Source organism: Cupriavidus sp. 10L45 (genome assembly GCF_056395225.1).
In genome coordinates this window covers 55596-168332 of record NZ_JBFTJC010000005.1, presented here as the reverse complement: position 1 = coordinate 168332, position 112737 = coordinate 55596, and the positions used below count along the sequence as shown (strand labels likewise).

General features: G+C 66.0%; 108 protein-coding genes, 1 tRNA gene and 1 pseudogene (2 of these 110 running past the window's edge). 35 read left to right on the top strand and 75 right to left on the bottom strand.

The features are described from left to right. Positions 1-1378: the start of a bifunctional [glutamate--ammonia ligase]-adenylyl-L-tyrosine phosphorylase/[glutamate--ammonia-ligase] adenylyltransferase gene (gene glnE, locus AC1DFU_RS10835; RefSeq protein ID WP_477136691.1), read on the bottom strand. It extends 1490 nt beyond the left edge of the window; the window shows 1378 of its 2868 coding nt (coding positions 1-1378); its start codon is at positions 1376-1378; its stop codon lies off the left edge, out of view. Between the two features lie 208 nt (positions 1379-1586). Here glnE and AC1DFU_RS10830 point away from each other — a divergent pair, with 208 nt between their 5' ends. From AC1DFU_RS10830 to aroG, 4 genes are all read left to right on the top strand, one after another. Further along, complete coding sequence (locus tag AC1DFU_RS10830; protein WP_441592031.1) at positions 1587-5969, top strand: YhdP family protein; 4383 nt, start codon at positions 1587-1589, stop codon at positions 5967-5969. 36 nt (positions 5970-6005) lie between these two features. Further along, on the top strand, positions 6006-6863 hold the full coding sequence (locus tag AC1DFU_RS10825) for a carbon-nitrogen hydrolase family protein (RefSeq protein ID WP_441592029.1): 858 nt from the start codon (positions 6006-6008) through the stop codon (positions 6861-6863). 68 nt (positions 6864-6931) lie between these two features. Continuing rightward, positions 6932-8392, top strand: coding sequence for a metalloprotease TldD (gene tldD, locus AC1DFU_RS10820; protein WP_092292517.1), 1461 nt, complete (start codon positions 6932-6934; stop codon positions 8390-8392). A gap of 438 nt (positions 8393-8830) precedes the next feature. Further along, on the top strand, positions 8831-9910 hold the full coding sequence (gene aroG, locus AC1DFU_RS10815) for a 3-deoxy-7-phosphoheptulonate synthase AroG (protein ID WP_177219872.1): 1080 nt from the start codon (positions 8831-8833) through the stop codon (positions 9908-9910). An 89-nt stretch (positions 9911-9999) separates the two neighbouring features. Here aroG and AC1DFU_RS10810 read toward each other — a convergent pair whose 3' ends face one another. Together AC1DFU_RS10810 and AC1DFU_RS10805 are read right to left on the bottom strand one after the other, a co-directional pair. Then, on the bottom strand, positions 10000-10398 hold the full coding sequence (locus AC1DFU_RS10810) for a c-type cytochrome (RefSeq protein ID WP_369823396.1): 399 nt from the start codon (positions 10396-10398) through the stop codon (positions 10000-10002). Between the two features lie 22 nt (positions 10399-10420). Beyond that, entirely contained in the window at positions 10421-10768 is a 348-nt protein-coding gene (locus AC1DFU_RS10805; protein ID WP_092292511.1) for a c-type cytochrome, read from the bottom strand. Positions 10769-11120: 352 nt separating this feature from the next. Here AC1DFU_RS10805 and AC1DFU_RS10800 point away from each other — a divergent pair, with 352 nt between their 5' ends. Genes AC1DFU_RS10800 through AC1DFU_RS10790 form a run of 3 tightly spaced genes read left to right on the top strand, consistent with a single transcriptional unit; the run spans position 11121 to position 13798 of the window. Next, positions 11121-11999: an AAA family ATPase gene (locus tag AC1DFU_RS10800; protein ID WP_092292509.1), complete on the top strand. Its 879-nt coding sequence runs from the start codon at positions 11121-11123 to the stop codon at positions 11997-11999. 5 nt (positions 12000-12004) lie between these two features. Next, positions 12005-12595: a GNAT family N-acetyltransferase gene (locus tag AC1DFU_RS10795; protein WP_092292507.1), complete on the top strand. Its 591-nt coding sequence runs from the start codon at positions 12005-12007 to the stop codon at positions 12593-12595. Positions 12596-12622: 27 nt separating this feature from the next. Beyond that, entirely contained in the window at positions 12623-13798 is a 1176-nt protein-coding gene (locus tag AC1DFU_RS10790; RefSeq protein WP_441592025.1) for a vWA domain-containing protein, read from the top strand. A 19-nt stretch (positions 13799-13817) separates the two neighbouring features. Here the strand turns inward: AC1DFU_RS10790 and AC1DFU_RS10785 are convergent, their stop codons facing one another. Further along, positions 13818-14720, bottom strand: coding sequence for a LysR family transcriptional regulator (locus tag AC1DFU_RS10785; protein ID WP_092292503.1), 903 nt, complete (start codon positions 14718-14720; stop codon positions 13818-13820). 160 nt (positions 14721-14880) lie between these two features. On the opposite strand from AC1DFU_RS10785, the gene AC1DFU_RS10780 reads away from it, so the two are divergent. The 3 genes from AC1DFU_RS10780 to AC1DFU_RS10770 all read left to right on the top strand — a co-directional run bounded on the left by AC1DFU_RS10780 (position 14881) and on the right by AC1DFU_RS10770 (position 17804). Continuing rightward, a complete protein-coding gene (locus tag AC1DFU_RS10780) occupies positions 14881-15867 on the top strand; it encodes a Bug family tripartite tricarboxylate transporter substrate binding protein (RefSeq protein ID WP_092292501.1) in 987 nt (328 codons plus the stop codon). A gap of 25 nt (positions 15868-15892) precedes the next feature. After that, positions 15893-16765, top strand: a complete 873-nt coding sequence (locus tag AC1DFU_RS10775) for an N-formylglutamate amidohydrolase (protein ID WP_092292499.1) — start codon at positions 15893-15895, stop codon at positions 16763-16765. A gap of 286 nt (positions 16766-17051) precedes the next feature. Beyond that, positions 17052-17804, top strand: a complete 753-nt coding sequence (locus AC1DFU_RS10770) for a BspC domain-containing protein (RefSeq protein WP_369823390.1) — start codon at positions 17052-17054, stop codon at positions 17802-17804. 55 nt (positions 17805-17859) lie between these two features. Here the strand turns inward: AC1DFU_RS10770 and AC1DFU_RS10765 are convergent, their stop codons facing one another. Beyond that, the gene (locus tag AC1DFU_RS10765; protein ID WP_092292495.1) at positions 17860-19002 is read right to left on the bottom strand and encodes a M14 family metallopeptidase; all 1143 of its coding nucleotides are present in this window, start codon (positions 19000-19002) and stop codon (positions 17860-17862) included. 36 nt (positions 19003-19038) lie between these two features. After that, a complete protein-coding gene (yaaA, locus tag AC1DFU_RS10760) occupies positions 19039-19824 on the bottom strand; it encodes a peroxide stress protein YaaA (protein ID WP_441592021.1) in 786 nt (261 codons plus the stop codon). A 40-nt stretch (positions 19825-19864) separates the two neighbouring features. On the opposite strand from yaaA, the gene AC1DFU_RS10755 reads away from it, so the two are divergent. Both AC1DFU_RS10755 and AC1DFU_RS10750 read left to right on the top strand, forming a co-directional pair. Beyond that, on the top strand, positions 19865-20392 hold the full coding sequence (locus tag AC1DFU_RS10755) for a putative toxin-antitoxin system toxin component, PIN family (protein WP_441592019.1): 528 nt from the start codon (positions 19865-19867) through the stop codon (positions 20390-20392). Positions 20393-20444: 52 nt separating this feature from the next. Then, positions 20445-21617: a pyridoxal phosphate-dependent aminotransferase gene (locus AC1DFU_RS10750; protein ID WP_441592017.1), complete on the top strand. Its 1173-nt coding sequence runs from the start codon at positions 20445-20447 to the stop codon at positions 21615-21617. A gap of 433 nt (positions 21618-22050) precedes the next feature. Here the strand turns inward: AC1DFU_RS10750 and AC1DFU_RS10745 are convergent, their stop codons facing one another. The 4 genes from AC1DFU_RS10745 to AC1DFU_RS10730 all read right to left on the bottom strand — a co-directional run bounded on the left by AC1DFU_RS10745 (position 22051) and on the right by AC1DFU_RS10730 (position 24344). Further along, positions 22051-22242: a hypothetical protein gene (locus AC1DFU_RS10745; protein ID WP_092292487.1), complete on the bottom strand. Its 192-nt coding sequence runs from the start codon at positions 22240-22242 to the stop codon at positions 22051-22053. Positions 22243-22378: 136 nt separating this feature from the next. Next, the gene (locus tag AC1DFU_RS10740; protein ID WP_092292485.1) at positions 22379-22990 is read right to left on the bottom strand and encodes a hypothetical protein; all 612 of its coding nucleotides are present in this window, start codon (positions 22988-22990) and stop codon (positions 22379-22381) included. Positions 22991-22993: 3 nt separating this feature from the next. Continuing rightward, a complete protein-coding gene (locus AC1DFU_RS10735) occupies positions 22994-23494 on the bottom strand; it encodes a PAAR domain-containing protein (protein ID WP_441592015.1) in 501 nt (166 codons plus the stop codon). A 208-nt stretch (positions 23495-23702) separates the two neighbouring features. Then, positions 23703-24344, bottom strand: a complete 642-nt coding sequence (locus AC1DFU_RS10730; RefSeq protein ID WP_441592014.1) for a glutathione S-transferase — start codon at positions 24342-24344, stop codon at positions 23703-23705. Positions 24345-24522: 178 nt separating this feature from the next. Between AC1DFU_RS10730 and AC1DFU_RS10725 the strand changes: the two genes are divergently transcribed. From AC1DFU_RS10725 to AC1DFU_RS10710, 4 genes are all read left to right on the top strand, one after another. Continuing rightward, positions 24523-26046, top strand: a complete 1524-nt coding sequence (locus AC1DFU_RS10725; RefSeq protein WP_441592012.1) for a 3-hydroxyacyl-CoA dehydrogenase — start codon at positions 24523-24525, stop codon at positions 26044-26046. A gap of 67 nt (positions 26047-26113) precedes the next feature. Further along, positions 26114-26893 carry an oxepin-CoA hydrolase, alternative type gene (locus AC1DFU_RS10720; protein ID WP_441592011.1) on the top strand — a complete coding sequence of 260 codons (780 nt, stop codon included), beginning with the start codon at positions 26114-26116 and terminating at the stop codon, positions 26891-26893. Between the two features lie 61 nt (positions 26894-26954). Further along, on the top strand, positions 26955-28031 hold the full coding sequence (locus AC1DFU_RS10715) for a phosphotransferase (RefSeq protein WP_441643837.1): 1077 nt from the start codon (positions 26955-26957) through the stop codon (positions 28029-28031). A gap of 206 nt (positions 28032-28237) precedes the next feature. Further along, positions 28238-29239, top strand: coding sequence for a Bug family tripartite tricarboxylate transporter substrate binding protein (locus AC1DFU_RS10710; RefSeq protein WP_092292473.1), 1002 nt, complete (start codon positions 28238-28240; stop codon positions 29237-29239). A 94-nt stretch (positions 29240-29333) separates the two neighbouring features. On the opposite strand, the gene ggt is transcribed toward AC1DFU_RS10710, so the two are convergent. The 3 genes from ggt to AC1DFU_RS10695 all read right to left on the bottom strand — a co-directional run bounded on the left by ggt (position 29334) and on the right by AC1DFU_RS10695 (position 33744). Beyond that, positions 29334-31250, bottom strand: coding sequence for a gamma-glutamyltransferase (ggt, locus tag AC1DFU_RS10705; RefSeq protein ID WP_441592007.1), 1917 nt, complete (start codon positions 31248-31250; stop codon positions 29334-29336). 154 nt (positions 31251-31404) lie between these two features. Continuing rightward, positions 31405-32565 (bottom strand): CAP domain-containing protein, encoded by a 1161-nt coding sequence (locus tag AC1DFU_RS10700; protein WP_441592005.1) that lies wholly within the window; start codon positions 32563-32565, stop codon positions 31405-31407. Positions 32566-32802: 237 nt separating this feature from the next. After that, positions 32803-33744 carry a LysR family transcriptional regulator gene (locus AC1DFU_RS10695; RefSeq protein WP_092292467.1) on the bottom strand — a complete coding sequence of 314 codons (942 nt, stop codon included), beginning with the start codon at positions 33742-33744 and terminating at the stop codon, positions 32803-32805. A 156-nt stretch (positions 33745-33900) separates the two neighbouring features. On the opposite strand from AC1DFU_RS10695, the gene AC1DFU_RS10690 reads away from it, so the two are divergent. Together AC1DFU_RS10690 and AC1DFU_RS10685 are read left to right on the top strand one after the other, a co-directional pair. Then, positions 33901-35163: an acyl-CoA dehydrogenase family protein gene (locus AC1DFU_RS10690; RefSeq protein WP_092292465.1), complete on the top strand. Its 1263-nt coding sequence runs from the start codon at positions 33901-33903 to the stop codon at positions 35161-35163. Positions 35164-35367: 204 nt separating this feature from the next. Further along, positions 35368-36060: a glutathione binding-like protein gene (locus AC1DFU_RS10685; protein ID WP_092292463.1), complete on the top strand. Its 693-nt coding sequence runs from the start codon at positions 35368-35370 to the stop codon at positions 36058-36060. 22 nt (positions 36061-36082) lie between these two features. On the opposite strand, the gene AC1DFU_RS10680 is transcribed toward AC1DFU_RS10685, so the two are convergent. After that, positions 36083-36736: a hypothetical protein gene (locus AC1DFU_RS10680; RefSeq protein WP_092292461.1), complete on the bottom strand. Its 654-nt coding sequence runs from the start codon at positions 36734-36736 to the stop codon at positions 36083-36085. Positions 36737-37024: 288 nt separating this feature from the next. Between AC1DFU_RS10680 and AC1DFU_RS10675 the strand changes: the two are divergent. Then, positions 37025-37165, top strand: a pseudogene (locus tag AC1DFU_RS10675) (helix-turn-helix domain-containing protein); the annotation flags it as partial. 57 nt (positions 37166-37222) lie between these two features. Continuing rightward, entirely contained in the window at positions 37223-37405 is a 183-nt protein-coding gene (locus AC1DFU_RS10670; RefSeq protein WP_369823399.1) for a hypothetical protein, read from the top strand. Positions 37406-37408: 3 nt separating this feature from the next. Here AC1DFU_RS10670 and ureG read toward each other — a convergent pair whose 3' ends face one another. The 46 genes from ureG to AC1DFU_RS10440 all read right to left on the bottom strand — a co-directional run bounded on the left by ureG (position 37409) and on the right by AC1DFU_RS10440 (position 82064). Next, complete coding sequence (ureG, locus tag AC1DFU_RS10665; RefSeq protein WP_092292457.1) at positions 37409-38032, bottom strand: urease accessory protein UreG; 624 nt, start codon at positions 38030-38032, stop codon at positions 37409-37411. Between the two features lie 13 nt (positions 38033-38045). Next, positions 38046-38738, bottom strand: coding sequence for an urease accessory protein UreF (locus AC1DFU_RS10660; RefSeq protein WP_092292455.1), 693 nt, complete (start codon positions 38736-38738; stop codon positions 38046-38048). Beyond that, entirely contained in the window at positions 38735-39364 is a 630-nt protein-coding gene (locus AC1DFU_RS10655) for an endonuclease domain-containing protein (protein WP_477105053.1), read from the bottom strand. Before AC1DFU_RS10655 ends, AC1DFU_RS10660 begins: the two co-directional genes overlap by 4 nt. 6 nt (positions 39365-39370) lie before the next feature. Beyond that, positions 39371-39991 (bottom strand): urease accessory protein UreE, encoded by a 621-nt coding sequence (gene ureE, locus AC1DFU_RS10650; RefSeq protein ID WP_441591999.1) that lies wholly within the window; start codon positions 39989-39991, stop codon positions 39371-39373. A gap of 12 nt (positions 39992-40003) precedes the next feature. Then, a complete protein-coding gene (ureC, locus tag AC1DFU_RS10645) occupies positions 40004-41722 on the bottom strand; it encodes an urease subunit alpha (protein ID WP_441591998.1) in 1719 nt (572 codons plus the stop codon). Continuing rightward, on the bottom strand, positions 41722-42027 hold the full coding sequence (locus AC1DFU_RS10640; protein WP_441591996.1) for an urease subunit beta: 306 nt from the start codon (positions 42025-42027) through the stop codon (positions 41722-41724). Before AC1DFU_RS10640 ends, ureC begins: the two co-directional genes overlap by 1 nt. Before the next feature lie 31 nt (positions 42028-42058). Beyond that, positions 42059-42697 carry a HupE/UreJ family protein gene (locus tag AC1DFU_RS10635; protein ID WP_092292445.1) on the bottom strand — a complete coding sequence of 213 codons (639 nt, stop codon included), beginning with the start codon at positions 42695-42697 and terminating at the stop codon, positions 42059-42061. Between the two features lie 28 nt (positions 42698-42725). Next, positions 42726-43028 carry an urease subunit gamma gene (locus tag AC1DFU_RS10630; protein WP_092292443.1) on the bottom strand — a complete coding sequence of 101 codons (303 nt, stop codon included), beginning with the start codon at positions 43026-43028 and terminating at the stop codon, positions 42726-42728. Positions 43029-43061: 33 nt separating this feature from the next. Further along, entirely contained in the window at positions 43062-43931 is an 870-nt protein-coding gene (locus tag AC1DFU_RS10625; protein WP_441591993.1) for an urease accessory protein UreD, read from the bottom strand. A 9-nt stretch (positions 43932-43940) separates the two neighbouring features. Further along, positions 43941-44633, bottom strand: coding sequence for an urea ABC transporter ATP-binding subunit UrtE (gene urtE / locus AC1DFU_RS10620; RefSeq protein WP_441591991.1), 693 nt, complete (start codon positions 44631-44633; stop codon positions 43941-43943). A 2-nt stretch (positions 44634-44635) separates the two neighbouring features. Beyond that, positions 44636-45505 (bottom strand): urea ABC transporter ATP-binding protein UrtD, encoded by an 870-nt coding sequence (gene urtD / locus AC1DFU_RS10615; RefSeq protein ID WP_092292437.1) that lies wholly within the window; start codon positions 45503-45505, stop codon positions 44636-44638. After that, positions 45502-46719, bottom strand: a complete 1218-nt coding sequence (gene urtC, locus AC1DFU_RS10610) for an urea ABC transporter permease subunit UrtC (protein ID WP_092292435.1) — start codon at positions 46717-46719, stop codon at positions 45502-45504. The genes urtD and urtC overlap by 4 nt, the downstream gene beginning before the upstream one ends. 1 nt (position 46720) lies before the next feature. Then, positions 46721-48364 (bottom strand): urea ABC transporter permease subunit UrtB, encoded by a 1644-nt coding sequence (gene urtB, locus AC1DFU_RS10605; RefSeq protein WP_092292433.1) that lies wholly within the window; start codon positions 48362-48364, stop codon positions 46721-46723. A gap of 117 nt (positions 48365-48481) precedes the next feature. Next, positions 48482-49744 carry an urea ABC transporter substrate-binding protein gene (gene urtA, locus AC1DFU_RS10600; RefSeq protein ID WP_092292431.1) on the bottom strand — a complete coding sequence of 421 codons (1263 nt, stop codon included), beginning with the start codon at positions 49742-49744 and terminating at the stop codon, positions 48482-48484. 313 nt (positions 49745-50057) lie between these two features. Continuing rightward, complete coding sequence (gene cyoD, locus AC1DFU_RS10595) at positions 50058-50405, bottom strand: cytochrome o ubiquinol oxidase subunit IV (RefSeq protein ID WP_092292429.1); 348 nt, start codon at positions 50403-50405, stop codon at positions 50058-50060. After that, positions 50405-51055 carry a cytochrome o ubiquinol oxidase subunit III gene (gene cyoC, locus AC1DFU_RS10590; protein WP_092292427.1) on the bottom strand — a complete coding sequence of 217 codons (651 nt, stop codon included), beginning with the start codon at positions 51053-51055 and terminating at the stop codon, positions 50405-50407. Before cyoC ends, cyoD begins: the two co-directional genes overlap by 1 nt. A 5-nt stretch (positions 51056-51060) precedes the next feature. Beyond that, entirely contained in the window at positions 51061-53034 is a 1974-nt protein-coding gene (gene cyoB / locus AC1DFU_RS10585; protein ID WP_092293285.1) for a cytochrome o ubiquinol oxidase subunit I, read from the bottom strand. An 8-nt stretch (positions 53035-53042) separates the two neighbouring features. Next, on the bottom strand, positions 53043-54011 hold the full coding sequence (gene cyoA, locus AC1DFU_RS10580; RefSeq protein WP_092292425.1) for a ubiquinol oxidase subunit II: 969 nt from the start codon (positions 54009-54011) through the stop codon (positions 53043-53045). Positions 54012-54626: 615 nt separating this feature from the next. After that, complete coding sequence (locus AC1DFU_RS10575; protein WP_092292423.1) at positions 54627-55100, bottom strand: MaoC family dehydratase; 474 nt, start codon at positions 55098-55100, stop codon at positions 54627-54629. Between the two features lie 40 nt (positions 55101-55140). Then, entirely contained in the window at positions 55141-55590 is a 450-nt protein-coding gene (locus AC1DFU_RS10570; protein WP_092292421.1) for a MaoC family dehydratase, read from the bottom strand. A 79-nt stretch (positions 55591-55669) separates the two neighbouring features. Beyond that, the gene (locus AC1DFU_RS10565; RefSeq protein WP_092292419.1) at positions 55670-56788 is read right to left on the bottom strand and encodes an acyl-CoA dehydrogenase family protein; all 1119 of its coding nucleotides are present in this window, start codon (positions 56786-56788) and stop codon (positions 55670-55672) included. 13 nt (positions 56789-56801) lie between these two features. Further along, a complete protein-coding gene (locus tag AC1DFU_RS10560) occupies positions 56802-58004 on the bottom strand; it encodes an acyl-CoA dehydrogenase family protein (protein WP_092292417.1) in 1203 nt (400 codons plus the stop codon). Between the two features lie 96 nt (positions 58005-58100). Then, on the bottom strand, positions 58101-58571 hold the full coding sequence (locus AC1DFU_RS10555) for a DUF1178 family protein (protein ID WP_441591986.1): 471 nt from the start codon (positions 58569-58571) through the stop codon (positions 58101-58103). Between the two features lie 205 nt (positions 58572-58776). Next, positions 58777-59418 (bottom strand): NUDIX domain-containing protein, encoded by a 642-nt coding sequence (locus tag AC1DFU_RS10550; RefSeq protein ID WP_441591984.1) that lies wholly within the window; start codon positions 59416-59418, stop codon positions 58777-58779. 44 nt (positions 59419-59462) lie between these two features. After that, positions 59463-59777: a DUF2818 family protein gene (locus tag AC1DFU_RS10545; protein WP_092292411.1), complete on the bottom strand. Its 315-nt coding sequence runs from the start codon at positions 59775-59777 to the stop codon at positions 59463-59465. 28 nt (positions 59778-59805) lie between these two features. After that, positions 59806-61281, bottom strand: coding sequence for an NADH-quinone oxidoreductase subunit NuoN (gene nuoN / locus AC1DFU_RS10540; protein WP_092292409.1), 1476 nt, complete (start codon positions 61279-61281; stop codon positions 59806-59808). Between the two features lie 21 nt (positions 61282-61302). After that, positions 61303-62769, bottom strand: a complete 1467-nt coding sequence (locus AC1DFU_RS10535; protein ID WP_441591982.1) for an NADH-quinone oxidoreductase subunit M — start codon at positions 62767-62769, stop codon at positions 61303-61305. 27 nt (positions 62770-62796) lie between these two features. Next, on the bottom strand, positions 62797-64887 hold the full coding sequence (gene nuoL / locus AC1DFU_RS10530) for an NADH-quinone oxidoreductase subunit L (RefSeq protein ID WP_092292405.1): 2091 nt from the start codon (positions 64885-64887) through the stop codon (positions 62797-62799). 55 nt (positions 64888-64942) lie between these two features. Further along, complete coding sequence (gene nuoK, locus AC1DFU_RS10525) at positions 64943-65248, bottom strand: NADH-quinone oxidoreductase subunit NuoK (protein ID WP_029050842.1); 306 nt, start codon at positions 65246-65248, stop codon at positions 64943-64945. Positions 65249-65265: 17 nt separating this feature from the next. Further along, positions 65266-65907: an NADH-quinone oxidoreductase subunit J gene (locus tag AC1DFU_RS10520; RefSeq protein WP_092292403.1), complete on the bottom strand. Its 642-nt coding sequence runs from the start codon at positions 65905-65907 to the stop codon at positions 65266-65268. A gap of 171 nt (positions 65908-66078) precedes the next feature. Next, complete coding sequence (gene nuoI, locus AC1DFU_RS10515) at positions 66079-66567, bottom strand: NADH-quinone oxidoreductase subunit NuoI (protein WP_177219886.1); 489 nt, start codon at positions 66565-66567, stop codon at positions 66079-66081. Between the two features lie 74 nt (positions 66568-66641). Next, complete coding sequence (gene nuoH, locus AC1DFU_RS10510; RefSeq protein ID WP_092292399.1) at positions 66642-67706, bottom strand: NADH-quinone oxidoreductase subunit NuoH; 1065 nt, start codon at positions 67704-67706, stop codon at positions 66642-66644. Between the two features lie 18 nt (positions 67707-67724). Next, the gene (gene nuoG, locus AC1DFU_RS10505; RefSeq protein ID WP_441591979.1) at positions 67725-70097 is read right to left on the bottom strand and encodes an NADH-quinone oxidoreductase subunit NuoG; all 2373 of its coding nucleotides are present in this window, start codon (positions 70095-70097) and stop codon (positions 67725-67727) included. 12 nt (positions 70098-70109) lie between these two features. Next, positions 70110-71405: an NADH-quinone oxidoreductase subunit NuoF gene (gene nuoF / locus AC1DFU_RS10500; RefSeq protein WP_092292395.1), complete on the bottom strand. Its 1296-nt coding sequence runs from the start codon at positions 71403-71405 to the stop codon at positions 70110-70112. Between the two features lies 1 nt (position 71406). Beyond that, the gene (gene nuoE / locus AC1DFU_RS10495; protein ID WP_092293283.1) at positions 71407-71904 is read right to left on the bottom strand and encodes an NADH-quinone oxidoreductase subunit NuoE; all 498 of its coding nucleotides are present in this window, start codon (positions 71902-71904) and stop codon (positions 71407-71409) included. 225 nt (positions 71905-72129) lie between these two features. Continuing rightward, entirely contained in the window at positions 72130-73383 is a 1254-nt protein-coding gene (locus tag AC1DFU_RS10490) for an NADH-quinone oxidoreductase subunit D (RefSeq protein WP_092292393.1), read from the bottom strand. A gap of 10 nt (positions 73384-73393) precedes the next feature. After that, the gene (locus AC1DFU_RS10485) at positions 73394-73996 is read right to left on the bottom strand and encodes an NADH-quinone oxidoreductase subunit C (RefSeq protein WP_092292391.1); all 603 of its coding nucleotides are present in this window, start codon (positions 73994-73996) and stop codon (positions 73394-73396) included. 1 nt (position 73997) lies between these two features. Further along, on the bottom strand, positions 73998-74480 hold the full coding sequence (locus AC1DFU_RS10480) for a NuoB/complex I 20 kDa subunit family protein (RefSeq protein ID WP_008643342.1): 483 nt from the start codon (positions 74478-74480) through the stop codon (positions 73998-74000). 6 nt (positions 74481-74486) lie between these two features. Continuing rightward, positions 74487-74846, bottom strand: a complete 360-nt coding sequence (locus AC1DFU_RS10475) for an NADH-quinone oxidoreductase subunit A (protein ID WP_092292389.1) — start codon at positions 74844-74846, stop codon at positions 74487-74489. A gap of 173 nt (positions 74847-75019) precedes the next feature. After that, positions 75020-75104 (bottom strand) — tRNA-Leu (locus AC1DFU_RS10470). A gap of 189 nt (positions 75105-75293) precedes the next feature. Then, positions 75294-75659 (bottom strand): preprotein translocase subunit SecG, encoded by a 366-nt coding sequence (gene secG / locus AC1DFU_RS10465; protein WP_092292387.1) that lies wholly within the window; start codon positions 75657-75659, stop codon positions 75294-75296. A gap of 49 nt (positions 75660-75708) precedes the next feature. After that, positions 75709-76446: a triose-phosphate isomerase gene (tpiA, locus tag AC1DFU_RS10460; protein WP_441591975.1), complete on the bottom strand. Its 738-nt coding sequence runs from the start codon at positions 76444-76446 to the stop codon at positions 75709-75711. A gap of 130 nt (positions 76447-76576) precedes the next feature. After that, a complete protein-coding gene (locus tag AC1DFU_RS10455; RefSeq protein ID WP_441591973.1) occupies positions 76577-77581 on the bottom strand; it encodes an NAD(P)H-quinone oxidoreductase in 1005 nt (334 codons plus the stop codon). A gap of 149 nt (positions 77582-77730) precedes the next feature. Further along, positions 77731-79893 (bottom strand): polyribonucleotide nucleotidyltransferase, encoded by a 2163-nt coding sequence (gene pnp / locus AC1DFU_RS10450; RefSeq protein WP_441591971.1) that lies wholly within the window; start codon positions 79891-79893, stop codon positions 77731-77733. 442 nt (positions 79894-80335) lie between these two features. Continuing rightward, positions 80336-80599, bottom strand: coding sequence for a 30S ribosomal protein S15 (gene rpsO, locus AC1DFU_RS10445; protein WP_092292379.1), 264 nt, complete (start codon positions 80597-80599; stop codon positions 80336-80338). Between the two features lie 172 nt (positions 80600-80771). Beyond that, the gene (locus AC1DFU_RS10440; RefSeq protein ID WP_441591969.1) at positions 80772-82064 is read right to left on the bottom strand and encodes a branched-chain amino acid ABC transporter substrate-binding protein; all 1293 of its coding nucleotides are present in this window, start codon (positions 82062-82064) and stop codon (positions 80772-80774) included. 155 nt (positions 82065-82219) lie between these two features. Between AC1DFU_RS10440 and AC1DFU_RS10435 the strand changes: the two genes are divergently transcribed. Continuing rightward, entirely contained in the window at positions 82220-82756 is a 537-nt protein-coding gene (locus tag AC1DFU_RS10435; protein WP_092292375.1) for a hypothetical protein, read from the top strand. Positions 82757-82882: 126 nt separating this feature from the next. Here the strand turns inward: AC1DFU_RS10435 and AC1DFU_RS10430 are convergent, their stop codons facing one another. The 7 genes from AC1DFU_RS10430 to AC1DFU_RS10400 form a co-directional block, all read right to left on the bottom strand. Next, complete coding sequence (locus AC1DFU_RS10430) at positions 82883-84421, bottom strand: 2-isopropylmalate synthase (protein WP_092292373.1); 1539 nt, start codon at positions 84419-84421, stop codon at positions 82883-82885. Between the two features lie 317 nt (positions 84422-84738). Further along, positions 84739-85242, bottom strand: a complete 504-nt coding sequence (gene lysM / locus AC1DFU_RS10425) for a peptidoglycan-binding protein LysM (protein WP_092292371.1) — start codon at positions 85240-85242, stop codon at positions 84739-84741. A gap of 113 nt (positions 85243-85355) precedes the next feature. Continuing rightward, on the bottom strand, positions 85356-86261 hold the full coding sequence (gene pssA, locus AC1DFU_RS10420; RefSeq protein ID WP_144201580.1) for a CDP-diacylglycerol--serine O-phosphatidyltransferase: 906 nt from the start codon (positions 86259-86261) through the stop codon (positions 85356-85358). Positions 86262-86295: 34 nt separating this feature from the next. Next, a complete protein-coding gene (locus AC1DFU_RS10415) occupies positions 86296-86958 on the bottom strand; it encodes a phosphatidylserine decarboxylase (protein ID WP_092292367.1) in 663 nt (220 codons plus the stop codon). 263 nt (positions 86959-87221) lie between these two features. After that, positions 87222-88238 carry a ketol-acid reductoisomerase gene (ilvC, locus tag AC1DFU_RS10410; RefSeq protein ID WP_092292365.1) on the bottom strand — a complete coding sequence of 339 codons (1017 nt, stop codon included), beginning with the start codon at positions 88236-88238 and terminating at the stop codon, positions 87222-87224. A 128-nt stretch (positions 88239-88366) separates the two neighbouring features. Continuing rightward, positions 88367-88858 (bottom strand): acetolactate synthase small subunit, encoded by a 492-nt coding sequence (gene ilvN, locus AC1DFU_RS10405; protein ID WP_008643328.1) that lies wholly within the window; start codon positions 88856-88858, stop codon positions 88367-88369. Then, on the bottom strand, positions 88858-90621 hold the full coding sequence (locus AC1DFU_RS10400) for an acetolactate synthase 3 catalytic subunit (RefSeq protein WP_092292363.1): 1764 nt from the start codon (positions 90619-90621) through the stop codon (positions 88858-88860). The genes ilvN and AC1DFU_RS10400 overlap by 1 nt, the downstream gene beginning before the upstream one ends. A 348-nt stretch (positions 90622-90969) precedes the next feature. Here AC1DFU_RS10400 and AC1DFU_RS10395 point away from each other — a divergent pair, with 348 nt between their 5' ends. The 8 genes from AC1DFU_RS10395 (at position 90970) to AC1DFU_RS10360 (ending at position 97070) form a co-directional block, all read left to right on the top strand. Continuing rightward, a complete protein-coding gene (locus AC1DFU_RS10395) occupies positions 90970-91536 on the top strand; it encodes an RNA polymerase sigma factor (RefSeq protein ID WP_092292361.1) in 567 nt (188 codons plus the stop codon). Further along, positions 91533-91973: a DUF3619 family protein gene (locus AC1DFU_RS10390; RefSeq protein ID WP_092292359.1), complete on the top strand. Its 441-nt coding sequence runs from the start codon at positions 91533-91535 to the stop codon at positions 91971-91973. Before AC1DFU_RS10395 ends, AC1DFU_RS10390 begins: the two co-directional genes overlap by 4 nt. A 1-nt stretch (position 91974) precedes the next feature. Continuing rightward, entirely contained in the window at positions 91975-92784 is an 810-nt protein-coding gene (locus AC1DFU_RS10385) for a DUF3106 domain-containing protein (RefSeq protein WP_441591965.1), read from the top strand. A gap of 81 nt (positions 92785-92865) precedes the next feature. After that, the gene (locus AC1DFU_RS10380; RefSeq protein ID WP_441591963.1) at positions 92866-93435 is read left to right on the top strand and encodes an RDD family protein; all 570 of its coding nucleotides are present in this window, start codon (positions 92866-92868) and stop codon (positions 93433-93435) included. Beyond that, positions 93432-94448, top strand: a complete 1017-nt coding sequence (locus AC1DFU_RS10375) for a lipase family alpha/beta hydrolase (RefSeq protein WP_441591961.1) — start codon at positions 93432-93434, stop codon at positions 94446-94448. Before AC1DFU_RS10380 ends, AC1DFU_RS10375 begins: the two co-directional genes overlap by 4 nt. 72 nt (positions 94449-94520) lie before the next feature. After that, positions 94521-95516 (top strand): UDP-2,3-diacylglucosamine diphosphatase, encoded by a 996-nt coding sequence (locus tag AC1DFU_RS10370; RefSeq protein WP_092292351.1) that lies wholly within the window; start codon positions 94521-94523, stop codon positions 95514-95516. A gap of 53 nt (positions 95517-95569) precedes the next feature. Beyond that, on the top strand, positions 95570-96658 hold the full coding sequence (locus AC1DFU_RS10365) for a glycosyltransferase family 4 protein (protein WP_092292349.1): 1089 nt from the start codon (positions 95570-95572) through the stop codon (positions 96656-96658). Beyond that, entirely contained in the window at positions 96615-97070 is a 456-nt protein-coding gene (locus tag AC1DFU_RS10360; RefSeq protein WP_092292347.1) for a diacylglycerol kinase, read from the top strand. The genes AC1DFU_RS10365 and AC1DFU_RS10360 overlap by 44 nt, the downstream gene beginning before the upstream one ends. A 51-nt stretch (positions 97071-97121) precedes the next feature. On the opposite strand, the gene AC1DFU_RS10355 is transcribed toward AC1DFU_RS10360, so the two are convergent. The 7 genes from AC1DFU_RS10355 to AC1DFU_RS10325 form a co-directional block, all read right to left on the bottom strand. Further along, positions 97122-97706: an LOG family protein gene (locus AC1DFU_RS10355; protein ID WP_441591958.1), complete on the bottom strand. Its 585-nt coding sequence runs from the start codon at positions 97704-97706 to the stop codon at positions 97122-97124. Then, positions 97703-98416 carry a TetR/AcrR family transcriptional regulator gene (locus AC1DFU_RS10350; RefSeq protein ID WP_092292343.1) on the bottom strand — a complete coding sequence of 238 codons (714 nt, stop codon included), beginning with the start codon at positions 98414-98416 and terminating at the stop codon, positions 97703-97705. The genes AC1DFU_RS10355 and AC1DFU_RS10350 overlap by 4 nt, the downstream gene beginning before the upstream one ends. 104 nt (positions 98417-98520) lie before the next feature. Continuing rightward, positions 98521-99120: a DUF924 family protein gene (locus tag AC1DFU_RS10345; protein WP_092292341.1), complete on the bottom strand. Its 600-nt coding sequence runs from the start codon at positions 99118-99120 to the stop codon at positions 98521-98523. Further along, the gene (locus AC1DFU_RS10340) at positions 99107-99529 is read right to left on the bottom strand and encodes a group II truncated hemoglobin (protein WP_092292339.1); all 423 of its coding nucleotides are present in this window, start codon (positions 99527-99529) and stop codon (positions 99107-99109) included. Before AC1DFU_RS10340 ends, AC1DFU_RS10345 begins: the two co-directional genes overlap by 14 nt. Positions 99530-99559: 30 nt before the next feature. Next, a complete protein-coding gene (locus tag AC1DFU_RS10335) occupies positions 99560-102124 on the bottom strand; it encodes an ABC transporter permease (protein WP_441591956.1) in 2565 nt (854 codons plus the stop codon). Between the two features lie 30 nt (positions 102125-102154). After that, on the bottom strand, positions 102155-102736 hold the full coding sequence (locus AC1DFU_RS10330) for a DUF4126 domain-containing protein (protein WP_092292335.1): 582 nt from the start codon (positions 102734-102736) through the stop codon (positions 102155-102157). 83 nt (positions 102737-102819) lie between these two features. Further along, the gene (locus AC1DFU_RS10325; protein ID WP_092292333.1) at positions 102820-103917 is read right to left on the bottom strand and encodes a substrate-binding domain-containing protein; all 1098 of its coding nucleotides are present in this window, start codon (positions 103915-103917) and stop codon (positions 102820-102822) included. A 145-nt stretch (positions 103918-104062) separates the two neighbouring features. Here AC1DFU_RS10325 and AC1DFU_RS10320 point away from each other — a divergent pair, with 145 nt between their 5' ends. After that, positions 104063-104893 carry an ABC transporter substrate-binding protein gene (locus tag AC1DFU_RS10320; protein WP_441591953.1) on the top strand — a complete coding sequence of 277 codons (831 nt, stop codon included), beginning with the start codon at positions 104063-104065 and terminating at the stop codon, positions 104891-104893. Between the two features lie 13 nt (positions 104894-104906). On the opposite strand, the gene AC1DFU_RS10315 is transcribed toward AC1DFU_RS10320, so the two are convergent. Further along, entirely contained in the window at positions 104907-105854 is a 948-nt protein-coding gene (locus AC1DFU_RS10315; protein WP_092292331.1) for a LysR substrate-binding domain-containing protein, read from the bottom strand. A 277-nt stretch (positions 105855-106131) separates the two neighbouring features. Here AC1DFU_RS10315 and xdhA point away from each other — a divergent pair, with 277 nt between their 5' ends. The 5 genes in view from xdhA to guaD are tightly spaced (at most 57 nt apart) and all read left to right on the top strand, a layout consistent with a single transcriptional unit that may run on beyond the window. Next, complete coding sequence (gene xdhA / locus AC1DFU_RS10310; RefSeq protein WP_441591951.1) at positions 106132-107637, top strand: xanthine dehydrogenase small subunit; 1506 nt, start codon at positions 106132-106134, stop codon at positions 107635-107637. 14 nt (positions 107638-107651) lie between these two features. Beyond that, a complete protein-coding gene (gene xdhB / locus AC1DFU_RS10305) occupies positions 107652-109997 on the top strand; it encodes a xanthine dehydrogenase molybdopterin binding subunit (RefSeq protein WP_092292327.1) in 2346 nt (781 codons plus the stop codon). Positions 109998-110010: 13 nt separating this feature from the next. After that, positions 110011-111021, top strand: a complete 1011-nt coding sequence (xdhC, locus tag AC1DFU_RS10300; protein ID WP_441591949.1) for a xanthine dehydrogenase accessory protein XdhC — start codon at positions 110011-110013, stop codon at positions 111019-111021. Between the two features lie 48 nt (positions 111022-111069). After that, the gene (locus AC1DFU_RS10295; protein WP_441591947.1) at positions 111070-112125 is read left to right on the top strand and encodes an adenosine deaminase; all 1056 of its coding nucleotides are present in this window, start codon (positions 111070-111072) and stop codon (positions 112123-112125) included. Between the two features lie 57 nt (positions 112126-112182). Continuing rightward, positions 112183-112737: the 5' end (the start) of a guanine deaminase gene (gene guaD / locus AC1DFU_RS10290; protein ID WP_441591945.1), read on the top strand. The gene runs 768 nt beyond the window's last position; only the first 555 of its 1323 coding nucleotides appear in the window; the start codon lies at positions 112183-112185; the stop codon falls past the right edge of the window.

Sequence of the window (112737 nt, the reverse complement as noted above, 5' to 3'; positions counted from 1 at the left end):
CGCACTGCGGCGCGTCCGGGTCGCTGAACGGATCGGCGAAAGTGGCTTCGAACTGCTGCGCCACGGGCGCCATCAGCCCATCCATCTGGGCGACCAGCGCAGGCCAGTCCTCGTAGCCCATCATCCGCGCCACGGCCAGCTGTTCATCCTCGCTGGTCGGCAGGTGGTGGGTCTGGGCGTCGTCGCGGTATTGCAGGCGGTGTTCCAGCTGGCGCAGGAAGCGGTAGGCATCGGCCAACTGCTCGGCCTGCCCCGCCGGGAGGAGGTTGCGGGCCACGGCGACGTCGAGGACTTCGAGCGTCGGCCGCACGCGCAGCGCGGGGTCCTGGCCGCCGCGGATCAACTGGAACACCTGCGCCATGAACTCGATCTCGCGGATGCCGCCGCGCCCGAGCTTGATATTGAACGAGCGCTGGTTCACGCCGTGGCCGGCCAGCCCGCCGCTGCGCTTGGCCGCTTCCGCACGGATCTGGGCGTGCAGCGCGCGGATGGCGGCGATCACGCCATAGTCGAGGTAGCGCCGGAACACGAACGGCGTGGTCAGCCGGCCCAGCAGCGCGGCGGTGCGCGTGGCGTGCGGCGTGTCCAGCGCGGACACCACGCGGCCCTTGATCCACGCGTAGCGCTCCCACTCGCGGCCCTGCACGACGAGGTATTCCTCGAGCATGCCCAGGCTGCACACCAGCGGGCCGGCATCGCCATTGGGCCGCAGCCGCATGTCCACGCGGAACACGTAGCCGTCGGCGGTCACCTCGGACAGCAGGTTGATCAGGCGCCGCCCCACTCGGATGAAATATTCGTGGTTCGAGAGGCTGCGCGCCCCGCCCTGGGTATCGCCATCCTCGTCATAAAGAAAGATCAGGTCGATATCTGACGAGACGTTGAGTTCGCGCCCGCCCAGCTTGCCCATGCCCACCACCACCAGTTCCTGCACCTCGCCGCTCTGGGCGCCGGTGGGCCGGCCGTAGGTGGCGGCCAGGTCGTCGCCGAGCACGCGCAGGCCGAACTGGATGCCGAGTTCGGCGAGGTCGGTCATCGCCCCCGTGATCTCGCCGAGCGGGGCCAGCCCGCGCAGGTCGCGCTCGATTACCACGCACATGACTTCGGCCCGCAGCCGGCGCAGCGCCTGGGCGGCGGCGGCTTCGGCATCGGCGGACGGGGCGTGGAGCGCCTGCAGCCGCGACTCCATCCACGCACGCGTCAGGGGCGCCCGGGCGGCATCGGCCACCACGGCGGCCAGTTCGGGGCGCGCCTGGAGCACGCGGCGGGCGTAATGGGAGGCCTGCCCCGAGTACAATACGTCGCCCTCGCCGGCGGCATTGGAATCCGTGGCGGGTAACTCCCTGGCCATCACCGTGGCATAGGCCCCTTCGACCATGTTGCCGATGGGTCCAGGCGGCGCATCCGGCGCCTCGGTGGGAAGGGGGTGAGCCGGGGCGGCGCCCGCGGCGGAACTCGTCGGATCAGGGACAGTCATTCCAGTAACTTTGCAATGCGGGCAGGCGCCGTGGCGATACGCGGTGGCGCAACAACGCACCCTTATCGACCACTTTGGAGAGCGGCTAGTATTGTCGGATAATCTGCGCATGTCCAGACGCCCCGCCGCCCCTGCCGCGCCCGCCGACGGTTCAACGTCCGCCAGCGCCGCTGCCGAGGCGTCCGCCGCCACCGCCGGGCAGGCTTCCCAGGCTTCTCAATCCTCCTCCGCACCCGCGCCCAGCGTGGCGTCCGGCGTGGGTGCGCGGCTGCGTGCGGCCGCCCATAGCGGCTGGCGCGCGCTGTGTGCCGGCGTCGTGCATCCGGTCTGGCCCCGGCTCTGGCGGATGTTGGTGCGCATCGTGCTGGCGCTGGCCGCACTCGCCGTGGTGGCGGTGCTGCTGATCCGCTTCGTGCTGTGGCCGCAGGCCCATACTGCGCGCCAGTGGCTGGAGCAGCAAGGCTCGGCGGCATTGACCGCCCAATTGACCATCGGCGAGCTGGATACATTCTGGGACGGTTGGCATCCGGCGTTCCGCGCGCGCAACGTGCGCGCCGTGGACAGCCAGCAGCGCGTGCTGCTCTCCGCCGGCACCCTCGACGGCAAGCTCTCCTGGCATTCCGTGCCGGCGCTGACCCTGCAGTTCGCCAGCCTGATGGCCGAGCGCACCGATGTGCTCGTGCGCCGCACGCCCGAGGGCCGCCTGCTGGTGGCCGGCGTGCCGATCGAGGCGCACCCGTCCACGACCAATGACGATCCGTTCCTGAACTGGCTGCTGGCCCAGGGCCATATCGAGCTGATGAGCGGCAACCTGCGCTGGCTCGACGAAAAGGCCCGCCTGCCGCAACTGGACGTGGCCGACATCCATTTCACCGCGCACCGCAACGGCGCCCAGCACACGGTCCGGCTGGAGGCACGCAGCGCCTCGCTGGCGCCCCAGCCACTGGTCTTCCAGGCCGCGCTGCGTCACGACTACCTGCGCGCCACCGGCGACTGGCGCCACTGGACCGGCCAGGCCAACTGGGACTTCAGCCAGATGCAGCTGCCGGTGGTGCAGCGCTACCTCGCCATCTTCGACCACGTGGACAGCGGCGTCTTCAGCACGTCCGGGTCGGTCGATTTCCGCGAAGGCCACCTGATCGGCAGCCAGATGCGGATGCGCGCCACGGGCGTGGACCTGCAGCTGGCCGGCGCCGCCGAGCCGCTGAAGCTGGCCAACGCGCAAGCGCTGCTGCTGCACAAGGGCGACCGTGCCGGCAACCACCAGTTGACCATCGACACCCTGCTCTGGCAGCCCGAGCCGCTGGCCGGGCCGCCTTCGAGCGCCGATACGTCCTGGCGCGAAGGCATGCGCAAGGTCACCGTGAACTGGACCCGCGACAACCAGGGCGAACTGCGCAAGTTCGCGCTCAAGGCGCCCACGTTCGACCTGAACACGGTGCGCGCGCTCGCCACCTCCCTGCCGCTGGACACCGCGCTGCTACGCCAACTGCGCGCGCTCCAGCCGGCCGGCCATATCGACAACCTCGACGTGGCGTGGTCGCGCGACCGCGCCGGGATGCTGTCACGCGCCCCGGGGGCATCCCACTACGCCGTGCAGGGCACGCTGCGCAAGGTTTCGGTGAACAGCCAGCCGGCCGTGCCGGCCATGGCTGCCGATGGCCTGCCCCGCGCCGGCACGCCCGGCTTCGCCCAGATTTCGGGCAATTTCAGTTTCGATGACCGCCAGGGCACCGCGCGCGTGGACAGCACCGATGCCGCGCTGATGTTCCCGGGCGTGTTCGAGGAGCCGCGCATCCCGTTCGACGAACTGCGCGGCGAGATCCGCTGGACGCAGGAGTCCGGCAAGCTCGCGGTGCACACGGATGGCGTGCGCTTTGCCAACGCCGACACGGCCGGCACGGTGCGCGGCGGCTGGCACGCCGGCGGCGACGGCCATGGCGGCATCGCCGATATTTCGGGCGAACTGGACCGCGCCCTGGCCAACCGCATCGTCCGCTACCTGCCGCTGACGCTGCCCAGCACGCGCCATTACCTGGGCGGCGCGCTGGTCGGCGGTGAGGCCACCGGCGCCAAGTTCCTGATCAAGGGCGACCTGGCCCACTTCCCGTTCCATCCCCCGTTCCAGAAGGCGGGCGACTTCCGCGCCGAGATTCCGGTGCAGAACGTGAGCTACCAGGTGGCCCCGCACGAGACCGGGCCGAACGTGAATGGTGGCGTGACCGGCAACAGTAATGGCAACGGCCACGGCAAGACCAATGGCAACGGAAATAGCAATGCCAACGCCGGCACGGCCTGGCCCGACTTCACCGACATCCAGGGCAATGTGATGTTCGAGCGCGGCAGCCTGACCTTCCTGGCCAAGCGCGCGGCAGTGCGCGGCGTGCCGGGCGTGGTGCTGCAGAACGTCAACGGCCGCATCGACGATCTGAGCGACCACGGCCACCTGATGATCGATGGCATGGCCAACGGGCCGGTGCAGAGCTTCCTGCGCTTCATCGCCAATACCCCGGTCAAGGGCTGGACCGGAAACGTGACGGAAAACTCACACGCACCCGGTCAGGGCGACCTGAAGCTGAAACTCGACCTGCCGCTGCATCACGCAGCCGGCACCAAGGTCGACGGCCAGTTCCGCTTCCCCGGCAACGATGTGACGCTGTTCCCGGAACTGCCCACGCTCTACGGCGCGACCGGCGTGGTGGCCTTCAACGAGCACGGCTTCCGGCTCGATAACGTGCGCGGCCGCTTCCTTGGCGGCGAGACGCGGATCGGGGGCGGCACCCAGTCCGACGGCACCACGCGCGTGACCGTGGGCGGCACCGCCACGGCGGCCGGCCTGCGCGACGCGCTGGCCGCGGCGGGCAGCAGCGCGGGCACGCATATGGAAGGCGCCACCGCCTACAACGCCGAGATCGGCATCCGCGACAAGCATCTCCAGATCCAGGTGGGTTCCAGCCTCGTCGGCATGGCGCTGAACCTGCCGGCGCCGCTGGTCAAGACGGCTGCGCAGGAAATGCCGCTGCGTTTCGACCTGCGTCCCGCCACGGCGGCGGCCCGCGCCGGGCAGGACGATCTGACCGTGCAACTTGGCAACGCGGTGGCGGCGCGCTATGTCCTGCGGCGCGGCGCCGAGGGCCTGGAGGTCATCTCGGGCGGCATCGGCGTGGGCCAGCCGGCGCCTCAGCCGGCGACCGGCGTCACGGCCGCACTGACCGCCGAGCGGTTCGACGTCGATGCCTGGCGCAACGCGCTGGGCGACACGGCGCCATCGCCGGCCGCGCCGGGCCGCGACAACCCGAACAACGTCGATCGCAACTCGCCCTTCCTGCCCGAGCGCGTGACCGTGCGCGCCAAGGCGCTCGATGCCTTCGGACGCAGCCTCGACGACGTCTCGCTCGACGCCACCCGCGAAGGCAGCGGCTGGAACGCGCAGATGACCTCGCGCCAGATCGCCGGCACGGCGCAATGGCGGCGCGATGCCAACACGCCGTCCGGCGCGCTGTCCGTGCGGCTGTCGCGGCTGGACATCCCCGAAGCCGCCGATGACGGCCATGCCGTCGACACCATGGCCCGCAATATCGAGGAACTGCCCGCCCTGGACCTCGTGGCGGACAAGTTCATCCTGCGCGGCAAGGACTTCGGCAAGCTGGAAGTCAAGGCGCACACCAGCCACGCCGGCAACGAGCCAGTCTGGACGCTGGACAACCTCACCATCGAACAGCCGGGCGCCACGCTGACCGGCAATGGCACCTGGCGCGTACCGCGCCGCCTGCGCGATGCCGTGGCGAGCGGCAACGCCTCTCCCACCGAGGGCCGCCGCACGCTGCTGAACTTCAAGCTCGACATCCGCGACGCCGGCGACGTACTGGACCGCATGGGCATGGCGCACACGCTGCGCGACGGCAAGGGCGCGTTCGAAGGCCGCATCGCGTGGCGCGGCTCGCCGCTGTCGATCGACTACCCGTCGCTGTCCGGCCGGCTCTCGCTGAAACTGGAAAATGGCCAGATCCTCAGCGTGGAGCCGGGCGCCGCGCGCCTGCTGGGCGTGCTGAGCCTGCAAAGCCTGCTGAAGTTCGCGACGCTCGATTTCCGCAGCCTGTCCAACCGGGGCGTGGTCTTCGACGACCTGACCGGCAGCGGCACGATCGAGAACGGCGTCGGCAAGATCGACGAATTCCAGCTCAAGAGCAGCCAGATGATGGCGTCGATGAGCGGCACGGCCAACCTGCTGCGCGAGACCCAGGACCTCCAGGTCTCGGTGGTGCCGCGCATCAACGCCACGACTACCTCGGTGGCGGCCGCGTTCATCAATCCGGTGCTCGGCATCGGCACGCTGGCCGCCCAGTTGCTGTTCGCGGACGAGTTCTCCAAGGTGTTCACGCTGCACTATCACGTGTCCGGATCGTGGGCCGATCCCAAGATCACGAAAGTGGAGGACAATAAGCCCCGACAGCCGTCGATCCAGGACCGCGCGACCGAGTTCCTTCGCTAGGAACCGGCTGGCCGCCCAGACACAGGACGCCCCACGATGACCGCTTCCGCCCCGCCTTCAGCCACACCTTCCGCCACACCTTCGGCCCCGTTCCGCGTCGCCGCCGTGCAGACCGTGACGGGCACATCGCTCGATGCCAATCTCGTCCGCGCCGACGCGCTGATCGCCGAAGCCGTGCGCGGCGGTGCCGAACTGGTGCTGCTGCCCGAGTACTTCGGCATGATGGGCCGGCAGGAGACCGACAAGGTCGCGATTCGCGAGCAGGACGGCGACGGGCCGGTGCAGCAATTCCTGGCCGATGCCGCGCGACGCCACCGGATCTGGCTGGTGGGCGGCACGCTGCCGCTGCACTGCGGCGACGCAGGCCGGGTCTACAACACCTCGCTCGCCTTCGACCCGCGCGGCGAGCGCGTGGCGCGCTACGACAAGATCCATCTGTTCGGCTTTACCAAGGGCACCGAAAGCTACGACGAGTCCCGCACCATCCTGGCCGGGACCGAGCCGGTGGCCTTCGAGGCGCCGTGCGGACGCGTGGCGATGTCGGTCTGCTACGACCTGCGCTTCCCCGAGCTGTACCGCCATCTGGCCGCCGGCGGCGGCACGAGCTTGATTCTGATGCCGGCCGCCTTCACCTACACCACGGGCCAGGCGCACTGGGAGATCCTGCTGCGCGCCCGGGCGATCGAAAACCAGTGCTATGTGCTGGCTGCCGCACAGGGCGGCAAGCACGAAAACGGCCGCCGCACGTGGGGCCACTCGATGCTGGTCGATCCGTGGGGCGAGGTGCTTGGCGTGCTACCCGAGGGCGAAGGCGTGGTGGCCGGCGTGATCGACCCGGCGCGGCTGGCGGAAGTCCGCCAGAACCTGCCGGCGCTGCGCCATCGGGTGCTGTAGCATCTACCCCAACGACTACGATCTGAAGCCGGCCCGTGCCGGCTTCAATGAATGCTGAAAGGACAATCATGAACGCCGGTGATCTCGGAATCCGCAACCTGGCCACGGCGCAGCAACTGCTGCTGGCGCCGTATGGGCTCGACGAGGCCAAGCTCCAGCGCGTGCTGGCCGACATCTTCACGCACAAGGTCGACTATGCCGACCTGTACTTCCAGTACACGCGCAATGAGGCGTGGAGCCTGGAGGAAGGCATCGTCAAGTCGGGCAGCTTCAGCATCGACCAGGGCGTAGGCGTGCGCGCCGTATCCGGCGACAAGACCGCGTTCGCCTATTCGGACGACATCAGCCTGCCGGCGCTGTCGCAGGCTGCGGCGGCCACGCGCACCATCGGCAAGAGCGGCAGCGGCCGCGTGAAGGTGGCCGGCGCGCTGGCCTCCCAGACCGGGCGCAACCTCTATACGCCGAACGATCCGCTCGATTCGATGACCGCCACCGAGAAGGTGGCGCTGCTGGAGCGCATCGAGAAGATGGCGCGCGCCAAGGACCCGCGCGTGGTGCAGGTCATGGCCGGGCTGGCCGGCGAATATGACGTGGTGCTGGTGGCACGCAGCGACGGCGTGATCGCCGCCGACGTGCGTCCGCTGGTGCGCGTGTCGGTCACGGTGATCGCCGAGCAGAACGGGCGGCGCGAGGTGGGTTCCTCGGGCGGCGGTGGCCGCTACGCCTACGGCTACTTCACCGACGAACTGCTGGCCAAGTATGTGGATGAAGCCGTGGCGTCGGCGCTGGTGAACCTGGAGGCGCGCCCCGCCCCGGCCGGCGCGATGACCGTGGTACTCGGCCCGGGCTGGCCCGGCGTGCTGCTGCACGAGGCCGTCGGCCACGGGCTGGAGGGCGACTTCAACCGCAAGGGCTCGTCGGCCTTCGCTGGGCGCATGGGCGAGCGCGTGGCGGCCAAGGGCGTGACCGTCGTCGATGACGGCACGCTGGCCAACCGGCGCGGTTCGCTGAACCTCGACGACGAGGGCAACCCGACGCAATGCACGACGCTGATCGAGGACGGCATCCTGCGCGGCTACATCCAGGACACGCTCAATGCGCGCCTGATGAAGATGCCGGTCACCGGCAACGCCCGCCGCGAGAGCTACGCCGCCCTGCCGATGCCGCGCATGACCAACACCTACATGCTCAACGGCGACAAGGACCCGGCGGAGATCATCGCCAGCGTGAAGCGCGGCCTGTACGCGGTGAACTTCGGCGGCGGCCAGGTGGACATCACCAACGGCAAGTTCGTGTTCTCGGCCAGCGAGGCCTACCTGATCGAGGATGGCAAGATCACCACGCCGGTCAAGGGCGCCACGCTGGTCGGCAACGGCCCCGAATCGCTCAAGGACGTGACCATGATCGGCAACGACATGCGCCTGGACTCGGGCGTGGGCGTGTGCGGCAAGGAAGGCCAGAGCGTGCCGGTGGGCGTGGGCCAGCCGACGCTGCGGATCGAGAACATGACCGTGGGCGGCACCGCCTGAAGTCTGTGACGGACCCGGGATCGATGGCGGCGGCCTGCCGTTTTTTGGCGAAATCTGTTGCGATTCCACGCGATTGACGCTTGCCATCGATCTTGAAAAGCGATATAAAGATGCTTCGTTGTCGGGCGTGTGGCGATTGCGAGCCATGATTTGACCGATGGCCGCGCAATTAAATGCCTTTTCATCGCGCACCACAGCATAAATTCGACGCATCACCCAGATTCCGACACAAGCTGACCCGAAACACCGCCATGTCCGCCAAGTTTTACTTTTACTTTTTTAGCGATCTCGCACCGCTGGCGGATGGAGAGGGACAGTTGTAAGTAGCCCGAAATTCAGAAAAAGCCGCCAGCGAACCTGGCGGCTTTTTTTATCCCCGCCACGTCCGCGTCGCAACCCACCACCAGACTAACGACCTCACAAAGACCCGGAGCCATCATGTTGAAGAACACCGACGACCTGCGTATTCGCGAACTCAAGGAACTGTTGCCGCCCGCGCACCTGATCCGCGAGTTCGCCTGCTCGGAGGCAGCGTCCGACGTGATCTACGGTGCCCGCCAGGCCATGCATCGCATCCTGCACGGCATGGACGACCGCCTGATCGTCATCATCGGACCCTGCTCGATCCACGACACCCGTGCCGCGCTGGAATACGCCAAGATGCTCAAGGTGCAGCGCGACCGCTTCGCCAACGAGCTGGAAGTGGTGATGCGGGTCTATTTCGAGAAGCCGCGCACCACGGTGGGCTGGAAGGGGCTGATCAACGACCCGCACATGGACGGCAGCTTCAAGATCAACGACGGCCTGCGTACCGCGCGCGAAGTGCTGCTGAACATCAGCGAGCTGGGCGTGCCGACGGGCACCGAGTACCTCGACATGATCAGCCCGCAGTACATTGCCGATCTGGTCAGCTGGGGCGCGATCGGCGCCCGGACCACGGAATCGCAGGTGCACCGCGAGCTGGCGTCGGGGCTGTCGTGCCCGGTGGGCTTCAAGAACGGCACCGATGGCAACGTCAAGATCGCCGTCGATGCGATCAAGGCCGCTTCGCAGCCGCACCATTTCCTGTCGGTGACCAAGGGCGGCCACTCGGCCATCGTGTCGACGTCCGGCAACGAGGACTGCCACATCATCCTGCGCGGCGGCAAGACGCCGAACTATGACGCCGCCAGCGTGCAGGAAGCGTGCGACGCCATCTCGAAGGCGGGTCTTGCCGCGCGGCTGATGGTCGATGCCTCGCACGCCAACAGCAGCAAGAAGCACGAGAACCAGATCCCGGTCTGCGAGGACATCGGCCGCCAGATCGGCGGGGGCGACCAGCGCATCGTCGGCGTGATGGTGGAGTCGCACCTCGTGGGCGGCCGCCAGGACCACGTGCAGGGCACCCCGGTGGAGAACCTGACCTACGGCCAGTCCGTGACCGATGCCTGCATCGGCTGGGACGACTCCGTGACCGTGCTCGAAACCCTGGCCAATGCGGTGAAGCAGCGCCGCCTGGTGACCGGCAGCGGCAACTGAAGCCTCTGCGGGCGCTCCAGCTTCAGCGCCGGCGCAACAAAAAAGCCGCTTCCTCGGAAGCGGCTTTTTTTACATCCCCGCGTGGGGACTTACTTCTTCAGTACCAGGTCGCCGGGCAGCGACTCGATATACGCGGCGATGTCCTTCAACTCCTTGCGCGTGAACGGGCGCGGCTTGCCGGCCTTGTCGGTCACGGCCGGGTTGGCGTTGACCTGGCCAGCCATGATCGCGTTGGTACGACCCACCTGCGGGTTGCCGCTGATCTGGTAGGACACCAGCGCGTGGTAGAGGTAGTCCGCATGCTGGCCAGCCAGCTTGGGATAGTCGGGCGTAATCGGGGCGTTCAGGCCCGCACCGTGGCAGGCCACACAGGCGCCCTTCTCCACCAGCGCCTTGCCGGCGGCGATGTCGGCGGCGGCGGCCGGGAGGGTGGCAGCGCCCAGCACGAGCGCGCCCACCGCAAATCGGAGCTTGTTCAGCGTCATCAGCGTCTTCATGTCTCTGAGCCTCTTACTTCAGCGTGTTGTTCTTGGTATCGGCCTTCTGCTGCGAGTAGTAGGCCGCCACGTCTGCAATGTCCTTGTCCGAGAGGCTCGCGGCAATCGCCCGCATCGTCGGATGCTTGCGATCGCCCTTCTGATAGCTCTTGAGCGCGTTTTCAATGTACTTGGCGGTCTGGCCGCCCAGCATCGGTACTTCGTATGTCTCCGGGAACGATGCACGGTAGCCCGGAATGCCGTGGCAACCAATGCACATTGCAACCTTGTCCTTGGCAGTGTCCACATTGCCCTTTGCGTCCTGGGCCTGCGCAGCCGTTGCGGCCGCGCCCAACACCACCATCGTGAGGAGCTTTTTCATTGTCTTTAGATGATTGGGAAGTGTTAAACCGTGCGTGACCTGCCCTGCTGGCCGGAGACGGTTTAGGAACGGGGGTGGGGATGCAATCGCGGAAAAGCGTTGTGGATGTGCCGCGGGTGCTCTGACACCATTCTGCAACCATCTCGCGCTTGTTGCCGGCACCGGGGGATCTGCATGACAACGGGCAGACTGCCGGGCATGTGGGAACTTGACTTTGGGGGCGCGTCAAACCGGCGCATTGTACCGCAGGCGGCACGTGGCAGTCCAGACGACCAGCCCCGGGTGTCCCCCACTAAACGCGAATCGGTTTCTGCTTTTATACTGGCCCATTCCGCCTAAAACAGGTTGCCTCATGTCCACGCCCGCCAACGCCAATCCGTCCCCGTCCACACGCTTCGAGGGTAGCGCCCAGTACGTTGCCACCGATGACCTGAAGCTGGCCGTCAACGCCGCCCGCACGCTGCAGCGGCCGTTGCTGATCAAGGGCGAGCCGGGCACCGGCAAAACCATGCTGGCCGAGGAAGTGGCCGCCGCGCTGGGCATGCCGTTGTTGCAATGGCACATCAAGTCGACCACCAAGGCCCAGCAGGGCCTGTACGAGTACGACGCGGTGTCGCGCCTGCGCGACTCCCAGCTCGGCGATGACAAGGTCCACGACATCCGCAACTACATCGTCAAGGGCGTGCTCTGGCAGGCTTTCGAGGCCGACGAGCCCGTGGTGCTGCTGATCGACGAGATCGACAAGGCCGACATCGAATTCCCGAACGACCTGCTGCGCGAACTGGACCGCATGGAGTTCTACGTCTACGAGACGCGCGAGCTGATCCGGGCCAGGCACCGGCCGATGGTCATCATCACCTCGAACAACGAGAAGGAGCTGCCGGACGCCTTCCTGCGCCGCTGCTTCTTCCACTACATCAAGTTCCCCGACGCGGACACCATGCAGCAGATCGTGGACGTCCACTACCCGGGCATCAAGCGCGAGATGGTGGCCGCCGCGCTGGACGCGTTCTACGAGATGCGCAACCTGCCGGGGCTGAAGAAGAAGCCGAGCACGTCCGAATTGATCGACTGGCTCAAGCTGCTGATGGCCGAGGACATTCCCGCCGAGGCGCTGCGCAGCCCCGACCGCAAGGCCGCGATTCCGCCGCTGCACGGCGCGCTGCTCAAGAACGAGCAGGACGTGCACCTGTTCGAGCGCCTGGTGTTCATGAACCGCGCGAACCGCTGATCGGCATGGCTTTCGTCCAACCCGTCACGCTGACCGGGCGCCACGCCACGCTCGAGCCGCTCTCGCCCGACCACGCTGCCGGCCTGCGCGAAGCCGCCGCCGATGGCGAACTGCATCAGCTCTGGTACACCAGCGTGCCGACGCCCGAAGGCATGGAGGCCGAGATCCGGCGCCGCCTGGACCTCCAGGCGCGCGACCTGATGCAGCCGTTCGCCGTGCGCGACGCCGCCGGCCGGCTGGCCGGCATGACCACCTATATGAATGTCGACGGTGCCAACCGCCGCGTGGAAATCGGCTCGACCTGGTACGCGCGCCGCGTGCAACGCACCGGGCTCAACACTGAATGCAAGCTGATGCTGCTGCGCCACGCGTTCGAGACGCTCGACTGCATCGCCGTGGAATTCCGCACGCACTGGATGAACCACCAGAGCCGCGCCGCCATCGCCCGGCTGGGCGCCAAGCAGGATGGCGTGCTGCGCAGTCACTCGCGCATGCCGGACGGCTCGCTGCGCGACACGGTGGTGTTCTCCATCATCGCCAGCGAATGGCCCACCGTGCGCGCGCATCTGCAGTTCCAGCTCGAGCGGCCGCGCTGATCGCAGCCAGAAATTAAGGGAAATGCGATGCTGATCGACTTCTTCTTCTCGCTGCGGCACGCCAAGCTGCCGGTCTCGGTCAAGGAATACCTGACCATGCTGGAGGCCCTGCGCGCGCAGGTCATCTCGCCGTCGATCGACGAGTTCTACTACCTGTCGCGCATGACGCTGGTCAAGGACGAGAAGCACTTCGACAAATTCGACCAGACCTTCGCCGCCTATTTCAAGGGCGTGGAGAGTCTGGTGGACTGGAAGAGCGACATTCCGCTCGACTGGCTCCAGAAGACGCTCGAGCGCGAACTGTCCGCCGAGGAAAAAGCCAAGATCGAGGCCATGGGCGGGCTGGACAAGCTCATGGAACGCCTGAAGCAGCTGCTGGAAGAGCAGAAGGAAAAGCACGAGGGCGGCAACAAGTGGATTGGCACGGGCGGCACCTCGCCGTTCGGCCATGGCGGCTATAACCCGGAGGGCATCCGCATCGGCGGGCCGTCCAAGGGCAACCGTACCGCGATCAAGGTCTGGGAGTCGCGCGCCTACAAGGACTACGACGACCAGGTCGAACTGGGCACGCGCAACATCAAGGTGGCGCTGCGCCGCCTCCGCCGCTTCGCGCGCGAGGGGGCCGACACCGAACTGGACCTCGACGACACCATCCACTCCACGGCCGCCAACGCCGGGCTGCTGGACATCAAGCTGCGGCCGGAGCGCCACAACAAGGTCAAGGTGCTGATGTTGATGGACGTCGGCGGCTCGATGGACGACCACATCAAGCGCGTGGAGGAGCTGTTCTCGGCCACCAAGACCGAGTTCAAGCACCTCGAGTACTACTACTTCCACAACTGCCTGTACGACTACGTGTGGAAGAACAACCGGCGCCGCCACGCCGAGAAGATCGCCACCTGGGACCTGATCCACAAGTACACGCCCGACTACAAGGTGATCTTCGTCGGCGATGCCACGATGAGCCCCTATGAGATTCTTCAGCCGGGCGGCTCGGTCGAGTACAACAACCCCGAGGCCGGGGCGGTGTGGCTGAACCGGATGATCGAGCAGTTCCCGCGCTTTGTCTGGCTCAATCCGGAGCCGGAGGGGCTGTGGCAGTACCGCCAGTCCATCACGGTGATCAACCAGATCATGAAGAACCGGATGTATCCGGTGACGCTGGCCGGGCTGGAACAGGCGATGAAGGTGCTGTCGAAGTAGTTCAGGCCCTCGTTTCCCCTCACGCCACCACGTCCACCCCTTCCATCACCCACGCCCGGAACGTCTGCAGCGCCGGCAGGTGCGCCTTCTGTTCCGGGTAGCACAGGTAGTAGCCTTTCCGCGCCAGCACGCGCGCGGGATGGGCGACCACCAGCGTGCCGGTGGCCAACTCCTCCTCGATCAGGCAGCGCGGAATCAGCGCGATGCCCAGCCCCGACATCGCCGCCTGCGTGAGCAGCGAGAACTGGTCGAAGCGCGCGCCGCTCCAGGCCTGGCGAGTGGAGACGCCCAGCTCGGACAGCCAGTCTGGCCACGCCTCGGGCACCGTGGTGTGGTGCAGCAGCGGGTAGCCCAGCAGCACCGCCGGCGTGCGCGCCACCCCGTCGGGCTCCTGGGCCAGCAGGCCGGGCCGGCAGACTGGCAGCACCTCGCGCCCGGTCATATAGTCGGCCAGGCTCCCCGGCCAGACACCATCGCCAAAACGAATCGCCGCATCGAGATCGGGCTGGGAAAAATCGTAGCCCTGGGCATGGGGCACGAACTCCAGCGTGACTTCCGGATACCGGGCGAAGAACTGCGGCAGGCGCGGTATCAGCCACTTGGCGCCGAGCGTAGGCATGCTGGCGATGTGGAGGATGCCGCCGCGGCCCTGTCGCGCGATCAACTCCACACTGGCCGCCTCGATCTCGTTGAGGCTGGGGCGGATGCGCTCCAGATAGCGCTCGCCCGCGTCGGTCAGCATCAGGCGCTGGCGGACACGCTCGAACAATTCCACGCCCAGAAACGCCTCCAGGCTGCGCACCTGCTTGCTCACGGCCCCTTGTGTGACGTGTAGTTCACGTGCGGCGACGGTAAAGCTGTTGTGGCGCGCCGCCGCTTCGAAGGCCTGCAACTCCGTCATTGACGGACATAAGCGGCGCATGCTTCACCTCCCAAATCTAACTCCTTCAATACCAATTGGAATGATCCGGGGATTTTATTTCGTTTGCCAGTCCCTTGCACGCACGCGCAGAATCGGAAAAACCGTTCTTTTCGAATCTCTTCCCCCTCTTCCCCCTCTTTCCCTCCTCGGAATCGACCTGATGCAACGCCGTCCCCTGCTCCAAGCCATCGCCGCCGCCACTGCCTTCGCGGCCGCTGGCCTGACCCTGCCCGCCTTTGCCCAGGGCACGTATCCGACCAAGCCGATCACGCTGGTCGTGCCGTTCCCGGCCGGTGGCACCACCGACATCGTAGCCCGCATCGTGGCCGACAAGCTGGGCCAGCAACTGGGCCAGGCCGTAGTCGTGGATAACCGCGGCGGCGCCGGCGGCAGCATCGGCACGGGCTACCTCGCCAAGGCCGCGCCGGACGGCTACACGCTCGGCATCGCCACCGCCTCGACCCACGGCATCAACCCGGCCGTGTACCCGCGCCTGCAATACGACGCCACCAAGGACTTCACCCCCATCACGAACCTGGCTTCGGTGCCGAACGTGATGAGCATCCACCCGGGTGTGAAGGCCACCGACATGAAGTCGTTCATCGCGCTGGCCAAGGCCGAGCCGAACAAGATGGCCTATGGCTCGGCCGGCAACGGCAGCGTCTCGCACATGATGGGCGAACTGTTCAAGATGAGCAGCCACACCGAACTGCTGCACGTGCCGTACAAGGGCGTGGGCCCGGCGCTGAACGACGCGCTGGCCGGCCAGGTCCAGGTGCTGTTCGACAACCTGCCCTCCTCGCTGCCGTTCATCGAAGGCGGCAAGCTCCGCGCGCTGGCCGTAGCCGCGCCGAAGCGCGTGGCTGCCCTGCCGAACGTGCCGACCTTCGCCGAACTGGGTCTGGGCGAAGTGAACGACTCGGCATGGTTCGGCCTGATCGCCCCGGCCAAGCTGCCCGCCGACATCCAGGCCAAGCTGAACGCCGCCGCCGTGAAGGTGCTGGCGATGCCGGAAGTAAAGGCCAAGCTGGAAAAGCTCGGCGCCACCCCGGTGGGCGACACCCCGGCGCAGTTCGCCAAGCAGATTTCCACCGAAGTGGCCAAGAACAAGCGCGTGGCAGCCGCCGCCAAGATCTCCCTGGACTAATCCACGGAACAAACCCAGGCACAGCATGACTGAAGCAGACCGAAAGACCGCGGAAAGCCCGTACTTCCTGCACATGCCGGAAGGCGAGAGCAGCCCGCTCTTTCTCGATTCCCCGCACAGCTGCACCACGTATCCGGCGGACTTCCGCTACGCCGGCAACCTGCCCCTGCCGCTGCTGCGGCAGGCGGAAGACACCTTCGTGGATGCGCTCTATGCCGACGCCCCCGGGCGCGGCATCCCGCTGCTCTGCGCCGGCTTCCCGCGCAGCTACCTCGACGCCAACCGCGGCCTGGGCGAGATCGACGAAGTCCTGCTGGACGCGCCGTGGCCCGGCGCCAAGCAGGAAACTTCCAAGACCCGCCTCGGCAAGGGCCTGGTCTGGCGCGTGCTGGACACCGGCGAGCCGATCTACGACCGCAAGCTCGGCGTGGCCGAACTCCAGTCCCGCATCGACCGCTACTACGTGCCCTACTACGCCCAGTTGCAACGGCTGGCGGACGAAGGCGTGGCGCGCCACGGCAAGGTCTGGCACATCAACTGCCATTCCATGCCGAGCGAGGCCGCCCAGTACGCGACCGAGCACCCCGGCCTGCAACACCCGGATTTCGTGGTGGGCGACCGTGACGGCACCACCTGCGACACGCGTTTCACCGACCGTGTGGAAGGCGTGCTCAAGGAGATGGGCTACGACGTCTGGCGCAACCACCCCTACAAGGGCGTGGAGATCGTGCGGGTGCTGGGCCAGCCCCAGGCCAACCGCAACAGCCTGCAGCTTGAGATCAATCGCAAGCTGTACATGGATGAAGTCGGCCTCGCGCCCAACGCCGGCTTCGACAAGCTCAAGCGCGACCTCAACGCGCTGATGGACGACCTGCTGCGCTTCACGCGCACCGCCTGAGGTCTTCCCCAAGGTCATCCCTGACCGTTCCCGCCCGCGCTCGCGGGCGGGGATCATTCCATCGCGTGCACTGCATCGGGGTTCGCCTGACTTGCGCCGCGTGCGCCTTTTCTGATATTGGAACGACGCCGATCCCGCATGAACGCAGCGTGATCACGGCGGTTGCGCTGCCGTTACGCGCAATTCGAACGGAACGTAACAACATTTCGGAACTTTGGCGCGGGGCTTTCCTCTATCATGGCAATCCTTCGCCAACCCTCCTTGCTGAACAAGCAAAGACGATCCCGTGATCCGACGAATTTCCGAACTGTTTGGTGGCCGGCTGTGCATGCTGACCGCCGCAGTGGCAGGCGCGCTGGCCCTCGCCGGGTGCGCCACCGCACCGGGCGATGAGGCCACCGACACCGCCGCCGCCCCGGGCACCACGCCCGCCGCTACCGCTCCCGCTTCTGCCACACCGACTGTCAAGCCCCCGCCAGTCGTCAATACCAACCCACCGATCAAGACCGTGACGTTGCCCGACAAGGGCCGCGTGAGCCTGGCCGAGTATCGGACCCGGATGCGCGAACAGCTGATGAAGACCGAGAACGCGACGGCCAGCGTGGCCGATTGCGCCGCGCATGCCAGCTGGGTGGTGCCGCGCTCGGCCACCTACGACGCGCTCAAGATTCCCACCGGCGCGCTGAGCAATGGGCAGGCCACGGTGGAGCCGTGGAGCGGCCGGTTCTCGCAGGGCAAGCAGGCTGTGCCGGTGAATTCGGTGGTGACGTTCGCGGCCTCGGCCCACAAGCGTGTCGGCGAGGCGCAATGGCAACCCGTGCGGGTGCGTTGTGGGTATGACGAGGGGATGATGCTGGCCTACGAACTGCTCGACAGCAACGGCGACGTCATCGCCGAGCCAGCCGCCGCGCCGGCCGTGGCCACGCCGACGACGACGTCGAAGAAGAAGGGCAAGAGCAGCGCCAAGGCGTCGACATCGTCGTCGAAGTCGACAAAATCGACGACGAAGACGTCAACCAAGACGAAGAAGAAGCAGTAAGCGCTGGAGGTTCTCCCCTCGCCCGCTTGCGGGGAGGGGAGGAACACCTTGAGCCTTATTCCAGATACTCCAGCACCGCCTGGAGCATCGCCGTGCCCAGCAGGCCGCTTTTCGCACCATTCCATCCCACCGCGGGATCGGGCAGGTCGGCGTTGTCCTTGAACGGCATTTCCAGCGTCAGCGCCAGGCACCCGAAGGTGTGGCCGATGTATTTCGACGCCAGCTTCAGGGCGTCCGCGTTGTACTTGCTGGCCGCGTAGCCGTGCACGTCCTGGAAGTCCGGCGTGGCGCGCTTGAAGGCGTCGATAAAGCGCGTCTGCTGCTCGCGCTGCGCATCGGTGAAGCCCGGCAGCATCTCGCTCCCGGCCACGAAGTTATAGGGCAGCCCTTCGTCGCCGTGGATGTCGAAAAACAGGTCCACGCCCGTGGCCTCGATGGCGCGGCGCACGTGCCATACCTCGGGGCTGGTTTCCAGGCTCGGCTGCATCCACTCACGGTTCAGGTTCGCGCCCGCGGCATTGGTACGCAGGTTGCCGCGCGCAGAACCGTCCGGATTCATGTTCGGCACGATGTGGAACACCGCCCGGTCCAGCAGCTTGCGGGCCACCGGGTCGCCGGCCCACATGCCGGTGCCGGTCAGCCGCTGCAGCACGCCTTCGCAGAACCATTCGGCCATGCTCTCGCCCGGATGCTGGCGGGCGATCATCCACACTGTCTTCTTGCCTGGCCCCGGCTGGCCCACGGTCACGCAGGTCAGGTCGCGGCCATCGACGGTACTGCCCAGATGCGACAGCCGCGCCAGCGGCGAGCGCTGGCACGAGGCCAGCAGCGACAGGTGGCGCTCCTCGGGATACGGCTCGAAATAGGCCAACCACACGCTGTCGTGCTCGGGCGTGAATTCGACGGTCAGCGTGCCGCCCTCATAGCGCGTGGGCACGCGGAACCAGTGCGCGCGGTCGTAGGACGCCACCGCGCGGTAGTCGCGCCAGCCATCGGGATAGGTGCACTCGCCGGCGTTCACGAATTGGAGCCGGCACGCCTGCCCCGCCGCCCCTTGCAGCCGGAAATGGAACCACTGGCGGAAATCGGCGTGGGAGTCGGCGCGAATGCGCAGGCGGATATCGTCGGCACGGTCCAGCGCCTCGACTTCGATCGCGCCGGAATCGAACAGCGTGGAGATATGCAGGGCTGAGGTCATGGGAATCGGGTTCTCCAGTCAGCGATCAGTCTTTTATCAGTCTTCCAGGCGGCGGCGGAACACCCAGCGGGTGTCGTCCGACGCGGCCTTGTCGTAGGCGTAGCCGTCTTCGGCAAACCGCTTGAGCTTGCTGGCCTCGGTCACGCGGTGCGTCACCGCATAGCGCGCCATCGTGCCCCGGGCGCGCTTGGCGTGGAACGAGATGATCTTGTAGCGCCCGCCCTTCCAGTCCTCGAACACTGGCGTGATCACGCGCGCGGCAAGCACCTTGGGTCGCACAACCTTGAAATATTCCTCGGAGGCGAGGTTCACGAGCGTGGCCGCGCCCTCGTGCTTGAGGTCGGCCATGTCCTTGTTCAGGAGGGTCGTGACGTCGTCGCCCCAGAACGCATAGAGGTCCTTGCCGGCCACGTTGTCCAGGCGCGTGCCCATTTCCAGCCGGTACGGCTGCATCCAATCCATCGGGCGCAGCACGCCATACAGGCCGGACAAGATGCGAATGTGCTTCTGGGCGAACCCGAGGTCATCGGTGGACAGCGATTTCGCGTCCAGCCCATCGTAAACATCGCCATTGAAGGCCAGCACCGCCTGCTTGCTGTTGGCCGCCGTGAACTCGGGGCTCCAGTCCGCAAAGCGGGTGACGTTGAGCACGGCGAGCTTGTCGGAGATGTCCATCAGCGCGGCTACGTCCTGCGGCGCCAGCCGGCGCAGGCGCTCGATCAGCGTGGTGGAACGGTCGACAAAACGCGGCATCGTGTGGGTCTTGATGCGCGGGGGCGTCTCGTAATCCAACGACTTGGCAGGAGACAGAACGATGAGCATGGCAAAATCGCGGGCAGGAACAAAGACCAGATTGTAGCGAATGCCCACAGACACCACCGCCGGCGCCCCTTGCGTCGCTTTTGCCGCCCCGCCGCCCCGCGTGGTCCTCGACTCCAATATCTGGGTCGATTTGCTCGTATTCCAGGACCCCCACGTGGCGCCGATCCGCGCCGCGCTTGACGCCGGAACCATCGCCCCGGTGATCCGCGCCGACTGCCGGGAGGAGCTGCGCCGGGTACTGGCCTACCCGCAATTCGCGCGGTTTTCGGTCGATATCGATGCCGCGCTGGCCCAGGTGGACCGGCTCGCCACGCTCGAACCCGCCCCGGACCAGACCGACTTCGACGCCGTGCGGCTGCCCAAGTGCCGCGACACCGACGACCAGAAGTTCATCGAACTGGCGCATTTCTCGCACGCCGCGCTGCTGGTCTCCAAGGACAAGGCCGTGCTGAAGCTCAGGAGCCGCCTGCGCCGCATGAGCGGCGTGGAGATCCTGCCGCCGCCGGCTTTCGCCGCCTGGCTGGCCGCCGCGACCGAGGCATCCACTGCCGGCGCCGATCCCCGCTAAAATGACCCGCTTGTCCTGAACCCGCCGCCCTAACCTGCCTCCTTCCCGCGCCATGTCCGCAGAATCCTCGCTCGCACCCCTGACCCCGCCGCTGTCGCGCCTGCCCAAGGTCGGCACGACCATCTTCACCGTGATGTCGGCGCTGGCCGCCGAGAAGAACGCCGTCAATCTCGGCCAGGGTTTCCCGGATTTCGACTGCGACGCGCGCATCGTCGATGCCGTGGCCCACGCCATGCGCACCGGCCACAACCAGTACCCACCAATGGCCGGCGTGCCCGCGCTGCGCCAGGCCATCGCCGGCAAGATCGCCACGCTGTACGACCACACGTACGACTGGAATACGGAAATTACGATCACGGCCGGCGCCACGCAGGGCCTCCTGACGGCGATCCTGTGCGCAGTGCATCCGGGCGATGAAGTGATCGTGCTCGAGCCCTGCTACGACAGCTACCTGCCCGCCATCGAAATGGCCGGCGGCGTCGCAGTGCCCGTCACGCTTGAGGCGCCGGCGTTCCGGACCCCGTTCGACAAGCTCGCCGCCGCCATCACCCCCAAGACGCGGATGATCCTCATCAACACGCCGCACAACCCCACGGGGACCATCTGGCGTACCGATGACATGCAGAAACTGGCCGATCTGCTAGCCGGCACGGACATCCTGCTGCTCTCGGACGAGGTGTACGAGCACATGGTCTACGACGGCCAGCGGCACGAGTCGGTCTCGCGCCATCCGGAGCTGGCGCGGCGCAGCTTCGTGGTGTCGAGCTTCGGCAAGACCTATCACGTCACGGGCTGGAAGATCGGCTACGTGGCCGCGCCGGCTGCGCTGTCGAACGAATTCCGCAAGGTCCACCAGTTCAACGTGTTCACGGTGAACACGCCGGTGCAGTTCGGGCTGGCCGACTACATGGCCGACCCGGCGCCCTACCTGGACCTCGCCGGCTTCTACCAGGCCAAGCGCGACTACTTCCGCACCGGGCTGGCCTCCACGCGCTTCAAGCTGCTGCCCTCGGACGGGACGTACTTCCAGTGCGTCGATTATTCGGCGATTTCCGATATGAGCGAAGCCGATTTCTCGATGTGGCTGACGCGCGAGATCGGCGTGGCCGCGATTCCAGTGTCGGCGTTCTATTCGCAACCGCGCGAATCGGGCGTGGTGCGGTTCTGCTTTGCGAAGAAGGAAGAGACGCTGAAGTTGGCGCTGGATCGGTTGGCGAAGATTTGAGGGATTCCGGCAGCCCGGGAACGTGGTCGGCTCCCGGGCTGCATGGGTTAGTTGCCGACGTGCCACCTTCCCTCCATTCTTCCTGTTGAACTGGCTCATAGGAATTCAGAGTCGGCTCGAATGCAAACGCCTCCTCGGTCCAACCATCCAGTTCCCCGCATATCACGCGGTAGGTGTACATCATTTCCGCTGCAACGCCGATTTGCACAAACCTGCATCGCGCACCGGGTGCGACTTCCCCAACCAAGGGGGCAACTGGAGGCACCATTCCTTCGGGATTCCCGTAGAGGGGGACGGGTTTCGTCGCCACATGCGTTCTGATCGGTACTTGGTAGCCGCTGCAATATCCCAGAGCCAAGACGATGCAGAACAATGCTGCGACGAACCATGGCCACGCCTTACCAGTTTGCCAACGCGCCACCTTCCCCCCCCTTTATTTCAGTGAGAACAGTTCGTACGGATCTAGCCGCGGCGCAAATGCACCACCGGCGTCAGTCCATCCGTCCAAATCCCCACACTTCACCCGGTAGGAGAACATCATTTCCTCCGCAATGGTCACCTGAATAAACCTGCAGCGTTCACCGGCCTGCACCTTACCTATGACGGATTCGACGGGCTCAACCATCCCAGCGGCATCTCCGTATAGCTCGATGGGTATTGTCGCAACGTGAGTGCCAAGAGGGATGCGATAGCCCGCCCAGTATCCATAGAGCATTCCGCCAACAATGCAGGCAAGCCCCACGGCGCACCAGTGACGGGCTTTACCAGTTTGCCGACGCGCCACCTTCCCACCCCTTTTTATAGTTTCGCGTCTCGACGAGACGATTCGACTTCTTCAATACGCCGAGTAATTCAGCGGGCATGACCGGTGTCAGCTCGCCAAACGCTCGCGGATCGCGCGCCATGATGCCGGCCAACTCAAGCACATCGGCAACGTTGGAGCTGCATGAATTATCGAATAATGAGTATTTCGCATTGACCGCCACACGTCTTTCCAGTTCGTCTCTAATGAGGGCCTTCTCTCGTAGAGATACCCACATCAGCAGCCCGACGGCATCGCGATATACGCCCTTTCCGATTGTGCCGTCTGGCTTGGTTCTCCATCGCCTCGTGTTACCAATCAGATATTTTCTGTACCCGCCCTTGAAGAATAATATTGGGGCACGGCTGTAGACGGTGCCGTCAATTTCGATGGCAGCGTGCCCCCACTGCGAGCCACGGCTAAGCAACCTCGAATCAAACACCACCACCTCAATAAACTCCCGCTGCACGGGAATCGGCTTCGCTTCATCAAACCTTGTCAACGTAGTCGCCCGGACGCCGGCGCGCACCAGCGTCTTGCCCGTGGTCGGAGAGGTCAGCGTTTCGGTCATCGCTCACCCCTCGACGTAGATCGTCACGTTGTCGGCGCGTTGCTGGGCTGCCAGCAGATGGGTGCGGCCTTGTGCGTCGGTTGTGCCGAATTCGGGCGCGGCGCCGGCCCGGACCGCCGCGTATTCCGTGTTGGGCAGCGGCTCGCCGGTGGCGCTGTCGCGCAGGATGTAGCGGTCGTCGTAGCGGTCCTCTTCATCGGGCGCCGGGTCGGCCGAGGTTCCGCTCACCGGGTGCCGGACCGTCGCCTGGGCGCCTATCGAGGAAATCAGCCGGGCGCCGCACGCGGTCAGCATGCCGTCGAGCGCCATGGCGCGGCCCATGGCCTGGAAGGTGGGATCGCCCTCGATGATCGGGAAGGTGCCCTTGCATTGCGGACACCAGACCATGTGTCCGACGCCGGCCGCCGGTTCCCCGTAGAAGACGAACGTGGGCTCGCCCTCCAATACCTTGCCGCCGTGTGTCGTCGTATCGCCCCGGCGAACGATGCCTTTTTGACCCGCCATACGTGCCCCTTCGTTGTTAGATGAGCCGCCATCTAACCGACGAAAAAATCGGCCGTATATAGAAGAATCCTGATTAATTTGCACCAAATGGTGAGTGCTCGGAAAACCCCGAGCCGCGCATTTACCATCGGCCCTGCCAACGCAAAGCGCCCCGCAAGCGGGGCGCCAGAAAATGCTGATCAAAGCCTATCCGGTGAATCGCGGCGATTTACCGGTTGCGGCTCAGCATCAGCTCGGTATTGGCCTTGCGGTCCGCGTTGACCTTCTGCACGCTCGCCCGCTCGGACATGGCCTTGAGGTAGGCCCTGACCGGCAGGTCCGCCAGCAAATCTTCGCCGTAGATGATTTTCGTGCAGGACGACACCAGCGGCAGGTGGCAGATGGCGGCGCAGTCGGCCAGCGTGAAGGTATCGCCAGCCACGAAGGGCGAGAATTTCGCCAGCTTGGCGAAACCGGGGATATAACGGTCCAGCAGGCGGCGCTGGCGCTCCTTGAGGTTATCGCTGACCTTGCCGCCGAAAAACGCCTCCGGATACAGCTCGCGCACCGTCAGCTCCAGATATACCTCCATGAAGGTGACGAGTTCGCGCACCTTGCCCGCCTGGTAGGCGTCATGCGGCAGCAGCGGCGCCTGGAGATAAGTCGCCTCGATGTATTCCGCGATGGTTTCCGATTCGCACAGCGGCCCGGAATCGGTGATGATGTAGGGCACCTTGCCGAGGGGCGTCGCCGCGAGGTCGGTTTCGCCGATCCAGGCCAGCACTTCCTCGAATGGCAGGTTCTTTTCCAGCAGCGCCAGCTTGACCTTGTTGTAGTAATTGCTGGCGGCAAAGCCGCAGAGCTTCAGCATGTCGTCTCTCTCCGTTATTGAAATGGATCGTCCGGGTCGCGTCCATGTAGACCCGAGGACGCTTGAGGCGCCCCCGCCTGGCCGATCTTCGCACGCCACGTAAGCCTACCCGCTGTCGCGGAAGATGCAGAAATCGTACGATCGTGCTAATTTAACCACAACTTTTTTTGGACGAACGATGAGCCAACCCACTATTCAAACGCTCGGCATCGTCGGCACGGGCGCCATGGGCCGCGGTATTGCCCAGATTGCCGCACAGGCGGGCCTGACGGTCAACCTGTTCGATGTCAACGCCCAAGCCGTGGCCGCCGCGCGCCAGTACCTGCAGGACACGTTCGCCAAGCTGGCCGACAAGGGCAAGATCAGCGCCGCCGACAGCGAGGCCGCGCTGGCCCGCGTGAAGCCGTGCAACGCGCTGGAAGACCTGGCCGGCTGCGACATGGTGCTGGAAGCCATCGTGGAGAAGCTCGAGGTCAAGCGCGACCTGATCGCCAAGCTGGAAGCCATCGTCCGGGAAGACGCGGTGATCGCGTCGAACACCTCGTCGCTGTCGATCACGGCCATCGCCGTGGGCGCCAGGCACCCGGGCCGCGTGGTGGGCTACCACTTCTTCAACCCGGTGCCGCTGATGAAGGTGGTGGAGGTCATCGACGGCCTGTCGGGCAACCCCGCCATCGGCGATCAGCTCATGGAACTGTCGCGCCGCATGGGTCACACGCCGGTGCGTTGCAAGGACATGCCCGGCTTCATCGTCAACCACGCCGGCCGTGGCATGAATATCGAAGGGCTGAAGATCGCCCAGGAAGGCGTGGCCGAATTCGTCGATATCGACAACATCATGCGCGAGCAAGCCGGTTTCCGCATGGGCCCGTTCGAGCTGATGGACCTGACCGGGCTCGATGTGTCGCACCCGGTGATGGAATCGATCTACAACCAGTTCTATCAGGAAGCGCGCTACCGCCCGTCGCCGATCACGGCGCTGCGCTACACGGGCGGGCTGCTGGGCCGCAAGACCGGCGCGGGCTTCTACGCCTACCCGGACGGCCAGAAGCAGGTGCCTGCCGCCAAGCCGGTGCCCGATGCGCGCCCGGCCAGCGTGTGGGTGAGCCGCGCCAATGAGCGTGGTCATGCGATGACCGTGAAGCTGCTGACCGCGCTCGGCGTCACGCCGGAAGGCGGCAACGCCCCGTCCGCCGACGCACTGATCGTGGTCACCCCGCTGGGTCTCGACGCCACCACGACTGCCCTGCAGCAAGGGCTCGATGCCAGCCGCGTGGTCGCCATCGACACGCTGCTGCCGTTCGAAGCCACCAAGCGCCGCACGCTGATGACCACGCCGGCCACCAGCGCCGCCGCCCGCGACGCCGCGCACGGCCTGTTCGCCAGCGATGGCGTGCCCGTCACCGTGATCCGCGACTCGGCCGGCTTCGTCGCCCAGCGCATCATCGGCTGCATCGTCAATATCGCCAGCGACATCGCCCAGCAACGCATCGCCACGCCGACCGACATCGACCTCGCCGTGAACCTCGGCCTGGGCTACCCCAAGGGCCCGCTGGCGCTGGGCGATGCGATTGGCGCCGCGCAGATCCTCGAAGTGCTGAGCAACCTGGACCGCCTGACTGGCGACATGCGCTACCGCCCGAGCCCGTGGCTGTGGCGTAGGGCCGGCCTGGGCCTGTCGCTGCTGACCGAAGAAGCCTGATCCTCCCGGGCGCCCCGCCGAGACACGGGGCGCTTTTTTCTCCCGCATTGCCCATCAAGAGGCCGCCATGACCGCCCAGCTGCTTTCCCAACGCGTGGACGCCACGCTCGTCCTGACCATCTCGAACCCCGAGGCGCGCAACGCGCTGCATCCGGACATCTACGCGGCAAGCCAGGAGGCGCTGGAAGTGGCGGCGCGCGACAACACCATCCGCGCGGTGGTGCTGACCGGCGCCGACGGCGTGTTCTGCGCCGGCGGCAACCTGAACCGCCTGCTCGGCAACCGCTCCCAGCCGGCCGAGGTACAGGCCAAAAGCATCGAAATCCTCAATCACTGGATCGAAACGCTGCACGCGTTCCCCAAGCCGATCATCGCCGCCGTGGAAGGCCCCGCCGCCGGCGCGGGCTTCTCGCTGGTGCTGGCGTGCGATTTCGTGGTGGCGGCCAGCGACGCCAAGTTCGTCATGGCCTATGTGAAGGTGGGCCTGACGCCGGACGGCGGCGGCTCCTACGAACTGGCCCGCATGCTGCCGCGCCAGCTCGCCAGTGAAATGATGATGGATGGCAAGCCGGTCGATCCGGCACGACTGGCCCATTTCGGCATCGTGAACCGCGTGGTGCCGCCGGGGCAGGCCGTGACCGAGGCGCTGCGCATTGCCGAGAACCTGGCCAAGGAATCGCCGAACGCGGTCCAGGGCATCAAGGCGCTGATCAACCACGCCGGCAGCGCCTCGCTGACCGAGCACTTGGCCGCCGAGCGCGACAGCTTCGTGAAAGCGCTGCACCACCCGGACGCGGGCGAAGGCATCAGCGCCTTCCTGGAGAAGCGCAAGCCGAACTACCGCTGAAGTCCCCCCCGCGCCACGCACCGACGCCATCGCCACATAAAAAAGACAGACCGGAGACAGCATGAGCAGCAACGTTTCGCATTTTGAAGGGACCCGCCCCGTGGCCGACCAGCAGCGCTTCGACATGGGCGCGCTCGAGACCTGGATGCGCCAGCATGTGGAGGGCTTTGCCGGCCCGCTGACCATCGAGCAATTCAAGGGCGGCCAGTCGAACCCCACGTTCAAGCTGATCACGCCCGGCCAGACCTATGTGATGCGCGCCAAGCCGGGGCCGAAGGCGAAGCTGCTGCCGTCGGCGCATGCCATCGAGCGCGAATACCGCGTGATGGCCGCCCTCGCCCAGACCGACGTGCCCGTAGCCCGCATGTTCGCGCTCTGCGAGGACGAGTCGGTGATCGGCCGCGCGTTCTACATCATGGAGTTCGTCAGCGGCCGCGTGCTGTGGGACCAGGCGCTGCCGGACATGACCCCGGCCCAGCGCGGCGCGATCTACGACGAGATGAACCGCGTCATCGCTGCGCTGCATTCGGTGGACTACAAGGCGATCGGGCTGGCCGACTACGGCAAGCCGGGCAACTACTTCCAGCGCCAGATCGAGCGCTGGAGCAAGCAGTACAAGCTGTCCGAGACCGAATCGATCCCGGCGATGGACCAGCTCATCGCATGGCTCCCGAATCACATTCCGGCCGATGCCGACGAACTGACCACCATCGTCCATGGCGACTACCGGCTCGACAACCTGATGTTCCACCCCACCGAGCCGCGCGTGCTGGCCGTGCTCGACTGGGAGCTGTCCACGCTGGGCCATCCGATGGCTGACTTCGGCTATCACTGCATGAGCTGGCATATCCAGCCGGGCCAGTTCCGGGGCATCGCCGGGCTCGACCATCAGGCGCTGGGCATTCCCGATGAAGCCGCCTATCGTCGCCTGTATGAGCAGCGCACCGGCCGCCAGATCACGGGCGACTGGAATTTCTACCTCGCCTTCAGCATGTTCCGCATCGCGGGCATCCTGCAGGGGATCATGAAGCGCGTGGTCGATGGCACGGCGTCGTCGGCGCAGGCCACCGACGCCGGCAAGCGCGCCCGCCCGATGGCCGAAATGGGCTGGGCCTACGCGCAGAAATCAGGCGCCTGATCCTGCATCTTCCTGCCCGACATCGCCCCGCACCGCCGGGGCGATGTGCCTTCTGGGGGGGCAATTGTCTGCATGTCATCAGACAACTGAGTACTATCCCTAGCCATAACCCTGATGACCAAAGGCTAAATCGCGTCTACACTGCTGCCATGTTGTACGACAACAGACGATAAGCAGATAAGCAGATAAGCATTAGGAGACACAGCATGAGCAATCGCCGCCAATTCCTTGGCCAGGCATCGGGCCTGGCCGCACTGGGCGCCTTCGGCACCTCTGGCATCCTCGCCCCGGCGTCGGCCTGGGCTGCCGACAAGTGGCCGACCAAGCCGATCCGGCTGGTGGTGCCCTACCCCGCCGGCGGTTCGTCGGACATCATCGCCCGCCTGATCAGCAAGCCGCTCGGCGAAGCGCTGGGCCAGGCCGTGGTGGTGGACAACCGTCCGGGCGCCAACGGCAACATCGGCGCCGCCATGGTGGCGCAGGCCGGCACGGACAACCACACGCTGCTGCTGTGCGATGTGGGCGCGCTGGCCATCAGCCCGTCCGTCTACACCAAGCTGAGCTTCAGCCCTGAGAAAGATCTCAAGGGCGTGTCGATGCTGGCCTACTCGCCCCACCTGCTGGTGGTGCATCCGTCGGTGCCCGCCAACAACCTCAAGGAACTGGTGGCGCTGTCGCACAAGCAGACGCTGAACTTCGCCGTGACGGCCATCGGCAGCGCGCCGCATCTGGCGGGCGTGGCGGTGCAGCAGGCCACCGGCGCGGCATGGCAGTACGTGCCGTACAAGGGCGGCGCGCAGGCGATTGCCGACACCGTGGGCGGTACCGCGCAGGTGCTGATGAACGGGATGCTGGCGACCTATCCGCAGGTGCAGGCCGGCAAGCTCAAGCTGCTGGCCGTGTCCAAGCGCACGCGCATGGCGCTGGTCGGACAGGTGCCGACGATTGCCGAGCAAGGCGTGGCGAACTTCGAATCGGGTACGTGGCAGGGCGTGATGGCGCCGTCCGGCATGCCGGATGCGCTCGTGGCCCGCCTCTCGAGCGAGCTGATCCGCATCATCCGCACCCCCGAAATCCGCGCGCAACTGGCCGGCCAGGGCGCCGAAGTGGTGACCATGACGCCGCCGGAAACCAGCAAGTTCTTCTCGACCGAGGAAAAGCGCTGGGCCCAGGTGGTGAAGGCCGCAGGCGTGAAGCTGGACGGCTGACGCCACCGGCATTCCCCGCTGCAACGCGGCAAGCAAAAAGGGCGCGATATCTTCGCGCCCTTTTTGTCTTTCCTGCAGCATCAATCCGGCTGAATCACTCCCCCAGCGCCACCCCTTCACGGCGCGGGTCCGCGCCGCCGGCCCAGCCCGGCTTGCCGTTCGGCAGGGTCTTGCGCACGATGGCCTGCGTGCCGCTCGTCATCTCGATCTCGGCCACCTGATGGCCCATGCCGCGCAGCGATTCCACCAGTTGCGGCGTCACCAGACCCTTCTCCACTTCGGTCGGGCCATTGCGGCTGCCGAAGTTGCCCATGCCCACGGCGGTCTGCACGTCCATGTCCCAGTCCAGCAGGCCGACCAACGTCTTCGACACGTACTCGATGATCTGCGAGCCACCCGGCGAGCCCAGCGCCGCCACCAGCTTGCCGCTCTGGCGGTCGAACACCAGCGTCGGCGCCATCGACGAGCGCGGGCGCTTGCCCGGCTGCACGCGGTTGGCCACCGGCTTGCCGTTCTCGCTCGGCGTGAACGAGAAATCGGTCATCTCGTTGTTCAGCATGAAGCCGCGCACCATGATGTGCGAGCCGAAGTACGACTCGATGGTCGTCGTCATCGACAACGCCCCGCCCCGGTTGTCCACGGCCACGATCTGCGACGTGGAGATGCGCGGCGGCGAACGATCCGGCGCGAACGCCACCTTCACTCCCGGCGGCGTGCCCGGCTGGGCGCGGCCCATGCTCTTGTCGCCGATCAGCGCGGCGCGCTCGGTCAGGTAGGCCGGGCTGACCATCGCGGCCACATCCACGGGCACGAAGTCGGCATCGGCCACGTAGAGGCCACGGTCGGCGTAGGCCAGGCGGTCGGCCTCGGAGATGGCGTGCACGGCCAGCGGCGCGGCTTCCACACGCGCCGGGGTGTTCACCGGCTGCGGCTTCAGGCTGGCCAGCGCGTAGCGTGGGTCGCGCTTCTCAAGGGCCTCCAGCGTGCCCAGGATCTGGGCGATGGCGATGCCGCCCGACGACGGCGGCGGCATGCCGCACACCTTCCAGCGCTTGTAGTCCGTGCAGACCGGCACGCGCTCCTTGGCGCGATAGCCCTTCAGGTCGGCCGTGCTCAGGCTGCCCGGATTGGTATGGCTGTTGACCTTGGCAGCGATGTCCTGCGCAATCGGCCCGTTATAGAACACGTTCGGGCCGCCCTTGGCGATCTCGCGCAGCGTCTTGGCCAGTTGCGGATTCTTGACGAGGGTGCCGACCGGCTTGGCCTTGCCCTGCGTATCGAGGAAGTAGCCGGCCATCTCCGACGAGCCCATCATGAACTTGTCGGCCGCCACCTGGGTGTAGAGCCGCTGGGACATCGGGAAACCGTTCTCGGCCAGCGTGATGGCGCGCTGGAACAGTCGCGCCCAGGGTAGCCGGCCATGCTGGCGGTGCGCCATCTCCAGCGCGCGCAGCACGCCGGGCACGCCCACCGAGCGGCCGCCGATCTGGCCTTCGGAGAATTCCATCGGCTTGCCGTCCGCGCGCATGAACAGGTTCTCGGTGGCGCCGGCCGGGGCCGTCTCGCGCCCATCGAAGGCCTGCACGCGTTTGCCGTCCCAGTACATGATGAAGGCGCCACCGCCGATGCCGGTGGCCTGCGGCTCCACCAGCGTCAGCACGGCCTGCATGGCGACGGCGGCGTCGATGGCCGAGCCGCCCGCGCGCAGGATCTCGCGCCCGGCCTCGGTGGCCAGCGGATTGGCCGCGGCGGCCATGTGCTTCTGCCCGTAGCTGGTGGTCATGTCGGGCCGGTAGCCCGACGAGACCTCCGGCGCGGGCGGCATGGCAGCCGCCGGCGCCTGGGCCGGCGCGGCCGTGGCCGTGCCCGATGCCGATGGCGTGCCCGCATCCTTGGCGGCGGTGCCGCAGCCCGCCAGCACGGCGGCCAGCGCCACGGCCAGCGTGCCGCGCCACAGCAAGGAGGGGGTTGACGGGGAAACTGCCGGTGTCTTCGTCACTGCGCGAGCCATGCCATCTCTCCTGGGGGGAAGCTGAGGCGATTGTAGACGCAGATGACCGGTAATGCGCTTGTAAACGGCTGACTGGCCGATCGGGGATGACCGGCGCGGAGGCACGGGAACGAGGCGGCGGGCGCCGCCCCGTATACATAGTGTCAGTTCGCCATCACAGCGTGGTGAACGACCAGTTCAGGTTCACGCCCTGCCCGTTCAGCGTGCCGCCGACGGTGACGTTGTAGCGCGTGTGGGCGGCCAGCGGCGCGCGCGGCGTGCAGATGGCCAGCCCGCGCGCGTAGCTCGACATGCCCGACGTGCGCGCATCCACCTTCTCGCAGGGCACGTTGGTGCCGGCGGCGTCGGTGATGGTGAACGTATCGGCATTGAACACCAGCGACGTGTTGATGGCCTGCACCATCACCGGGTAGCCCATGGTCTGGCCCGTGTACGAAGGCGCCGGGTTGGGGCTCTCATTGTTGACCCAGCTCGCCGGCACATCGGCCTGGCCGCTGTACGGGTACGCCACCACCTGGTTATCCGCGCCGCCCTTGCTGGCATCGGCGAGGTCGATGGTCTGGTAGTAGCTGGCCGAGGTGCCGCCGCTGCTGCCGGCGCCCACGCTTTCCGCAAACCCGCTGCCGGCCGAGCCGTAGCTGCCCAGCAGCGCGGCGCGGTGGAACGGCGCGTTGACGAGGTCCGCCACGAGCGCGTCCTTCGGCGCCATCGACAGGTTGGCGCCCGCCGCGCTGGTCCACTTGTTGCCAGCCGCCACGACTTCCGCCGTGGCATTGGTCGGATAGGCGGCCTGGATGCGGTCGTTCGGCGTGGCGCCCGTGTAGCCGGACTTGCCCGACTGCTCGTCGTGCGTGAGCAGGTTGTTGGCCAGCATGTAGGCGGTGTGGTTCTGGGCGACGGTATTGAGCGCGTCGCGCGCGGTCAGCGGCGGCAGGCCCACCTGCTCGCGCCGATAGTTGGCGTAGCAGAGGCCGGCGCTGCGCGCGTCGTCCAGCACGCGATAGCCCGAGACGCCGGTGCCGCGCGCCGGCAGCAGGCTCACGCTGCCCGTGACCGGCGCCGGCGCGCTGCCGGTCACCGTGTAGCAGGCGCGGTCGGCGCCGGCCGGGAGCGTCGCCGTCTGGCTGCCGTTGGCGGGGGACTGCCCGGACGCCGCCTGGCTCGCATTGGCGGCGCCGGCTGCCGGGGCGGCGCTGGTGCCCGCGCTGGGGGCGCTATCGCCGCCACCGCCACAGGCGCTGAGCGCGAAGGCAGCGCAGGCTGCCAGGATCGCCATCGGGATCGGTCGCGCGAAGGCGTTCGCGCGGGAGGGCATGAAATCGTTAGACAAGTGTTTCCCTGGCATCGGAATGCGGATCTGTCGTCGTGGATGGAGGGGGCTGCCTGGGTGTGGACGCGCGCGCGGCGGCGCGGTGTCATGCGTGGCATGAGGCGTCCGGGGCAGGTGGAACGGGACGATGTTAGGGAGCGCCTCCCGCACCGTCCAGCCTGCTAACAATGGCTTACGTTGTGACCCGCGCGCGCGGCACGCGGGGGAAATGCGCGTTACGCGTTACGCGTCGGCGGGGGGACCGTCGCCCATGCCATTGCCGAGCGACGTCATCACCGCCATCAGCTGCTCGCGCAGCCAGCGGTTGGCGCCGTCGTTCTCGCCGCCGGCATGCCAATAAAGATGCAGTTCGAGCGCCGGCACCTTGAACGGCAATGCCAGCAGCCGGTTGGCGTACGGTTCGTTGGCGATGCGGGCGTAGCGCATCGGCAAGGTGGCGAGCAGGTCCGTGCAACTGACCACGCGGCACGCCGCCGCATAGTGCTGGCAGCGCAGCCGCACGCGGCGGGTCAGGCCCATTCGGTGCAGCGCCTGGTCCTCCAGGCCCGCCCCGCGCCGGCGTGACGACACGTGCACATGTTCGGCAGCCAGATAGCGCTCCAGCGTCAGCTCCTTCTTCACCAGCGGATGGTCGCGCCGCGCCAGCACCACCATCGGATCGGACATGAACGCGGCATGGTGAATCGCCGGGGACACCGGCAGCAGGATGTCGATGGCCGCATCGAGCGTGCCGGCGAGCAGTTCGGACTCCATCTCGCGACGGTCGAAGCGGATCGCCGCGATCTCCACGTGCGGTGCCATGGCCGTCACACGCGCCATCAGCGGCGGCAGCAGCGTGGACTCCAGCGCATCACGCATGCCGATAGTGAAGCGGCGCGTGGTGGCGGTGGGATCGAAGTGCGGCGTATCCTGCAGCGTGCGCGCGAACGACTGCAGCGCGCCGCGCACCTCGCCCGCCAGCGAGCGCGCCAGCGGCGTGGGCGCCATGCCCTGCCCGCGCCGCTCGAACAGCGGATCGTCGAACAGCGTGCGAAGCCGCCCCAGCGCGTGGCTGACGGCGGGCTGCGTCAGGTTGAGCTGACGCGCGGCTGCGGTGATGCTGCCTTCGCTGTAGATGGCATCGAACACCACGAAGAGGTTGAGGTCGATCCGGGATAGCTGCATGGCAGGCATTCTGGCATGAAAATGCAGGACATTGATACTGTCCAATCCAGAAAATTCATTTTTCTTATTACGCGCAGTCCGCTAGAGTAGGCCCCAGTCGGCATCCTTCCCAAGCGATGCCTGCCGTCACACCCCCGAATGTAGCGAGGAGACCCCATGCAATTCGAGTACACGCCCAAGGTCAAGGACATGCAGGCCCGGCTGCTGGCCTTTTTCGACAAGCATATCTATCCGAACGAAAAGCGCTTCTACGCCGAGATCCAGGCCAACCGCGAAGCCGGCAACGCCTGGATTCCCACCAAGGTGGTCGAGGAGCTGAAGCCGCTGGCACGCGAAGCCGGGCTGTGGAACCTGTTCCTGCCGCGCTCCAAGCGGGCGCCGGAGGGGCTGTCGAACCTCGAATACGCACCGATGTGCGAGATCATGGGCCGCGCGCCCTGGTCGCCCGAGGTGTTCAACTGCGCTGCGCCGGACACCGGCAACATGGAAACGCTGGAGCGCTACGCCACCGAGGAACTCAAGGACCAGTGGCTGGAACCGCTGCTGCGCGGCGAGATCCGCTCGGCCTTCCTGATGACGGAGCCGGACGTGGCCTCCTCGGACGCCACCAATATCAGCTGCCGCATCGAGCGCGACGGCGACCATTACGTGATCAACGGCACCAAGTGGTGGTCGTCGGGCGCCGGCGACCCCCGCTGCAAGGTCTACATCGTGATGGGCAAGACCAATCCCGATGCCGGCCGCCACGAGCAGCAGTCGATGGTCGTCGTGCCGGCGGACACCCCGGGCATCACTATCAAGCGCTTCCTGCCCGTGTTCGGCTATGACGATGCGCCGCACGGCCATATGGAGATCGAACTCAAGAACGTGCGCGTGCCGGCCGCCAACATCCTGCTGGGTGAAGGGCGCGGCTTCGAGATCGCCCAGGGCCGCCTCGGCCCGGGCCGGATCCACCACTGCATGCGCAGCATCGGCGTGGCCGAGCGCGCGCTGGAACTGATGTGCAAGCGCAGCCTGGACCGCGTGGCCTTCGGCAAGCAGATCGCCCGCCAGGGTGTGACGCAGGAGCGCATCGCCGAAGCCCGTTGCGACATCGAGATGGCCCGCCTGCTGACGCTGAAGGCCGCCTACATGATGGATACCGTAGGCAACAAGGTAGCCAAGGCCGAGATCGCCATGATCAAGGTGGTGGCGCCGAATGTGGCGCTGCGCGTGATCGACTGGGCGATCCAGGTGCATGGCGCCGCGGGTGTCTCGGGCGACTTCCCGCTGGCCAACTGGTGGGCGCACCAGCGCACGCTGCGCCTGGCCGATGGTCCGGACGAGGTGCACCGCAACGCCATCGCCAAGCTGGAACTGGCCAAGCACATGAGCCTGAACCCGGACAGCATCCAGATGCCGGTGACGCGCGGCTCCTGAGCCTCGCTGGTAGTCGTCATTCCCCGAAACGCGCGGCCTGTCGGTCGCGCGTTTTTTCATGGGAGCCGCCGCGATGACCGCACCGCCAGCAGGCTTATTTCTTCTGTGCTCTAATCGCTCGGACCCTGGCGACGCTGGTCGCCGGGCCCCTTCCCCATCGGAATTTTCCGAAAGTTTCCGAAGCAGCCAGGAGAGCGCTCCCTCATGATCGACGTCTACACCTGGGCCACGCCCAACGGTCACAAGGTCCACATCATGCTCGAGGAATGCGGCCTCGAGTACAAGGTTCATCCGATCAACATCGGCGCCGGCGACCAGTTCGGCGAGGCCTTCCTCAAGATCAGCCCGAACAACAAGATCCCGGCCATCGTCGACAGTGACGGGCCGGACGGCCAGCCCATCTCGCTATTCGAATCGGGCGCCATCCTGCTGTACCTGGCCGGCAAGACCGGCAAGTTCCTGCCGGAGGACGTGCGCGGCAAGTACGAGGCCCTGCAGTGGCTGATGTTCCAGATGGGTGGCGTGGGGCCGATGCTGGGCCAGGCGCATCACTTCCGCATCTACGCGCCGGAGAAGATCGAGTACGCGGTGAACCGCTACACCAACGAGGCCAAGCGGCTCTACGGCGTGATCGACAAGCAGTTGTCGCAGCACGCCTGGCTGGCCGGCGACAGCTACAGCGTGGCGGACATCGCCACCTTCCCGTGGCTGCGCAGCTGGCAGAACCAGGGCGTGGAGCTGGACGACTACCCGCACCTGAAGCGCTGGTTCAACGAGATTGCCGAGCGCCCCGCCGTGAAGCGTGGCGTGGAAGTGCTCGCCAAGGAGCGCAAGCCTATGCGGACCGACGCGGAGCGCGAGATCCTGTTCGGCGCCACGCAGTACCAGCGCCGCTGATCGCCTGCATCCCGGTCAGCCTTCAGGCCGCCCGGGGCAGCGCGACCACGGGTTCGGCTTCCAAGATTGGCGAGCGCGCGCAGCACAGCAGACCCGCGCCGGGCACCATGGCGTCGATGCAGTAGTCGTCGTGACGGTCCGGCGCGAAAGCCATGCCCGGCTGCAGGTAGACGGTGCGCACACCGGCCGTGCCGCGCGTGGCGCGCCATTGCAGGCACAACGTGCCGCGATAGCAGGTGGCCCACATCGTGTCATGCGCGTGCAGCTGCTGGGCCCAGTCGGGCTCGCCGGGCTCGATCACGACAAAACTCGGCGTGCCGGGCCGGCTGCCGGCCTGCGGCACGGTGCGCACCAGCACGCTGTCCAGCACGGCCTGGAGCATGACCGGCTGCCCCGGCTGGGGCGTGAAGACATCGCCTCCGGCCAGCGCGGCCAGTTCCTGCCCGGAGGACAGCACGCGCAGGCCGCCGCGCAGGCAGGCCCACCATTCGGACGGGGCGGAAACAATGCCGGATTGCACGTCGCCGGCACGCAGGAACACGTGGTGGCAGGCGTGGCCGAGCCCGGCCGTTGCCGGAATGACACATAACTGTAAACCGACGCTCAGGTCCGGAGAGTCCGGCAGGGGCGGCGTTGCACCGCACAACCCGGCGTCGAAAAACGAAAAAATCTGCATGGCATTCCCCAAAACGGAGCCTGGGACGCAGGGGTCCCACGGAATGCGCAATGGCGGCAGGCCCGATGCGGCGCGGATCTCCCGCCCGACGACCTCCCCCCTCACTGCGCGACTGCCCCGTTTCGGTACGGCTTAGGTGCCGTCCGGTAATACCATCGCTCCGTACCCGTTTTGGGCACATCCCTTATGATGCGGATCTGGTACCGATAGAACGACGAACTATAGGTTGTCGTGACGCTTGGGTCAAACCCTTAGGCTCTGAGCGACTTAAAATCCACAAAGCAGCATATGACAGGCGACCCTCTCAAGCTGTTCGGGCGACATCTGACCTGGTTGCGCAAGCAGCGCGGCTGGTCACAAGAAGCCCTGTCGCTGGAAAGCGGTCTGGCAAGATCGTACCTCAGCGGCATCGAACGCGGCACACGTAATGTGGCTCTTTATAACATATGTACTCTAGCTGACACACTCGGCGTGGCTCCGCCCGAGATGTTGGACTTCTCGCGCCACGAAACCGCCGCCGCGCCCGTGGAGGCGCCGCGCTCGCCGTATCAGGCCGACACCTCGCCGGCCGTGCAGGCAACGATGCGCTACATGGCCGAACTGAGCGATTTCGAGCGCGACGTGGTGGCCGGCGTGGCCCGCGCGCTGGCCCGCAAGCAGCCGCGCTGAGCCTTATACCGTCAGCAGGCCCTGGCGTTCGATGAAGGCGATGATCTGATCGAGCCCCTGCCCGGCCTTGACACTCCCCATCACGAACGGCCGCTCCCCGCGCATCTTGCGGGCATCGGCTTCCATGATCTCGAGTGAGGCCCCCACGTACGGCGCGAGGTCAGTCTTGTTGATCACCAGCAGGTCAGACTTCGTGATCCCCGGCCCGCCCTTGCGCGGGATTTTCTCCCCGCCGGCCACGTCGATCACGTAGATCGTCAGGTCGGACAATTCCGGGCTGAAGGTGGCGGCCAGGTTGTCGCCGCCAGACTCGATGAAGACGATGTCGGCATCGGGAAACTTCGCCAGCATACGGTCCACGGCCTCGAGGTTGATCGAGGCGTCCTCGCGGATCGCCGTGTGCGGGCAGCCGCCTGTCTCCACCCCCATGATCCGCTCCGCCGGCAGCGCGCCGGAGATCGTCAGCAGGCGCTGGTCTTCCTTCGTATAGATGTCATTGGTAATAGCGACCAGGTCGTAGCGGTCGCGCATGGCCTTGCAGAGCATTTCCAGCAGCGTGGTCTTGCCGGAGCCCACGGGGCCGCCCACGCCAACGCGCAGGGGCGGATTTTTCTTGGTTCGGGTCATGTTTGTGGCTGGGTCAGGAACGGAACAGCCGGGAGTACTGCGTCTCGTGGCGTGCGGAGAGCAGGCCCAGCATCGGGGAAAAAGTGGACAGGCGGGGCGGATCGGCGTCGGCGCGCTGCGCCGCTTCGTCGACCACGGCCAGCACGGCCGGGTGCAGCCCGCGCAGGATGTGCTGGCCGGCCACCTGGCCGAGCGGCACCGCCTTGAGCGCGGCGGCGACCTGGTTTTCGGCCCAGTTGAAGGCATAGGCCGCGAGACCGTCGCGCGCATCCACGCCAAGCGCCACGCAGGCGGCCGTGAACGCGGTGGGCAGGCAGATCGGCGCCAGTTCGGACAAGTCCGATGCCATGGCGGCCTCGCCCCACCCCATCTGGCCGATCAGTTTCGACAGCGACCAGCCCATCTGCTCGGTTTCAAGCCGAAGCTCCGCCGTCTCGCGCGTGGCGTGAAACCAGTCGTTCCAACGCCGTACAGCAGCCAGGTCGTGCGCCTGCCAGGCACGATGAAGCAGCAGCCAGACCGGCGCCTCGCAGTGCGCCTGCACATGCGTGAGGTTGTCCCGGATCCACCGCTCGGCGCTCGCCGCATCGCTAACCAGCCCGCAGTCGATGGCCGCCTCAAGCCCCTGCGAATAGCTGAAGCCGCCAATCGGCAACGCCGGCGACGCCAGATGCAGCAGCGAAATCAATTGGGGGAGCGCGGTCATGGGTGCGGATGCGGTTTGCGCGGAGTGGACTTCGGCACGCGCCGGCCCTCTCCCCCGGCCCCTCTCCCTGAGGGAGAGGGGAGACAACCCACAGCATTTGCCGTGCCGAGGGGCTGCTCCCCTCTCCCGCTTGCGGGAGAGGGGTTGGGGGCGAGGGCGGGCGCGTCTACAAATCCGCGGGCGATCAAAGCCTGATGAATGGCCACCAGCACGGATTCAGTCTGCTGAAGCACCTCATTGTTCCAATACCGCAGGACGACATAGCCCTCGCGGCGAAACCACGCGTCGCGCTTCCGATCCGATTGGCCTCCGTGCTGGCCGCCGTCGGCTTCGAGCACGAGCTTGTATTCCATGCAGACGAAATCGACGATGTACGGGCCAAGCGGCACCTGGCGTTTGAACTTCAAGCCCAGGAAACGGTGGGCACGGAGGTGGTACCACAGTCGTTGCTCTGCCTCGGTCATGCCGGCTCTTAGCGCACGGACGAACGTTGGCTTCGGCGCGCGCCGGCCCTCTCCCCCAACCCCTCTCCCTGAGGGAGAGGGGAGACCACCCACGGCTTGCTCCCCTCTCCCGCTTGCGGGAGAGGGGTCGGGGGAGAGGGAAGGCGCCTCAACCTGCGTCATCGCGATTCAGTGCTTGTGGCCGCAGTGCTCGTCATGGACGTGACCATGGTCGTGACTGTGGTCGTGCCCGTGGTCATGGCTGTGGCCGTGGTCATGCCCGTGCGAATGCCCATGGTGATCCTGGAACACCGCCTGCGCCGCTGCGTAGTCTTCGGCGAAGGTCGCGTCGTGGCCGTGTTTGTGGCCGCCGCCGTAGGCGCCGGCTTCGGGTTCGAAGGGCAGTTCGGCGCGGGTGGCCTGCACGCCGAGGCGGGCCAGCATGTCGGCCAGCACGGCATCGAATTCGAGGCGGAGGTAATCGCGGCCGACTTCCACCGGGGTGTGGCGGTTGCCCAGGTGGTAGGCGGCGCGCATCAGGGCCAGCGGGTCGGCCGCCGTCACTTGCAGCACGGACTCGGGGGCCGCCTGCACTTCGACGAAAGTACCGTCCTCGGCTACCAGCAGGTCGCCGCCGCGCAGCACGGTGCCGCGCGGCAGGAACAGCGCTGCTTCCGCCCCGTTGTCGAGCACGGCGCGCAGGCGGCTCTTGCTACGCTCGCCGAACGGCAGCACGAGCTTCGGGGCGCGGCGCACCAGCACCGGCGCGATGCCGTGCGGGGCGGGGAGGTGTTTGTCGATCTTGATCACAATCCGGGGCCGTCAGAACAGGAAATAGCGCTGCGCCATGGGCAGCACGGTGGCGGGTTCGCACATCAGCAGTTGGCCGTCGGCCACCACCTGGTAGGTTTCCGGGTCCACGGTGACGTTCGGTTGCCAGTCATTGTGGACCATATCGCGCTTGCTCACCGTGCGCGTGCCGCGCACCGCCGTCAGCGTCTTGGCCAGCCCGTAGCGCCCGCCCACGTCCGCCGCCAGCGCCACCTGCGACACGAAGGTCAGCGACGAGCGCGGCAGCGCCCCGCCCGCCGAGGCGAACATCGGCCGATAGTGCACCGGCTGGGGCGTGGGGATCGACGCGTTGGGGTCGCCCATCGCCGCCGCCGCGATCATCCCGCCCTTCAGGATCAGGCTCGGCTTCACGCCGAAGAAGGCCGGCTTCCACAGCACCAGGTCCGCCCATTTGCCGACCTCGATCGAGCCCACCTCGTGCGCGATGCCATGCGTCAGCGCCGGGTTGATCGTGTACTTGGCGATGTAGCGCTTCACGCGGAAGTTGTCGTGGCCGCCGCGCGCGTCGTGCGGATCGCCGGGCAGCTTGCCGCGCTGCGCCGCCATCTTGTGCGCGGTCTGCCAGGTGCGGATGATGACCTCGCCCACGCGCCCCATGGCCTGCGAATCGCTCGAAATCATCGAGAACGCGCCCAGGTCGTGCAGGATGTCCTCGGCCGCGATGGTCTCGCGGCGGATGCGCGACTCCGCGAAGGCGATATCCTCGGCAATCGCCGGATCCAGGTGATGGCACACCATCAGCATGTCCAGGTGCTCGTCCAGCGTGTTGACGGTGTACGGGCGCGTGGGATTGGTCGACGACGGCAGCACGTTGGCCTCGCCGCAGACCTTGATGATGTCCGGCGCGTGGCCGCCGCCGGCGCCCTCGGTATGGTAGGTGTGGATCGTGCGGCCCTTGAAGGCGGCGATGGTGGCCTCGACGAAGCCGCCCTCGTTGAGCGTGTCCGTGTGGATGGCCACCTGGGTGTCGGTGGCGTCGGCCACGGTCAGGCAGGTGTCGATGGCCTGCGGCGTGGTGCCCCAGTCCTCGTGCAGCTTCAGGCCGATGGCGCCCGCCTCGACCTGCTCGGTCAGCGGCCCGGGCTGGCTGGCGTTGCCCTTGCCCAGGAAGCCGATATTCATCGGGTAGGCATCGGCCGCCTGGAGCATGCGCTCCATGTACCACGGCCCCGGCGTGACGGTGGTGGCGAAGGTGCCCGTGGCCGGGCCGGTGCCGCCGCCGATCATCGTCGTCACGCCGCTCATCAGCGCTTCCTCGATCTGCTGCGGGCAGATGAAGTGGATGTGGCTGTCGATGCCGCCGGCGGTGACGATCATGCCCTCGCCCGCGATGACCTCCGTCCCCGGTCCCACGACGATGGTCACGCCGGGCTGGATGTCCGGGTTGCCGGCCTTGCCGATCGACGCAATGCGGCCGTGCTTGAGGCCGATGTCGGCCTTGACGATGCCCCAGTGGTCCACGATCAGCGCATTGGTGATGACGGTGTCGACGCAGTCCTTGGCCATGCGCTGGCTCTGACCCATGCCGTCGCGGATCACCTTGCCGCCGCCGAACTTCACTTCCTCGCCGTAGATCGTGTAGTCACGTTCGACTTCGATCACCAGCCCGGTGTCGGCCAGCCGCAGGCGGTCGCCGGTGGTGGGGCCGAACATCTCGGCATAGGCCTGCCTGGAAATTTTCACGCTCATTACAGCGCTCCCATGATCTTGCCGTTGAAGCCGTAGACGATGCGGTCGCCGTCGAGCGCCACCAGTTGCACCGTGCGCGACTGGCCGGGCTCGAAGCGCACCGCCGTGCCTGCCGCGATGTCGAGCCGGAAGCCGCGCGCGGCCTCGCGGTCGAAGTCGAGCGCGGCGTTGGTTTCGTAGAAGTGGAAGTGCGAACCCACCTGCACGGGGCGGTCGCCGGTGTTGGCCACCGTGACGCTCACCGTGGCGCGGCCCGCGTTCAGTTCGATTTCGCCGTCGAGCGGCATCAGTTCACCGGGAATCATCGCAAGGCTCCTTGATCGTGACGTCCGCCGCTCAGGCGACCAGCAGGCCGGCGCCGTACAGCGCCACGCCAGCCCCGGCCACGCGGGCGAGCCAGCCCGCATGGCGGCGCAGGAACAGGCCCGCACCGATGCCCAGGCCGTGCAGCGCCATCGTCGCCACGGCGAAGCCGCCCACATAGGCCAGCACCGCCGGCATCGCCCCGGCCGTGGCCGGCAGCTCGGCGCCGTGCGCGTAGCCGTGGAACAGCGCGAAGCCGCCGACGATGGCCATCCCGGCCATGGCCGACAGCCGCGCCCGCACGGCCACCAGCAGGCCGATCACCAGCAGCGACACCGCGATCATCGGCTCCACGGCCGGCAGCGTCACGCCGGCAAGGCCCAGCGCCGCGCCCACCAGCATCATGGCGACGAAGGCCAGCGGCAGGCGCAGCAGGTCGGCCTTGGCCGGCGCGCCTTGCCCGAAGGCGCCGCGCGAATTCGTGGCGAGCGCGCTCCACACGCCCACGGCCGCCATCGCCAGCAGGTGGTCGGCGCCGGTGAACGGGTGCAGCACGCCGGCCCAGAGGCTGGCGCCCACGGTGCCGGCGTCATGACCGGGGTGGGCGAAGGCGGAGGCGGTGGCCAGGGTCAGCACGGCGCCGGTGGCGGCGCGATGGAGGAATCGGTGCATGGTTGCTCTCTTGTTGTGGAATTGGGTGTCAGACGATGGGATGGTGCACGGTGACGAGCTTGGTGCCGTCCGGGAAGGTGGCCTCGACCTGGATCTCGGGGATCAGTTCGGCCACGCCGTCCATGACGTCGTCGCGGGTCAGCACGGTGGTGCCCTCGTGCATCAGGTCGGCCACGGTGCGGCCGTCGCGCGCGCCTTCCATGATCGCGGCGGTGATCAGGGCCACCGCCTCGGGGTAGTTGAGCTTGAGCCCGCGTGCGCGGCGGCGCTCGGCCAGCAGGGCGGCGGTGAAGATCAGCAGCTTGTCCTTCTCGCGCGGCGTCAGTTCCATCGTTCTGTTCCTCGTTCTTTGCTTGTCTTGTTGTCAGGTGGCCCAGAGGCGCAGCGGCCGGGCCGCCACGCCATGGATCGGCGCGCGCAGCGTGGACCAGGCGCCGGTCATCACGCGCCGCACGGCTTCCATGTCGCGCCCGAGCACGCGCAGCAGCAGCATGGACTGCCCTGCAGACCCGGCGAGGCAGGTTACGCCGGCGCGCAGGTCCGGGACATAGGGTAATTGTTCAGCCAGGGTTTCGGCCAGCGCCGGCGTGGCGCCCTGCCCCACCGCCCAGAGCGTGCCGAGGATGTGCAGGCCGTCCATGCCCGCCACGGCGGGGCGCAGCGGCGAGGTGGCATCGACCTGCGATTGCTCGATCCACAGCGCGCGGTCGGGGCCGGCCACGCGGGTGTCCAGCCACAGCGCGCCGCTCGACCAGCGTTCGCCCGAGGCCTGCCGGCCCAGCACCACGGCATCCCAGCCGATGGCGCTGCCGGTGGGCGCCACGACGACGTCCGTGGCGATGCGGGCGCGTGCATCGTCGAACACGATGTTCTCTTGCGGCAGCCAGTCCAGCCGGGCGCCGTCGGCCACCTCGATGCGCACCTGCTGGGCGGCCTCGCGGCCGAGCGACTTGTACCATTTGGTGGCGCCCGGCGTGGCCAGCACGGCATGGGCGCCGGCTTCCACGGCGATGTCGATGTCGAGCCGGTCGCCACCAGCCACACCGGCGGGCGGATGCAGCACCACCACGTGGCAGATGCCGCCCTCGGGATACAGCGGCTTCTGCACCAGCAGCGGCCCCTGATGGCGGCGTTCGACCAAGGCCGTGCGGCCCGCGCGCGCGGCAAAGCGCAGGCGCAGGCTGGCATGCCAGGCAGGCATGGCGAGTTGGGAGGGGAAATCGGGGTGACGCATGGGCGAAGATTACACCGCGATCAGCTCCCGCACACCATCCTGTTCCATCGTGGCGCCCTCGCCCCGGGCCACCACCTCGCCCCGGCTCATCACGACGTAGTGATCGGCCAGATGGCGGGCGAATTCGTAGTACTGCTCCACCAGCAGCACCGTCATGCCGAACTCGTCCACCAGCAGGCGCAGCGCGCGGCCGATGTCCTGGATGATGGACGGCTGGATGCCTTCGGTGGGCTCGTCGAGGATCAGCAGCTGCGGCTCGCTCATCAGCGCCCGGCCGATGGCCAGTTGCTGCTGCTGGCCGCCGGAGAGATCGCCGCCGCGGCGCGAACGCATGGTGCGCAGCACCGGGAAGAGCTGGTAGATCCGGTCCGGCACGCCGTTCGGGCGCGCGCGGCTGGCGGCGCCGATCAGCAGGTTTTCCTCGACGGTCAGGCGCGGGAAGATCTCGCGGCCCTGCGGCACGTAGGCGAGCCCGGCCGAGACGCGCTCGTACGGGGCCTTCTTCTCGAGGGCCTTGCCCTCCCAGCTGATGTGGCCGCTGCGCGTGGGCACCACGCCCATCAGGCATTTGAGCAGCGTGCTCTTGCCCACGCCGTTGCGGCCGAGCAGCGTGGTCAGCTTGCCCTTCGGCACCTCGAACGAGATGTCGCGCAGGATGTGGCTGCCGCCGTAGAACTGGTTCAGTGCATTGACCTGCAGCATGGTTACCTTCCCAGATAGGACTCGATCACGCGCTCGTCGCGCTTCACGGCGTCTAGCGTGCCTTCGGCCAGCAGGCTGCCTTCGGCCAGCACCGAAACCTTGCCGGACTCGCCGGCCAGCGCCGCCACGAATTCCATGTCGTGCTCCACGACCATCATCGAGCAACTGCCGCGCAGGCTGTTCAGCAGGCCGGCCAGTTGCATCGTCTCTTCGTCCGTCATGCCGGCCACGGGTTCATCGAGCAGCAGCAGTTGCGGTTGCTGCATCAGCAACATGCCGATTTCGAGCCGCTGCTTCTGGCCGTGGGACAGCAGGCCGGCCGGGCGATACGCCTCGTCTTCGAGCCCGGTCAGCGCCAGCGTTTCCTCGATGCGGCGATGGCCCTCGCCGGTCAGCCGCGCGCGCAGCGACGACCACCAGCGCTTGTCCGCCTTCATCGCCAGTTCCAGGTTCTCCCAGACCTCGTGCTGCTCGAAGACCGTGGGCTTCTGGAACTTGCGGCCGATACCGACCTGCGCGATGCGCGGCTCGGTCATCCGCATCAGATCGATGGACTGCCCGAGGAAGACGCGCCCGCTGACGTTGGCGTTGCGCGGGCCGGTCTTGCCGGTGATGACGTCCATCATCGTGGTCTTGCCAGCGCCGTTCGGGCCGATCACGCAGCGCAGCTCGCCGTGATCGATGGACAGCGACAGCTTGTTCAGGGCGCGGAAGCCGTCGAACTGCACGGTCAGGTCCTCCAGGTAGAGGATGGGACCGTGCGAGGTGTCGATGACGCCGGGCTCCAGCACGCGGCCCAGGCCGGTGGCGTCGCCGCTCTCCGCCTGATCCGCGCCGTGTTTTGCACCTTGTTGCGAAGTGGCCGCGTTCATGCTTCGCTCCCTTGTTGCGGTGTCACGGCGGCCGGGTTCACCGGCTCGCCCGTGGCCGCCTGGATCTTCTGGGCGGCCGTGCGCTTGCCACGCAGGCGGCGCCACAGGCCCACCACGCCATCGGGCAGATACAGCGTCACGAGCACGAACATCGCGCCGAGCAGGAACAACCAGTATTCGGCGAAGTAGGCCGTGAACATGGTCTTGGCGCCGTTGACCAGGAAGGCGCCGACGATCGGCCCGATCAGCGTACCGCGGCCGCCCACGGCCACCCAGACCGCCATCTCGATGGAGTTGGCTGGCGACATCTCGCCGGGGTTGATGATGCCCACCTGCGGCACGTAAAGCGCGCCGGCAATCCCGCACAGCACGGCCGAGAAGGTCCAGACGAACAGCTTGTAGCCGAGCGGGTTGTAGCCGGAGAACATCACGCGCATCTCGGCATCCCGCACGGCGGTGACCACCCGGCCCAGCTTGGACGTGACGATATAGCGGCACGCCACGAACCCGGCCAGCAGCGCCAGGAAGGTCAGCACGAACAGCGCGGCGCGGGTTTCCGGCGCGGCCACGGCGTAGCCGGCGATGCGCTTGAAGTCCGTGAAGCCGTTGTTGCCGCCGAAGCCGGTCTCGTTGCGGAAGAACAGCAGCATCGCCGCGTAGGTCATGGCCTGCGTGATGATCGAAAGGTACACGCCCTTGATGCGCGAGCGGAAGGCGAAGAAGCCGAACAGCCACGCCAGCACGCCCGGCACCAGCACCACCAGCAGCAGCGCGTACGGCAGGTGCTCGGTGCCGTGCCAGAACCAGGGCAGCTCCTTCCAGTCGAGGAACACCATGAAGTCGGGCAGGTCGCTCTTGTACACGCCTTCGCGGCCGATCGACCGCATCAGGTACATGCCCATCGCATAGCCGCCCAGCGCGAAGAACAGGCCGTGGCCGAGGCTCAGGATGCCGCAGTAGCCCCACACCAGGTCCAGCGCAATGGCCGCCAGCGCGAAGCACATGATCTTGCCGATCAGCGTCAGCGCGTAGGCCGACAGGTGAAGCGGGTGGCCCTCCGGAATCACCAGCGCGCAGATCGGCACGCCGACCGCGACCACCAGCGTGAGGATGACCAGCGCCAGCCACACCTTGCGCGAGAAGAGCGGCTGGCGCTCGGGAACCGAGAGGCGGAACGGCGCCCCGTTCGAGGATTTCGATTGAAAGCTACGCATGTCATGCCTCCGCGCTGCGCCCTTTGAGCGCGAACAGGCCCTGCGGGCGTTTCTGGATAAACAGCACGATCAGCACCAGGACGAAGATCTTGGCCAGCACCGCGCCGTAGAACGGCTCGATGAACTTGTTGATGAGGCCGAGCCCGAAGGCGCCGACGATGGTGCCGGCCAGCTGGCCCACGCCGCCGAGCACCACCACCATGAACGAATCGATGATGTAGGCCTGCCCGAGGTCCGGCCCTACGTTGCCGATCTGGGACAGCGCGCAGCCGCCCAGCCCGGCGATGCCGGCACCGAAGGCGAAGGCGTAGCTATCCACCTTCCACGTGCGCACGCCCACACAGGCCGCCATGGTGCGGTTCTGCGTGGTGGCGCGCACGAACAGGCCGAGCCGCGTGCGATTCAGCACCGCCCACGCCACGGCCACCACGGCCAGCGCGAAGGCGATGATGACGATGCGGTTGTACGGAATCACGAGGCCGGCCATCGCCGTGACGCCGCCGCTCATCCAGTTGGGGTTGGCTACCTCCACGTTCTGGGCGCCGAAGATGGTGCGCACGGCCTGCATCAGCAGCAGGCTGATACCGAACGTGGCCAGCAGCGTCTCGAGCGGGCGGCCGTACAGGTGGCGCAGCACGATCCGCTCGATGGCGAAGCCGACGACACCCGCTGCCAGGAACGACGCCGGCAGCGCCGCCAGCAGGTACCAATCGAACGCATTCGGCGCATAGGCGCGGAACAGCGTCTGCACCACGTAGGTGGCGTAGGCGCCGATCATCAGGAACTCGCCGTGCGCCATGTTGATGACGCCGATCAGCCCGTAGGTGATGGCCAGGCCCAGCGCGGCCAGCAGCAGCACACTGCCGAGGCTCAGGCCGGCGAACAGGTTGCCGAGCAGCTCGGCGCGGCCTTGCTCGCCACGCATCTTGTCGATGGCCTGCTGGGCGGCGGCGCGCACGTCGGCGTCGGGCTCCTTGAACTTGCCCGCTTCATCGCGCTCCACCAGCGGCGTCAGCTTCTGGCGGATCTGCGGATTGCTGTCCTGGCCGAGGATGCGGATGGCTTCCAGCCGCGCGTCGCGCGTGGCGTCGGTGCCCTGCGCCAGTACGGTGTTGGCCCAGATCACGTCGAGCCGGGCGCGCAGGCCGGCATCGGCCTCGGCCTTGCGGGCCGCTTCCACGACTTCGCGCGAGGCGCTCTCGGGTTGATCGGACAAGGTGTTGATGGCCTGCGTACGCACCGCGATGTCCGGCGACTGCAGCAGGAGGCTGCTCGCGGCGCTATCGACGATGGCCCGCAGGCTGTTGTTCAGCGTGAGGGACTCGAGTTCATCGGCCTTCACGGTCACCGGCTTGCCAGTGATGGCATCGACGGTCTTGTCGCCATCCTGGCGCACCATGCCCACCGATGGCGCAAATTGGAGTGCATCGTCCTGGAGCGCGCGCAGGATCGGGCCGGCCTGCTCGGGCGGCGCCTGGGTCAGCGCGGCGAGCGCGGCAGTCTTGGCGTCGAAGTCGTCTTCGACCAGCGGCTTGAGATCAGCCTGCGTGAGCGGTGCCGCCCACAGCGGCGCGGCGGCCAGCAACAGCGCAGCCAGCATGGCGCGCAGCCACGGCAAGGCGGACGGGAATGGAGATCGGTGCATAGGGCTGGCTGGCGTCTGATATGGCCCGATGGTTCGCGTCTTTTATGCGTGGAACGACCGAGGGAGGGCTCCCCTCTCCCAAGGGAGAGGGGCAAAACACCATGGGTACGCTGGAGATCAGCGGCCGGCGACAACCTTGTCCGGCTTGCCTTCGTTACCCGCGATGAACGGGCTCCACGGCTGCGCGCGCACCGGCTTCGCCGTCTTCCACACCACGGAGAACTGGCCGTCGCCCTTCACTTCGCCGATCATCACCGGCTTGTACAGGTGGTGGTTCTCGCCCATGGTCAGCGTGAAGCCGTCCGGCGACTTGAAGGTCTGGCCGTACATGGCCTGGCGCACCTTGTCCGGATCGGTGGTGCCGGCCTTCTTGACCGCCTGCGCCCACATATGGATGCCGACGTAGGTGGCTTCCATCGGGTCGTTGGTCACGCGCTTGTCGCCGCCGGGCAGGTTGTTGGCCTTGACCCATGCCGCCCATTGCTTCTTGAACGCGTCGTTCTCGGGGTTCTTCACCGACATGAAGTAGTTCCAGGCGGCCAGATGGCCGACCAGCGGCTTGGTGTCGATGCCGCGCAGTTCTTCCTCGCCCACGGAGAAGGCCACCACCGGCACGTCCTTGGCCTTCAGGCCAGCGTTGCCCAGTTCCTTGTAGAACGGCACGTTGGAGTCGCCATTGATCGTCGAGATCACGGCCGTCTTGCCGCCCTGCGAGAACTTCTTGATGTTGGCGACGATGGTCTGATAGTCGCTATGGCCGAACGGGGTGTAGACCTCCTCGATGTCCTTGTCGGCCACGCCCTTGCTCTTCAGGAACGCGCGCAGGATCTTGTTGGTCGTGCGTGGGTACACGTAATCGGTGCCGAGCAGGAAGAAGCGCTTGGCGCCACCGCCTTCCTTGCTCATCAGGTATTCCACAGCCGGGATGGCCTGCTGGTTAGGCGCGGCGCCGGTGTAGAACACGTTCTTCGACATTTCCTCGCCCTCGTACTGCACCGGGTAGAACAGCAGCGAGTTCAGTTCCTCGTAGACCGGGAGCACGGACTTGCGCGATACCGAGGTCCAGCAGCCAAACGTGACGGCGACCTTGTCCTGCGTGACCAGTTGGCGCGCCTTCTCGGCGAACAGCGGCCAGTTGGAGGCGGGGTCCACCACCACCGGCTCGAGCTTGCGGCCCAGCACGCCGCCGCTCTTGTTGATCTCGTCGATGGTCATCAGCGCCACGTCCTTGAGCGAGGTCTCGGAGATGGCCATCGTGCCCGACAGCGAATGCAGGATGCCGACCTTGATCGGATCCTTCGACTGCGCCAGCAGCGGGCTGGTACCGATCATTGCCGCGGCGGCTACCGCCGACAGCTTCAGCATGTCACGTCGTTTCATTGCAGCTCCCAGTTTGTCGTATGTGGTCAGGGACTCTACGCACCCCGGGTGATCCTTCTGCAACTAGCGTGCCATGGACTGCCGGGCCGGGAACGATCAAAGGTGGGAGAAAACGTCACGGCGGGTGATCCCGTCGCACCAATCCGGTGCCAATCGGGTCACCGGGGCCGGCGGGGGCGCGCCAACTCCCGCACCGGCATCGTGCATGGCCGCAAATCAGTGCAGGATCCGGGCCGGCGACAGTGCATCGCGCACCGCCGACAATAAAAAACGGGGCCCGAGGGCCCCGTCTTCGCTGCATGCCTGACGATGCTTACTTCATCATCGGCATCATGTTGGCATTCATGTTGTGCATGATCCAGAGCGAACCGGCCAGCACGATGAACAGGATCAGCAGCGTGAACAGGAACGCCATGACGTTCCAGCGCTGGCCCTTGGAGCCATCCATGTGGAGGAAGTACTTCAGGTGGACCACGATCTGGACCACGGCCATGCCGAGGATGATCCAGAGGATGGTGCCGCGGTCCATCGTGCCGTCCATCACGATCTTGAACGGGATCACCGTCAGGATCACGGCCAGCACGAAGCCGATCACATACGACTTGACGCTGCTGTGGCCGTGCGACTCGCCGTGGGCGGCCGTTGCATGTTGTTGTGCCATTACAGTGCTCCCATCAGGTAGACGACGGTGAAGACGCCGATCCAGACGATGTCCAAGAAGTGCCAGAACAGGCTCAGGCAGTTCAGGCGCTTTTCCATCGTCGGGGTCATGCCCTTCTTGTTCAGCTGCCACATCAGCACGAGCATCCAGACCATGCCGCTGGCCACGTGCAGGCCGTGGGTGCCCACGAGCGTGAAGAACGACGACAGGAACGCGCTGCGGCCCGGGCCGGCGCCTTCGTGGATCAGGTGATGGAACTCATAGATTTCCATCGACATGAACGCGGCGCCCAGCAGGAACGTCACGCCCAGCCAGATCAGCACGCGACCCTTGCTGCGGTTCTGCAGCGAGATCATCGCGAAGCCGTACGTGATCGACGAGAACAGCAGGATGAACGTCTCGACCAGCACGAAGTTGAGCTCGAACAGCTCCTTGCCCGACGGGCCGCCCGCCACTTCGCCGCGCAGCACGGCGTAGGCGGCGAACAGGCACGCGAACAAGATGCAGTCGCTCATCAGGTACAGCCAGAAACCAAAGACGGTGTTCTCGCTGGTGTCGTGATGGGCGTGGTCGTGGTCATGCGCGGCATCGTGCGCGTGGCCGTGGGCGGGGGCTTGCGCCCCAAAACGGTCTAGAACTTCAGTCGACATGATGATCAGCCCTGCGTAGCGATGCGCTGCTGGTGCAGCGTTTCGATCTGCTCGACCTGCTTGGCCGGCACGTAGTAATCGATATGGTCGTCGTTGGCGCGGCGGATGAACGCCACCACCATGCCAACCAGGCCCACGGCGGCAAGCCACCAGATATGCCAGGTCAGCGCGAAGCCCAGCGCGAGGCTGAAGGCACCCATGTAGAAGCCTGCAGCGGTGTTCTTCGGCATGTGGATCTGCTCGTAGCCGTCCGTGCGGATGGTCTCGCCACGGGCCTTCATGTCGGCAAACGCGTCCAGGTCACGCACCACCGGGGTGTGCGCGAAGTTGTAGAACGCGGGCGGCGACGACGTGGCCCACTCCAGCGTACGGCCACCCCAGGGATCGCCCGTGACGTCCGCCAGCGCCTTGCGGTTGCGGATCGACACGACGATCTGCAGCACCTGGAAGCCGATACCCATGGCGATGAACACCACGCCGATCACGGCCGCGTACAGGAACGGGGTCCAGGCCGGGTTGTCGGTATGGTTCAGGCGGCGGGTCATGCCCATCAGGCCCAGCACGTACAGCGGCATGAACGCGAAGTAGAAGCCAACCAGCCAGCACCAGAACGCGCACTTGCCCAGACGCTCGTCCAGCTTGAAGCCGAACGCCTTCGGCCACCAGTAGGTCACGCCGGCCAGGTAGCCGAACAGCACGCCACCGATGATCACGTTGTGGAAGTGGGCAATCAGGAACAGGCTGTTATGCAGCACGAAGTCGGCGGCCGGCACGGCCATCAGCACGCCGGTCATGCCACCGATCACGAAGGTGACCATGAAGCCCAGCGTCCACAGCACCGGCGACGTCAGCTGCACGCGGCCACGGTACATCGTGAACAGCCAGTTGAAGATCTTCACCCCGGTCGGGATGGAGATGATCATCGTGGTGATGCCGAAGAAGGCATTCACGTTGGCGCCGGAGCCCATCGTGAAGAAGTGGTGCAGCCAGACCAGGAACGACAGCACCATGATCGCGGCCGTCGCGTAGACCATGCCCTTGTAGCCGAACAGCTTCTTGCCCGAGAACGTCGAGATGATTTCCGAGAAGATGCCGAACGCCGGCAGGATCAGGATGTACACCTCGGGGTGGCCCCAGATCCAGATCAGGTTCACGTACATCATGGCGTTGCCGCCACCGTCGTTCGTGAAGAAGTGCATGCCGAAGTAGCGGTCCAGGCCCAGCAGCGCCAGCGACACCGTCAGCACCGGGAAGGCGGCCACGATCAGCACGTTGGTGCACAGCACGGTCCAGGTGAACACCGGCATGCGCATCAGGGTCATGCCCGGGGCGCGCATCTTGAGGATGGTCACGAGGAAGTTCACGCCGGTCAGCAGCGTGCCCAAGCCTGATATCTGCAAGGACCAGAGGTAGTAATCCACCCCTACGCCAGGGCTGTAGTCGATGCCCGACAGCGGCGGATACGCCAGCCAGCCGGTACGTGCGAATTCACCAACCCCCAGGGACACGTTGACCAGCATCGCGCCGGCCACGAACAGCCAGAAGCTCAGCGTGTTCAGGAACGGGAACGCCACGTCGCGCGCGCCGATCTGCAGCGGCACCACGAGGTTCATCAGGCCCGTCATCAGCGGCATGGCCACGAAGAAGATCATGATCACGCCGTGGGCGGTGAAGATCTGGTCGTAGTGCTCAGGGGGCAGGATGCCGGGGTCGCCGTTGGTGGCCAGCGCCAGCTGGGTACGCATCATGACCGCGTCGGCAAAGCCGCGCAGCAGCATGATCAGCGCCACCAGCGAATACATCACGCCGATCTTTTTGTGGTCGACGGACGTAATCCACTCGCTCCACAGGTAGTTCCACTTCTTGAAGTACGTAATCCCACCGAGCAGCGCCAGCCCGCCCAGGGCCACGCAGCTCAGTGTGATCATGATGATCGGCTCATGAAACGGAATCGCCGACAAACTCAATTTGCCAAACATCATTGCTCCTAGGATTGCGCGCCCAGCGCCGGCTTGGCCGGCGTGGTCATGGACACCCGCTCTTCGCCGAGCGTGTTACGCGACGTGCAGACCGGGCCGCCATCGAAGCCCTCGCGGGCCATGGCGCGGCCGTCGGCGCCCATGTACTGATGCAGGATGCCGGTGTACAGGCCGTCTTCGACCTTGCCGTAGAGGGCAACAGGTTCCGCTTCGCTCGGCTTGGCCAGGACCTTGTAGTCCGCGGCAGCGAGTTGGCGGTCAGAAGCGCGCACCTGGGCCACCCACGCGTCGAAGTCGAAGTTCGACATCGCAATGGCCTTGAATTTCATGCCCGAGAAGCCGCCGCCGCTGTAGTTGGCGGACATGCCGTCATACGTGCCGGCTTCGTTGGCGATGAGGTGCAGCTTGGTCTCCATCCCGGCCATGGCATACACCTGGCTGCCCAGCTGGGGGATGAAGAACGAATTCATGATCGAATCCGAGGTGATCTTGAAGTTCACCGGGGTACCCACCGGGAGCGCCAGCTGGTTGACCGTGGCGATCTTCAGTTCCGGATAGATGAACAGCCATTTCCAGTTCAGCGCGACCGCTTCCACCGTGATCGGCTTGACGTTCGATTCCAGCGGCTTGTAGGGGTCCAGGTCGTGCGACGACTTCCAGGTGATGTAGCCCAGCACCGCGATGATGATGCAGGGGATCAGCCAGACCACCACTTCGATCTTGGTCGAGTGCGACCAGTCCGGCTCGTACCGGGCAGCCGTGTTCGTGGCGCGGTACTTCCAGGCGAAGACCAGCGTCAGGACGATCACCGGCACCACCACCAGCAGCATGAGCCAGGTGGCGATCAGGATGATGCCCTTGATGTCGACACCGACCTGACCCTTCGGGTCGAGCAGCGTCATGTTGCAGCCGGCCAGCAACAGCAAGCCAAGGCTAGGCAGGAACCGCGTCCAGCGCGGCATTATGGGTTTTTTCATGTCACGACGGTCTGGTTGGGCCGCTCCCGACATGCAGGCGCGGCACCGCCATCCGCTGCACGGGGCAACTGGCTGGCTGGGCTGGGAAAAACCGGAGGACGTGTCCAAAGCTGGCGTTGCGGGACTGGCGATGCAAGCGCCTGCGGACCATGCGGCCGGGCAACGCCATGAACGCGGCTGGACAGCAACTGACGACTGCGTGCGCGGGATGCCGGAGGGGGCGGTGCGTGCGCTGAGGTAACCGACTGCCTGAACTGCGATCGATCCCGGCTCAAGACTGCCGCCGGGACGAGCGTTGTGTCACGACGCTCACGCGATTTCCACCGGTTTCGACCACCCCGCCAGCGCAGCGGGCACGGTCTTCGAGCGGATATCGCATAACATAAAGCATCGTGGGCGCGACTGTACCGCAACGCAACATTAGGGGTAAACCCACGGGGTGCGGAAACACTGTTCGGAAAATCGGACAATGACATCGGCCGCCCGAAAGTGTCGCGCGCAGGAAACAGTCATGTCGTGATGGATCGTTTTTCGACGATTCCGCTGGACAAACGACGAGGGCCGCGTTCTAGCGGCCCTCGTCGTTTTCCGATTCAGATCGGAACTGGCTGGCGCTCAGGAGTAGCGTCGGCTAATCGATTCTGCCACGCAGACCGGGCGATCGCTGCCCTCCCGCTCGACCGTCACCTCCCAGGTGGACTGGGCGCCGATCAGGCCGTTGGGCGTCGGGTCGAGCCGCTCGACCTTGAGCAGCTTCACGCGGGCGCGCAGGCGGCTGCCCACCGGCACCGGCGAAGTGAATCGCACCCGGTTCAGGCCGTAGTTGACGCCCATCTTGACGCCCTCCATATGGATGGCGTTCTGCATGAACTGCGGCAGCAGCGACAGCGTCAGGAAGCCATGGGCAACCGGGGCGCCGAACGGGGACTCGCGCTTGGCGCGCTCCACGTCGACGTGGATCCACTGATGGTCGCCAGTGGCTTCGGCAAACAGGTTGACCTGCTGCTGCGTAATCTCGGTCCAGTCGCTGACGGCCACTTCCTGGCCTTGCAGGCCCTCCAGCTCTTCCAGCGATGCGATGGTGCGCATGGTGTCTCCTCTCTTGCGTCGTCTCGATTCGGGGTTCGTATTATGCCGGCCGCCGGCCGTACATGCCCATGCCCTTGACCGTGCAAACCAGCTCGCCATGCTGGTTGGTGGCCTGCCACTGGGTCAGCACCACGCCGCGGTCCGGCTTGGACGAGGACGGCCGCGTCTCCAGCACCTTCAGCACGACCGTCAGCGTATCGCCAGCATAGACGGGCTTGATCCAGCGGATCTCGTCCACGCCCGGCGAGCCCATGCTGCTGCTCCGGTCGCCCATGGACTTCACCAGCAGCTTCATCATGATCGCGCAGGTCATCCAACCGCTCGAGATCAGCCCGCCGTAGATGCTCTTGGCGGCCGCGTCCTTGTCGATATGGAACGGCTGGGGGTCGTACTGGCTGGCAAATGCCACGATCTCCGCCTCGGTGACCGTGTAGCTGCCCAGCGGGTGCTCGCCGCCGACCTGGTAATCCTCGAAATACATCTTTGACATGTTCGCTCCGTAGATGGCGTAACCAGAAGCAAAAAACCGCGCCGGGGACAACGGGCGCGGTTTCTGTACTGCGGGGGCCTCAGGCGGCTGCCTGGAAACCCGGCTGGCTGGCGAAGCGACCCAGGTGATGGTCCACATCGCCAAACGTGGTGTTGATCAGCGTCAGGCGCTTGAACATGTGCGCGGCCGGCAGTTCGTCCGTCACGCCCATGCCACCGTGGATCTGCACCGCTTCCTGGCCAACCGTGCGAGCGGCCTGCCCCACGCGCGCCTTGGCGGCGGACACGTAGCGGCGGCGCGCCTCGGGATTCGACTCCTCGAAGCGGGCCGCAGCCAGCAGCGTGATCGAACGGGCCTGCTCGGCATGGATGAACATCTCGACCATGCGGTGCTGGAGCGCCTGGAAGCGGGCGATCGGCATGCCGAACTGCTGGCGCGTCTTGGCGTATTCGAGCGTGGCGGCGTTCAGCGTGTCGATCACGCCCACGGCTTCGGCGCAGAGCAGCACCGCGCCGTAGTCGGCGGTAGATTCGAGCACGTCCCAGCCCTGCCCTTCGGCACCCAGCAGCGTGGCCGGGGCGTCCTGGAAGGCCACGTCGGCAGCGCGCAGGTTGTCGATGGTGCGGTAGTCGGTCACGGTCACGCCGGCGCCCTTCGTATCGACCAGGAACAGCGAGATGCCGTTCGTGTCGGCATCGGCGCCGCTGGTGCGGGCGGACACCACGAGCTTGTCGGCCTGCGCACCGTGGATCACCACCACCTTGCGGCCGTTGAGCTTGCCGCCCTTGGCCGTCACGCGCACATCATTCAGCGTGTAGCGCGACTGCGGCTCGTTGAACGCCGTGGCCAGCTTGACCTCGCCACCGGCTACCTGCTCAAGCAGGGCGTCCTGGCCGCCAGCCAGCTTCAGCGCATGCGCAGCCACCACGGTGGCGAAGTACGGCTCCACCACCAGGCCGCGGCCCAGTTCCTGCTGCACCACCATCATGTCGACGGCCGTGCCCGAGAAGCCGCCCTGCGCTTCCGGCACCGGCAGCGCGGTCAGGCCCAGTTCGACCAGCGCGCCCCAGGTGCCCTCGCCGTAACCAGCCTCGGCCTTGATGTTTTTCTTGCGCGACTCGAAGTCGTAGCTCTTGTCGATGAAGCGGCGGACGGCGTCGGCCAGTTGCTTCTGTTCGTCGCTGAGATTGAAGTTCATGTTGCGTGTCTCCTCACAGCCCCAGAATCATCTGGCTGATGATGTTCTTCTGAATTTCGTTGGACCCGCCGTAGATGGAGGTCTTGCGATAGTTGAAGTAGTACGCGGCCAGCGGCGCGGCGTCGTCGAAACCGGTCACCGCGTGCGGCTGCTCGCACTCGAGGTAGGCCGTATCGAACGGCTGTGCGTACGGGCCGACGGCTTCCACCATCAGTTCGGTCAGCATCTGCTGGATCTCGGTGCCCTTGATCTTGAGCATCGATGCCTCAGGGCCGGGACCCTTCCCTGCCGCCTCGCTGGACACCACGCGCAGCACGGTCAACTCCAGCGCCATCAGTTCGATTTCGAGCGCAGCTACCTTGGCGCCGAACACCGGATCTTCCAGCAGCGGCTTGCCATTCTTTTGCTGCTGGCGCGCCACCCGCTTCAGGAAGCCCAGTTCGCGCTTGGAGTTGCCCACGCGGGCAATGCCGGTGCGCTCATGGCCGAGCAGGTACTTGGCGTAGGTCCAGCCGCGGTTTTCCTCGCCCACGCGGTTCTCGACAGGTACCTTTACGTTGTCGAAGAAGACCTCGTTCACCTCATGCTCTTCGTCGAGCATGATGATCGGGCGCACGGTGATGCCGGGCGTCTTCATGTCGATCAGCAGGAAGGAGATGCCCTCCTGCTTCTTGGCTTCGGGATCCGTGCGGACCAGGCAGAAGATCATGTCGGCGTGCTGGCCGAGCGTGGTCCAGGTCTTCTGGCCGTTGACGATGTAGTGCTTGCCGTCCGAGGTCAGTTCGGCGCGCGTCTTCAGCGATGCGAGGTCCGAACCTGAACCTGGCTCGGAGTAGCCTTGGCACCACCAGTCGGTGCAATCGAGAATACGCGGCAGATAGTAGGACTTCTGCTCGGCATTGCCGTACTTGATGATCACGGGCGCGACCATCGCCACGCCGAACGGCAGCACGCCGGGCGCGCCGACGCGGGCATTTTCCTCGTCCCAGATATGGCGCTGCGTAGCATTCCAGCCCGTGCCGCCGAACTCTACCGGCCAGTGCGGGGCCGACCAGCCCTTGCCGGCCAGCAGCTTGTGCCACGTCTTGAAATCATCGCGATTGGGGCGGCGATGATTGAGAACCTTCTCGCTGATTTGCGCCGGCAGGTTGGCTTCGAGCCAGCTACGCACTTCCTGTCGGAAGTCGTTGTCGGCCGCCGAGTAGTTGAGATCCATGCCCGTCTCCAGTGGTGCCGGCTCCCTAGTTGAGCGCGCGGCGAGTTGTTATCCCTGCGCATCACTGCGCGGGAAAACCGGGCACAGGATGCTTGTTCAGTGGGCCGTCTGCTTCAATGCGTCCGGCACGATGAGCGGAAAGGTCTCGATGCCCTCCTCGGCCAGCGCCTGCACATCCTCCGCCGAAGCCGAACCGCGAATGCCGCGTTCCGGTGCTTCGTCGTAGTGCATGCGCCGCGCCTCCTCGGCAAAGCGGTCGCCCACGTCCTCGGTCTGTGCCAGCACCTGCCGTACCGCCGACAGGTAGCGCGCCTGCACTGCCTGCAACGCTTGCTGGACTTCGGCATTCACCGCGCCCGGCGCATTGGCCGGCTTGGGTGTCTCCTGCCTGGCGATGGCGCCCGAGAGATTCAGGCGCGGCGCGCTCGGCAAACGACTGACCGCGTGGTCGCCACAGACCGGGCATTGGACGAGGTCGCGCGAGAACTGCGATTGCGCATCTTCCTCCGAGGCGAACCAGCCCTCGAAACGATGGTCTTGCGCACAGCGCAGGTCGAGCACCTTCATGATCTTTCCAGCCCGTCGGGCAAATATTAGCCGTGAATCGAAATTTTGTGAACGGTCGTGCTAATTTTTTCTCTGACCGTTTCGCCTAGCAGGATGCGTTGGAAACACAAACGGCCAAGGCGGGCCCGCCAGACCAGGAAAACCAAGGGAAAACCCCGGGATGTCCGGCTCGCAGCCGCCGCAAGCTTAACAGTAATGTGCAGATTCAGCCGACGCGGCTGACGGGGAACGGCGGCTCGGATTGTTCGCCCGGCTGCCAAGTTCCTGAGAGGATCTTTTCGAGCCAGAACGCGCCGATGATGGTCTTGACGTCGGTGATCCGGCCCTGCCGGACCCAGTCGATGACCTGGCCCGCCGGCGTGATGAAGGTCTCGAGAAATTCGCCGTCATCGAGCTTGGATTCGCCGGACGTCAGGTCGCGCGCCAGGAACAGGTCGATGAATTCGGTAGAGTAGGAAATGACCGGGTGAATCCGCGTCAGATAGTCCCAGCGCTGGGCGGTATAGCCGGTCTCCTCCAGCAACTCGCGCTGGCCGCAGCGCAGCGCGCCCTCGTCCGGGTCCAGCTTGCCGGCCGGAAACTCGAGCATGACCTCGCCCACCGGGTAGCGGAACTGGCGTTCCATCAGCACGGTGCCGTCGTCGAACAGCGGGATCATCATGACCGCGCCCGGATGCAGCACGTACTCGCGGCCGGCTTGCTTGCCGTCCGGCAGCCTGACGATGTCTTGCTTGAGGGTGAGGAATTTACCGCGATGGAGGGTGGCGGACGCCACGCAGGTTTCGCTGAGATGCTCGTCGGCACCGCTTGCGGGCGCCGGGGGGGCCTTGTGGGTCTTGTCCGTCATGAACGCTCCGGTGAGGAAAGCACGGCCGGGGCGCGGGCAAGCCTTCAGGCCGTGCGATGTTTGACCAGGTATTGCCAAGTGAAGCCGGGGAAGGCGAACACCAGCATCATGCAAGCCGTAATGGCGTAGAACTGCCAGCCCTGCGGGAAGGCGTTGCCGAGGCCAGCCTCCACCGCGAAACCGGCGGCACCTGCCACCGCGTACCACACGATCAGTTCCGCCACCCGCACCCACAGCGGCTTGCGGGCATCCTTCCAGCGGAGGCCCACCGCCGCGAACAGGCGCTGGTTGACGAACGGCAGGTTGGCACACACCAGTGCCAACAAGATGACAAACCAGCCGCCCGCCGAGGAACTCATGATCCGGTGCCTATTCTATGGGTGACGATCAGGACGCCAGCGTGGCGCGGATCGCCTGGTAGCACAGGTTCATCAGCGCCGCCGGGAACAGGCCCAGCAGGATGATGGCCAGGCCATTCAGGCTCAGCACCGAGCGCAGGCCAATCGACGCTTCCAGCGGCTCTTCACCCACCGGCGCATCGAAGTACATCAGCTTGATCACGCGCAGGTAGTAGAACGCGCCGATCAACGAGAACAGCACCGCGACGATCGCCAGCCAGCTCATGCCAGCCGAAACCACCGCTTCCAGCACGGCCAGCTTGGCGTAGAAGCCAACGGTCGGCGGGATGCCGCTCATCGAGAACATCATCACCAGCATCAGCAGCGCGAACCACGGGTGGCGGCGCGACATGCCCTTCAGGTCATCAAGCGTCTCGGCTTCGAAGCCCTTGCGGGTGCGGATCAGGATCAGGCCGAACGTGCCGAGCGTGGTCAGCATGTACGTCACCGAGTAGAACATCGATGCGCTATACGCATCGGCGGCACCATCCGTCTTGTTCGCCACCACGCCGGACAGCAGGCCCAGCAGGATGAAGCCCATGTGCGAGATGGTCGAGTACGCCAGCATCCGCTTCAGGTTGGTCTGGACAATGGCGGTCAGGTTACCGATCGCCAGCGACAGCACCGACAGCACGACCAGCATCATCTGCCAGTCATTGGCCAGCGGCAGCAGGCCTTCCACCAGCACGCGCATGAACAGCGCGAAGGCGGCGACCTTCGGGCCGGCCGCGATCAGCAGCGTCACGGCAGTCGGCGAACCCTGGTAGATGTCCGGAATCCACATATGGAACGGCGCGGCGCCGAGCTTGAACGACAGGCCGGCGACGATGAACACCACGCCGAAGGCCAGCATCGTCGTATTGATACGGCCCGATTCCACGGCACGGAACACTTCGCCCAGATTCAGCGAACCGGTGGCGCCGTACATCATCGACACGCCGTAGAGCAGGAAGCCCGAAGCCAGCGCGCCCAGCACGAAGTACTTCATTGCCGATTCCGACGTCACGCGCGACTCGCGGCGCAGGGCCACCAGCGCATAGGACGACAGCGACAGCAGTTCCAGGCCCAGGTACAGGGTCAGGAAGTTGTTGCCGGTGATCATGACGATCTGCCCGCCCAGCGTGAACAGCGCGAGCATGTAGAACTCGCCCGCGAACATGTCACGCTCGCCGAGGTAGCTGCGCGTATAGACCAGCGTCAGGAACATGCCGGCCGAGCAGAACGCCGACAGCACATTGGCCATCGGGTCGATCACGACGAGGTTGGCGAAGGCGTAGTGCGTTTCGCCGGCGGCGGCGTCCATGCCGAACCAGACGGTAAGCACCAGAGTGGTCAGCAGCGACAGCGGGTACGCCACGCTCTTGCTGCCCTTGCCACGGGCAAGGTCGATCCAGTTGATCGCCGCGACGGCAATCGCCAGGAAGATGATTGGCGCCACCGGAGCCAGGCTAGAAGACGGTTGCATGTTGATTTCTCTCCCCCGCTGTTACAGCTTGGACTGCGCCACGTGGGACAGCAGGTTCGCGACCGACGCGTGCATCACATCGGTAAAGGGTTTCGGGTACAGGCCCATGTACAGCGTCATGATGGCCAGCAGGCCCAGCATGAAAAACTCGCGCTTGTTCAGGTCGATCAGCTCGCGCACGTGCTGGTGCACGATGTCGCCAAAGATCACGCGCTTGACCATCCACAGCGAGTACGCCGCGCCGAGGATCAGGGCCGTGGCAGCCAGCAGGCCGATCCAGAAGTTGTACTTCACGGCGCCCAGGATGACCATGAACTCGCCCACGAAGCCCGAGGTGGCCGGCAGGCCGCAGTTGGCCATGGCGAAGAACACCGACAGCGCTGCGAACTTCGGCATCGTGTTCACCACACCGCCGTAGTCGGCGATCTGGCGCGAGTGCACGCGATCATAGAGCACGCCGATGCACAGGAACATGGCGCCCGAGATAAAGCCGTGCGAGATCATCTGGATGATGCCGCCTTCCACGCCGATGTCGTTGAAGATGAAGAAGCCCAGCGTCACGAAACCCATGTGGGCGATCGACGAGTAGGCCACCAGCTTCTTCATGTCGGCCTGGACCAGCGCCACGAGGCCGATGTAGATCACCGCGATCAGCGAGATCGTGATGATGAACGGGGCGAGCGTGTGGCTGGCATCCGGGGCGATCGGCAGCGAGAACCGCAGGAAGCCGTAAGCACCCAGCTTCAGCATGATCGCGGCCAGCACCACGGAACCGCCGGTCGGCGCTTCCACGTGGGCGTCCGGCAGCCAGGTGTGGACCGGCCACATCGGCACCTTGACCGCGAAGGCCATGAAGAACGCCAGGAACAGCGCGATCTGCTCGTTCATCGACAGCTTGGCCTGGTGCCACGACAGGATGTCGAAGGTACCGGTCTTGCTGTAGAGATACAGCAGCGCAACCAGCGTCAGCAGCGAGCCGAGCAGCGTGTAGAGGAAGAACTTGAAGGCCGCGTAGACGCGGTTCGGGCCGCCCCAGACACCAATGATGATGTACATCGGGATCAGCGTGGCCTCGAAGAACACGTAGAACAGCATGCCGTCGAGCGCGCAGAACACGCCGACCATCAGCCCGGACAGGATCAGGAACGCGGCCATGTACTCGGCCACGCGCTCGGTAATCACTTCCCAGGCCGAGATCACGACGATCACGGTGATGAACGAGGTCAGCACGACGAACCACATCGAGATCCCGTCCACCCCGAGGTGGTAGTTGATCTTGAAGCGGTCGATCCAGTTCACGTTCTCGACGAACTGCATGGCCGCCGAGGCGGTCTCGAAGTGAAACACGAGCGGCAGCGTAACGACGAAGCTGGCCAGCGCGCCGAACAGCGACATCCAGCGCACGTAGCACTTGCTGCGATCAGAGCCCGAGGCGAGGACCAGCAAGCCGAAGAAGATAGGCAGCCAGATTGCGAAAGACAGAACCATTTCTTTGTTTTCCTTACTTGGTGCCTATCACTTGGTGCCTATCACGCCAGTGATCGTCAGCGTCAGGAGCACCAGCATGCCGAGGATCATCGCGAATGCGTAATGGTAGATGTAGCCGGACTGCAGGTAGCGGCTGGCGGCAGCGAAAGACGCCACCACACGGGCCGAACCGTTGACGAACAGGCCATCGATCAGGCCCTGGTCGCCGCCCTTCCACAGGCCGGTACCCAGCAGGCGCGCACCACGTGCGAACACCGCCTGGTTGAACGCGTCCATGTAGTACTTGTTGTCGAGCAGCTTGTAGAGGCCCGAGAAGCGTTGCTGGATCGCGGCCGGAATGTCCGGGCGCTTCATGTAGAAGAACCACGACAGCACCACGCCAGCGATGGCCAGCCACAGCACCGGGGTCGTCAGCGAGTGGATCGCCATCGGCACCCAGCCGTGGAACGCTTCGCGCAGCTCTTCCATCGCATGGTGGTTCTCGCCCACGAAGATCACGTCCTTGAACGCGACGCCGTGCTTGAAGAACTCGCCGAACAGCATCGGCTCGATGGCGATGGCGCCGATGATGACCGACGGAATGGCCAGCAGCACCAGCGGCAGCGTCACCACCCACGGCGACTCGTGCGGCTTCTCGCCCGGTGCCAGACCATGGTGATGGTCGTCACCGTGCGATTCTTCTTCTTCCTCGTGATGATCGTGGTGATCGTGCGCGTGGGCCTTGCCGAAGCGCTCTTCACCGTGGAACACCAGGAAGTACATGCGGAACGAGTAGAAGGCGGTCACGAACACACCGGCCAGCACCGCGAAGTACGCAAAGCCCGAACCGGCGATATGCGACTCGGCGACGGCCTCGATGATCGAGTCCTTCGAATAGAAGCCCGCGAAGAACGGCGTGCCGATCAGGGCCAGCGAGCCCACCAGCGACGTGATCCAGGTGATCGGCATGTACTTGCGCAGGCCGCCCATGTTGCGGATGTCCTGGTCGTGGTGCATGCCGATGATGACCGAGCCGGCGCCAAGGAACAGCAGTGCCTTGAAGAACGCGTGCGTCATCAGGTGGAACACCGCCACCGAGTAGGCGGAAGCGCCCAGCGCCACGGTCATGTAGCCCAGCTGCGACAGCGTGGAGTACGCCACCACGCGCTTGATGTCGTTCTGGATGATGCCCAGGAAGCCCATGAACAGCGCGGTGATCGCGCCGATCACCAGCACGAAGGACAGCGCGGTATCCGACAGTTCGAACAGCGGCGACATGCGCGCCACCATGAAGATGCCGGCGGTCACCATGGTTGCCGCGTGAATCAGTGCCGAGATCGGGGTCGGGCCTTCCATCGAGTCAGGCAGCCACACGTGCAGCGGGAACTGCGCCGACTTGCCCATCGCGCCGATGAACAGGCAGATGCAGGCCACGGTCAGCATCATCCAGTCGGTGCCCGGGAAGGTCACGGCGGCCAGTGCCTCGCGCTTGGCGAACACGGCGCTGTAATCCATGCTGCCGCTGTAGGCCAGCAGCAGACCGATGCCGAGGATGAAACCGAAGTCGCCCACGCGGTTGACCAGGAACGCCTTCATATTGGCGAAGATGGCCGTCGGGCGCGTGTACCAGAAGCCGATCAGCAGGTACGAGACGAGGCCCACCGCTTCCCAGCCGAAGAACAGCTGCAGGAAGTTGTTGCTCATCACCAGCATCAGCATCGAGAAGGTGAACAGCGAGATGTAGGCGAAGAATCGGTTGTAGCCGTCGTCGCCCTGCATGTAGCCGACGGTGTAGATGTGCACCATCAGCGACACAAAGGTCACGACGACCATCATCATCGCGGTCAGCGAATCCACCAGGAAGCCGACTTCCATCTTCAGGCTGCCGATGGCCATCCACTCGTAGACAGTGCCGTTGTAGCCGGCGCCGTCCAACACGTCGCGCAGCACCAGCAGCGAGAGGATGAAGGCGATGGCCACACCGAGGATCGTGGCGGTATGGGCCACGATGCGGCCGCCGCGCGTGTCCGAGGAGAACGTGCCGAAGAACTTGGTGCCGAACAGGCCGGCTATCGCGGCGCCGGCGAGCGGCGCCAGCGGAATCGCCAGCAGCAGGTTGGGGTTGAGCGTGGTTGCCATAGGACGCTTATTGGTGTGCGGTCGGGGAGCAGTCTTGGGTCATGGAGGTCATGGATCAGCCCTTGAGCGTATCCATGTCATCCACGTTGATCGTGTCCAGGTTACGGAACAGCACGACCAGGATTGCCAGACCGATTGCCGACTCGGCAGCGGCCACCGTAAGGATGAAGAAAACGAAAACCTGTCCGGCCAGGTCGCCCATATAGTGCGAGAAGGCGACGAAGTTCATATTGACCGCAAGCAGCATCAACTCGAGCGCCATCAGCAGCACGATTACGTTCTTGCGGTTCAGGAAGATGCCAACGATGCTGATTGCGAACAGGATCGCACCGAGCACGAGGAAGTGGGCGAGAGAGAGCACAGCGTTATTCTCCGGGCTTAGTTCTTATTGGCGGCTGCGTTCGCATCCGCTCCGGCCCGGCCCTCGGCCGGCATGTTCACCAGGCGCACGCGGTCGTCGCGGCGGGTACGCAGCTGGTTCGACACATCCTGTGCCTTGACGTCCTTGCGGCGGCGCAGCGTCAGCGCCACGGCGGCGACGATGGCCACGAGCAGGATGATGCCGGCCACTTCGAACGCGAAGATGTAGTCGGTGTAGATCAGCTTGCCGAGCGCGCCGGTGTTCGAGTAGTTCGGGTCCTGCGAGCCGGGCGGCAGCGCGGCGGCCGTGGTGCCGATGAAGTTGCGCACCAGCACGATCGCCATTTCGGCGATGATCAGCGCGCCCACCACCGAGGCCAGCGGCACGTAGGTCCAGAAGTCGCGGCGCAGGTGCTCGATATCGATATCGATCATCATCACCACGAACAGGAACAGCACCATCACGGCGCCCACGTAGACGAGCACGAGCAGGATGGCGAGGAACTCCGCCTTCAGGATCATCCAGATCGCCGCGGCGGTGAAGAACGCCAGGACGAGGAACAGTGCGGAATGCACCGGGTTCTTTGCCGTGATGACTTTCAGTGCAGAGAGCACCAGCACCAGCGCAAAGACGTAGAAGATGGCGGTCGTGAGTTCCATGGTCCCTATCGGATCCTCTTTGGGCCGCGCGGCACGAACCACCCCCGGGGTGGCCCGCGCCGTGCGCGGCATCCTTCTGGTGGCCCCTGTTCAGGGCCGATTCAAATTCAAATTCACTTCAGGTCCGGGTGCCGCTTCCGGCGCCCGCCCTGTTCAGCGAGGCTGACCTGCTTAGCGGTACTTGGCGTCCGCAGCCTTGCTCGCGGCAATCTGCGGCTCGTAGCGGTCGCCCACGGCCAGCAGCATGTCCTTCGTGAAGTACAGGTCGCCGCGCTTCTCGCCGTGATACTCGAGAATGTGCGTCTCGACGATCGCGTCGACCGGGCAGGCTTCCTCGCAGAAGCCGCAGAAAATGCACTTGGTCAGGTCGATGTCGTAACGCGTGGTGCGGCGCGTGCCGTCCGTACGCTGGTCCGACTCGATCGAGATGGCCACGGCCGGGCACACCGCTTCGCACAGCTTGCAGGCGATGCAACGCTCTTCCCCGTTCGGGTAGCGACGCAGCGCGTGCAGACCGCGGAAACGCGGCGACATCGGCGTTTTCTCTTCCGGGAACTGGACGGTGATCTTGCGCGCGAAGAGATAGCGGCCGGTCAGCGCCATGCCCTTGAAGAGTTCCTTCAGGAGCAGGCTGTTGAAGAAGTCCTTGATGGCGAGCAGCATGACGATTGCTTCCTAATTATTTCCGCGCGGCGCGCCCTGCCACTTGCAGCAGCGCGCCGTCGCCGGGCACATCAGTGCCAGATGTTCCACGGCGACTTGATCCAGATCGCCACGATGATCAGCCAGCCTACGGTCAGCGGAATGAAGATCTTCCAACCCAGGCGCATGATCTGGTCATAGCGGTAGCGCGGGAACGATGCACGGATCCAGATGAATACCGACAGCAGCAGGAAAACCTTGATCAGCAGCCAGAAGAAGCCCGGAATCCAGTTGGTCAGCGCGCTCGAGAACGGGGGCGCCCAGCCGCCAAGGAACATCAGCGCGGTCATCGTCGAGATGACGATCATGTTGATGTATTCGGCCAGGAAGAACAGCGCGAAGCCCATGCCCGAGTATTCGATCATGTGGCCGGCGACGATTTCCGATTCGCCTTCCACCACGTCGAACGGGTGACGGTTTGTTTCCGCCACGCCCGAGATGAAGTAGACGCCGAACATCGGCAGCAGCGGCAACCAGTTCCACGAGAGCACGTTGATGCCCATGTTGGCGAAGTAGCCGGTGTTCTGGCTGTTCACGATGGCCGACAGGTTCAGGCTGCCCGACACCATCAGCACCGTCACGAGCGCGAAGCCCATGGCGATTTCATACGACACCATCTGCGCAGCGGCGCGCATCCCGCCGATGAACGCATACTTCGAGTTCGAGGCCCAACCGGCCAGGATCACGCCATAGACGCCCACCGAGCTGATCGCCATCACATAGAGCAGGCCGGCGTTCACGTCGGCCATCACCACCTCGGCCTGGAACGGGATCACCGCCCAGATCGCCACGGCCGGCATCAGCACCATCAGCGGGGCCACCAGGTACATGCCCCGGCTGACCTGCGACGGCATCATGACTTCCTTGAGCAGCAGCTTCAGCACGTCGGCAATCGGCTGCAGCAGGCCGAGCGGGCCCACGCGGTTCGGACCGATCCGCACGTGCATCCAGCCAATCAGCTTGCGCTCCCAGAGAATCAGGTAGGCCACGCACAGCAGCAGCGGGACCACGATGACCACCGCGCGGATGAGAATCCACAGCGGCGTCCACGCGCCACCGAACACGGCCTGGCCTTGCGAGGTAATCCAATCGATCATGTTGCGTTCTCGCTCTTCTTATGCGGTGGCCGCCGGCGTTGCCGTGGCCTGCTGGCCCGGCAGCTCGATGGCTTTCTCGACGGTGACGTTACCGTACAGCGCACCCAGCGTCGCGGCGGCCACGGTAGCGGCCGGCACGCGCACGGTGTTGGCCGGCAGCGTGATTTCCAGTGCGGCCGGCAGCACCACGCTACCCTCGCCCTGCGTCACGCGCACCGGGTCGCCCACCTGCACGCCCAGCTTGTCGAACAGGTCCGACGACAGCGCCACCTGCATTGCACGGCGCGCAGCCGCGGTCAGCTGCAGCGAGTCGGCACGGCGCACGATCGGGTCGGCGTGGTAGATCGGTACATCGGCAATGCGCTCGATACCGTTGGCGGCAGCTGCCGTCACGCGGATCGGGGCATCGGTGGTGTTATTCAGTTGCGGCGCCACCGGCTTGGCCAGCACTTCCTCGCGCACGGCTTCCGCCGTGTCGAAGTCGAAGCCCGGCACGTCCAGCAGGTTGCCCAGCACGCGCAGCACCTTCCAGCCCGGACGCGATTCGCCCAGTGCGCGCACCACGCCGTTGAAGCTCTGCGGCGTGCCTTCGGCATTGACGAAGGTACCGGCGGTTTCCGTGAACGGCGTCACCGGCAGGATCACGTCGGCGTACTGCATGGCCGCTTCCGAGCGGAACGGCGACAGCACCACGACCGTACCGGCCTGGTTTAGCGCAGCCAGCGCCTTGCGGGCGTCGGCGGTGTCGAACTCGGGCTCGGCGTTCAGTACGATATAGGCCTTGCGCGGCGTGTCGAGCATCGCCTGTGCATTGGCACCGCCTTGCTGCGGCAGCGCGCCGGCGATGTAGCCGCCGACGGTGTTGGCCGCTTCGGTCAGGAAGCCCAGCGTCGCGCCCGTTTCCGTGGCGATCCACTGTGCCAGCGCGTGCAGCGCCGAGAATTGCGGGTGGCGCACGGCCTCGTTGCCGAGGAACACCGCGCGGCGTTCGCCGGACAGCAGCGCTTCGGCCAGCTTGGCCGCGGCGTCGCCGCCATCGAAACCATCGGTACCGGCGGGAGCCGCCACGCCCTTGGCAGACGCCACGGCACGGGCCACACCGGCCAGGGCGGCGGTCCAGGCGGACGGGGCCACGTCGATGCGCGTTGCCGGCATCAGCAGGTCTTCACCGCCAGCGCCCAGCACCGTCAAGCGAGCGCCCTTCTTGCCAGCCTGACGCAGACGCGAGGCCAGCAGCGGGTGATCCTTGCGCAACGACGAACCAATCACGAGCACGCGTTGCAGCGTGGTCACGTCGGCCACCGGCATGCCGAGCCACGGCGTGCCCTTCAGGGCTGCCGAGAAATCGGTCTGGCGCAGGCGGAAGTCGATGTTGTCGCTGCCGAGGCCGCGCACCAGCTTGCCGAGCAGGTACAGCTCTTCGAGCGTGCTGTGCGGGCTGGCCAGCGCGGCGATCTGGTCGGCGCCATGGTCGCGCTTGATGCTCGCGAGGCCGTTAGCCACGTATTCCAGCGCGGTCTGCCAGTCGGTTTCCATCCATTCGCCACCCTGCTTCAGCAGCGGACGCACCAGGCGGTCCGGGCTGTTCAGGCCTTCATAGGCGAAGCGGTCCTTGTCCGACAGCCAGCACTCGTTGATCTCTTCGTTTTCCAGCGGCAGCACGCGCATGACGCGCTGGTTCTTGGTCTGGATCACGAGGTTCGCGCCCAGGCCATCGTGCGGCGACACCGACTTGCGGCGCGCCAGTTCCCACGTACGGGCCGAGTAGCGGAACGGCTTGCTCGTCAGCGCGCCAACCGGGCACAGGTCGATCATGTTGCCGGACAGTTCCGAATCCACGGTCTGGCCGACGAAGGTCGTGATTTCCGAGTGCTCGCCACGGTTCAGCATGCCCAGTTCCATCACGCCGGCCACTTCCTGGCCGAAGCGCACGCAACGGGTGCAGTGGATGCAGCGGGTCATCTCCTCCATGGAGATCAGCGGGCCCACATTCTTGTGGAACACCACGCGCTTCTCTTCCTTGTAGCGCGACTCCGACGCACCGTAGCCCACCGCCAGATCCTGGAGCTGGCATTCGCCGCCCTGATCGCAGATCGGGCAGTCGAGCGGGTGGTTGATCAGCAGGAATTCCATCACGGACTTCTGGGCCTTGACGGCCTTTTCAGAGTTCGTGAAGACCTTCATGCCGGGCGTCACCGGCGTGGCGCAGGCGGGCAGCGCCTTGGGCGCCTTCTCCACTTCCACCAGGCACATGCGGCAGTTCGCCGCGATGGAGAGTTTGCGGTGGTAGCAGAAATGCGGGATGTAAGTGCCCAGCTTGCGGGCGGCTTCCATCACGAGGCTGCCTTCCGCAACCTCTACCTTCTTGCCGTCGATCTCGAGTTCAACCATGTTCTGCCACGCTTAAGAATGGGCCGGGACCATGCACTGCTTGTGTTCGACGTGATACTCGAACTCTTTCCAGTAGTGCTTGAGCATGCCGCGTACCGGCATCGCCGCTGCATCGCCGAGCGCGCAGATCGTGCGCCCCATGATGTTTTCCGCGACGTTGTTGAGCAGGTCCAGGTCTTCCTGGCGCCCTTCTCCGTGTTCAATGCGATTGACCATGCGATAGAGCCAGCCGGTGCCTTCGCGGCACGGCGTGCACTGGCCGCACGATTCTTCAAAGTAGAAATACGACAGGCGCAGCAGCGAGCGCACCATGCAGCGCGTTTCGTCCATGACGATCACGGCGCCCGAGCCCAGCATCGAGCCGGCCTTGGCGATCGAGTCGTAGTCCATGTCCGACGCCATCATCAGGTCGCCCGGCACCACCGGAGCGGACGAGCCGCCCGGAATCACTGCCTTGATGCGCTTGCCACCGCGCATGCCGCCAGCCAGCTCGAGCAGCGTCGAGAACGGCGTGCCCAGCGGGATCTCGTAGTTGCCCGGACGCTCGATGTCACCCGAGATCGAGAAGATCTTGGTGCCGCCGTTGTTCGGCTTGCCCAGCTTGAGATAGTTTTCCGGGCCCACTTCCAGCAGGAAGGGCACCGCGGCAAACGTCTCGGTGTTGTTGATCGTGGTCGGCTTGCCGTACAGGCCGAAGCTCGCCGGGAAAGGCGGCTTGAAGCGCGGCTGGCCCTTTTTGCCTTCGAGCGACTCCAGCAGCGCCGTTTCCTCGCCGCAGATGTAGGCGCCGTAGCCATGGTGCGCATGGAGCTGGAAGTCGAAGTCCGAGCCCATGATCTTGTCGCCGAGGAACCCGGCCGCACGCGCTTCCTCGAGGGCTTCCTCGAAGATCTTGTACTCGTTCCAGATCTCGCCGTGGATGTAGTTGTAACCCACGGTGATGCCCATCGCATACGCGCCGATGGCCATGCCCTCGATCAGCGAATGCGGGTTGTAGCGGATGATGTCGCGGTCCTTGAACGTGCCCGGCTCGCCCTCGTCCGTATTGCAGACCAGGTACTTCTGGCCCGGGAACGCACGCGGCATGAAGCTCCACTTCAGGCCCGTGGGGAAGCCAGCGCCGCCACGGCCGCGCAGGCCAGACGCCTTGACGTCCGCAATCACCTGCTCGGGCGGAATCTTCTCGGTCAGGATCCGGCGCAGCTGCTTGTAGCCGCCGCGCTTGACGTAGTCTTCGAGGTGCCAGTTCTTGCCGTCCAGGCCGGCCAGGATCAGCGGCTTGATGTGACGGTCGTGCAGAGAGGTCATGTTACTTGGCTCCCTTGGCAGCTTCGGTCTTCAGCTCGTCGACCAGCGCGTCGAGCTTGTCATTGCTCATGAAGCTGCACATACGGGTGTTGTTCACGATCATCACCGGTGCATCGCCGCAAGCGCCCATGCATTCACCCTCTTTCAGGGTGAAGCAGCCGTCGGCGGTGGTCTCGTTATAGTCGATGCCGAGCTTGCGCTTCAGGTAGTCGCCCGCGCGGTCGCCGCCGGACAGTGCGCACGGCAGGTTGGTGCAGACGGTGAGCTTGTACTTGCCCACCGGCTTGGTGTCATACATGTTGTAGAACGTGGCCACCTCTTCCACCCACACGGGCGGCATGTCGAGGTAGCTGGCGACGAACTGCATGACTTCGGGGGAAACCCAGCCCACCTCGCCCTGTGCCACGGCGAGTGCCGCCATCACGGCCGACTGTTTCTGGTCGGTCGGATACTTCGCGATCGCGCGATCGATTTCCTTGAGAGCTTCTGCTGATAGCATGGTCATTGCAGTAATACGGCGGACGCCGGCTCGCGGCCTCCGCTGGTTTGCAGCCGTCGCTGCCATGTTCCGCCGGCCAGGTCGCTCTGCGCCTCGCCGGTCCGTCGCAGGCATCGCCTGCCGCCCCCGTCACTCGCGGGGCCGGCCGCATGAACCCGAATCGTCGTCCGGGTGACGGCCTTTACGCCTGGGTGGAGACTCCCCGTCTCCGGATTCTCGATCGACTTAGCGGTCGATCTCGCCGAACACGATGTCCTGCGTCCCGATGATCGTCACGGCATCGGCGATCATGTGTCCCCTGGCCATTTCGTCCAGCGCGGCCAGGTGGGCAAAGCCAGGTGCACGGATCTTCAGACGGTACGGCTTGTTCGCGCCGTCCGAGATCGCATAGATACCGAACTCGCCCTTCGGGTGCTCCACCGCCGCGTAAGCCTCGCCAGCCGGCACGTGAATGCCTTCGGTGAACAGCTTGAAGTGGTGGATCAGCTCTTCCATGTTGGACTTCATGTCCACGCGCGAGGGCGGCGCCACCTTGTGGTTCTCGGTGATCACCGGGCCCGGGTTGCGGCGCAGCCAGTCCACGCACTGCTTGATGATCCGGTTCGACTGGCGCATCTCTTCCACGCGCACCAGGTAGCGCGCGTAGCAGTCGCCGCCGGTGCCAATGGGGATGTCGAAGTCGAGCTGGTCGTACACCTCGTAGGGCTGCTTCTTGCGCAGATCCCACTCGATGCCCGAGCCGCGCAGCATCGGGCCGGTAAAGCCCATCTGCAGTGCCCGCTCCGGGCTGACCACGCCGATGTCCACCAGACGCTGCTTCCAGATACGGTTATCGGTCAGAAGCGTCTCATATTCATCCACGTACGTCGGAAAACGATTCGTGAAGTCCTCGATGAAGTCCAGCAGCGAGCCCGAACGGGCTTCGTTCATCACCTTGATGGCACGCTCGTTGTGGATCTTCGACGCCCGGTATTGCGGCATCGTGTCAGGCAGGTCGCGGTAGACGCCCCCCGGACGGTAGTAGGCCGCGTGCATCCGCGCGCCCGACACCGCCTCGTACATGTCGAACATGTCCTCGCGCTCACGGAACGCGTAGAGGAACACCGCCATCGCGCCCACGTCGAGCGCGTGCGAGCCGATCCACATCAGGTGGTTCAGCAGGCGGGTGATTTCGTCGAACATCACGCGGATGTACTGCGCACGCACCGGCACCTCGAGGCCCAGCAGGCGCTCGATGGCCATCACGTAGGCGTGTTCGTTGACCATCATCGACACGTAGTCGAGACGGTCCATGTACGGCACGCTCTGGATCCAGGTCTTCTGTTCGGCCAGCTTCTCGGTGGCACGGTGCAGCAGGCCGATGTGGGGGTCGGCACGCTGGATGACTTCGCCGTCCAGCTCGAGCACCAGGCGCAGCACGCCGTGCGCTGCCGGGTGTTGCGGGCCGAAGTTCAGGGTGTAGTTCTTGATATCTGCCATGACGTCGATCTCAGTGCTGCACGCCGCCGTAGTTTTCCTCGCGAATCACGCGAGGCGTGACTTCGCGCGGCTCGATCGTCACCGGCTGGTAGATCACCCGCTTCTGTTCCGGGTCGTAGCGCATTTCTACGAAACCAGAAACCGGGAAATCCTTGCGGAACGGGTGGCCGACGAAACCATAGTCGGTCAGGATGCGGCGTAGGTCCGGATGGCCTTCGAACACGATGCCGTAGAAATCGAAGGCTTCGCGCTCGAACCAGTTGGCCGAGTTCCACACGTCGATCAGCGACGGCACCACGGGCAGGTCGTCATCCGGCGCGAACACGCGCAGGCGCAGGCGCCAGTTGTGCGTGATCGAGATTAGGTGCGACACGGCCGCGAAGCGCAGGCCGTCCCAGGCGCCATCGGCGTAATCGGAATAGTCGACGCCGCAGATATCCAGCAGCTGCTCGAAGCGCAGCGACGGTTCGTCGCGCAGCAGGCGGGCCACGTCGAGGTAGTCGTCGGCCTTGACGATCAGCGTCAGTTCGCCAACCGCTTCGACCAGGCTCTGCACGCGCTTGCCGAGAACCTTTTCGAGCGCGGCCTTGAGGGTGTCCAGGTTATTCGCCATGTCAGCCCTTGCGCGCAATGGTGTTGGTACGCTTGATCTTGTTCTGGAGCTGGATCACGCCGTAGATCAGCGCTTCCGCCGTCGGCGGGCAGCCCGGAACATAGATGTCGACCGGCACGATGCGGTCGCAGCCACGCACCACCGAATACGAGTAGTGGTAGTAGCCGCCGCCATTGGCGCACGAGCCCATCGAGATCACCCAACGCGGCTCGGCCATCTGGTCGTAGACCTTGCGGAGCGCGGGGGCCATCTTGTTGCACAGCGTGCCGGCCACGATCATCACGTCCGACTGACGCGGCGACGGGCGGAAAATCACGCCGAACCGGTCCATGTCGTAGCGCGCGGCGCCGGCATGCATCATTTCCACGGCACAGCAGGCCAGGCCGAACGTCATCGGCCAGAGCGAGCCCGTGCGGGTCCAGTTGATCAGCTTGTCAGCGGTAGTCGTGACAAAACCTTCGTTGAGAACGCCTTCGATTGCCATTTCACATCACTCCCAATCGAGCGCGCCCTTTTTCCAGATGTAGACGAAGCCCACGATGAATTCCAGCAGAAACACGCCCATGGCGATGAATCCCGGCCAACCGATTTCCTTGAGGGCGACACCCCACGGAAACAGGAAGGCAGTTTCGAGATCGAACAGGATAAAGAGGATGGCGATGAGGTAGTAGCGCACGTCGAACTTCATGCGCGCGTCCTCGAACGCTTCGAAGCCGCACTCGTAGGGCGACAGCTTCGCGGTATCAGGATTGTTGGGACCGAGTATCCGACCAATGGACATCAGTGCCACACCGAGCACGACGCCAAAGAGGATGAAGATGAGGACGGGGAAGTAGGCTTCGAGAGTCAAGATACGGCCAGCCTTATCTGGAATGTTGTCAACAGCACCAGCTGAAGCGGCGTCCTGTTGCCCACCCCAAGCGCCATCCCGTCTTAGCTACGGCGCCGCCTTGCGGACTGCCGGCGCCGCAATCCAAAGCATGGCCCGAGGGCCGGCTCCGGACGGACGCCGATCAAGTTGTTTGGTGCCGACGGCGAGACTCGAACTCGCACAGCTTTCGCCACTACCCCCTCAAGATAGCGTGTCTACCAATTTCACCACGTCGGCTGGGGGAGAAACAATATTGCCTTGCGCCGGGTTTTTACACCCTCCGGAGCCTGCGTGGAAGAAGCTTTCTTCCGCTTTGGGCCCCGTCGCTGGGGAATCGTTTCAAGCCTTGCATTCTAACCCAAGATCCCTGAATTGTTCAACGCACAACTTTAAAAAAACTCAGGAATCAGCCAGAACACAGGCGGATTATTTCGGTACAGCAGGACCTGCCGGAGCCGAGGCCGCAGCGGCCGCGGGCGCCGATGCACCAGCCGGCGCGGAGGCCGGCGTGGGCTGTTGCGCGGCGCCCATCACGCCCAGCGAAGCGCTGGGCTTGTAGTTGCCCAGCAGCGTCAAGCCCAGCGTGCAGACAAAGAACAACGATGCGAGCACGGCCGTGGTACGCGACAGGAAGTTCGCGGAGCCCGAGGCGCCGAACAGGCTGCCCGACGCACCGGAGCCGAACGCCGCACCGACATCGGCGCCCTTGCCGTGCTGCAGCAGGACCAGTGCGATCACGCCCAGCGCGGACAGGACCTGCACGATTACCAACAAAGTCTTGAAGATTGCCATTTGGTTGAATTCGTTTCGAACTTGCCTGATCAGACGATCGGAACCGGCATCAGGCGTTGCCGATCGCGAGGAAATCATCCGCCTTCAGCGAGGCGCCACCAATCAGGCCCCCGTCGATGTCGGACATGGAAAACAGTTCGGCCGCATTGTCCGGCTTCACGCTACCGCCGTACAGGATGGCCATGCGCGATGCCACGCCAGCATCCTTGCCCGCCACCTGCCCACGCAGGACGGCATGCACGGCTTGCGCCTGGGCGCTGGTGGCGGTCTTGCCGGTGCCGATCGCCCAGACGGGCTCATAGGCCAGAACAATCCGACCCAGCTGCTCGATAGACAGCGCATCCAGCACGGCTTGCAACTGACGACCGACCACGGCCTCGGTCTGCCCGGCCTCGCGCTCGGCCAGCGTCTCACCGACGCAGACCACGGGCACGATGCCAAATTCGAGCGCCCGTAGCGCCTTGGCCGCCACGGTGGTGTCGGTTTCGCCGTGATAGGTGCGACGCTCGGAATGGCCGACCAGCGCGTAGCTCACCCCGAACTCGGCCAGCATCGATGCCGCGACCTCGCCCGTGAAGGCGCCACGTGCTTCAGCCGACACATCCTGGGCACCCCAGGCCACTTGCGAGCCCGACAACAGCGTCTGGCACTGGGCAAGATAGGGGAACGGTGCGCAAACAGCCAGCGTCGCGCGGGCCGAAGCCGCCTTGATACCGTCGAGCAGCGCCGCATTGGCGGCCAGGCTGCCGTGCATCTTCCAGTTGCCGATGACCAGCTTTTGTCTCACAAGCGCCCCCTCTGAAATAAACCCGCTATTGTAGCGTGGCCGGAAGGGGTCCGCCACAACGGGCGGACAATTGCATACACGCCGCCGATCCGGCGCAACAGGACGCCCCGTCGCGCCGATCGGCCGTCCGTTACCAGGTCAGCACGATCTTGCCGATGTGCTCGCTCGACTCCATCAGGCGATGGGCGTCGGCAGCCTGCGCGGCCGGGAAGACCTGGTGGATCACCGGCTTGATCTTGCCGGCCGCCAGCAGCGGCCACACCTGCTGGTGCAGCGCTTCGGCAATCTTGCCCTTGAACGACGACGGACGGGGCCGCAGCGTCGAGCCCGTCACGGTGATCCGGCGGCGCAGGATGTCGCCCAGCGGAATCTCGGCCTTGCCGCCGCCCAGCAGGGCGATGATGACGATGCGGCCGTCATCGGCGATGCACGACAACTCGCGCGCCAGGTACGAGCCGGCCACCATGTCGAGGATCACGTCCACGCCCTTGCCTTCCGTCAGCGCCTTGACCTCGGCCACGAAGTCCTGGGTCTTGTAGTTGATCGCGCGATCGGCGCCCAAGTCCTCGCAGGCCTTGCACTTCTCGTCGCTGCCAGCCGTCACGAAGACCTTGAAGCCGAGCGCCTTGGCGATCTGGATGGCGGTCGTGCCGATACCGCTCGAGCCGCCCTGGATCAGCAGCGTCTCGTCCTTGCCGCGCGGGCCCTGGCCCAGCAGGCCACGGTCGAACACATTGCTCCAGACCGTGAAGAAGGTCTCGGGCAGCGCGGCGGCTTCGATATCGGACAGGCCCGCCGGCACCGGCAGGCATTGCGCCACCGGGGCCGTGCACAGCTCGGCGTAGCCGCCGCCCTGCACCAGCGCGCAGACGCGGTCGCCCACCTTCAGGCCGAAGCGATTGTCGGCGTGCGACAGGTCGCCGCCCACCACCACGCCCGCCACTTCCAGGCCGGGCAGGTCAGAAGCACCCGGCGGCACCGGATAGTTGCCGGTGCGCTGGAACACATCGGGACGATTGATGCCGGCCGCCGCCACGCGGATCAGGACTTCGCCCGCCTTCGGCTCCGGATCGGGGCGCTCGGCCAGTTGCAGGACTTCGGGCGCGCCGTATTCACGGATCTCGATGGCTTTCATGATCGTTCCTCATCAGTGTGTCGTGCGTGGCATGCGGCCTGGGCAAACCCCATCCGCATGGAATGACCGGCAGTGTAAACAAAAAAGCGGCTGGACATCGCCAGCCGCTTTTTTGGTACTACGAGGACTACGGATACTGCCGAACCGGCTTACTGCTGGTCGGGCGAGGCCGGCGCCGCCGGGGCGTCGCTCTGGACGATCGGGCTGATGCTGCCGCCCTCTTCCGCCAGCGCTGCCTTCAACGACAGGCGCAGACGACCCTTCTCGTCGGCCTGGATCAGCTTCACGCGCACCTGCTGGCCTTCCTTCAGCCAGTCCTTGATGTCCTTCACGCGCTCATTGACGATCTCGCTGATGTGCAGCAGACCGTCCTTGCCCGGCAGGATGTTCACGATGGCGCCGAAGTCCAGCAGCTTCAGCACGGTACCGGCGTAGATCTTGCCCACTTCGGCTTCCGCGGTGATGCCCTCGATGCGGCGCTTGGCTTCCGCCATGCCTTCGGTCGAGGTCGACGCGATCGTGATCGTGCCGTCTTCGCCGATGTCGATGGTCGTACCGGTTTCCTTGGTCAGGGCCTGGATGGTCGAGCCGCCCTTGCCGATGACTTCGCGGATCTTGTCCGGATGGATCTTCATCGTGATCATGCGCGGTGCGTGTGCGGACAGTTCGGTACGCGCATGGCCCATCGCGCCCTGCATGTTCTGCAGGATGTGGATGCGGCCTTCGCGGGCTTGCGCCAGCGCCACCTGCATGATTTCCTTCGTGATGCCCTGGACCTTGATGTCCATCTGCAGCGCGGTAATGCCCGCGTCGGTGCCGGCCACCTTGAAGTCCATGTCGCCCAGGTGATCTTCATCACCGAGGATGTCGGTCAGCACGGCAAACTTGTTGCCTTCGAGGATCAGGCCCATGGCCACGCCGGCCACGTGTGCCTTGACCGGAACGCCGGCGTCCATCAGTGCCAGGCAGCCGCCGCAGACCGAAGCCATCGACGACGAACCGTTCGATTCGGTGATTTCCGACACCAGGCGGATCGTGTACGCGAACTCGTCGTCCTTCGGCAGGACCGGAATCAGCGCGCGCTTGGCCAGACGGCCGTGACCGATTTCACGACGCTTCGGGCTACCCACGCGGCCCGTCTCGCCAGTGGCGAAAGGGGGCATGTTGTAGTGGAGCATGAAGCGGTCGCGGTATTCGCCAGCCAGCGCGTCGATGATCTGCTCGTCGCTCTTGGTACCCAGCGTGGCCACCACCAGCGCCTGGGTTTCCCCACGCGTGAACAGGGCCGAGCCGTGCGCGCGCGGCAGCACCGACGAGCGGATCTCGATCGGGCGCACGGTGCGCGTGTCGCGGCCGTCGATGCGCGGCTCGCCGGCCAGGATCTGGCCACGGACGATCTTCGCTTCGAGGTCGAACAGGATGTTGCCGACTTCCACCTTCTCGGCTTCCACGCCAGCTTCGGCCAGACCAGTCGTCACCGAGGCGTAGACTTCCTTCAGCTTCTGGCTGCGGGCCGACTTCTGGCGCAGCTGGTAGGCTTCCTGCAGCAGCGGCAGGCCGATCTCGCCAACCTTGGCGATCAGCGGCTCGTTCTTGGCTGCCGGGGCCCAGTCCCACTCGGGCTTGCCGCCGTCGCGCACCAGGTCGTGGATCGCGTTGATGGCGATCTGCATCTGCTCATGGCCGTACACCACGGCGCCCAGCATCACTTCTTCCGACAGCTGTTGCGCTTCCGATTCCACCATCAGCACGGCACGCTCGGTACCGGCCACCACCAGGTCCAGGTCGGACGCGGCGATCTGCGAGCGGGTCGGGTTCAGCAGGTACTGGCCATCCTTGTAGCCCACGCGGGCGGCGCCCACCGGACCATTGAAGGGGATGCCCGACACGGCCAGCGCGGCGGACGCGCCGATCAGCGCGGGGATGTCGGCCGGCACTTCCGGGTTGATCGACAGCACGTGGATCACCACCTGCACTTCGTTGTAGAAGCCTTCCGGGAACAGCGGGCGCAGCGGACGGTCGATCAGGCGCGAGGTCAGCGTCTCGTTTTCCGACGGACGGCCTTCACGCTTGAAGAAGCCACCGGGGATCTTGCCGGCAGCGTAGGTCTTTTCGATGTAGTCGACGGTCAGCGGGAAGAAGTCCTGGCCCGCCTTCGGGCTCTTGGCGGCCACCACGGTGGCCAGCACCACGGTGTCTTCCACGTCGACGATCACGGCGCCGCCAGCCTGGCGGGCGACTTCGCCGGTTTCCATGCGGACCGTATGCTGGCCCCATTGGAATTCCTTGACGATCTTGTTGAACATGGTCATGAGCGTTTCCTTGATACATGCATGCGGGGCGCACACACGCGCGTCCCGCGACGCCTGCGCTCACAGCGGCAGGCGAACTGCCGGATTCATGCCGGTCGCAGTCTCAGGGAAGTGCTATGCCATTCCATCGCGGCACCACCAGGCTGGCGATGCGGCGATGGAATGACACAAAACCCCGGTTCCTTGGCCGACTCCGGTCACAGAGCAATATAAAGAGCGAGGTAACTTACTCCGTTACACGTCTTGGCGCAACGGGCGTCCGGGCCGCTTGGCCAGGACAATTTAGTGAAGCAAACATCACAATCAACGCCGACCCAGCGGGTGTGCCGCCGGGCCAGAAAAGCAAAATGCCTGCCTCAGCAGAGCTGACGCAGGCATCGCGGCCTCACGTGAAATCGTGCAGGAACAACTTGTGCAGGATTCGTGCTGCCATCCGCAGACCTTACTTACGCAGGCCCAGCTTTTCGATCAGGGTGCGGTAACGGTCGGCGTCGTTGGCCTTGAGGTAGTCCAGCAGGCGGCGACGACGGCTCACCATGCGCAGCAGACCGCGGCGGCTGTGGTGATCCTTCATGTTGGCCTTGAAGTGGGGGGTCAGTTCGTTGATGCGGGTGGTCAACAGAGCGACCTGAACTTCGGGGCTACCCGTGTCGTTGGTGCCGCGGGCGAACTGCTTGATAACTTCGGACTTGTTGGCGATTGCCATGATGTTTTCCTTTCACTTGCGAACGCTGCAGCGCGGAATGCGCCACCTGCGTCGTGCCTTGAAGCCTGGTATGGACTGAGGCATGTGCCGTGCGCAGGGGTCCTTGCACGACAGCCGCGGATTATAGCCGAATTTGCCGGCGCGGCGAAATTCATCCCCGCGGCCTGCCTGATCAGCCCGCCGGGCGCTCCATACGGCACGTGGTGGGCAGCGTGGTCTGGGCCGTCTTGAGCTTCTTTACCGTGCGGAAGCCGTAGCCAGAGCCTTCGTTGTCGAAGCGCACGTCCCCGCCCTGCTTCGCCATGACCGAGACATAGAGCGGTTGCAGCACCTGGTGGTCGTCCGCGCGCACGGTGGCGTCGTGGAAATCGTTGGTGAAGCGCATGTTCTCGAGCGCCAGCGCCACCTTGACCGCCTCCGTGGTACCAGCCTGGGTGATGGCCCGCGCCAGCATTTCCACCATCATCTGCATGCGCAGGTGCACGTAGTCGTCGCGCGGCTCGGGGTAGCGGGTGCGGAACGCCTGGTAGAAGGCGTCGGACGCCGCGCCGCCCACGTTCGGATGCCATTCGGCCACCGCCAGCACACGGCCCACGCCGGCATCGCCCATCGCCGCCGGCGCGCCCAGGCCGTTGCCATAGAAGGTATAGAAGCGGGCGCCCAGCCCACCCTCGCGCGCGGCCTTGACCATCAGCGTCAGGTCGTTGCCCCAGTTGCCGGTGATCACCGCGTCGGCGCCACTGGCCTTGATCTTGGCGATGTACGGCGCGAAATCCTTGATCTTGCCGATCGGGTGGAATTCGTCGCCCACGATCTGGATGTCCGGCCGCTTGGCCGCCAGCATCTCACGTGCCGATTTCGCCACTTGATGGCCGAAGCTGTAGTCCTGGTCGATCAGATAGACCTTCCGCACCGCGTGTTCGCCGCGAATCGCCTCGGTCAGCGCCTGCATGCGCATGTCCGAACTCGCGTCGAAGCGGAAATGCCAGAAACTGCAATTCTCGTTGGTCAGCGCGGGATCGACGGCCGAGTAGTTGAGGAACAGCACGCGTGCGTCCGGCTGGCGCATGTTGTGGCGGTTGATCGCCGCCACGAGCGCCCCGGCCACGGCCGAGCTGTTGCCCTGCAGTACAAACGGGATGCGCTTGTCCACCAGCGAGCGGAACTGGATCAGGCTCTCATCGACATTGCCCTTGCTGTCGAACGTGACCAATTCCAGCGGCCGGGCGCCCTCGGCGGTCTTCACCCCGCCCCGCGCGTTCACGCGGTCGATGGCGATGCGCAGGTTGCGCGCCACGGCGTCCCCTGCGTTGGCGAACGGGCCGGACAGCCCCTCGATCATGCCAAGCCGGATCGGCGCGCCAGCCTCGCCCTGGGCATGCCCGCTCCCCGCCAGGCACAGCAGCGTCGCCGCCAGCCATGCACGCCACGGGCCGCGCCGCCGCCCTTTTTCCGCTCCGGACATCCTCACTCCTGTTCTACATCGCACAACAAAGGCGTGGATGGTACGGCAGTGGGGCCGATGGCGGCAATCCCACCAAAAAAGCAGCGTGTGATGCACACCAGCGCCCGAGCGGACTACACTTCCAGCATTCGTACGATTGCCAGTCGAGAAATCCCATGACCTCCCCCCTCCGCTTCGCCGGCCGCCGGCTGGCCCAGACCGTGGCCCTGGGCCTGGGTGCCGCCCTGCTCGCCGCCTGTTCCGCCCTCGCCCCGGTCGATACCGGCCTGAAACTGGTCGGCCAGCCCGAGAGCGCCGTGATGGCCACCTTCGGCAAGCCCACCGACATCTTTAAGCTCGACGACGGCACCGTGCGCTGGTTCTATTCGAAACAGCCGCTGGGCCAGGAATCGTACGCCGCTGACTTCGACAAGAATGGCAATCTGACGAATTTCCGCCAGATGCTCCGAACGCCGGAACTGTACAAGGCGCAGGTCAATGTCTGGACCAAGAAAGACGTGCTCGAGCACTTCGGTGCCCCGCGCGAGCCAAACCAGTACTTTCCGCTGATGAAACGCGAGGTGTGGAGCTACCGGTTCCGTCACGAGGACCAGTGGTACTCGCTGTTCAACTTCTATTTCGATGACGCCGGCGTGCTGCGCCAGACCCAGATCACGCCCGATCCGCTGTACGACCGCTCCGATCGTCGCTGACCCGCATCGCTTGCAAACATCGCAATCCAACGAAAAACCGCCCGTCGTCGCGGGATAGGCGACTGACGGGCGGTTGATGGTCGCGGAGGCCTTGTGAGCCCCCGGCGCCGGCACGCGGATCGGGGATCAGATCTGCGGGTTGATCTTCTGTACGGCCTTGTCGTGCAGCTTGTTCAAGGCGGCCAGGTAGGCCTTGGCCGATGCCGCGACGATGTCCGGATCGGTGCCCACGCCGTTGACGATGCGGCCGGCCTTCGACAGGCGCACGGTCACTTCGCCCTGCGCCTGGGTGCCGGTGGTGATCGCGTTCACCGAGTACAGCACCAGTTCCGCGCCGCTGTTGACCTTGCCTTCGATGGCGTGCATGGTGGCGTCCACCGGGCCATTGCCCTCGGCTTCGCCGGTCTGCTCGCTGCCATCCATATTGAATACCACGCGCGCATGCGGGCGCTCGCCGGTCTCGGAGCGCTGCGACAGCGACACGAAGCGGTAGTGCTCGTTCACGTCGTGCGCCTCATCCGAAACGATGGCCATGATGTCTTCGTCGAAGATCTCGGCCTTCTGGTCGGCCAGTTCCTTGAAGCGGCCGAAGGCGGCGTTGACTTCGCTCTCGCTCTCGAGTTCGATGCCCAACTCCTGCAGGCGCTGCTTGAACGCATTGCGGCCCGAGAGCTTGCCCAGCACGATCTTGTTGGCGCTCCAGCCCACGTCCTCCGCGCGCATGATCTCGTAGGTGTCACGCGCCTTGAGCACGCCATCCTGGTGGATGCCGGAGGCATGCGCGAAGGCGTTGGCGCCCACCACGGCCTTGTTCGGCTGCACCACGAAACCGGTGATCTGCGATACCAACTTGGATGCCGGCACGATCTGCGTGGTGTCGATGTTCACGTCCATATCGAAGTAGTCGCGGCGCGTCTTCACGGCCATTACCACCTCTTCCAGGCTCGTGTTGCCGGCCCGCTCGCCGAGGCCGTTGATCGTGCACTCGATCTGGCGCGCGCCACCCAGTTTCACGGCGGCCAGCGAGTTGGCCACGGCCATGCCCAGGTCGTTATGGCAGTGCACCGACCAGACAGCCTTGTCCGAGTTGGGGATGCGCTCGCGCACCGAGCGGATCAGGTCCGCGTAGCCTTCCGGCACCGCGTAGCCCACCGTATCGGGCAGGTTGATCGTGGTCGCGCCTTCGGCAATCACGCCCTCGAGCACGCGGCAGAGGAAGTCCATGTCCGAACGGCTGCCGTCTTCTGGCGAAAATTCGATGTCGTCGGTGAACTGGCGCGCGAAGCGCACGGCCAGGCGCGCCTGCTCGTACACCTGGTCCGGCGTCATGCGCAGCTTCTTCTCCATGTGCAGCGCCGAGGTGGCGATGAACGTGTGGATCCGGAACGAGTTGGCGGGCTTGAGGGCCTCCGCGGCACGGGCGATGTCCTTGTCGTTGGCGCGGGCCAGCGAGCAGATCGTCGAATCCTTGATCACCTGGGCGATCGAGCGGATGGCTTCGAAGTCACCATTGGAACTGGCCGCAAAGCCGGCCTCGATCACATCGACCCTCAGGCGTTCCAGCTGGCGCGCGATGCGAATCTTCTCTTCGCGGGTCATCGAGGCGCCGGGCGACTGCTCGCCGTCACGCAAGGTGGTATCGAAAATGATGAGTTTGTCAGACATTTTGTGGAGCTCCTGGGCTGTACCTTGTTGTGTGCCGTGCCGTCCCGTCCTTCTTGCCGTCGGGCGTCGCAGTCCTCGAAATCGAAATGCAAAACGCCCCGGCGTGCATGGTTGCAGGCCGGGGCGTTTGAAAACTAGGAAAATTCCTGGTGATTCCGCGCTAGGGCGATAGCGTCCCTTAGCGCGCGCGCGTCCCGACCCGATGGCCTAGTAGGCCACCTAGGGTGGTGCGGGCGAGTAGGGACTGGCGCGAAATCATGTCGGGGACTATATCCGGTTTGGCGCGCGCGTGCAAGGCGGGCTGACCCGAGCCGGTTTCAGCCCTTCGGCGGAATCCGCAGTTTCTGACCCGGATAGATCTTGTCCGGGTGCGAAAGCATCGGCTTGTTCGCTTCGAAGATCTTGTTGTAGTCCGCACCGTTGCCGTAGGCGGCCTGGGCAATGGCCCAGAGCGTGTCTCCCTTGACCACGGTATGCCACTGCGATTCGGTGGACTCCACGTTGACGGACATCTTGTCCTCCACCGACTCCACGCCCTCCACGTTGCCGGCGCACAGGATGATTTTCTCCCGGGTGGCCTGGTCCGGCGCCACGCCGAACACCGTCGCCTTGCCCTGCGAGCCATCCACCTGGACCATCAGCCCGGTGGCGTCGAGCCCCATCTGCTTGATGTAATTTTCGATGGCATCGCCGGCGGCGCGGTTGGCGGCCTCCAGCTTCTCTGCCGAGGCATCCGCCTTGGCCGCATCCTGCGCAGCCTTGGCCTCGCCCTTGCCGAACAGCTTTTCGCCCGCTTCCTTGATGAAGTCAAACATACCCATAACATTCTCCTGACGGTGAGTGGAACGTAATGCGTAACGCGTGATGCGTGATGCGGATTGGGATACCGCTGGAACGACACAGGGCGCCCGAAGACGCCCTGTTGCCATGCTTGCTAGTTACCGCCGCCGAGACCGTCGGGTCCGCCGGCGCGTGCCTTGCGTACCCCGCCCGGCTCGCCGTGCAGCGCGCGCCAGGCCCACAGCAGGTAGCCCGACACGGCATAGGCCACGAACAGCCCGAACAGCGCTACCGGCGGATCGGTGGAAACCACCACGAACAGCACCAGCACGAGCACCATCATGCCGAAGGGCACGCGGTAGCGCACGTCCAGCGCCTTGCCGCTGTAGAACGGGGCGTTGGAGACCATCGACAGGCCCGCATAGAGCGTGATCGCAAAGGCGACCCACGGCATCCACAGCTCCCTGACCGGCAGCTTGTTATCGATGACCAGCCAGACAAAGCCGGCCACCAGGGCCGCCGCGGCCGGGCTCGGCAGGCCCTGGAAGAAGCGCTTGTCCACCACGCCGATATTGGCGTTGAAGCGCGCCAGGCGCAGCGCCGCGCAGGTGCAGTAGACGAACGCGGCGATCCAGCCCCACTTGCCGAGGTCGCGCAGGATCCAGGTGTACATGACCAGCGCCGGCGCCACGCCGAACGAGGTCATGTCCGAGAGCGAGTCGTACTGCTCGCCGAATGCGCTCTGCGTGTTGGTGATGCGCGCCACGCGGCCATCCATGCCGTCCAGCACCATGGCCGCGAAGATGGCGATGGCGGCCGAGTCGAAATGGCCGTTCATCGCCGCCACGATGGCGTAGAAGCCGGCGAACAGCGCGGCCGTGGTGAACGCATTGGGCAGCAGGTAGATGCCGCGCCGGCGCGGGCGCACGTACTCGATGTCCGGCCCTTCCTCGGCCTCGTCGTAGCCAGGGTCGTTGCGCAACTGGTTGCGGCGGAACGGTCGCAGATGCGTCACGTTGCCGATGCTGACGCGCTTGTTCCGTCGATTGAAGGCACCCATGCCAGCCTCTCCTATCAGTGTGGATGGCGGCGGCTTACTGCTGCGCGCCCTGCACGTCCAGTTCGGCCAGCACGGTCGACGAGGCGGACACCTTCTCGCCAATCGTCACGCGCGGCCGGGCATCCACGGGCAGGTACACGTCCACGCGCGAGCCGAAGCGGATGAAGCCGTAGCGCTGGCCACGCGAGATCGCGTCGCCCACCTTGGTGTAGCACAGGATCCGGCGCGCCACCAGCCCGGCCACCTGGACCAGCGTGACCACCTGGCCGTCCTGCGCGCGGCGGATCACGATGGCGTTGCGCTCGTTCTCCACCGACGCCTTGTCCAGATCGGCATTGACGAACTTGCCCGGGAAGTACTCGAGCTTCTCGACCTTGCCATCCACCGACGCGCGGTTCGAATGCACGTTGAACACGTTCATGAACACGCTGATCTTCAGCGCCTCGCGCCCGGCGTACGGGTCCTGGGTCTTCTCGACCACGACGATGCGGCCGTCGGCGGGTGCCAGCACGGCGTTGGGCGTCGACGGAATCGGCCGGGGCGGATCGCGGAAGAACTGGAGCACGAAGATCGTGAGAATCCACAGCGGCAGCGCCCACCAGAAACCTGCGCTGACATGCACCAGCAGCGAGATGACGAATGCGCCGGCCAAGAATGGCCAGCCTTCACGGGCGATCAGCGGATGAGGATAGTTCATGCAAGACTTGGTCTGAAGTTCAGGTAGAAACGATACGCCATGCCGCGCCGGCGCCAGGGGCTGGCCGCCGTGGGCAATTCAGGGGTATCGCCGCGAATAATAAGAAAGATTCGAGCCAACGCCCGAAAAAAGTCCGACAAGGATAACAAAAAGCCGTCCAGCCTCCGCCAAAATGCCTCACGCAACACTGCGCGGGGCCGGCGGCGGGCTGGACGGCCGAGGGCGGCGGGCCCGGGGGCCCCGCCCTGCCAGCTGTCGTCAGCTTAGTTCTTCGACTGGTCGACCAGCTTGTTCTTGGCAATCCACGGCATCATCGCGCGCAGCTTGGCACCCACTTCCTCGATCTGGTGCTCGGACGTCAGGCGACGGCGCGAGATCAGGGTCGGGGCGCCGGCCTTGTTCTCGAGCAGGAAGCTCTTGGCGTATTCGCCGGTCTGGATGTCGGTCAGGCATTGCTTCATGGCCTTCTTGGTCTCTTCCGTCACGACGCGCGGGCCGGTGACGTATTCGCCATATTCGGCGTTGTTCGAGATCGAGTAGTTCATGTTGGCGATGCCGCCTTCGTAGATCAGGTCGACGATCAGCTTCAGCTCGTGCAGGCACTCGAAGTAGGCCATTTCTGGCGCGTAGCCGGCTTCCACCAGCGTTTCGAAGCCAGCCTTGATCAGCTCGACGGTACCGCCGCACAGCACGGCCTGCTCGCCGAACAGGTCGGTTTCGGTTTCTTCGCGGAAGTTGGTCTCGATGATGCCGGCACGGCCGCCGCCGTTGGCGGTAGCGTACGACAGCGCGATGTCACGGGCGGCGCCGGACTTGTTCTGATGCACGGCGATCAGGTGCGGCACGCCGCCACCTTGCGAGTACGTCGAGCGCACCGTGTGGCCCGGGGCCTTCGGGGCGATCATGATCACGTCCAGGTCGGCACGCGGGATCACGGCGCCGTAGTGCACGTTGAAGCCGTGCGCGAAGGCCAGGGCGGCGCCTTCCTTGATGTTGCCGTGCACTTCGTTCTTGTACACGTCGGCGATCTGCTCGTCCGGCAGCAGGATCATGACCACGTCGGCGTTCTTGACGGCCTCGCCCACTTCCTTGACCTGCAGGCCGGCGTTGACGGCCTTGTTCCACGACGCGCCGCTCTTGCGCAGACCGACCGTCACGTTCACGCCCGAATCCTTCAGGTTCAGTGCGTGGGCGTGGCCTTGCGAGCCGTAGCCGATGATGGTGACGTTCTTGCCCTTGATCAGGGAGAGGTCGGCGTCCTTGTCGTAAAACACTTTCATGATGATTCCTTCGATTTTCTAAGTCTGCGTATAAGGGGTGGCGGCGTGGCGCGGGCGTTGGTTCCGATTCACGCGTCGCGCCGCCGGGGATACTGCGATTGGCTTGTGGCCGCTGCCGGGTGCGCCGGTCAGACCTTCAGGATGCGTTCGCCGCGGCCGATGCCGGAACCGCCCGTACGGACGGTTTCCAGGATCGCGGTGCGGTCGATGGCATCGAGGAACGCATCCAGCTTGCCGCCGTTGCCGGTCAGCTCGATGGTGTACGTCTTCTCGGTCACGTCGATGATGCGGCCCCGAAAGATGTCGGCGGTGCGCTTCATTTCCTCGCGCTCCTTGCCCACCGCGCGCACCTTCACGAGCATCAGCTCGCGCTCGATGTGCGCGCCTTCCGTCAGGTCCACCACCTTGACCACTTCCACCAGGCGGTTCAGGTGCTTGGTGATCTGTTCGATCACGTCGTCCGAACCGGTGGTGACAATGGTCATCCGCGACAGCGACGCATCCTCGGTGGGGGCCACCGTGAGCGTCTCGATGTTGTAGCCGCGCGCCGAAAACAGCCCCACCACGCGCGACAGCGCGCCGGGTTCGTTTTCCAGCAGGACCGAAATAATGTGTCGCATTACAGGTCCTCCGCGCCGAGCAGCATTTCGGAGATGCCCTTGCCCGCCTGGACCATCGGCCACACGTTCTCCGTGGGGTCGGTCTGGAAGTCCAGGAACACGGTGCGGTCCTTGAGGCGGAACGCCTCGCGCAGCGCCGGCTCCACATCGGCCGTCTTTTCCACGCGGATACCCACGTGGCCGAAGGCCTCGGCCAGCTTGACGAAGTCAGGCAGCGCGGTCATGTAGGAGTGCGAGTAGCGGTTGTCGTACTCGATCTCCTGCCACTGGCGCACCATGCCCAGATAGCCGTTGTTCAGCGAGCAGATCTTGACCGGGGTGTCGTACTGGAGGCAGGTGGACAGTTCCTGGATGCACATCTGGATAGAGCCTTCGCCCGTGATGGTCACCACTTCCTTGTCCGGGAACGCCTTCTTGATGCCCATGGCGTACGGCAGGCCCACGCCCATCGTGCCCAGGCCGCCGGAGTTGATCCAGCGGCGCGGCTCGTTGAACTTGTAGAACTGCGCGGCCCACATCTGATGCTGGCCCACGTCGGAGCAGATGAAGGCGTCGCCCTTGGTCAGTTCCCAGATCTTTTCCACCACGTACTGCGGCTTGATGATCTCGCTCTTGCGGTCGTACTTGAGGCAGTCCACCGAACGCCATTGCTCGATCTGGTCCCACCACTTGGCCAGGGCCTCGCGCTTGGGCTTGACGTCGCTGGCCTGCAGCTGGGCGATCAGTTCCTGGAGCACGTCCTTGACGTTGCCGACGATGGGAATGTCGACCTTCACGCGCTTCGAGATCGACGAGGGGTCGATATCGATATGGATGATCTTGCGCGCCTGCGCAGTGAAGTGCGCCGGGTTGCCGATCACGCGGTCGTCGAAGCGGGCGCCGATGGCGATCAGCACGTCGCAGTTCTGCATGGCCATATTGGCTTCATACGTCCCGTGCATGCCGAGCATGCCGAGGAACTGCTTGTGCGTGCCCGGGAACGCGCCCAGGCCCATCAGCGTGTTGGTGACCGGATGGCCCGTGATGGCGGCCAACTGGCGCAGCTCGTCGCTGGCATTGGCCAGCACCACGCCGCCGCCCGTATAGATATACGGACGCTCGGCGCCCTGCAGCAGCGCGACAGCCTTGCGGATCTGGCCCGAGTGCCCCTTGTTCACGGGGTTGTACGAGCGCATGTCGATCGTCTTCGGGTACTCGTACTTACACGAGTTCCGCGACACGTCCTTCGGAATGTCGACCACCACGGGGCCGGGACGGCCGGTGGCGGCGATGAAGAACGCCTTCTTGATCGTCGCGGCGAGGTCGCGCACATCCTTCACGAGGAAGTTGTGCTTGACGATCGGGCGCGTGATGCCGACGGTGTCGCATTCCTGGAAGGCATCCTGGCCGATGGCATGGGTCGGCACGTTGCCGGTGATCACCACCATCGGGATAGAGTCCAGGTAGGCGGTGGCGATGCCGGTCACGGCATTGGTCACGCCCGGGCCGGAAGTCACCAGGGCGACGCCGACCTTGCCCGTGGCGCGCGCGTAACCATCCGCGGCATGGACCGCAGCCTGCTCGTGGCGCACCAGGATGTGCTCGAACTTCTTTTGCTTGTGGAGTTCGTCGTAGATGTACAGCACCGCGCCGCCGGGGTAGCCCCAGACGTATTCGACGCCTTCTTCGGCGAGTGCGTGACAGAGAATTTCCGCACCGATCATTTCGGGTGCGGCAGATGAATTGCTGTCTGCGTGGGAGAATTCCGCGCTGGGCATGTTCATTTCAGTCCTTTGCAATTTTCGGCAAAAAATTGTTTGGATGCTCTCTGCCGGGCTTGTGGCTCGGGTTCAAGCGGTGCGCGTCTGCATGAAGAGACCGCCTTATAAGCGGTCTGATGAGACAACCACTGATGTCGTGTGAACCGATGATGATACTGCAATGCACCAGCGTGGTCTATGGCCCCCTGGAGACTTTTTTGCAGACGCACCACGATGGCGCAACGGCCGCAAGCGACCCCTCCGTCATATTGTCTGCAAACTAATACAGCATCGCCCAAGCCGGCTGTTTTTTGCTAGCATCGCAGACATTTGCGACCCGCCGCGCGACTTTCGCGGCACATTCCTGCCTGCATGGCCACTGACCAGGAACTCTCAGACTTTCTCTCCAGCGTGGAACGACGTGCCTTCAAGCAGGCCGTATTCGCCGTGCGGGATGACGAAGCCGCGCTGGACATCGTGCAGGACGCCATGATCAAGCTGGCCGAAAAGTACGGCGACAAGCATGCCGCCGAGCTGGCGCCGCTGTTCCAGCGCATCCTGCAGAACACGATCCACGACTATTTCCGCCGCCAGAAAGTACGCAACACGTGGGTAACCCTGTTCTCGAACCTGCGCGACGACCGCGAAGGCGATGACAACGACCTGCTGGAAACTCTCGAGGCCCAGGCTGGGTCAGAATCCGCGGAAAGCAGTGCCGACAAGGTCGAGCGGGCACAGGTCATGCACATCATCGAGCAGGAAATCCAGCGTCTGCCCACGCGTCAACGCGAAGCTTTCCTGATGCGTTACTGGGAGGATATGGACGTGGCCGAGACGGCAGCCGCGATGGGCTGCTCGGAAGGCAGCGTCAAGACGCACTGTTCCCGTGCAACGCACACACTGGCGCAGGCCTTGCGCGCACGGGGGGTCCGACTATGAGCCGAAACGAACGAGATATACAGGAACGCCGCTTCGCCCGCGAGATCCGCTCGGCACTCGATGCCTCGGCGGATGCCGTGCCGGCGGACATTGCCGAACGGCTCGCCGCCGCGCGGCGCATGGCGCTGGCCGCGAAGAAAGCCGCCGCACCGGCCACGGTGCCACAATTCGCCCTGCCCGGCGGCCATGGCGCCATCTTCGACGATGAAGACGACTCGCCGCTGCACCGCGCTGGCGCATGGTTGCGCCGGCTCGCCCTGCTTTGGACGCTGGTGGCGCTGGTGGTCGGCGTGACCGGCATCTACCAGTGGCAGCAGCAGAAGCGCGTGGAGGAGCTGGCCGACGTGGACGCCGCCATGCTGCTGGACGACCTGCCGCCCACGGCCTACGCCGACCAGGGCTTCCACGTGTTCCTCAAGCACGACCGCGATCAATAGGATGGCGCGCGCTCACTTCCGCTCCGACGCCGCCCCGCGCCGGCTGGCCCGATTCACCGCGCTGTGCGCCAGCCTTGGCGCCGTGGTTGCGCTGGCCTCGGGCGAGTTGACGCAGGCCGCCGAAGCCCACGAGGTCCGTGCGGGCGCCTCGGCGCCGGCCGTGGTCCATGTGCATCCGACCTGGGTCGAACTGACCCCGACGCACCAGCAGATCCTCGCCCCGCTGCGCCCGCTCTGGGACACCATCCCCGAACTCAACCGCCGCAAGTGGCAGCGTATTGCCGATCGCTACCCGTCGCTGAAGCCCGAGGAACAGGCGCGGCTGCAGGAACGGATGGCCGAATGGGTCAAGATGACGCCGCAGGAACGCCGCGTGGCGCGCGAGAACTACCAGATCACCCGTACGGTGCCGGCCGAGAAGAAGGCCGATGCGTGGGATCGCTATCAACAGCTTCCCGAGGCGCAGAAGAAGGAACTGGCGGCAGCCGAGAAGGTGCCGCGCCGCCCCGGCGCAGTGAGCGGCCTGCCTTCCGGCAAGCGTCTGCCGACCGATTCCGGCCACCAGATCCGCGTCAATAAACCCGCCAGCGGTGCCGCCGCGCTGCCCCCAGCGCTGACAGCATCGACACCGGCGTCGCCGGCCTCGGCACCGGTCGCCGCCGCACCCGTGCCGGTCACGCCCGCAACGCCGCCGGAAGTTGCGGCTTCGGCACCCGCAGCACAACCGGCCACCGAGTCGCTTTCGCCGCCGGTCACCGGCGAGGCGGCGACCGACATCCCGATCAGTCCGCCCGACTCCCCCCGCCAGTAATACCTTTCCCGGCCACCTTCCCGGCCGCGCGGCGCGCCGCCCCGGATTTGGCATAATTGCCGCTCACCCGGAACCCGCGCCATGCCTGCCGCCAGCCCTGCCTCCCCCGCTTCTCCCACTTCCATGCCGTCGCGCGCCCCGCGCACGCCCACGCTGCGCCGCCGCCTGACCTGCATGCTCTATGAGGGCGTGCTGCTGTTCGGCGTGCTGATGGCCGCCAGCGCGGTCTATCTGCTGGCGCGCCCGGTGCTTCAGCGCCTCGGTATCGACCAGCCCTATGTCGATCAGGCCTGGATGTTCGTCGTACTGGCCTGCTATTTCACGTGGTTCTGGCAGCGCAACGGCCAGACGCTGGCGATGCAGACGTGGCGCATCCGCCTCGAGACGGCTGCCGGCCAGCCGCCGCACTGGACCCGAGCGCTGCTGCGCTATGTGCTGGCCTGGCTGTGGCTGCCGCCCGCGGCGGCGGTCGGCCATGCGCTCGGGCTCACGCGCGGGCCGTTCGTCGGCGCGCTGGTGGCCGGTCTGCTGGTGTGGATTGCGCTGGCGTGGCTCGACCCGCGCCGCCAGTTCCTGCATGACCGGCTGGCCGGCACGCGCCTGATTGACCTGCGTGATCTGCGCGACCCGCGCCCGGCCGCGAAGTCATGAGCCTGACGGCGGCCGCCCTGCGCCGCGTGGCTGTGGCCGCGCAGACGCTGGCGGCCGGCGGCCTCGCAGCAGGTTTGGCCGGATGGGCGGGCTGGCCGTGGCCGCTCGCCATCGGCGCGGCGCTGCTGGCCGTGCTGGTGGGCTTCGGTATCGGCGTCGGGATTGCTTTTGTCGCCACGCTGGGCGGCGCCGGCATCGCGCTGGATGCACGCCTTCCCCATCCCTCCGACACGCCCCCGCGCCAGCCGCTCGGCCTCTCCGGCGCGCTCGCCTGCTATCTTTCGGAATGCCGCACGGTCTTCCGCATGTTCAACTGGCTCCAGCCATTCCGCTCGCGCATCACCTTTGACTCGCCCGCCAATGCCGACGCGCCGACGGTGCTGCTCGTACACGGCTACGGCTGCAATCACGCGATCTGGCTTGACATGGCGCCCACGCTGGCCGCCGCCGGCTATCGCTGCGAAGGGATCGACCTCGAACCCGTGCTGGGCGATATCGACGACTACGCGCCGACCCTGCTCGCCCGCATGCGCGGGATCGCCGCGCGCACGGGCCAGGCGCCGCTCGTGGTCTGCCACAGCATGGGCGGACTCGCCGCACGGGCCGCGCAGGTGCTAGCGTTGCGGGAGAGCGATGATCCGCCCTGCTCAGGCATCGTCACCCTTGGCTCGCCCCATCACGGCTGCGCCCTCGCCCGCTTCGGCGGCGGCCGCAATGCGCGGCAGATGCGCTGGCACAGCCCGTGGCTGAAGGCGTTGGCGCTGGCTGAGACGCCGGCCTTGCGCGCGCGCATCGTCTCGGTGTTCAGTTGGCACGACTCCATCGCCGGGCCCCCGGGCACCTCCTGGCTCGACGGCGCGCGCAACGTGCCGCTGGCCGGCATCGGCCATGTTTCCCTGCTGCGCCACCCGCGCGCCGTGGACGCCACGCTGGCCGCCCTCGCCTCGCTACGCACCCCGGCGCCACAACAAACCCCACAACAAACCCCGCAGCGCACCTCGATCTTCATGTGACATTCATGTTTCCGTCACGGCACCGTCACGCGGCAAGGGCTCAATGCACCCATCGCCGATACCGGGGCCGCCATGGTTCAAGCTCTCCAGTTTGCTCGGGGGCGTCTGTCGAGGGCCGCGCAACGCCTGCGCGGCAAGCCTGACACCACGCTCTCGCTGTCCGCCGCACTGGCGGCCTTCATGCCGCCGCCGACGGAACTGTCACCGGCCGCTCCCGCCGCCCCAGCCTTCCACGCCGAATCGGGCAACCGCCCCGCCTCCGCTTCGGAACCTCCCACACATCGCTACCGCGCCATCTGGCTGTCCGATATCCATCTCGGCACGCCCGGTTGCCAGGCCACGTATCTGCTCGATTTCCTGAAGCACAACGAGTCCGACGTGCTCTATCTGGTAGGCGACATCATCGACGGCTGGCAGCTGCGCCGTGGCTGGTACTGGCCGCAGAGCCACAACGACGTGGTGCAGAAGCTGCTGCGCAAGGCGCGCAAGGGCACGGAAGTGATCTACGTGCCCGGCAACCACGACGAAGTGGCGCGCCAGTTCGACGGCATGGCTTTCGGCGACATCACCGTGCGCGAGGACGCCATCCACGTGACCGCCACCGGCCGCCGGCTCTGGGTGGTGCATGGCGATTTGTTCGACGGCGTGGTGCAGCACGCGCGCTGGCTGGCGTACCTGGGCGACTCGCTGTACACGATGATCCTGGCGCTGAATCGCCATTTCAACCGCATCCGCACCCGGCTCGGCTTCGAGTACTGGTCGATCTCGCAATTCCTGAAGCATCAGGTCAAGAACGCGGTCAGCTACATCAACTCGTTCGAGCACGCGATGGTGGACGAGGCGCGCCGGCGCGGCTGCGACGGCGTGGTCTGCGGCCACATCCACAAGGCGGAGATCCGCGAGGTGGACGGCCAGCTCTACTGCAACGACGGCGACTGGGTGGAAAGCCTCTCGGCGCTGGTCGAGACCATGGAAGGCGAGCTCAAGATCGTCTACTGGACCACGCTGCTCGATCCGCCCGAGCCAGTGGGACGCCGGCGCCGCCGCGCCACCGAGATGGCGCTTTGACACGCCCCGCCCCCACGACACCTCACCCGGCCACACTGCCGCAAGGAGATTCGATGCGAGTCATGATTGTCACGGATGCCTGGGAGCCCCAGGTCAACGGCGTGGTGCGCACGCTCAAGTCCACGCGCCGCGAACTGGAGGCGATGGGCCACACGGTGGACCTGCTGACGCCGCTGGAATTCCGCACCGTGCCATGCCCGACGTACCCGGAAATCCGCCTGTCGCTGCTGCCGACGGCCAAGGTACGCGCCCGCATCGACGCCTTCCGCCCGGAGGCCCTGCACATCGCCACCGAAGGCCCGCTCGGCCTGGCCGCGCGCCGCTACGCCATGCGCCACGGCCTGCCGTTCACCACGGCCTACCACACGCGCTTCCCGGAGTACGTGCAGGCCCGCTTCGGCGTTCCGCTGGCCTGGACCTACCGCTTCCTGCGCTGGTTCCATGGTCCAGCGCGTGCTGTGATGGCGCCCACGCCGGTGGTGCTGCACGACCTGCACCAGTACGGCATCACCCACGGCGTGCTGTGGACGCGCGGCGTGGACCTCGACGTCTTCACCGCCGAGCGCGCCAACGTGCTCAACACCGCCCACCCGATCTTCCTCTACGTGGGCCGCGTGGCCGTGGAGAAGAACGTCGAGGCCTTCCTCCAACTCGACTTGCCCGGCTCGAAATGGGTGGTGGGCGATGGCCCGGCGCTGGCCGGCCTGAAGGCGCGCTATCCGTCCGCCAGCTATCTCGGCGTGCTCGAGCAGCCCGATCTGGCCAAGGTGTATGCTTCTGCCGATGTCTTCGTGTTCCCGAGCCGCACCGATACCTTCGGGTTGGTGCTGCTGGAAGCGCTGGCGAGCGGCCTGCCCGTGGCGGCGTACCCGGTTACCGGGCCGATCGATGTGCTGGGCGACAGCCCGGCCGGCGTGATGCACGAGGATTTGCGCGAAGCCTGCCTCGAGGCGCTGCGCATCGACCGCGTCACCGCTCGCGCCCACGCCGAGAAGTTCTCGTGGCGCGCGGCGTCCGAGCAGTTCCTCGCTCACCTGCGGCCGTTGCCAGCGTCGGCAGCCCCCCAAGACACCACGGCTCCCACCGCTGCGCACGATCATGCCAAAACCGCATCCCCCGCTGCCGTCCGCTCCGGAGACTGAGTACTCGGTCGAGAACAACCCCCACAAAGGCAATCGCGGTATCCGCCGCGCCTGGCACGCGGCGATCAACTCGCTGTCCGGCCTGCGCTACGCGGTGCTCGAAGAGAGCGCGTTCCGGCAGGAACTGACGCTGGTGGTGATTTTCACGCCATGCGCGTTCCTGCTGCCGATCTCGGCGGTCGAACGGATATTGCTGCTGGGGACGCTGCTGCTGGTGCTGATCGTGGAATTGCTGAATTCCAGCGTGGAGGCCGCCGTGGACCGGATTTCGCTCGAGCGGCACAGCCTGTCGAAGCGCGCCAAGGACTTTGGCAGCGCGGCGGTCATGCTGGCGCTCGTGCTGTGCGGCGGCACCTGGATCGCCATCGGCGGGCCGCACGTGGTGCGGTGGATCGGCGGCTGGCTGGGTTAGTTAGCCGCTAATCAGGGCGAGTCGGGACTGGCGGGCGCCAGTCCCGGCGGGTCAGGTCTCTTCGCGCTTCTCGATCCACTTGTCCACGCGTACGCGCGGCGCGGCGGCCAGCTTGCCGAGCAGCGTGTTGGGCGTGTCGGACACGTGCAGCATGTCGGCGTGCACCTGCTTCAGGAACCCTTCGCCCACGGCGTGGTTCAGGAAAGCCAGCATGCCGTCGTAGAAGCCGGCCACGTTCAGCAGGCCCACGGGCTTGTCGTGGTAGCCGAGCTGGGCCCAGGTGAACGTTTCAAACAGCTCTTCGAACGTGCCGACGCCGCCCGGCATGGCGATGAACGCGTCCGAGCGGTCCGCCATCATCTGCTTGCGCTCGTGCATGTTACGCACCACGTGCAGTTCGGTCAGGCCGCGATGGCCGACTTCCTTCTGCATCAACGCATCGGGAATCACGCCGATGGCCGTGCCGCCGTGCGCCAGCACGCTGTCCGCCACGATCCCCATCAGCCCGACCTTGCCGCCGCCGTAGACCAGCGCCAGCCCCTGTTCAACCATGGTGGCGCCCAGCGCACGGGCCGCCTCGGCGTATTCCGGACGGAAGCCGGGGCTGGACCCGCAATAGACACAAACCGATTTCACTGTCTTTCCTTCTTCGCGGCAGCGGCGGCCTCGGCCTCCGCCTTGGTGACGGCATACTCGCGCGCCAGTTGATCGAATGCCTCGCGCGCCTTGCCGCGCAGGTACGGGGCCAGGATCGAGAAGATGTGATAGCTCGAGCCGTGCAGGTAGCCCCGGATCTGATCGGGATCGTTGTACTGGCGCGGATGCTGCACGAACTGGAACGACAGCCAGTACGTGGCAATCACAACAATATTGGTACAAATCGCGTCCACCTGCTCCGGCGTGGCTTCCATGTCGCCGTCTTCCTGGAACTGGCGGCAGATCTCCAGCGCGAAGCGCTTCTTCTGCTCCACGATGCGCTTGAAGTTGGTTTCCAGCATCCGGTTGCGCGCCAGCAGGTCGTTGATGTCACGGTACAGGAAGCGGTAGTTCCACAGGAACTCGGACATGTACTGGAGGTAGCCCCAGCTTTCGCCCAGCGTGGCCTTGTGGTCCTCCGGCATCTTCAGGCGGCGCTCCATCTCCTGCTCGAAGCGCACGAAGATGGAGTTGATGATGTCGTCCTTGTTGCGGAAGTGGTAGTAGAGATTGCCGGGGCTGATCTCCATGGCTTCCGCGATCGTCGTGGTGGTGACGTTGGGCTCGCCAAGCTCATTGAACAGGCGCAGCGAGACGTCGAGGATGCGGTCTCGGGTTCGGCGCGGGCCGGCTTGCGGTTTGGCTTCCATGGGGTCGGGCGGACTCTCGAATCGGCAGGATTGGGATTATAAGCAATCGGGTCGGGCGGCCGACCCGCCAAGCGGCGAAAACGCCACTGGCGGGCCGGCACCCCTCAAAACGAGGAACCGGGCTGCTTCAGGAACGCCAGTTCGTCGTCCGTGCTGGCGCGGCCCAGTACGGCATTGCGATGCGGAAATCGGCCGAAGCGCGCGATGATTTCCTGATGCTTGATGGCCCATTCCACGCCATCGACCTCGCCGGCGGTGTCTTCGCGCAGCGCGGTGTATTCGCGCACGGCGATGTCCTGCGCCTCGGGCGACTCGGCGTGCTCGAACGGCAGGTAGCAGAACATGCGATGCCACGGCGTGGGCAGTTCGCGGTCCCAGCCCTGGGCGAGCATCCGGCGGGCCAGCGCCTGGGCCTGCGCGTCCGTGGCGAAGCTGCGCGGATCGCCCCGGAACATGTTGCGCGGGAACTGGTCGAGCAGGATCAGGCGGGCGCAGGTGCCTTCGGGCGTGGCGGACCAGTCGTCCGGCGCGCCCTCATGTGCGGCCTGCCAGGTCGGCAGGAAGGTGTCGCGGACGGTGGCGTCGAAGGCGTCGCGCTTGGTGAACCATTCGCGCCGCGACGTATTCCAGATGGCCGCGTCGGGCGTGCCGAACCAGAAGTCCAGTACATCCCGCGCGCCCAAAATGCGCCTATCGCTGCACATTACGCATCCAGTCGGCGGTCTGGAAGAACGCCTGCATCAGCCGCATCTGCAGGTCTTCGGGCAGGCCGATGTCCTGCATCGCCAGCGCCATGGCACGCATCCACTGGTCGCGCTCCGTCGTGCCGATCTCGAACGGCATGTGGCGCGCGCGCAGGCGCGGGTGGCCAAAGCGCTCGATAAAGTGGTTCGGGCCGCCCAGCCAGCCACACAGGAACCAGAACAGCTTGTCGCGGGAGCCATCGAGTGACGGCGGATGGATGGAGCGGAGCTGCTTGAACTCGGGCTCCAGGTCCATCAGGTCATAGAAGCGGTCCACCAGCTCGCGCACGCGGGCCTCGCCGCCGACCAGTTCGTAGGCGGTCACCTCCTGGGTCGTGGCGTCGGTGGGTTCGGAAGGTTCGGTAATCATGTCAATTCGAGAGAATTCGCGGCTCGGCGGTCACTGCACATCGCGCAGCGTGGCCAGCGCAGGCTGCCGCAGCACCTCGCGCAGGCCCAGGTAGCCGCCAGCAAAAGCGCACAGCATGCCAGAAACCACCCCCACCGGTACGATCCACAGGTTGAAGCGGTAGGGGAAATCGAACACGAACTGGGATAGCGCCCAGCCCACCACGATGGCGCCGAAGCTGGCCAGCAGCCCCGCCAGCCCGCCCACGACCAGGAATTCGGCGTATTGCGTCTGGCGCACCGTGGCGGCCGTCGCGCCGAGGGCCTTGAGCAGGCCGGCATCGCGCTTGCGCTCGTCGCGCGCACCGGAAAGCGCCGCATACAGCACCGTTACCCCAGCCAGCAGCGTGAAGACGAACAGGAACTCCACGGCGGCGATCACCTGATCGAGCACGGCCTGGATCTGCCGCAGGATCAAATCCGTGTTGACCACGGTGATGTTCGGGAAGCTGGCCGTGAGCCGGTTGCCGAGCGCCGCCTTGGCCGGCGGCAGGTGGAAGGCGGTGATGTAGGTCTCGGGCAGGCCCTGCATCTTGTCCGTGGGCAAGATCACGAAGAAGTTCACGCGCATCGAGCCCCAGTCGAGCTTGCGCAGCGAGGTGACCGGCGCCTCCACGCTCTGGCCGGCCACGTCGAAGCGCAGCGTATCGCCCAGCTTGATATGGAGCGTCTTGGCGATGCCCTCCTCCACCGATGCCCCACCCGCGTCGCCGGTCCAGCGCCCGGCAATCACCTCGTTGCCCTCGGGCAGCTTGTCTGTATACGAGAGGTTGAATTCGCGTTCGACCAGATTGCGCGCCCGGCCGTCCGGGTAGGTGCCGGCCTGGATCGGGCGATCGTCGATATGCGTCAGCCGGCCGCGCACCATCGGGTAGAGCAGGTCGCGGATGCCATTGGTGGCCAGCATCGCGCGCAGCGGGTCGCGCTGGTCGGGCTGGATATTGATGATGAAGCGATTGGGCGCGTCGGCCGGCGTGGCGTTGCGCCAGGAATCGACCAGATCGTTGCGCGTCATGCCGAGCAGCAGCAGCGCCATCAGCCCCACGGCCAGTGCCACGGTCTGGAGCACGGTCACGCCGCGCCGGCGTTCGAGCACGGCCAGCGCGAAGCGCCACCCCACACTGCCGCGCGCCCGGCCGCGCATGCCGCGCGAGAGCGCCAGCAGCAGCCCAAGGGCCAGCACCGCGAAGGCCACCCCCGCGCCGACAAACCCGCCTGCCGTGGTCAGGCCGAGCTTCAGGTCGCGCGCGGCCACCATCAACAACGCCACGAAGGCGCCCAGCCCCAGCGCGTAGGCCACCCAGGCCGAGATCGGCGGCAGGCCGATGTCGCGCCGAAGCACGCGCAGCGGCGCCACGCGCGTCAGCGCCAGCAGCGGCGGCAGCGCGAAGCCCACCAGCAGCACCAGCCCCGCCGCCACGCCGGTCAGCGCCGGGATGACCGAGGGCTGCGGCAGCGACACGCGCAGCAATCCACCCAGCGACAGCAGCAGCCCGTAATGCGCGAGGTAGCCGAGCGCCACGCCAACGAGCGCGCCCCCGGCGCCAAGCAGGAGGAATTCGATGCCGAACGCGGCCAGCAGCTGCCCGCGCGACAGACCCAGGCATTTGTATACAGCACACGCATCGGTATGACGCTGCATGTATCGGCGCGCAGACATGGCGATGGCCACCGCCGCGATCATCGAAGACAGCACCGCCACCAGCGACAGGAAGCGCTCGGCACGATCCAGCGTGGCGCGCATCTGCGGCTGGCCGGAATCAAGCGATTCCACGCGCGTGTTGCGCAGGTGGCGCCGCTCGATCTCGTCGGTCGCCCAGCGCTGGTAGGCGGCGGCGCCGGCGTCCGGGCCGGCCACGAGCAGCCGGTAGGTCACGCGGCTGCCCCAGCCGATCAGCTTGGTGGCGTCGAGATCGGACAGCGGCAGCATCACGCGCGGCGCGAAGTTCATGAAGCCCGCGCCACGGTCCAGCTCCTGCGTGATCACGCGCTCGATGCGGAAGGTCTTGCTGCCGAGTTGGACGCTATCGCCCAGGCGCAAGCCGAGGCCGTCCAGCAGCGCCTGATCCGCCCAGACCGTGCCCGGCGCGGGGATGCCTTCGGCCTCCTGCTCCGGACCGCCATCGGGCGGCAGCACCTTGAGCCGTCCGCGCAGCGGATAGCCATCGGTCACCGCCTTCAGGGCGCCAAGCTGGCTCGGTGCCTCCCCGTTCGTGGATGCACCGTTGATGCGGGCGGTGGCCATGCTGGGGAACGTTACCGTCTGCGCCACGCGCAGGCCGTCGCGCCGGGCCCGCTCGGCAAATGCGGGGTCGAACGGCTGGTCGGATACCAGCAGCACATCGGCGCCGATCATCTGGCGCGCGTCGCGCTCCAAGCCCAGCCGCATGCGATCCGCGAGGAAGCCGACGCTGGTCAGCGCGGCCACGGCCAGCACCAGCGCGAACAGCAGCAGCGTCAGCTCGCCGGCCAGCCAGTCGCGCCGGGCCATGCGCAGCGCATGGTGCCAGGCGGAGAAACGGTGAGCGGCGGGCACGGCGGGGGAGTCGGTCGGCATCGGAAAATCGCTAAGGAGGCAGAGAGGGAGTCAGCGCGGGCCGCGCAGGCTGGCGTGCAGGCGTCGCACGCCGCGCCAGAGTTTCGGGATCAGCCAGATCGCCAGGATCAGGAACACGCCCAGCAGGATCAGGAACACCACGGGCAGGAAAAATGCCAGCAGCAGGCCGCTTATGGTGCCGACGTCCTCGGTGAACGAGGCCGCCCAGTTCGAGAACGGCTCCGGCGAGACATTGATCAGCGCCCGCGTGCCAGCCTTGGTGGCATGCGCCGCCCCGGCCAGCGTGCCGCCCACGAGCCCGGCGGCCACCATCCACTGGGGATCGAGTTCGCCGAACGCCGCGGCGGCCAGGATCGCGCCGGCGGGAATGCGGATGAAGGTCTGGATGCCGTCCCAGGCGGTATCGAAGCCGGGTACCTTGTCGGCGATGAACTCGGCCAGGGCCAGCACGCCGGCCACGCCGATGACCCACCACGACGACAGCACCTGGAGCCCCGTGGGCAGGTCCAGCCAGCCCAGGCGCGCCAGTACCCCGGCCGCCAGCACGGCCAGGTAGAGACGCAGGCCGCTGGCCCAGGACATGCCTGCAGCCAGCGCGGCGGTTTCCAGCATGGGGCGGGACTCCTCGTGGGTAATTGGGGAGGAGTGTAATACGGTCGGGGAATGGGGATCGGCGGACCGGGCGATGGCCCCGCTCAGGCGCCTTCCTTGCCGTCCGCGCCGAACCAGGGCAGCGCTTCCTGCGGGGTGAGGATGCCGGCCGGCTCGGCAGCCGTGTAGCCGGGCAGCGCCTCGATGCGGCGCGCGAAGGCCGGATCGGCCAGCAGCGCCAGCAGCGCGCCCATCCACGGCGCGGTCGCATCGTTCTTGCGCAGGGCCAGGTAGTACGCCTCGCGCGTGAGCGGCACGAAGCCCAGCCCGTGCTGCTCGGCGTTCATCCGCAGACCGAAACCCACCTGCGCGCGGCCGGCCTGCACGGCCTCGGCCACCTTGTCATTGCTGAATTCGGGGTCTTCGTAGCCGGTGATCTGGTCCGGATAGAGCCCCTGCGCGGCCAGCAGCTGGTCGAACAGCATGCGCGTGCCCGAACTGCGCTGGCGGTTGATAAAGCGTGCACCGGTGCGAACGAGGTCGCGCAGGTCGCGGATCTCGCGCGCCACCTCGGGCGCCACGATCAGCCCCTGCTCGCGCCACGCCAGCCGTACCAGCCGCACCGTGGCGGGCCGCAGCCATTTGCGCAGCGTCACATGGGCGACCGACCCGGCGGTCTGGATCGGCGAGACATAGAAGCCGGCCAATTCCGACTGGCGCTCCTGGAGGCAGATCAGCCCTTCCACGCTGCCGCAGAACACGGTGTCGAGCTGGAGCGCGCTCGGCGCGTCCCTTAGTGCCGTCGACAGCACTTCCATGGCCGGATCGTGGCTGCCGGAGAAATGCACCACGGTTTGCGGCTGCACGGCGTCGTCGAGTTCGAGCAGGAAATCGGCCATGGCCTTCTGCACGGCGGGATCGATGGTCTCCCGCAGCCGCGATTCGGCGCGCAGCAGCCGCTCCCCGAAGCGCGTCAGCGAGGCGCCCCGCCCGCGCTCCATGTCGAGCATGCTGCGGCCCAGCATCTCTTCCCAGTTACGCATCACGCCCCAGGCGTGCCGGTACGACAGCCCGATCTCCTGCGCGGCGCGGTGCAGCGACCCCGTCTCGCGCACCGCCTTCAGCAGCTGGAACACCTTGCCGTTGGCACGCGGATTGTCATCGGCGGCAATGACCGGGAACAGGTCAAACCTGAACGTCATATGAAATACCTTGCATATTTACAGGAACAATGTGGCCGGATAACAATCGTGTGCCCCGTGTTTCACGATGTTTGTCCACCCATTCTCCACGAAGCATCAGCGTCGTGGCAATTGTGTTTTCGAAAACATAATAAAGGAACGATCGATGTCCCGCACTGGCTTCCCCCTCCCCCGCGCGACCCACGTCGCCGCCGTGCTTGTGCTGGCGTCGACACTTTCCGCTGCGCAGGCCGGCGAACTCAAGATGGCCACCACCACCAGTACCGAGAATTCCGGCCTGCTGAAATACCTGCTGCCGAAGTTCGAGCAGAAGTCCGGCGTCAACGTAAAGGTCATCGCGGTGGGCTCCGGCAAGGCGATGAAGATGGGCGAGATGGGCGACGTGGACGTGCTGCTGGTGCACGCCCGCAAGATGGAGGATGAATTCGTGGCCGCCGGCTACGGCGTGAACCGGCGCGACGTGATGTACAACGACTTCATCGTCGTCGGCCCGGCCGGCGACCCGGCACACGTCAAGGGCGGCAAGGACGTCATCGCCGGGTTCAAGAAGCTGGCCGCCAGCGGCAGCAAGTTCATCTCGCGCGGTGACAACTCGGGCACCGATGTGATGGAAAAGGACTACTGGAAGCGTGCCGGCATCGAGCCGAAGGGCCAGCCGTGGTACGTGAATGCCGGCCTGGGCATGGGCGAGGTGCTGACCATGGCGGCGCAGATGCCCGGCTACACCCTGAGCGACCGCGCCACCTATGGCGCCTATCGCGCCAAGACCGGGCTGGCGATTGCCATCGAGGGCGATCCGAAGATGTTCAACCCGTACGGCGTGATCGCCGTGAACCCGGCCAAGCACCCGGGCACGAACTACACGGACGCGATGAAGTTCGTGGAGTGGGTCACATCGAAGGAAGGCCAGCAGACCATCGCCAGCTACAAGGTGGACGGCGAACAGTTGTTCTTCCCGAGCTACGAAGGGAAGTAAACCCACCCATTGCTCAGACTGCCGTGGCCTCCAGCCGCGGCAGCTGCGGCAGGTCGGCGGCCACCTCGGCGATCATCCGCCGCATCCACATCACATCGGGCGCTGCGTGGCAGCGCTCGTGCCATAGCTGGTAGAACCGCATGCGCGGGAACGGCACCGGCGACGCCACCATCCGGATCGGCAGGTACTGCGCGTAATGCGCGGCGAACTGGCGGCCCGTGGTGAACACCATATCCGTCTTCATCAGCACGTAGGGCACCAGGCCGAAGTACGGCAGCGTGACCTGGATGTTGCGCTTGTAGCCCTGCTCGGCCAGCGCCTGGTCGATCATGCTGCGCTGCATCGACGCGTACGGCGCCGGGGCCAGGTGCGGCATCTCCAGGTAGTGGCGCAGCGTCAGCCCGTTGCGGGCCAGCGGGTGCTGGGCGCCGAGCATGCAGACCACTTCGTCGTCGAACAGCGGCGAGATATGGAGGTGCTCGGGCGGCGACAGCCAGTTGCCGACCACGATGTCCAGATGGCCCTGCTCCAGCGCATCGAGGAAATCGCTCGCCTGCGTCATCGGATGCACGAACAGCTTGGCCCCCGGCGCCAGCCGCCGCACCCGCTCGACGATATTCGGCAGGAAGAAGGCATCCAGATAATCGGGCGCGCCCAGGTGGAAGGTGCGCGTGGTGGTGGCGGGGTCGAATTGCTGCGGCGGCCGGGCGATGCGGTCCATTGCCGCCAGGCTCTGCTCGGCCAGCGCCAGCAGCTCGCGGCCGCGCTCGGTCGGCACCATGCCGCTCTTGCCGCGCACCAGAATGGCGTCGCCGGTGATCTCGCGCAGCCGCTTCAGCGTGTTGCTGATGGCTGGCTGCGACTGGCCCAGGCGCACGGCGGTGCGGGTCACGCTCTGCTCGGTGAGCAGGGTGTGCAGCACCCGCAGCAAATAGGTATCGAGATGGTCGCGTCCGTGCATGGCGAGAACCGGCGGCACCCGGGGGCGGGCGTGGCTGGCGTGGGGGATGGGAACGGCGCATAGTGTATGTCAGGCACCCCACGGGCGGTCAAATGCCGGCGCACTACGGGAAGACCCGGAGTCCGCCGGCAAGCCGCGCCCGCGCTGGGTTCCAGGCGGGGAAGACGGCGCCGGACCGCGCCAGCGGTCGCGCATTGATGGGGCATATCACCTGGGCCGAATATTGCATGAAAGTGGCCGGTGCTATGTTTCCGCCATCCCCGAAAGAGAGAAGACCATGGAGACGCAAACCATCCGCTTTTTCCACCGCGGCCAGGTCCAGGAAGTGTCCGACGCCTCGGTGACCCGCACGGTCCTGCAGTACCTGCGCGAGGACGTGCGCTGCACCGGCACCAAGGAAGGCTGCGCCGAAGGTGACTGCGGTGCCTGCACCGTCGTGATCGGCGAGTTGCAGGATGGCGGCGACGTGGCCTTCAAGGCCGTGAACGCCTGCATCCAGTTCCTGCCCACGCTCGACGGCAAGGCCCTGATCACCGTGGAAGACCTGCGCCAGGCGGACGGCACGCTCCACCCGGTGCAGGAGGCCATGGTGGAGTGCCACGGCTCCCAGTGCGGGTTCTGCACGCCCGGCTTCGTGATGTCACTGTGGGCGCTGTACCAGCAGCACACGCCCGGCGGCGAGCCCCCGGCGCGCCAGGAGATCTGCGACGCCCTGACCGGCAACCTGTGCCGCTGCACCGGCTACCGGCCGATCATCGACGCCGGCCAGCGCATGATGGCGCTGCCCGCGCCCGCCGCCAGCAAGCTCAATCCGAAGCAGATCGCCGACACGCTGCGCAACCTCAAGCGCGGCGAGACCTTCCACTACAGCGTGCGCGGCCAGCATTTCTACGCCCCGCGCACCGCCGCCGAATTCGGGGCGATCAAGGCCGCCGAGCCCGGCATCCGCATCCTGGCCGGCAGCACCGACGTGGGTCTCTGGGTAACCAAGCAGTTCCGTGAACTCGGCAACCTGCTCTACGTGGGGCAGGTGGAAGACCTGAACACCGTGGCCGAGCGCGACGGCTTCCTCGAGATCGGTGCCGCCGTGACGCTGGAGCGCGCCTACGCGGCGCTGACCGCCGCCCACCCGGAACTCGACGAGATGTGGAAGCGCTTTGCCTCGCTGCCGATCCGCAATGCCGGCACGCTGGGCGGGAATATCGCCAACGGCTCGCCGATCGGCGACTCGATGCCGGCGCTGATCGCGCTCGGCACGGAGGTGGTGCTCCAGCGCGGCGAGACGCGCCGCACCATGCCGCTCGAGGACCTCTACCTCGCCTACCAGAAGACGGCGATGGCCGAGGGCGAGTTCGTCGCCGGGCTGCGCGTGCCGACGAAGGGCTCCCGGGGCCCGCAGCATTTCCGGACGTACAAGCTGTCGAAGCGGTTCGACGAGGACATCTCGGCCGTCTGCGCCGCGTTTGCCATCACCGTGGAGGGCGGCATCGTCACGGCGGCGTGCGTCGCCTTCGGCGGCATGGCCGCCACGCCCAAGCGCGGCGCCCTCACCGAAGCCGCCCTGGTCGGCCAGCCGTGGAACGAAGCCACCGCCCGCGCCGGCATGGCCGCACTCGGCCAGGACTACCAGCCGCTGACCGATATGCGCGCCACCGCCGCCTACCGCGCGCGCGGCGCCGCCAACCTGCTCTATCGCTTCTGGCTGGAAACGCGCGCCGACCCGCTGCCCGCCGCCGTGGTCAACGTCCGCGCCCTCGGCGCCGGCGAACCCGTGAGCGCCTGAGGAGAGCCCGCACCATGAACAAGCAGACCGAACCCTTCCTGCTCGACGCCAGCGTGGCCGCCGAAGCCTCGCCGCAAGTCGGCATCTCGCGCCCGCACGAATCCGCCCACCTGCACGTGGCCGGCACCGCCACCTATACCGACGACATCCCCGAGCTGGCCGGCACGCTGCACGCCGCGCTGGGCATGAGCGCCCGCGCCCATGCCAGGCTGCGCGCCATGTCGCTCGACAAGGTGCGCGCCGCGCCCGGCGTGGTGGCCGTGCTGACCGTGGATGACATCCCCGGCGTGAACGACTGCGGCCCGATCATCCACGACGACCCGATCCTGGCGCGCGACGTGGTGCAGTTCATCGGCCAGCCGATCTTCGTGGTGGTGGCGTCGTCGCACGACGCCGCGCGCCGCGCCGCCCGCCTGGCCGAGATCGACTACGAAGACCTGCCGCCGTTGCTCTCGCCCGAGGCCGCCCACGCCGCCGGCAGCTATGTGCTGCCGCCGATGCACCTGACCCGTGGCGCGCCGCGCGCGCACATCGACGGGGCCACCCACCGCGATGCCGGCAAGATCCAGCTCGGCGGGCAGGAGCAGTTCTACCTCGAAGGCCAGATCGCCTACGCCGCGCCGCGCGAGAACGACGGCATGCACGTCTGGTGCTCGACGCAACACCCCACCGAAATGCAGCACGCCGTGGCGCACATGCTCAACTGGCACGCGCACCAGGTGCTGGTGGAGTGCCGGCGCATGGGCGGCGGTTTCGGCGGCAAGGAATCGCAGTCGGCCATGTTCGCCTGCTGCGCCGCGCTGGCGGCCTGGAAGCTGCTGTGCCCGGTGAAGCTGCGTCCGGACCGCGACGACGACATGATGATCACCGGCAAGCGCCATGACTTCGTGTTCGACTTCGAGGTCGGCCACGACGACGCGGGCCGCATCGAGGGCGTGCAGGTGGAGATGGTGTCGCGCGCCGGCTTCTCGGCGGACCTGTCCGGCCCCGTGATGACCCGCGCGATCTGCCACTTCGACAATGCCTACTGGCTGCCGAACGTGCAGATCGACGGCTACTGCGGCAAGACCAACACGCAGAGCAACACCGCCTTCCGTGGCTTCGGCGGCCCGCAGGGCGCGTTCGCGGTGGAATACATCCTCGACAACATCGCCCGCAACGTCGGCAAGGACTCGCTGGACGTGCGCCGCGCCAACTTCTACGGCAAGGGCGAGCGCAACGTCACGCCGTACGGCCAGACCGTGGAAGACAACGTGATCCACGAGCTGATCGACGAGCTGGTGGCATCAAGCGAGTACCAGGCCCGGCGCGCCGCCACACGCACGTTCAACGCGACGAGCCCGGTGCTCAAGAAGGGCATCGCCATCACGCCGGTGAAGTTCGGCATCTCGTTCAACGTGGCGCACTTCAACCAGGCCGGCGCGCTGGTGCACGTGTACAACGATGGCTCGGTACTGGTGAACCACGGCGGCACAGAAATGGGCCAGGGCCTGAACACCAAGGTGGCGATGGTGGTGGCGCACGAGCTGGGCATCCGCCTGGAACGCGTGCGCGTGACCGCCACCGATACCAGCAAGGTGGCCAACACCTCGGCGACGGCCGCCTCCACCGGGGCCGACCTGAACGGCAAGGCCGCGCAGGACGCCGCGCGCCAGATCCGCGAGCGGCTGGCCGCCTTCGCGGCGCGCAAAGCCGGCGTGGACGCCGACACGGTGCGCTTCGGCGATGACCTCGTGGTGGCCGGCGAACTGCGCCTGTCCTTCGGCGACCTGGCCCGCGAAGCCTACGTGGCCCGCGTGCAGCTCTGGTCGGACGGCTTCTACACCACGCCCAAGCTGCACTGGGACCAGAAGGCCCTGCAGGGCCGGCCGTTCTATTACTACGCCTACGGCGCGGCGTGCTCGGAAGTGCTCGTCGATACGCTGACTGGCGAATGGAAGCTGCTGCGCGCCGATGCGCTGCACGACGCCGGCAAGTCCCTGAACCCGGCCATCGACATCGGCCAGGTGGAGGGCGCATTCATCCAGGGCATGGGCTGGCTGACCACCGAGGAGCTGTGGTGGAACCCGAACGGCAAGCTGATGACGCACGCGCCGTCCACCTACAAGATCCCGACCATCAACGACTGCCCGGAGGACTTCAACGTGCGGCTGTTCCAGAACAGCAACGTGGAGGACAGCATCCACCGCTCGAAGGCCGTCGGCGAGCCGCCGCTGCTGCTGCCGTTCTCGGTGTTCTTCGCGATCCGCGACGCCATCGCGGCGGTAGGCGACTATCGCATCAACCCGCCGCTGCGCGCCCCGGCCACGAGCGAGGCCATCCTCGATGCCGTGGAAGCGGTGCAGGCGGCGCGCGCCTGAGGCGGCCATCATCATGCAGGACGCCCCGCTCAAACCCTTCCGCTTCGCCGACGCCGCCCGCTGGGTGCGCGCCGGCGTGCCTGTGACGATGGTCACCATCGTCGAGGTCAAGGGCTCCGCGCCGCGCGAGCCCGGCATCCGCATGCTGGTCACGGCCGGCGATCTGGTCGGCACGATCGGCGGCGGGCACCTTGAATGGCGCGGGATGGACATCGCCCGGTCGATGATGGCCGCCGAGGGTGCCCATGGCGCCGGCACCGCCGCCCGCCGCATCGAGCGGATTCCGCTCGGCCCGTCGCTGGGCCAGTGCTGCGGCGGCGTGGTGCAGTTGGCGTTCGAGGTGCTCGGCGCCGAGGACTTGGGCTGGCTCGAGGCCGTGGACGCCGCCTTCGCCAGTGGCAAGGCGCTGGAGCGGACCGTGCCGGCCGCCGGCCCCGTCACCGTGGCGCCGAGCCGCGCGCTGCTGCCGTCCGTGACCCTGCGCCCCGACGGCGCCTGGATCGACACGCTGGTGCCCGACGACATGCACGTGGTGCTGTTCGGCGCCGGCCACGTCGGCCATGCGCTGGTCAAGGTGCTCGCCACGCTGCCCTGCCGCGTGCATTGGGTGGACGAGCGCGACACGCTGTTCCCGGGCGGGCTGCCCGAGAACGTCGAGGCCGAGGCTTCCGATACCCCCGAGGCCGTGGTCGACCAGGCCCCGCCCGGCGCGTATTTCCTGGTCATGACCCACAGCCACGCGCTGGACCAGGCGCTCTGCGAGCGCATCTTCCGCCGCACGGACTACGCCTACTTCGGCCTGATCGGCTCGAAAACCAAGCGCGCGAAGTTCGAACACCGGATGGCGGAGCACGGGATCGACCCGGCCCGCTTCCCGGAAATGACGTGTCCCATGGGAGTCTCCGGCATTACGAACAAGGCACCGGCTATGATTGCGGTAGCCATCGTCGCCCAGCTGCTTCAGGTGCGCGACCAGCGCGCTGCGGCGCTGGCCGCCAGCCAGGCGGAAGCGATGCATCCGTAACTTCGGCCGCCGCGATCCGGCAGCCGCCCAAGACATAAAAGAGGCCCCATGACCATCGATGCCGCGCTCGCGGACAGCATCCGCCGTACTCCCAAGGCCGAACTGCACGTGCATATCGAAGGCACGCTCGAACCCGAGCTGATCTTCCGGCTGGCCCAGCGCAACCAGGTCAAGCTGGCCTACCCCGACGTGGAGGCGCTGCGCGCAGCCTACGCGTTCACCGATCTCCAGTCCTTCCTCGACATCTACTACGCCGGCGCCAGCGTGCTGCTGACCGAGGAAGACTTCTTCGACATGACGATGGACTACGTCAAGCGCGCCGCCGCCGACAACGTCCGCCATGCCGAGATCTTCTTCGATCCGCAGACCCATACCGAACGCGGCGTGCCGATGGGCGTGATCATCGACGGCATTGCCGACGCGCTGGCCCAGGCCCGCACCGAGTACGACTTCTCCAGCAGCCTGATCCTCTGCTTCCTGCGCCACCTGTCCGAAGTCGCCGCGCTGGAGACGCTCGAGGCGGCCCTGCCCTACCGCGACCGCTTTGTCGGCGTGGGGCTGGATTCGTCCGAAAAGGGCCATCCGCCCGAGAAATTCGCGCGCGTGTTCGCCCGCGCCAAGGCGCTCGGCCTGCATCGCGTGGCCCATGCCGGCGAGGAGGGCCCGCCGCAGTACGTGATCAATGCGCTCGACATCCTCGGTGTGGAGCGGATCGACCATGGCGTGCGCGCCGTCGAGGACGAGGCCCTGGTGCAGCGGCTGGCGCGCGAGCGCATCGCGCTGACGGTATGCCCGCTGTCGAACCAGAAGCTGATGGTCTACCCCGACCTGCGCGACCATCCGATGAAGCGCCTGCTCGATGCCGGCGTGGCCGTGACGCTGCATTCGGACGATCCAGCCTATTTCGGCGGCTACATGAACGCCAACTGGGAAGCCTCGTTCGCCGCGCTGCCGCTGGACGCCGCCGACGCCTACAAGCTGGCCCGCAACAGCTTCGAAGCGGCCTTCCTGCCCGCCAAGCAGAAGGCCGACTACCTGGCCGAGGTGGACCATTTCTGGTCCGCCACGCCCGAGAACCCGCCCGCGACGGCTCCCACGACCTGACCGGGCGCATAAACAAGACGCCGGACCCCCAGGTCCGGCCGCCCCTGAGACGAGAAGATGACCACCACTTCCCCCAATCCCGCCACGACCCGCGCCATTCGCGGCCGCATCCTCCACTTCCTGCGCGATCCGCAGTTCCATGAGGAGGCGTATCAATATTGGGAAGATGGCCTGATGCTCGTCACGGACGGCCGCATCGCCGCCGTGGGGCTGTACGAGGACCTGGCGCGCGACATCCCGGCCGGTGCCGAGGTGGTCGACCATCGCGGCAAGCTGCTCGTGCCGGGGTTCATCGACACGCACGTGCACTATCCGCAGACCGACATCATCGCGTCGCCGTCGCCGGGCCTGCTGCACTGGCTCGACACCTACACCTTCCCCGAGGAACGCCGCTTCAGCGAGCCCGCCTACGCGCGGGCCGTGGCCGAGTTCTTCGCCGACGAACTGCTGCGCAACGGCACCACCACGGCGATGGTCTGGAGCACGGTGCACGCCACCTCCGCCGACGCCCTGTTCGCCGCGAGCCAGGACCGCAACCTGCGCATGATCACGGGCAAGGTGATGATGGACCGCAACTGCCCGGACTTCCTGCGCGACACGGCCGAGAGCGGC

Excerpts from the sequence above, each read along its gene's own strand:
- AC1DFU_RS10830 (WP_441592031.1), top strand. The coding sequence starts at position 1,587 with ATGTCCAGACGCCCCGCCGCCCCTGCCGCGCCCGCCGACGGTTCAACG.
- AC1DFU_RS10825 (WP_441592029.1), top strand. The coding sequence starts at position 6,006 with ATGACCGCTTCCGCCCCGCCTTCAGCCACACCTTCCGCCACACCTTCG.
- tldD (WP_092292517.1), top strand. The coding sequence starts at position 6,932 with ATGAACGCCGGTGATCTCGGAATCCGCAACCTGGCCACGGCGCAGCAA.
- aroG (WP_177219872.1), top strand. The coding sequence starts at position 8,831 with ATGTTGAAGAACACCGACGACCTGCGTATTCGCGAACTCAAGGAACTG.
- AC1DFU_RS10805 (WP_092292511.1), bottom strand. The coding sequence starts at position 10,768 with ATGAAAAAGCTCCTCACGATGGTGGTGTTGGGCGCGGCCGCAACGGCT.
- AC1DFU_RS10800 (WP_092292509.1), top strand. The coding sequence starts at position 11,121 with ATGTCCACGCCCGCCAACGCCAATCCGTCCCCGTCCACACGCTTCGAG.
- AC1DFU_RS10795 (WP_092292507.1), top strand. The coding sequence starts at position 12,005 with ATGGCTTTCGTCCAACCCGTCACGCTGACCGGGCGCCACGCCACGCTC.
- AC1DFU_RS10790 (WP_441592025.1), top strand. The coding sequence starts at position 12,623 with ATGCTGATCGACTTCTTCTTCTCGCTGCGGCACGCCAAGCTGCCGGTC.
- AC1DFU_RS10785 (WP_092292503.1), bottom strand. The coding sequence starts at position 14,720 with ATGCGCCGCTTATGTCCGTCAATGACGGAGTTGCAGGCCTTCGAAGCG.
- AC1DFU_RS10780 (WP_092292501.1), top strand. The coding sequence starts at position 14,881 with ATGCAACGCCGTCCCCTGCTCCAAGCCATCGCCGCCGCCACTGCCTTC.
- AC1DFU_RS10775 (WP_092292499.1), top strand. The coding sequence starts at position 15,893 with ATGACTGAAGCAGACCGAAAGACCGCGGAAAGCCCGTACTTCCTGCAC.
- AC1DFU_RS10765 (WP_092292495.1), bottom strand. The coding sequence starts at position 19,002 with ATGACCTCAGCCCTGCATATCTCCACGCTGTTCGATTCCGGCGCGATC.
- yaaA (WP_441592021.1), bottom strand. The coding sequence starts at position 19,824 with ATGCTCATCGTTCTGTCTCCTGCCAAGTCGTTGGATTACGAGACGCCC.
- AC1DFU_RS10755 (WP_441592019.1), top strand. The coding sequence starts at position 19,865 with ATGCCCACAGACACCACCGCCGGCGCCCCTTGCGTCGCTTTTGCCGCC.
- AC1DFU_RS10750 (WP_441592017.1), top strand. The coding sequence starts at position 20,445 with ATGTCCGCAGAATCCTCGCTCGCACCCCTGACCCCGCCGCTGTCGCGC.
- AC1DFU_RS10745 (WP_092292487.1), bottom strand. The coding sequence starts at position 22,242 with ATGGTTGAGCCCGTCGAATCCGTCATAGGTAAGGTGCAGGCCGGTGAA.
- AC1DFU_RS10740 (WP_092292485.1), bottom strand. The coding sequence starts at position 22,990 with ATGACCGAAACGCTGACCTCTCCGACCACGGGCAAGACGCTGGTGCGC.
- AC1DFU_RS10735 (WP_441592015.1), bottom strand. The coding sequence starts at position 23,494 with ATGGCGGGTCAAAAAGGCATCGTTCGCCGGGGCGATACGACGACACAC.
- AC1DFU_RS10730 (WP_441592014.1), bottom strand. The coding sequence starts at position 24,344 with ATGCTGAAGCTCTGCGGCTTTGCCGCCAGCAATTACTACAACAAGGTC.
- AC1DFU_RS10725 (WP_441592012.1), top strand. The coding sequence starts at position 24,523 with ATGAGCCAACCCACTATTCAAACGCTCGGCATCGTCGGCACGGGCGCC.
- AC1DFU_RS10720 (WP_441592011.1), top strand. The coding sequence starts at position 26,114 with ATGACCGCCCAGCTGCTTTCCCAACGCGTGGACGCCACGCTCGTCCTG.
- AC1DFU_RS10715 (WP_441643837.1), top strand. The coding sequence starts at position 26,955 with ATGAGCAGCAACGTTTCGCATTTTGAAGGGACCCGCCCCGTGGCCGAC.
- AC1DFU_RS10710 (WP_092292473.1), top strand. The coding sequence starts at position 28,238 with ATGAGCAATCGCCGCCAATTCCTTGGCCAGGCATCGGGCCTGGCCGCA.
- ggt (WP_441592007.1), bottom strand. The coding sequence starts at position 31,250 with ATGGCTCGCGCAGTGACGAAGACACCGGCAGTTTCCCCGTCAACCCCC.
- AC1DFU_RS10700 (WP_441592005.1), bottom strand. The coding sequence starts at position 32,565 with ATGCCCTCCCGCGCGAACGCCTTCGCGCGACCGATCCCGATGGCGATC.
- AC1DFU_RS10695 (WP_092292467.1), bottom strand. The coding sequence starts at position 33,744 with ATGCAGCTATCCCGGATCGACCTCAACCTCTTCGTGGTGTTCGATGCC.
- AC1DFU_RS10690 (WP_092292465.1), top strand. The coding sequence starts at position 33,901 with ATGCAATTCGAGTACACGCCCAAGGTCAAGGACATGCAGGCCCGGCTG.
- AC1DFU_RS10685 (WP_092292463.1), top strand. The coding sequence starts at position 35,368 with ATGATCGACGTCTACACCTGGGCCACGCCCAACGGTCACAAGGTCCAC.
- AC1DFU_RS10680 (WP_092292461.1), bottom strand. The coding sequence starts at position 36,736 with ATGCAGATTTTTTCGTTTTTCGACGCCGGGTTGTGCGGTGCAACGCCG.
- AC1DFU_RS10670 (WP_369823399.1), top strand. The coding sequence starts at position 37,223 with ATGTTGGACTTCTCGCGCCACGAAACCGCCGCCGCGCCCGTGGAGGCG.
- ureG (WP_092292457.1), bottom strand. The coding sequence starts at position 38,032 with ATGACCCGAACCAAGAAAAATCCGCCCCTGCGCGTTGGCGTGGGCGGC.
- AC1DFU_RS10660 (WP_092292455.1), bottom strand. The coding sequence starts at position 38,738 with ATGACCGCGCTCCCCCAATTGATTTCGCTGCTGCATCTGGCGTCGCCG.
- AC1DFU_RS10655 (WP_477105053.1), bottom strand. The coding sequence starts at position 39,364 with ATGACGCAGGTTGAGGCGCCTTCCCTCTCCCCCGACCCCTCTCCCGCA.
- ureC (WP_441591998.1), bottom strand. The coding sequence starts at position 41,722 with ATGAGCGTGAAAATTTCCAGGCAGGCCTATGCCGAGATGTTCGGCCCC.
- AC1DFU_RS10640 (WP_441591996.1), bottom strand. The coding sequence starts at position 42,027 with ATGATTCCCGGTGAACTGATGCCGCTCGACGGCGAAATCGAACTGAAC.
- AC1DFU_RS10635 (WP_092292445.1), bottom strand. The coding sequence starts at position 42,697 with ATGCACCGATTCCTCCATCGCGCCGCCACCGGCGCCGTGCTGACCCTG.
- AC1DFU_RS10630 (WP_092292443.1), bottom strand. The coding sequence starts at position 43,028 with ATGGAACTGACGCCGCGCGAGAAGGACAAGCTGCTGATCTTCACCGCC.
- AC1DFU_RS10625 (WP_441591993.1), bottom strand. The coding sequence starts at position 43,931 with ATGCGTCACCCCGATTTCCCCTCCCAACTCGCCATGCCTGCCTGGCAT.
- urtE (WP_441591991.1), bottom strand. The coding sequence starts at position 44,633 with ATGCTGCAGGTCAATGCACTGAACCAGTTCTACGGCGGCAGCCACATC.
- urtD (WP_092292437.1), bottom strand. The coding sequence starts at position 45,505 with ATGAACGCGGCCACTTCGCAACAAGGTGCAAAACACGGCGCGGATCAG.
- urtC (WP_092292435.1), bottom strand. The coding sequence starts at position 46,719 with ATGCGTAGCTTTCAATCGAAATCCTCGAACGGGGCGCCGTTCCGCCTC.
- urtB (WP_092292433.1), bottom strand. The coding sequence starts at position 48,364 with ATGCACCGATCTCCATTCCCGTCCGCCTTGCCGTGGCTGCGCGCCATG.
- urtA (WP_092292431.1), bottom strand. The coding sequence starts at position 49,744 with ATGAAACGACGTGACATGCTGAAGCTGTCGGCGGTAGCCGCCGCGGCA.
- cyoD (WP_092292429.1), bottom strand. The coding sequence starts at position 50,405 with ATGGCACAACAACATGCAACGGCCGCCCACGGCGAGTCGCACGGCCAC.
- cyoC (WP_092292427.1), bottom strand. The coding sequence starts at position 51,055 with ATGTCGACTGAAGTTCTAGACCGTTTTGGGGCGCAAGCCCCCGCCCAC.
- cyoB (WP_092293285.1), bottom strand. The coding sequence starts at position 53,034 with ATGTTTGGCAAATTGAGTTTGTCGGCGATTCCGTTTCATGAGCCGATC.
- cyoA (WP_092292425.1), bottom strand. The coding sequence starts at position 54,011 with ATGAAAAAACCCATAATGCCGCGCTGGACGCGGTTCCTGCCTAGCCTT.
- AC1DFU_RS10575 (WP_092292423.1), bottom strand. The coding sequence starts at position 55,100 with ATGCGCACCATCGCATCGCTGGAAGAGCTGGAGGGCCTGCAAGGCCAG.
- AC1DFU_RS10570 (WP_092292421.1), bottom strand. The coding sequence starts at position 55,590 with ATGTCAAAGATGTATTTCGAGGATTACCAGGTCGGCGGCGAGCACCCG.
- AC1DFU_RS10565 (WP_092292419.1), bottom strand. The coding sequence starts at position 56,788 with ATGAACTTCAATCTCAGCGACGAACAGAAGCAACTGGCCGACGCCGTC.
- AC1DFU_RS10560 (WP_092292417.1), bottom strand. The coding sequence starts at position 58,004 with ATGGATCTCAACTACTCGGCGGCCGACAACGACTTCCGACAGGAAGTG.
- AC1DFU_RS10555 (WP_441591986.1), bottom strand. The coding sequence starts at position 58,571 with ATGAAGGTGCTCGACCTGCGCTGTGCGCAAGACCATCGTTTCGAGGGC.
- AC1DFU_RS10550 (WP_441591984.1), bottom strand. The coding sequence starts at position 59,418 with ATGACGGACAAGACCCACAAGGCCCCCCCGGCGCCCGCAAGCGGTGCC.
- AC1DFU_RS10545 (WP_092292411.1), bottom strand. The coding sequence starts at position 59,777 with ATGAGTTCCTCGGCGGGCGGCTGGTTTGTCATCTTGTTGGCACTGGTG.
- nuoN (WP_092292409.1), bottom strand. The coding sequence starts at position 61,281 with ATGCAACCGTCTTCTAGCCTGGCTCCGGTGGCGCCAATCATCTTCCTG.
- AC1DFU_RS10535 (WP_441591982.1), bottom strand. The coding sequence starts at position 62,769 with ATGGTTCTGTCTTTCGCAATCTGGCTGCCTATCTTCTTCGGCTTGCTG.
- nuoL (WP_092292405.1), bottom strand. The coding sequence starts at position 64,887 with ATGGCAACCACGCTCAACCCCAACCTGCTGCTGGCGATTCCGCTGGCG.
- AC1DFU_RS10520 (WP_092292403.1), bottom strand. The coding sequence starts at position 65,907 with ATGGAACTCACGACCGCCATCTTCTACGTCTTTGCGCTGGTGCTGGTG.
- nuoH (WP_092292399.1), bottom strand. The coding sequence starts at position 67,706 with ATGATCGATTGGATTACCTCGCAAGGCCAGGCCGTGTTCGGTGGCGCG.
- nuoG (WP_441591979.1), bottom strand. The coding sequence starts at position 70,097 with ATGGTTGAACTCGAGATCGACGGCAAGAAGGTAGAGGTTGCGGAAGGC.
- nuoF (WP_092292395.1), bottom strand. The coding sequence starts at position 71,405 with ATGACCTCTCTGCACGACCGTCACATCAAGCCGCTGATCCTGGCCGGC.
- nuoE (WP_092293283.1), bottom strand. The coding sequence starts at position 71,904 with ATGCTATCAGCAGAAGCTCTCAAGGAAATCGATCGCGCGATCGCGAAG.
- AC1DFU_RS10490 (WP_092292393.1), bottom strand. The coding sequence starts at position 73,383 with ATGGCAGATATCAAGAACTACACCCTGAACTTCGGCCCGCAACACCCG.
- AC1DFU_RS10485 (WP_092292391.1), bottom strand. The coding sequence starts at position 73,996 with ATGGCGAATAACCTGGACACCCTCAAGGCCGCGCTCGAAAAGGTTCTC.
- AC1DFU_RS10480 (WP_008643342.1), bottom strand. The coding sequence starts at position 74,480 with ATGGCAATCGAAGGCGTTCTCAACGAAGGTTTTGTCACGACTACCGCT.
- secG (WP_092292387.1), bottom strand. The coding sequence starts at position 75,659 with ATGGCAATCTTCAAGACTTTGTTGGTAATCGTGCAGGTCCTGTCCGCG.
- AC1DFU_RS10455 (WP_441591973.1), bottom strand. The coding sequence starts at position 77,581 with ATGAAAGCCATCGAGATCCGTGAATACGGCGCGCCCGAAGTCCTGCAA.
- pnp (WP_441591971.1), bottom strand. The coding sequence starts at position 79,893 with ATGACCATGTTCAACAAGATCGTCAAGGAATTCCAATGGGGCCAGCAT.
- rpsO (WP_092292379.1), bottom strand. The coding sequence starts at position 80,599 with ATGGCAATCGCCAACAAGTCCGAAGTTATCAAGCAGTTCGCCCGCGGC.
- AC1DFU_RS10440 (WP_441591969.1), bottom strand. The coding sequence starts at position 82,064 with ATGTCCGGAGCGGAAAAAGGGCGGCGGCGCGGCCCGTGGCGTGCATGG.
- AC1DFU_RS10435 (WP_092292375.1), top strand. The coding sequence starts at position 82,220 with ATGACCTCCCCCCTCCGCTTCGCCGGCCGCCGGCTGGCCCAGACCGTG.
- AC1DFU_RS10430 (WP_092292373.1), bottom strand. The coding sequence starts at position 84,421 with ATGTCTGACAAACTCATCATTTTCGATACCACCTTGCGTGACGGCGAG.
- lysM (WP_092292371.1), bottom strand. The coding sequence starts at position 85,242 with ATGGGTATGTTTGACTTCATCAAGGAAGCGGGCGAAAAGCTGTTCGGC.
- pssA (WP_144201580.1), bottom strand. The coding sequence starts at position 86,261 with ATGGGTGCCTTCAATCGACGGAACAAGCGCGTCAGCATCGGCAACGTG.
- AC1DFU_RS10415 (WP_092292367.1), bottom strand. The coding sequence starts at position 86,958 with ATGAACTATCCTCATCCGCTGATCGCCCGTGAAGGCTGGCCATTCTTG.
- ilvC (WP_092292365.1), bottom strand. The coding sequence starts at position 88,238 with ATGAAAGTGTTTTACGACAAGGACGCCGACCTCTCCCTGATCAAGGGC.
- ilvN (WP_008643328.1), bottom strand. The coding sequence starts at position 88,858 with ATGCGACACATTATTTCGGTCCTGCTGGAAAACGAACCCGGCGCGCTG.
- AC1DFU_RS10400 (WP_092292363.1), bottom strand. The coding sequence starts at position 90,621 with ATGAACATGCCCAGCGCGGAATTCTCCCACGCAGACAGCAATTCATCT.
- AC1DFU_RS10395 (WP_092292361.1), top strand. The coding sequence starts at position 90,970 with ATGGCCACTGACCAGGAACTCTCAGACTTTCTCTCCAGCGTGGAACGA.
- AC1DFU_RS10390 (WP_092292359.1), top strand. The coding sequence starts at position 91,533 with ATGAGCCGAAACGAACGAGATATACAGGAACGCCGCTTCGCCCGCGAG.
- AC1DFU_RS10385 (WP_441591965.1), top strand. The coding sequence starts at position 91,975 with ATGGCGCGCGCTCACTTCCGCTCCGACGCCGCCCCGCGCCGGCTGGCC.
- AC1DFU_RS10380 (WP_441591963.1), top strand. The coding sequence starts at position 92,866 with ATGCCTGCCGCCAGCCCTGCCTCCCCCGCTTCTCCCACTTCCATGCCG.
- AC1DFU_RS10375 (WP_441591961.1), top strand. The coding sequence starts at position 93,432 with ATGAGCCTGACGGCGGCCGCCCTGCGCCGCGTGGCTGTGGCCGCGCAG.
- AC1DFU_RS10370 (WP_092292351.1), top strand. The coding sequence starts at position 94,521 with ATGGTTCAAGCTCTCCAGTTTGCTCGGGGGCGTCTGTCGAGGGCCGCG.
- AC1DFU_RS10365 (WP_092292349.1), top strand. The coding sequence starts at position 95,570 with ATGCGAGTCATGATTGTCACGGATGCCTGGGAGCCCCAGGTCAACGGC.
- AC1DFU_RS10360 (WP_092292347.1), top strand. The coding sequence starts at position 96,615 with ATGCCAAAACCGCATCCCCCGCTGCCGTCCGCTCCGGAGACTGAGTAC.
- AC1DFU_RS10350 (WP_092292343.1), bottom strand. The coding sequence starts at position 98,416 with ATGGAAGCCAAACCGCAAGCCGGCCCGCGCCGAACCCGAGACCGCATC.
- AC1DFU_RS10345 (WP_092292341.1), bottom strand. The coding sequence starts at position 99,120 with ATGTGCAGCGATAGGCGCATTTTGGGCGCGCGGGATGTACTGGACTTC.
- AC1DFU_RS10340 (WP_092292339.1), bottom strand. The coding sequence starts at position 99,529 with ATGATTACCGAACCTTCCGAACCCACCGACGCCACGACCCAGGAGGTG.
- AC1DFU_RS10335 (WP_441591956.1), bottom strand. The coding sequence starts at position 102,124 with ATGCCGACCGACTCCCCCGCCGTGCCCGCCGCTCACCGTTTCTCCGCC.
- AC1DFU_RS10330 (WP_092292335.1), bottom strand. The coding sequence starts at position 102,736 with ATGCTGGAAACCGCCGCGCTGGCTGCAGGCATGTCCTGGGCCAGCGGC.
- AC1DFU_RS10325 (WP_092292333.1), bottom strand. The coding sequence starts at position 103,917 with ATGACGTTCAGGTTTGACCTGTTCCCGGTCATTGCCGCCGATGACAAT.
- AC1DFU_RS10320 (WP_441591953.1), top strand. The coding sequence starts at position 104,063 with ATGTCCCGCACTGGCTTCCCCCTCCCCCGCGCGACCCACGTCGCCGCC.
- AC1DFU_RS10315 (WP_092292331.1), bottom strand. The coding sequence starts at position 105,854 with ATGCACGGACGCGACCATCTCGATACCTATTTGCTGCGGGTGCTGCAC.
- xdhA (WP_441591951.1), top strand. The coding sequence starts at position 106,132 with ATGGAGACGCAAACCATCCGCTTTTTCCACCGCGGCCAGGTCCAGGAA.
- xdhB (WP_092292327.1), top strand. The coding sequence starts at position 107,652 with ATGAACAAGCAGACCGAACCCTTCCTGCTCGACGCCAGCGTGGCCGCC.
- xdhC (WP_441591949.1), top strand. The coding sequence starts at position 110,011 with ATGCAGGACGCCCCGCTCAAACCCTTCCGCTTCGCCGACGCCGCCCGC.
- AC1DFU_RS10295 (WP_441591947.1), top strand. The coding sequence starts at position 111,070 with ATGACCATCGATGCCGCGCTCGCGGACAGCATCCGCCGTACTCCCAAG.